Here is a 111969-nt window from a genome sequence, read left to right on the forward strand (position 1 = left end):
GGGCGGCAATTATCTGCTCGCAACCGATTTTTCGCGGCTGCTGCCCGAGGTGGTGCCGAATGGCCGGATATTCATTCTGACCAGTGGCAACACGTTCTCGGCTGCAATCAGCATCGCGTCGCGACTGAAATATTACTCAGGACAGCGTGCCGTGCTGATCGGCGAAGAGATGGGGGACGGAGCCCAGATGTGGGGGGAGGGCGGCACGACGATCTTGCCCTACTCCAAGATCGCTTTCCGATACACCACAGCCTACCACGATTGGGAAAATGGCTGCCGTCTGTCACAGATCGGGACGTGTTTTTTCCTGAACTATTTCTACGGCACAGCGGCGGGCTCCTTGTTGCCTACTGTTCCAGTTACGCAGACCTTCGCCAGCTATGCCGCTGGCGATGATGCTGTGATGTCAGAAGTGCTGAGGTTGGCGAAACAAGACAGATAGAGGGTCAAGACAAACCAGGGCGGGTTAGAAGGCACTTCCGTTGGCTTGGTAGCTGCGTGCACGCAGGATTGTCGTTGCGCCGATGAGGATCGCGATGCTGCCTACGGCGAGCCCGGTGTAGAGGAAGGTGTCGGCGAACCCGAACGCCGCGATCATCGGCTGGCTGACGAAGGGCGAGATGAAGTGACCGGCAAAGATGCTCGCCGTCATGCCGCCGGCAACGCGGCCGCGCATCGCGGGCGCTGCGGCTGCCATTGCAGCCGCGGCAATGTTGGGCATGATCATCCCAAGCCCCAGCCCGACCACGCATGCGGCCGCCAGCACAGTCGCCAGCGTATCGGTCAAACCCAAAAGACCATAGCCGATGGCAGTCAGGCCAAAGGCAAGGCCGAATACGCCGATCACCCCAAGCCTGGCGCGCAAGCTGGCATAAAACAGTGCGACAGCTGCCCCGATCATGTTGCCCAGGCCGATCGCAAGCCCGGCAACGGTTGGCGAGCCCATGCCCATGGCATTGAGATAGAACGGTAGCTGCGTTGGAAGCAGGTAGTAGGCAACACTGTTGAGAATGGCTGCAATGTAGACGGCAATGACAGCAAGCCAGACTGTGTGGCTTGCTGTCTGCGTGGACGCCTCCACAGTGGATGGATTGTTGCGCGCAGGCTCATTGATGAAAGCCAGAACGGCCGGGATCAGCAGCAGTGACAGGCCATAGACGGCAAAGGGCGCGCGCCAGTGCAATTCGGCCAGCATGCCGCCGCCGGTCAGAAAGATCAGCCCGCCAATGCCGACAAAAGCTGACTGGTAACCCATGAAACGGTCGCGTTCCGGCCCGGAGAAATAGTCGCCGACAAGTGCCGTCGCGGTCGTCATGACGCCGGCTACTGCGACGCCGAGCATAGCGCGTCCGACGAGAAGCCCAGTCAGACTGTCGGTAAGCAGGCCCGACATGCCGCTCAGCCCGTAAAGCAGAGCGCCTAAGATCAGCAACGGCTTGCGCCCGAAGCGGTCGGCAAGCCCGCCGGCGAAGGGCGCGCAAATGACGATGAACAATGCGGGCAGCGTCAGCACGAGTCTGGTCAGGATTTCGACATTGTCGCTGCCGGCGAAGTGGCTTTCGATGGCGGGCAGCGACGGCGATATGGTTGCGCCTGACATGATGGTCAGCGTGCTGATGAGCAGCAGCGTTGCATTGCGGCCGGCATGACTGTCGGGAAAGGGATTTGCCCGCACGACCTGAACCTGTTGCGCCATGGTCATGCCGCCACCTCGATAAAGGGCTTGTTGGTGCGGGCCTCACGAAGATTGATCGCCCACCATTGCAGGCGCGCGAGCAGAACCGACATCGCCTTGCGTGCGTCTCGCGGTTCTATCAGCGCGCCGGTGGCGTCGAATTGTCTCGAGGCGAAGGCAAAGCTGACCGTGTCTCGGATCGCCACGACATGAAGCTCGGCGAAGACCAGGCGCAACTGTTCGATGGCCCGCAGCCCACCCGAGATTCCGCCATACGACACGAAGGCCAGCGGCTTGGCTTGCCACTCCACGCTGTGGGCGTCGATCAGTGCCTTGAGGTCGGCGGTGTAGCCATGATTGTATTCGGGCGTCACCACGATGAACGCGTCGGCCGCGCCCAAGCGGCGCGCGACATCGGCACGATTATTGGCAAGCTCGCGCGGGTCGATCAGATCGATGTCGAACTGCTGGTGGCCGCGAATCTCGGTTGCGGCCCAATTGACGACGGTGTCGCAGAAGCGGCCTTCGCGGGCGCTGCCATAGATCAAGGCGAGCTTGATTTTCTGAGGCATTTTCGGGGTGGCTCCGTTTCATTTCTTGCAGGAGCCTCGTCTGTAAAACCTCAACTAATATTGAGGTCAAGCGCTAATTTGAAACTTTGAAAGGGCGTCTGGCATTTTGGCTCGGCAGTCGTGCTTCGCTTGTGCCACAACGGGATCGGATCGCTGGACCTCGCCGCAAAGGCCGCTTTGCGTTACGCGAACGCACAAGCCCCAGTCGTTTAGAGCGCATCGTGCCGCTCGCAAGTCGTCGAGATTAGCGCCATGACAGATCTCGCCGCTCCGCCATCGCCAACAGGCGCCACGCCGCACGTCTCGCGAGGCGAGGAGCGTCTCGGCGTATTCCTGGTGTTCATGTCGGCACTGATGTGGAGCCTGGGCGGGTCCATTGCTCGCTTCATCGAGGAACCCGACAGCTGGACGGTGGTGTTCTGGCGCTCGGTCTGGGCCGCGGCCTTCCTGCTGGCCTTCATGGTCTGGCGCGACGGCCTGCGGGGAACGCTGAAACTTTTCCGCGACATGGGCCTGCCGGGCCTGTTGGTGGGGATATGCTTCGCCACCGCCTCGACCTCGTTTGTCGTAGCCCTTTCCTACACCACCGTTGCCAACATCCTGTTGATGCAGGCAGGCGTGCCGCTGCTGGCGGCCTTGTTTGCCTGGGTTCTGTTTCGAGAGCGCGTGGCCGTCGCCACGTGGGTGGCGATTTTGGCGGTCATCTCAGGCGTCGCCATCATGGTCTCCGAATCGTTCAGCGGCCAGGTCTCGCCGGTCGGCGACAGTCTCGCCTTGCTGATCGCCGTGGTGTTTTCCATCGCTACAGTTATCACCCGTCGCTTCGCCCATGTGCGCATGACACCCGCGACCTGCCTCGGAACTTTGATCGCCGCCACCTTTGCCGCAACGCAGGCCTCGATGCTGGCCGTGTCGCCGCGCGACATGGGGTACCTGATTGCATTTGGCGTGATCAATCTCGGCCTTGGCCTTGCATGCTTCGCCACTGGTGCGCGGCTCATTCCGGCCGCCGTTGCCGCCCTGATCGGTACCTTCGAGCCGCTGCTCGGCCCGATTTGGGTCTGGCTTATCCACGGCGAGGTACCGTCGGTTCGCACCATCACCGGCGGCGCGGTCATTTTCACGGCTTTGCTGGTGCATCTGACATTGGAATTCAGACGCCAGGCGAGGCCCCAGAGGCCGGGTGTGACAGGCATGCCTGTCCCTGATTGATCAATGTATTGTTTACCATTGACAATCCTGCTGTCCGGCGGGCAGGCTGCGACTTGAGGGTAACAACAACAACAACACAGGCGTATCTTGCCAGGTTCCACTGCCGGGGCTTCGGTGTCCGTAGCTGTAAATCGCCAGAACGTTTGCGCCGCGCTGCAAGCCGGCGGGAGCGCGCTACCTTCGTCACTCGATTTTGCACAGGGATCAGGATGCTGCCGGGATGGGCGCGTCCACAAAGGAGAATGTCATGAACCGTAGAGCGCTTTGGCTGACCGCCGCGTCAGCCCTTGTTGCCATTATCGCGACCTCGGCAAACGCCCAGGAACGGGTCGTCAACGTCTACAACTGGTCGGACTATATCGACTCCTCGATCATCGAAGACTTCACCAAGGAAACCGGCATCAAGGTCGTCTACGACGTCTATGATTCCAACGAGATTCTTGAAACCAAGCTGCTTGCCGGCGGCAGCGGCTACGATGTGGTGGTGCCGACTGCCAGTCCCTTCTTGGCGCGCCAGATCCAGGCGGGCGTCTACCAGAAGCTCGACAAGTCCAAGCTGCCCAACCTTGCCAACATGTGGGACGTGGTCACCGAGCGCACCGCCGCCTACGATCCGGGCAACGAATACTCGGTCAACTACATGTGGGGCACGGTCGGCATCGGCTACAACCAAAAGAAGATCAAGGAAGCCCTCGGCATCGACAAGATCGACAGCTGGGATGTCGTCTTCAAGCCTGAACAGCTCGCCAAGCTGGCCGATTGCGGCGTCTATGTCTTGGATTCGCCAACCGACATCATCCCCACGACGCTGATGTATCTCGGTCTCAAGCCGCAATCGACAGCGCTCGACGACCTGTCAAAGGCGGAGGAAGCGCTGCTCAAGGTGCGGCCGTCGATCCGCAAGTTCCACTCGTCGGAATACATCAACGCGCTCGCCAATGGCGATATCTGTCTCGCCGTTGGCTGGTCGGGTGACGTCTTCCAGGCGCGCGACCGTGCGGCTGAAGCGGATCAGGGCGTCGTCGTCGATTACGTCATTCCCAAGGAAGGCGCGGAGATGTGGTTCGACCAGATGGCGATCCCGGCTGACGCCAAGCACGTTGCCGAGGCGCATGAATTCATCAACTACATGATGAAGCCGGAAGTCGCGGCCAAGGCGTCCAACTACATCTTCTACGCCAACGGCAACAAGGCGTCGCAGCAGTTCATCGATAAGGGCATCGTTGGCGATCCGGCGATCTTCCCCGATGAGGCGATGCTGGCGAAGCTCTTCACCGTCGCACCATACGATCCCAAGACCCAGCGCGCGGTGACCCGCAGCTGGACCAAGATCGTCACAGGGCAATAATTGTAGGGACTGTCCCGGCGCCATCGGCGCCGGGATTTTTTACCGGGGCAGGGACGGAGAGGGACATGAAATCGCTCGGCAACATCCGCAGGGAATTTGCGCCCTGGAACCAGCCTGACGCCAAGCCCTACATTCAATTCAAGAACGTCACCAAGCGCTTCGGTGACTTCACCGCCGTCAACAACCTCTCGCTGTCGATCTACGAGCGCGAATTCTTCGCGCTCCTCGGCGCTTCGGGCTGCGGGAAGTCGACGCTGCTGCGCATGCTCGCCGGCTTCGAGGAGCCGACGTCCGGCCAGATCCTGCTCGACGGCCAGGACCTGCGCGGCATCCCGCCCTATCGGCGGCCGGTCAACATGATGTTCCAGTCCTACGCGCTGTTCCCGCACATGACGGTCGAGCAGAATATCGCGTTCGGCCTCAAGCAGGACGGCATGCCCAAGGCCGAGATCGAAACGCGCGTCGCCGACATGCTCAAGCTGGTCAAGCTTGGCCAGTTCGCCAAGCGCAAGCCGCATCAGCTGTCGGGTGGCCAGCGCCAGCGCGTCGCCCTTGCCCGGGCTGTTGCCAAGCGGCCCAAGGTTCTGTTGCTCGACGAGCCGCTCGGTGCGCTCGACAAGAAGCTGCGCGAGGAAACCCAGTTCGAGCTGATGGACCTGCAGCAGACGCTTGGCCTGACCTTCGTCGTCGTCACCCACGACCAGGAAGAGGCCATGACCATGGCCGACCGCATCGCCATCATCGACAAGGGCGAGGTGATGCAGGTGGCGACGCCAGCCGAGGTCTACGAGGCGCCGGGATCTCGCTTCGTCGCCGACTTCGTTGGCAACATCAACATGTTCGAAGGCAAGGTCGCCGACCGCGATGGCATGGGTGCGACCATCGCCAGCGCCAATGGCGTGAGCATCCGCACCGCCAATGCCGGCGATGCCCCGGCGGGCAGCGAAGTTGCTTTCGCCATCCGACCCGAGAAGATCAAGGTTTCGTCGAAGAAGCCGGAAGGCAGCGACAATGTCATGGAAGGCGAAATCTACGACATCGCCTATCTCGGCGACATGACCATCTTCCATGTCCAGCTCGGCAACGGTCAGGTGGTCAAGGCGAGTTCGCTCAACGCGACGCGCGCCACCGAAGACCCGCTCAGCTGGGACGACAAGGCGTGGATCTCCTTCCGCAACGACGCCGGCGTCGTTCTGACGCGATAGGTGGAGAGATGAAACGCCCCCTTTCGGCCGTCACCGATCGCCTCGTCATCATCGTTCCTTATCTCTGGCTGCTGTTTTTCTTCCTCATTCCCTTCTTCATCGTCTTCAAGATATCGCTGTCGACCACCGCGATCGCCATGCCGCCCTACACGCCGGTGCTTAGCCTTTCCGACGGCTTTTCCGGCCTGATGTCGCAGATCGGCGAGTTCAGCTTCGACAACTATCTTTGGCTGACGCAGGACGCGCTCTACTTCAACGCCTATGTCTCAAGCGTCATCATCGCGGGGATCTCGACGTTCCTGGCGCTGCTTGTCGGTTATCCGATCGCCTACGGCATGGCACGTGCGCCGGCGACCATCCGTCCGACGCTGCTGATGCTGGTCATCCTGCCGTTCTGGACCAGCTTCCTGATCCGGGTCTACGCCTGGATCGGTATCCTCAAGCCCGAGGGCCTGCTCAACCAGTTCCTGCTCGCCACCGGCGTCATCGACGAGCCGCTGGTGATCCTCAACACCCATACGGCGATCTTCATCGGTATCGTCTATTCCTATCTGCCATTCATGATCCTGCCGCTCTATTCGGCGCTCGAGAAGATGGATTATTCGCTGATCGAGGCGGCACAGGACCTTGGCTGCCCGCCAATCACCGCCTTCTGGAAGATTACCTTCCCGCTGTCATTGCCCGGCGTCATCGCCGGCTGCCTGCTGGTGTTCATTCCAGCAGTGGGCGAGTTCGTCATTCCCGACCTGCTTGGCGGTTCGCAGACGCTGATGATCGGCAAGACCCTGTGGAACGAGTTCTTCGCCAATCGCGACTGGCCTGTGGCCTCGGCCGTGGCGGTGATCCTGCTTCTGCTTCTCGTCGTGCCGATCATGTTTTTCCAGCAGGCGCAGGCACGCGCCCAGGAACAGGAGCGCTGAGATGAATTCGAGCTGGAGCCGCTTCAACATCTCAGCCATCGTTTTGGGCTTTGCCTTCCTCTATCTGCCCATCGTGCTGCTGGTCGTCTTTTCCTTCAACGAATCCAAGCTTGTCACTGTTTGGGGTGGGTTCTCGACCAAATGGTATGTCTCGCTGTTTCACAATCAGGGCCTGATGGATGCCGCATGGGTGACCATCCGTGTCGGCCTGATCTCGGCGACACTTGCCACCGTGCTCGGCACGCTCGCTGCCTTGGCGTTGACCCGCTACACCCGGTTTAAGGGCAGGGTGCTGTTTTCGGGCATGGTGTTTGCCCCGCTGGTCATGCCGGAAGTCATCACCGGCCTGTCGCTGCTTTTGCTGTTCGTCGCTGTCGGGCTCGATCGCGGTTTCTTCACGCTCACGCTCGCCCACATCACCTTTTCGATGTGCTTTGTCGCGGTCGTGGTGCAGTCGCGGCTGGTCACTTTCGACCGTTCGCTCGAAGAGGCGGCAATGGATCTGGGGGCTCCGCCGGTGAAAACCTTCTTCCAGATCACGCTGCCGGTGATCTTGCCGGCCATCATCTCTGGCTGGATGCTGGCCTTTACCCTGTCCATCGACGATCTGGTGATTTCGAGCTTCACTTCGGGTCCGGGCGCAACAACCCTGCCGATGAAGATCTACAGCCAGGTGCGGCTTGGCGTGACGCCCGAGATCAATGCTGCCTGTACCATCCTGATCGCTATCGTCGCCGTTGGTGTCATTGCCGCCTCGCTGGTCAACAAGCAGCGCGAGGTCCAGCGCCTGCGCGACGAGCAGGCCGCGCAACGGGGGTAAGCCGGCACGCAGCCCAGCCGTCAGCAACGCCGGGCACAAGCGGCCAAAAATGGAAATGCAAGGTCGTGGAAAGCCCAAAAGGTCAGGCTTTCCAAGGATATGCCACTGGATAAGCCAAAGTCGCCATGATAGCGTCGTGGCGATAATCTTGAGGAGTAGGGTACATGACACGTTTTATGGCTACGGCCGCAGTTTTGTCTTTCGTCGCATTGGCCGCAGCGGCCTGTAACACCCCGCAGGAACGTGCCTTGGGCGGCGGTGCCGTTGGCGCAGCCGGTGGCGCACTCGTTGGCCAGGCCATCGGCGGCAACACCGGCGCGACTGTCGCGGGCGCGGTCATCGGCGGTCTCGCCGGCGCCATGATCGGTGCTGGCACGGCTCCGGGCCAATGCCGCTACCAGCAGTTGGATAGCCGCGGCCGTCCGATGTACGACCGCAACGGCAATCCCATGAGCTACGAGGCTCCTTGCCGCTAACACCACCCCGCCAGTTCTGACTAACTGTCCTTTGGGGGACAAAAACGGCGCGCTTCGACCGAAGTGCGCCGTTTTGCATTGATGCCTGTCTGAGTGGGCAGATTGCAGTTCCGACACCAGAAGCTGGGTCGAGGCTCCTTCAAACGTGTGATTCGCGCATACCCCCGACGAGGTGTTAAGCTGCCTTTGTTGTCTGGTGCGTTCACCCAGCGCATTTGCCGGCAACAAAATGCGTGAGTGGGGCCTCTACCCCAGCCCCCAAAGCCCGAGAGGCTCCACTCGCCGTCTCCTTGGCGCCCCATCAGCGATCAACAAACCGTGCGTCGATAGCGCTGCGCTGGGACAGGTGGTAAATTGGGCTGTTGCGGGGCATGGGGCTGGCGCAACTGGTGGGAGGGAGCCCACGGCTTTGCTTGAGCGGCGCTCTCCCACCGCAACTTCACGACATCTCAGCCACCGGTACCGATGCATGATCGTCGGCTAGCCATTGGCCCTGGCGATTCGGCCAACCCTGCTGCGATGCATGTCGCTTGGCCGTCGCCAGCAGCAATCTCTGGAAATCGATTTGCAACACAGTGCGGCACGGAAATCGCCTCGCCGATTGGCGGTGGCTAACTATGTGTCCGATTTTGTTGGAAGAAAAATGGTACGGTTGGGTGGGCTCGAACCACCGACCTCCGGATCCACAATCCGGCGCTCTAACCAACTGAGCTACAACCGCGTACCTGTTGGTGCGGCGTCAATACGGACTCTTCGAACGCATTTCAAGAGCTTTGCGCATAATCCACTGCGGCGATTTGCGCTGCCTGTGGGAAGTCGTTGATTTCAGGCGTTTCGGCACCGCGAAAAAAGAAAAAGGCCGGCGGGAGGAGCCGGCCTTTTCCTGTAATGACCAGCGGGAGGAGGTGCTGGCCGCTTCGCCCGACAGGCAGAGGGAGGAGGAACCGCCCGCCGGGTATCTGCTTCAGGCGCTATCAAGCGGCCTTGAGGTCTTTCAGTGCCTTTTCGAAAGCGGTCTTGACCGGCTTCGAAACGTCTTCGGCGGCCTTCGAGGCAACTGCCTGGAATTCCTTGGCCTGCTCGACGGTCTGCTCGACGCGGCCGCGCAGATAAGAGGTCTGCAACTCGATGACTTCCGACAGCGTCTTGGCGCCGGCCAGAGCTTCGAGATGCGAGAAACCGGCCTCGGCATTGGTGCGGAGCGCGGCAATCGCCTTGAGCGACAGCTCGTTGGTCACGCTGCGGGCGGTCTCGTAGCTTGTCTCGATGGTCTTCTGCGCCTCTTCGGCACCGCTCTTGAGCTTGGTGTAAGCTTCCTTGGACTGCTCGACGCCCTTTTCGGCGAAGACGCGGAACTGGTCGGAGGCCTTGGAAACGTCAAAGCTCGGCATTTCAATGGTATCTGCGAATTCTGCGGTCTTGGTCTTGGACATTGTCTCACCCTGTGGACTGGACGGGGTGTTGTCACCCGTCTCGTTTATTCGCATGCTCCATATAGGGCATTTTATGGTGCATTGCAATATCCATGTTGCAGTGCACCATTTTGATCCGCTGGGGTTAACCACGTGGCGAGAATAATGCCGCTATGGTGCACCTGTTTGCTAGACCTGGGCGATGACGGCTTTTATTAACAAAGCATTAATTACGAGAATGCGTGCCTTGCGGGTTATGTGAATGCCGTCAGCAGCCTATTCCTTTATCGACGTCGCGGTGGTCGATCGTGTCAGGCAGCGTTTCGCTGCGGGCGACGCTATCGTCGTTCTGTCGGTCGATCTTGAGCAGGTGCTCTGGGCCAATGGTCCCGGTGCTGCCGTGCTCGGCTATGACGACATCGATGCGGTGATCGGAGCGCCCGCGCGTCTGGGTATGGCCGCCCGCCGCCAGATCGCCGCCACCTCCGGATTCCCCGAGATCGGCCGCGACCGATCGATCATGGTTCGCGTGGCATCCGGCATGACCAGCAGCGCTGTCGCCTTCGCGGCAAGCTCGGTTCGGCTGCCTGATGGCGCAACTGCGATCATGCTTGCGGTGCCGGCAGCTCAAGCCAGCTCGCGCGGTTCAAGGGACATTGCCGCAAACGCCATCAAGGGTTTCACCGAGCCGGGCCATTTTCTCGCCTTTGTCGATGGCGGCGGCGAGATTGAAGCTGCGACCGACGGCTTTGCCGAACTTGGTATTGCCACTTCCACGCTTGCCGGACTGGTCTCATCAGTGGCTCGCGAGCGTGACCGCATCATCAAGCGGGCGATCCCCGCCACTGGCGGCTACCTGCCGGCCGGGCTGGCGCGGTTGAGCGACGATCCGGCGCGGCACCTGCTTGTCGTCGTCGACGAGCGCCTCGAGTCGATGGACGACGCCGACCAGGAGGCGGACGCGCCTTTGGTGATGGCGCCCACTGCGCCCAGCGAGCGCCCCCGTGACGAAGCGTCGGCATCATCGCCAACAACAGTGCATCCTCAGGGGGATGCCGATCACGATCATTGGTATTTCAGCCCCGAGGAACGCGAAAGCCAGGCGGGTGCCACTGTTCGAGCGATGGCTGCCAAGCAGACTGAAACACCTGTTGTATCAGTGGTGACAGAGGTGCCAGCCGATGAGCCGGCTTCCCTCCCTGAACCAGTTGTAGAGCCGGTTGCGGCCTTGAAGCCTGTCGAGGAGCCTGCCGCAGTAGTAGCGGCCGCCGAGGCTTTGCCGACGCAGCCCCAGCAGGCACAGGCAAAACCGCTAACCGACCGCTCGGCCGCGCCGGTTCGCTTCGTCTGGCGCACCGACGCCGAAAGCCGCTTCAGCGCGATTTCGCCCGAATTCGCCGCAGTCGTGGGCGAACATGCCGCCGATGTCGTCGGACGCCGTTTCCAGGATGTGTCGAATACCTTCGAGCTCGACCCATCAGGCGAAATCGCCGGCCTCCTGCAGCGCCGCGACACCTGGTCCGGCCGCTCGGTGCTGTGGCCGGTCGCTGGCTCCGACAAGCGTATTCCCGTCGATCTTGCCGCCTTGCCGGTCTATGGCCGCGACCGCACGTTCGAAGGGTTTCGCGGCTTCGGCGTAGCGCGCCCCGGAGAAGCTGTCCTCGATCATGAGCGCATCGGCCTGGCGCTGGTGCCCAATGGCAAACATGCCGAAGAGGCCGAGCCACAAGTCGCAGACATTGCCGAGCAGCCTTCCGCTGATGAGCCCGCCGCAGTCGAATCGCCCATCACGCAGGCAAGCCTGCCTGATGTCGTGCAACCCGGGGCCAAGCAGCCGGAACCCGGGCAGCCGGAAGCCGAAAGTCCGCAACAGCCTGTCGAGGAGGTTCCTGTCGGGACCGAGGGGCTGGCAGATCCTTTTGCCGGTGAAGTGCCAGCGCTCGAGGTCGGACCCACGCAGGACCGCCGCTATTCCGACAAGGTGATCCGGCTTGCCGAACATCGGCCGGCAGCGGTGGAAGAGCCTGCCAATGGCAAGGGGCTATCCAGCGTCGAGCGCAGCGCCTTCCGCGAAATCGGCGAGAAGTTGAAGCGAGCAAACGAGATCGTGGCTGCAAGGCAGCAATCGGCGTCCGCAGCGGTCAGCGACGCCCAGGCGGCGGAGACGTCCGACACCGAGAAGAATGGCGAAGCGGCATCGGCCGAGATCGCGGCCTATTCGGAAGCCGCCGCTGCTGAAATCGCCGAGCATGCATCTGTGGCTGCTGAGCCTGAGGCACGTCTGCCGACTTCTGAAACAGCAGAGCCCGCAACGCCTGAGACTGAGTCGGCACCTGTCGAGCAATTGGGGACCGAGAGCGCCGAAATCGTCACACTGTCGTCCGTCCGTCCATCTGATGCCTTCGAACAGGCCGATGTCGAACGCGACGAGCCCGAAAAGCCGCCTCTTCGCACCGAAGACGTCATTCCGTCCTTCGCCGCGGGGCGCGACACCCCTGTCGACGCGCCGATTCTCGAGCAACTGCCGGTGCCGGTACTGATCCATGCCGGCGATGTGCTCCACTACGCTAACGCCGAGTTCCTCGACCTGACGGGATACGCCTCTGTTGACGAGCTGGCGCAGGCCGGTGGCCTCGACGCGCTTTTTGCCGAAAGCTACGGCGACGAACCGGGCTCGGACCATGACCTCAGGTTGAAGACCCGCGACGGCGAGGAGTTTCCGATCGAAGCGGTGCTTCGGTCCGTGCCGTGGCAGGATGGCAAGGCGTTGATGCTGGTCGTGCGCCGCATCAGCGGCGACGACGATATCGAGGATGCTTCCGAGCAGGTGGTCGAACTCGAAGAGCGCCTCGCTGAGATGCGCACCATCATCGACACAGCGACTGACGGCGTCGTCCTTATCGACCGCGATGGCACCATTCGTTCGATCAGCCGGCCTGCGGAAGCTCTATTTGGCTTCGACAGCGACGAGGTTACAGGCAAGCCGTTCTATTCGCTTTTCGCCATCGAGAGCCAGCGCGCCGCGCGCGACTATCTTGTTGGCCTTTCCGACCACGGCGTTGCAAGCGTGCTCAATGATGGCCGCGAGGTGATCGGCCGCGAGTCGCAAGGGCGTTTCATCCCGTTGTTCATGACCATTGGGCGTCTGCCCAACGAGAGCGGCTTTTGCGCCGTGGTTCGCGACATCACCCAGTGGAAGCGCGCTGAGGAAGAACTGACCCAGGCGCGCGCCTTGGCCGAGCGCTCGTCGTCGCAGAAGTCCGATTTCCTCGCCCGTATCAGCCACGAGATCCGCACGCCGCTCAACGCTATCATCGGCTTCTCCGAGCTGATGGTCGATGAGAAGTTCGGCCCCGTCGCCAATGACCGTTACCGCGACTATCTCCGCGACATCAACCGCTCGGGCAATCACGTGCTATCGCTGGTCAATGACCTGCTCGATATCTCGAAGATCGAGGCTGGGCAGCAGGAGATGGACTATGAGGCGGTGTCGCTCAACGACACGCTGGCCGAGACCGTCGCCATGATGCAGCCCCAAGCCAATCGTGAGCGCGTCATCATTCGTTCGAGCTTCGCGTCGCGCCTGCCGGAGATCGTTGCCGACCGGCGCAGCATCCGCCAGATCGCGCTCAATATCCTGTCCAATGCTGTGCGTTACACCCAGGCCGGCGGCCAGGTCATCGTTTCCACCGCCTACGAGACATCCGGCGACATCGTCATGCGGGTACGCGACACCGGCATCGGCATGAGCCAGGCCGAGATCGAACAGGCGCTGAAGCCGTTCAAGCAGATCAATTCGCTGAAGCGCACGCGCGGCGACGGCACTGGCCTCGGCCTGCCGCTGACCAAGGCGATGGTCGAGGCCAATCGCGCCCGCTTTGCCATTGCATCGACGCCGGGCGAGGGCACTCTGGTCGAGGTGACATTCCCCTCGACGCGGGTGCTTGCCGAATAACGCCAGGACGGCAGGGTGCGACATTTTGTGCACATTGGCGTGACCTGCCTCGGCGATTGTTAGAATTTGTTGAACAAGCCATTGAATCCGGTGCGAAACAATCCAGTTTAGAATAATTCTAAACTATTGAAAAGATTGACCTTTAAACTTGACTGGAAGTCTCACAATGACCATAGGGGAGACAGCCTCGAAACCGAGGCTTTGACTTGTTCCTCGAGGGACTTTGACCCCTTTGGCCAGGAGAGAAAAATGAAGATCAACAACGCCCGGTCGGCGATTGCCGGCTACGCTTTTGCGGTTGCGGCGCTCTTCACTACGTCGGCGCTCGCCGATGGTGTCGTCAACATTTACACCTATCGCCAGCCTGACCTGATCAAGCCTGTTCTCGATGCCTTCACGGCCGAAACCGGCATCAAGACCGAAGTGCTGTTCCTCGACAAGGGTCTTGAGGAACGCGTCCTGGCCGAAGGTCAGAACTCGCCCGCCGACGTCATCATGACTGTCGATATCGCTCGTCTCACGTCGGCCAAGGAAAAGGGCGTCACCCAGCCGCTGGTCGATGAAGAGATCAACAAGCTGCTGCCGGCCGAATATCGCGATCCCGAAGGCAACTGGTTCGGTGTGACCAAGCGCGCCCGCGTCATTTATGCCTCGAAGGACCGCGTCAAGGACACGGCCATCACCTATGCTGACCTCGCCGATCCCAAGTGGAAGGGCAAGATCTGCATGCGCTCGGGCCAGCATGACTACAATCTCGCGCTCTTCTCGTCGGCGATCGCCCATTGGGGTCCGGAGAAGACCGAAGAGTGGATGAAGGGCCTCAAGGCCAATCTGGCCAAGAAGCCCGACGGCGGCGATCGTCCGCAGGCTGGCGCCATTGCCGCCGGCGAGTGCGACATTGCCATCGGCAACACCTACTATGTCGGCCTTATGCGCAACAACGAGAAGGACCCCAAGGAAAAGGAATGGGGCAACGCCATCAATGTGCTCTTCCCGACCTGGGAAAACGGCCTGACCCACGTCAATATCTCGGGTGCAGCACTGGCCAAGTACGCGCCGCATCGTGATGATGCCGTCAAGCTGATCCGCTTCCTGGCCAGCCACAAGGCACAGCAGGTCTACGCCGAAAAGAACTACGAATATCCGGTAGAGCCGGGCCTTGAGCCGTCCGAGACGGTCAAGGCCTTCGGTACGCTCAACGCCGACACACTGCCGCTGGTCGACATCGCCAAGGGCCGCAAGGCGGCGTCCGAAATGGTCGATCGCGTCGGTCTCGACGACGGCCCGAACAGCTGATCGGGCGGTCAGATTTCTGAGGAAGAGCCGGGCCGGGCAATCAGCCCGGCTTTTCCGCATTACAAGGAAGTTGCCTTGCCGACGACTGGCGGAGCAAATGGTGGTGTTTCTGGCGTGGCTTTTGCCGCGAACGTCCGAGCCTTGCCCGTCAAACGTCTGCGCCATCCTTTGATCGGCACGCTGGCGCTTGCCGTCGGCATTGTCGTCATCCTGCCGGTGCTGTCGCTCGTCTTCGTTGCGTTTTCGGGCACCGGCGAGGACTGGCCGCATCTGATCGCAAACGTCCTTCCGGGCGCGACGCGTACGACGCTTGCGCTGCTGGCCATGGTGGCCGCACTGACCTCGGTCGCGGGTGTTGCCTGTGCCTGGGCGGTCGTCGCATACGATTTTCCCTTCCGCCGCATCTTGTCATGGGCGCTGGTGCTGCCGCTTGCCGTGCCGCCTTATCTCGCGGCCTACGCCTTCGGCGAATTCTTCCATTACCAAGGGCCGGTGCAGAGCCTGGTCCGTGAAATCTTCGGCTTCCAGACCATCCGCGACTACTGGTTTCCCGACATTCGCTCGACCTGGGGCACAGCCTTTGTGCTCGCTTCGGTGCTCTACCCCTACGTCTATCTCACCACGCGCATCGTCTTCCTCATGCAGGGTCGCAACATCGCCGATGTCGCCCGCACGTTGGGTGCCCGTCCGGCGCGAGTGTTCTGGCGCGTGCTCTTGCCTGTTGCGCGTCCGGCCATCGTTGCCGGCGTTGCTTTGGTATTGATGGAAACGATCAACGATATCGGCGCTGCCGAATATTTCGGCGTCCGCACGCTGACCGTCGCGGTCTACACAACCTGGCTCAACCGTGGCAGCCTGGAAGGCGGAGCGCAGATCGCGCTGCTGATGCTGGTTCTCGTCGTGTTGCTGCTTGTCGCCGAGCAATGGGCGCGAAGGCGCCAGCGCTTTCATGCCGGTCGGGGCACCCATCTCAAGGTTCATCCGCCGAGGGTGGCGCTCAAGGGCTGGACGCGCTTTGCATTGCCGGTTGCCGTACTACTGCCGATCCTCAGCGGCTTCGGCGTGCCGATCGCCATTTTCGGCCAATATGCCTCGCGCCGGCTTGAACAGTTCGCGTCGCCAGATGTGGCGCGCGCATTCCTCAATAGCCTGATGACCGCATCGCTCACCGCCGCCATCACCGTTGCCATCGCGCTGTTTCTGCTGAACGCCCAGCGCCTGTCCAAGACCCGCGCCATGGCCGCTACAGTGCGGCTGGCGTCGGTGGGCTATGCTTTGCCCGGCGGCATTCTAGGCCTCGGTCTGCTCTTTGTGCTCGCGCGCTTCGACAATTCGATCGACGCTTTCGCCCGCGCCTATCTCGGCTTTTCAACCGGGCTTCTGCTCACCGGCTCTGCCGCCGCCGTCATTCTTGCCTGCACCATCCGCTTCGTCGCGCTTGCCGAAGGTGCTGTGCGCTCCGGCATGGAAAAGCTGCCCGGCAGCCTCGACGAGGCGGCGCGCAGCCTGGGCAAGACACCGGCGCAAAGTGCCACAAGCGTGCTGCTGCCGCTGCTCAAGCCGGCCATCCTCACCGCTGCCGTGCTGGTCTTCGTCGATACCGTCAAGGAACTGTCGGCGACGATCCTGCTCAGGCCCTTCGGCTTCAGCACGCTTGCCACCCATGTCTACGAAAACGCCTCGCGCGGCGTACCGGAGGAGGGGGCAGTCGCTGCGATCGTCATCATCATCACGGCGATGGTGCCGGTGGTGCTGCTTTCCGGTGCGCTGGTACGCGACGCCGAGGCCTCGCTCTAAATTCTCGCCACTTCAGCCAAAGAAAAAGGCGCCTGATCGGGCGCCTTAAAGGAGATGCTGTTTCAACGGGGACTTGAGCAAACGGCTATCCTCGAAGGCGAGGAAAGGGATTTCTCCCTCAAGTTAGGCACGAATATCGGCCCCGAACATTAACAGCTCCTTACCTGGATAATGAAAAGTTTACGAAAGTGTACCACTCCTGAAGTCTAGGTAAATTTACACTTCACCTTTCGTTAAGCATACGGGCGCCATGCGCTCATTTTTGCAGTGCTGGAATGTCGCGATAAAGCTCCAGTGCCTCGGGATTGGCGAGCGCTTCCTTGTTCTTGACGGCGCGGTGGTGGACGATGTCGCGGACGGCAAGTTCGGTGATCTTGCCGGATTTAGTGCGCGGGATGTCTGTGACGGAGACGATGCGCGCCGGCACGTGGCGCGGGCTGGCGCCGATCTTGATCTTGGCACGGATGCGCTTCTCTAGCCCCTCGTCGAGAGTGATGTTGGGCGCCAGGCGCACAAACAGCACGACCCGGACGTCGTCGTCCCAGTCCTGGCCGATGCAGATCGCCTCGGCAATCTCGTCCATCTGCTCGACCTGGTTGTAGATCTCGGCGGTACCGATGCGCACTCCGCCTGGATTGAGCGTCGCATCGGACCGGCCATGGATGATCATGCCGCCATGAACAGTCCATTCGGCGAAGTCGCCATGGCACCAGACATTGTCGAAACGCTCGAAATAGGCGGCGTGGTATTTTTTCCCGTCCAAGTCGTTCCAGAAGCCGATCGGCATCGCCGGGAAGGCTTTGGTACAGACGAGTTCGCCTTTCTCCTGGCGCACCGGCTTGCCGTTGTCGTCCCAGACGTCGACGGCGAGGCCGAGGCCAGCACCCTGGATCTCGCCCGACCACACTGGTTCGGTCGGCACGCCGAGCACAAAGCACGAAACGATGTCGGTGCCGCCCGAAATCGAGGCGAGATGGACGTCCTTCTTGATGCCTTCATAGACGAAGGCAAAACCTTCCGGCGACAAGGGCGAGCCGGTCGACGAGATGGTGCGGACCGTGGAAAGATCGTGGCTGTCGATCGGCCTCAAGCCGGCCTTGCGCACGGAATCGATGAATTTCGCCGAGGTGCCGAAATAGGTCATGCCCTCGGCCTGGGCGAAGTCGAACAGCACATTGCCGTCGGGGTGGAAAGGCGAGCCGTCATAGAGCAACAACGTCGCTTCCGAGGCCAGGCCCGACACCAGCCAGTTCCACATCATCCAGCCGCAGGTGGTGAAGTAGAAGAAGCGGTCGCCGGATTTCAGCCCGGCATGCAGGCGTTGTTCCTTGAGATGCTGGATGAGCGTGCCGCCGGCCGAATGCACGATGCATTTGGGGATGCCGGTCGTGCCTGACGAAAACAGGATGTAGAGCGGGTGCGAAAACGGCAGGGGCTCAAACGTCACCGGCTTTGCCACGAACGGCGCCAGCGCATCGTCCAGCGCCTCAGCCTTGGCAATGCCTGACGCCACCTGCGTGGCATCGCCGAGATAGTCGACCACCAGCACCTTGGCGGCACTTGGCAGCCGCTTTGCCACGGCCGCGACCTTCTCGCTGACATCGATGCGTTTTGTGGCATACCAGTAGCCGTCAGGCACGATGAACAGTTTCGGTTCGATCTGGCCAAAGCGGTCGAGCACGCCTTGTTCGCCGAAATCGGGCGAGCACGACGACCACACCGCCCCGATCGAGGCCGCTGCCAGCATGGCTGCGACAGTCTCGGGCATGTTGGGCATCATCGCCGCGATCCGGTCGCCCTGTTTGACGCCGAGCGAAACGAACAGCTGCTGCAGCCGCGACACCAGTGCTGAAAGCTCGTCCCAGCTCAGCCGCCGCTCGACCTTGTCTTCGCCGCGGAAGACGATCGCCTCGCGGCTGCCCGAACCACGCAACAGGTTCTCCGCGAAATTCAGCTTCGCATCGGGGAAGAACGCCGCACCCGGCATCTTGTCGGCATCGACCAGCACGCGGCTGCCCTTTTGCCCGATGACCCCGCAGAAATCCCAGACCAGGTCCCAGAACGCCGCGCGCTCAGCGATCGACCAGGCGTGCAGATCGGCAAAACTGGAGAATTTTCGGCCGGCGCGTTGGCTCGCCTGAGCCATGAACGCCATCAACGGCGCCGCAGCTACCTGCGCGGACGAGGGCGTCCAGAGCGGCGTTTCAACAGTCATCGGCATCTCTCCCAGAACCGTGCATGGTTATGCATGTCGCATTGCAGCAGATCAAGGTAATGTCGAATTAAGCCATTGCGCTGTGCGCAAACGTCATCGCCAGGCCACAAAGACTTGAAATGGCGCGTGTCTCGGTTACACCCAATTCCCATATCCGCGCAGCACGGGCAGCATAAGGGCAACATGCCATCACCACTGTTCAGGCGCAGCATCTGGGCGATCGTCGGCATTGCCGTCTTGATCGCCATCGCTGTTGCGGCATTGCCGTTCATCGCCTCCACCCAGATCGTCAAGGACCGCATCGCTTTCGAGATGAGCGCGTGGAGCGGATTTCGCGTCTCGATCGACGGCGCCCCCGACATCGAAATCTGGCCGGTCTTCCGGGCCACCCTCACCGACGTGACCTTGACGGACTGGGAGGACGCGGGAGGCTCGCCGGTGATAGAGGCCGAGCGTGTCGACATCGAACTGTCCGCGCTCTCAGCCTTGAGCGGCAATGTCGATTTCTCCGATGCGCATTTCATCAGGCCGACGCTTCGCCTCAAGCGCCTGGCAAATGGCGCTCTTGAGATTCCCCAATCGCGCGGCGGGCGTCTCAGTCGGGCGATCGAAAGCGCCCGGGCCACCGTCGCCGCCAACCCGGCCGAACCGGATCTGAGCACCTTGTCATCCGACCAGTTCGGCACGGTTGAGTTTATCGACGGCCGTGTCGTGGCTGTCGCGGCCGAGGGCGAGGCCGACCTTTTGAGCGACCTCACCGGCAAGGCAAGCCTGCCGGCGCTCAACAAGGCTGGAAAGCTGACGGCCAGCGGGGTCTGGCGCGGCGAACAAGTGGCGATCGAGCTGTCCTCGCCGCGCCCGCTGGTGCTGTTCGCCGGCGGCACCGCACCTGTCATTGCTTCGGTGAAATCAGCGCCGGTGGAGGCGTCCTTCGACGGCACGATAAGCATGGCTGCCGACATGCATGTCGAAGGTCAGGCCAAGCTGTCGGCACCTTCGCTCAGGCGGATGCTCGAATGGTCGCAGCCCGGCGTCCTTCCGGGCAGCCCAATCGGCTCGATCTCGCTCGCCTCCAAGGTCACCGGAGATCTGTCGCGCCTCAAGATAGAGAACGCCCAGGTCACGCTCGACGGCAATCCCGGCATGGGCATCCTGGACGTGTCGCTGGCCGGCCCGGTGCCGTCGATTTCGGGCACGCTTGCCTTCGACACGCTCGACCTGATGGCCTTCGCCTCGTCCTTCGCGCCGATGGCGCCGACGAATAATCCAGGCACGTCCCAGATCGACACGAGCTTCGCCGACCGCATCAATCTCGATCTCCGGCTCTCGGCAACCAAGGCGACGGCCGGCTCCATCGCACTCGCCGAGGTCGCGGCAACCGCGCAGGTCAAGGGCGGCCTGGCCGCATTCGACATTTCCGACGCCGAAGCCTTCGGTGGCAATGTCCAGGCCAGCATCCGCTTCGATCGCAAGGCCGGCGGCACGCAGGCCGAGATGCGGCTTCTGGCATCCGACATCGATGGTGGCGCCTTTGGTGCCGCTGCGGGCATGAGCCATATCGTGCCGATCGGCCGTGGCACCGTGTCTGTGATCCTCAATGGACCGGGCCTGAGCTGGAATGCACTGCTTGAGAATGCCAACGGTTCGGTGGCTGCCACTTTCGGCGTCGGCGCCATTGCCGGGATCGACCTTCAGGCGTTCCTGAAACGCACCTCGCAAGGCGGCTTCTTCTCGCTGGATGAAGTCAAGGGTGGCACTGTGCCCGTTGATGGCGTCGAGCTCAAGGCGACGATCGCCAACGGGGTTGCCAAGATCGACAAGGCCGAGGCACGGACTGCCACCAACCGCATCTGGCTGACCGGCATCGTGCCTTATGTCGGGCGCGGGCTGGCCCTGTCGGGGGCCATCGAGGCGAAGGACCCCGCGACCACGGCTACCCCTGAAACGCGGCCGACGGCCTTCTTCGTTGGGGGCTCGTGGAGCGCACCGTTCGTTTCGCCGCTTGTCCCGCCTGTGCTTTCCAAGCCAGTGGGCGACTAACCCTAAAACAGGCTGCCCTGGTTGCCGGGTTCCTTGACCTTGGCGACGGGCTTGGCCAACGGCTTGGGCTTGGCGTCGCCACTGGTGGCGATGGCATTCGCTGTTCCATCGGCAAACTCGATCGACAATGAAGCGCCCGTGGCGATGTCGGCGGCACGCTTGAGCACCGCACCATCGGCATCGCGCACCAGGGCAAAGCCGCGCGCCAGAACCGCCTTGTGCGACAGCGTTGCCATCAGCCGGTCAGCCTGGGAAAGTCCGGTCCTCGCCCGTTCGAGCCTGCGCCCGATCGCAAGCGTTCCGCGCCGTTCCAGTGCGGCGAGCTGTTGGCCATAGACCTCTTGCCGCCGAACCAGCGGCTCCGGCGAAAGCCGACCTTGGGTGCGATCGAAACGGATGCGCTTTTCGCGCACCATGGCCCGTAGCGCTGCGTCGGCGCGCAACATGTCGCGGTCGAGATGTCGCCGCGTCTCACCGATCCGCCGCGCCAAGGTGGCTGGCGACAGGCGCACTGCGGAAAGCCGCGCGCGCTTGCGCTCGGTGGCAACCATCAGCGCCCGGCCAAGCCGGCTTGTCGCTTCGTCGAAGCGCCGGCGCGGCAGCGCCAGAAGCTGGTCGGGCGTCGGCAGGGCGCGGGCGGCTGCCCGCACAGCCTGGCTGCGCCGGTCGATCATGCGTGAGACAGCACCGCGCAGCCGTGCGCCAAGATTGGCAAGTGTCGCCTCAAGCTCGGCTTTGACGGGCACCGCAAGCTCGGCAGCACCGGTGGGCGTCGGCGCGCGCCTGTCGGCGGCAAGATCGATGAGCGTCCAGTCGGTCTCATGGCCAACGGCTGAAATGACCGGGATGTGGGAAGCGGCAACCGCTCGGATCAGCGCCTCGTCGTTGAAGCCCCAGAGGTCTTCGAGGCTGCCGCCACCGCGCGCCACGATCAAAAGGTCGGGCTGCGGGATCGCACCGCCATCGGCGAGCGCGTTGAAGCCGTTGACGGCGGCGGCCACTTCCGCGCCTGAGGTCTCGCCCTGCACGCGTACCGGCCAGACCAGCACATGCAGCGGAAAGCGATCCTTGATGCGATGGATGATGTCGCGGATGACGGCACCGGTCGGCGAGGTCACCACGCCGATCACCAGCGGCATGAACGGCAAGAGCTGCTTGCGGCTGTCGTCGAACAGGCCCTCGGCTGCAAGCTTGCGCTTGCGCTCCTCCAGCAATGCCATCAGCGCGCCGGCGCCCGCAGGCTCCAGACTTTCGATGACGATCTGGTATTTCGATGAACCGGGATAGGTCGTCAGCTTGCCGGTGGCGATCACCTCCATCCCTTCTTCGGGGCGGAATTTCAGCCGGCTCATCGTGCCTTTCCACACCACGGCTTCGATGCGGGCGCGGTCGTCCTTCAGCGAGAAATAGGCATGGCCCGACGAATGCGGCCCACGATAACCTGATATTTCGCCGCGCACCCGCACATTGCCGAAAGCGTCCTCGACGGTACGCTTCAGCGCGCCGGAGATCTCGCTGACGGTGTATTCGGCAGCGTTGGTGCGTGATTCGGTGGCAAGTTCGTTCATGGCGCGATTGAGGGCCGGGTAGCCCCCCTCGTCAAGCTTTGCCGCTCAGTTGTCGCCTACCATCCCGGCATGATGTGGTTCGGCCTGAGCCGGCGCCCACGTGTGGCCGCGAGGGCGGCGAAATCGAACGTGCCGGTTTCTTCGGTCGTCGGCACCGAGATGTTGTCGAGGCTTTCCGAGATGTGGCGGGCAAGCGCATCGACGATGTCAGGCCGGCTGGTATGGCCACGCATGATGCCGATCCGGCAGTCGGGCAGGGGCCTGAACCCGTCAGCTTCGCCAAGCACGCGCATGCCCGGCCGCAATGCGCATTCGGCCAGCACCGAAACGGCGAGCCCTGAAAGAACCGCTGCGGCAATGACCGTCGCCGACCAGCTGGTGAACAGCACGCGGTACTGGCGCCCCGACGCATCGAGCATCTCGGTTGCCGTCCGCCGCCACTGGCAGTTCGGCCTGCCGAAGGCCATGGGCAGGATTTTTTCCTCATGCACCATGTGGCTCGACGACGACACCCAAAGCAGAGGTTCATTGCGCACGATCTCGGCTGGCCTGGTGTCCTCGCATTGCGTCACCAGCGCGATGTCGAGATTGCCGCGGCGGATCTGGTCGGCGAGATTGACCGTGGGTTCGCACAGGACCGAGAGCTCGACGCGCGGGTTGGAGCGCGAAAACCGCGCCATGATCTCGGGCAGGAAGCGGTCGGCATAATCGTCCGGCACGCCGATGCGGATCGTGCCTTCCAGCGCCCGATCGTCGAAAGCGGCCAGCGTTTCGCGGTTGAGGTGCAAAAGCCGCCTGGCATAGGTCAGGAGCCGTTCGCCATCCTCGGTCAGCTTGTTCATGCGCCCTTCCTTCTCGAACAGCGCCTTGCCGATGCGGTCCTCGAGACGGCGCATCTGCATCGACACGGCCGACTGCGTGCGATGCACCTCGTCGGCGGCACGCGTGAAGCTGCCGGTGTCGACGATGGAGATGAAGGTGTGAAGCTGGTCAAGATCGAGCGGAGCGGCCATCGTCGTTTCCATCATGAACATTGATAGTAAAGATTAGAAACATTCGTTGGATTAATCAATACGGCGAGAGCACTCTCTCATCGTCCACATGAAGCATGTGAATCGGACCGGTGCGGCGAAAAAAGGAACGCCAGCCGGAAGGGACCCGTTTGTCCCTAAGGGAGATCGCTATGACCACGCTCGACCATTCCACTGAGACGACGCATTCCGCGGCTCGGCCGGTGAATGCGATGCGTATCGTCAATTACACCGCCGATCTCTTGCGCGCCTGGAAAAACCGACGCGCCTTTTATCGCCTTGGCGAGATGACCGATGCTGAACTGGCTGATGTCGGGCTCACCCGTGGCGATCTGTATGTCGCTGTCGACCTGCCTTTTGCCAGTGACCCAACCGTCAGGTTGCGCTCGATCAGGCAATCGCGCAGCGAAAACGTCGAGGCCATGGCCCGCCGCGTCGCTTGAGTTTCGCAGGCTCCCCACTCCCAGCCGGTCCCCTCCGGCCTTGCCTGCACGTTGCCCGGTCCTCCCAAGGACCGGGCTTTTTCTTTGGGATAGGGCAGTAGGGCAGTAGGGCAGTAGGGCAGTAGGGTTAGACGTCACTGCCCTATTGCCCTACTGCCGTACTCCCTTACCGCTGCCTGTCCATGCCCTTGCTGAACTGATCGAAGATCGATTCGACGCCCTTTTGATAGTCGTCGCGCTGCTGGCGGCCGGACTCGAACATCTTGCCGAACAGGTCGTCATAAGGGTTCTTTGGCGCGGCCTGCTCCTGTGGTTGTGGCTGTGGTGCTGGCGTGGCGGTCTGGCTCCCGGCGCCAAGCATCTGTTCGAAGATCTTGCCCAGCGGGTTGTCGCCATATGGGCTTTGCTGTGGTGCCTGCTGACTTTGGGTGGGCTGCGGCTGCGCTTGTCCGCCGCCGAACATGTCCTTCAGCACCTTGCCGAACGGATTGTCGAACGGGTCGGGCGCTTGCGTCTGCTGCGGTGCTTGCTGAGGGGCCGCTCCGCCGCCCATCATTCCGCCCCCGCCCATTCCACCAGATTGGCGCATCATCTGGTCGATGATGTCGCCGAGCGGATTGTTGCCGCCGCCAAAACCGCTGGCCGCCTGCATCTGCCCTGTCGACTGCTTGAACAGCCCGCCCATGATCATCGAGGCAATCACCGGCAGCATCTGCTTGAGCACGTCCTGGCCTATGCCTGTGGCCTGTGCCGCCTGGCCAGCGACCGCCCGTGACAGATCCTTCGAGCCGAACAGATGGCCCAAAATGCCATTGCCCTCATCGACCCCCTGAGGCGAGAAGGCGCGGGAGGCGTCGTCGAAATATTTGGCGTGCTGGCCGTTCGCCATGGCCTGCAGGAACGAGCCGACGCCGTAAGGATCGGAGGCGTTGCGCTTAAGGCCCTGGCTGAAGGCCGGCATCAGTGCTTCGACAGCCGATTGCGTCTGCTGCTGGCTCAGCCCGAACTGGCGCGACAGCGCTTCCATGCCGTTGCCGTTCTGGGCATTGGCCAGCATCTCGAACAGTGGCAGCATTTTTTCCTCCTCGGGTCATTCACCGAGGAGGGAGCGTAGTGCCTTTTCGCAGGCGGTTGAAGGGGCTTTCGGAGCCCCTAGTATGCGTATTCGAGGAACGCCGGTTCGATCGAACCACCCCAGCGCGTGTTGTAGGCGTTGAGCATTTCTTCGGCACTCGTCGTGCCACGCGCAATCACCTCGTCGAGCGTGTTGAGGAAGCCGGCCTCATCAAAGCCTTCGCGGTTCTTGCGGCCACGGTTGACCAGCCCCTGGCGCGACAAGGCCAGCACTTCTCGGCCGATCTCGCGCAGCGTGGTGTTGCGGAATGGAGCCGAAATGCCTTGCTCGGGCACGGCGTCGCGCATCGCAAGAACTTCCTGGTAGGTCCAGTCCCTGGTGAATGCTTCAACCGCGTCGAGTGCTGCCGGATCGTAGAGCAGGCCGACCCAGAAGGCCGGCAGCGCGCAGATGCGGCGCCATGGGCCGCCATCAGCGCCGCGCATTTCAAGGAAACGCTTGAGCCGCACGTCGGGGAACAGCGTCGACAGGTGGTTGGCCCAGTCGCCCATCGTCGGCATGCCGTCGGTGATCTCGTTGCGCGCCGCACCCGCCATGAACTGGCGGAAGGTCATATGCGTCATGTCGTGATAGCGGTCGTCGCGAATGACGAAATACATCGGCACGTCGAGCGCCCATTCCGCATAGTCGGCAAAACCGAATTCCGGCGAGAAACAGAATTCGAGCAGGCCCGAGCGCTGGTTGTCGGTGTCGCGCCAGATGTCGCCGCGCCAGCTCTGCATGCCGTTGGGGCGGCCGTCGGTGAAGGGCGAGTTGGCGAAGAGTGCAGTCGAAAGCGGCTGCAGCTTGAGCGACACCTGCATCTTGCGGCGCATGTCGGCTTCGCTTTCGAAGTCGAGGTTCACCTGGATGGTGCAGGTGCGGTACATCATGTCGAGGCCCTTGGTGCCGACCTTGGGCATGTAGGCGGTCATGATGTCGTAGCGCGATTTCGGCATGCGCGGCGTCTCGGCCAGCGTCCATTTCGGGCTGCCACCAAGGCCGAGGAAGCGGATGCCGAGCGGTTCGGCGATCTCGCGCACCTGCGCCAGATGCGCGTTGCCCTCGCGGCAGGTCTGGTGGATGGATTCGACAGGCGCGCCGGAAAGCTCGAACTGCCCGCCTGGCTCTAGCGAAATCGCGCCCTGGCCAGTCGGCTCGACAAGGCCGATGATGCGCCCAGCATCGATGATCGGGTCCCAGCCGAGCGTCTGCTGCATGCCTTCGAGCAGCGCGCGGATGCCGCGATCACCGCCATAAGGAACCGGCGCGTTGCCGTCGACATAAAAGGGGAACTTCTCGTGTTCGGTGCCGATCCGCCATTTGTCGCGCGGTTTGTTGCCGGCGGCGAGATAGTCGACGAGTTCGTCCATCCCCTCGATCGGCCGGAAATCAGTGGTGTCGCGCGCCATGTATGCTTCTCCTGAAGGGCGGAAGGACCGCGGGCGCTTGATGTACGATCGAGCGCCTGCCGATCAAGCGAAAAATCCTGAGCCTTCGTCAACAGGAATTGATCGATTCCGCGGCCGATATTGAAATGTTGATGCTTGGAATTGTCCCGTTGCGGACTGCTCATTCCAATTTTTGGTCAATCTCCAGACAGGAATACGCCTTCGCCGGTCGTCCTACCAGTCGCCGATCACGGCTTGGATCACCGCCAGAGCCGCCACCGCTGCCGTATCGGCGCGCAGGATGCGGGGGCCAAGCGGGATCGCAGTGACGAAGGGCAAAGCGCGCAGCATGCGCCGCTCGTCGTCGGAAAACCCGCCCTCTGGTCCGACCAGCAGAGCAAGCTTGCGCTCCTTGATGCCTTGCAGTGCCGCCATCGGATTGTTGGTGGTGGCGTCCTCATCACAAAAGATCAGCCGCCGCTCGTTGTCCCAATTGCTCAGCAGTCGCTCAAGTTTTTCGGCCTCGCGCACCTCTGGGATGGCAAGGATGCCGCACTGCTCGGCCGCCTCGACGGCATTGGACCGCAGCCTCTCGATGCTGGGTTTTGCCAGCTGCGTGTGCTGGGTGATGACAGGCACAAGCGCGCCGGCGCCCATCTCGACGGCCTTTTGCACGAGATAGTCGAGCCGGCCCACCTTCAACGGGGCAAAACAATAGATGAGATCGGGATGATCTGGCTGCGGGCGCTGCTGTTCGAGCACCTCCAGCCGCACCGCCTTTTTGGTCCTGGCAGCGATCTTGGCCGACCATTCGCCGTCGCGGCCATTGAACAGCAAAACCTCGGCACCTTCGCCGAGGCGAAGCACATTGCCGAGATAGTGGCTCTGCTGCGGGCTGGCGTCGAAGCCGGCACCGTGGGCGAGGTCGTCCGGCACGAAAAGCCGTTGCATCTTGTAGTTTGCACGCATCGGCGAGGAATGCGGCAGCCCACGGCGGCGGTCAAGACCCGGCTTTTCTTCCTGGGCACTATCCAATGCAATATGTTCATGGTATGTTCTTGCTGGGGGAGCATCATGACCATCTTGCGCGTCATCATTGCGTGTCTCTTTTTGGCAGGCTGCGGTGCGCAGCTCGCCGCCGCCTACGGCGTTCCCATCGTGCCGGCAGCACAAAAGGAGCAGGTTTCCAAGAACATCTCGGTTGAGCACGATCCGCATACCGGTTCGATCGAAGTCTCCGGGCCGCTGATTTTCCATGACCGGAACCTGCTCGGAAACACCTACTTGATCCGCAGCTGGATCAATCAGGAGCGTCCGTCCATTGACGACAAGTTCCAGATACTCGTCACCGGTCGATACCCAAAGCGGGTCTATCTCAAGCAGGCCTATGCTGATGGCGAAGAGGTAAGCACGACAGCAATCGATCGCGAGCGCGTCAGCTGTGCCGACTTCTGCATCATCAAGGAGGTCGTCGGCATCAACCTCACCGAGGAGGAGATGGCGCGCCGAGCCGAAACCGGCATGTCGTTCAAGGTGATGGGACGCCGTGACATGCTGACGATGACGGTTCCGCCTGGCTATTTCTCAGCGGTTCTCGAAGCGCACCGAAAGGCGCGGGAGACGGGCTGAGCGGGTGATCTACTCTCGCGCAGCACTCGGATGCCATGTTGGCTGATAGCCTTGGCGTAGTACTGCAAGGGTTGTTGCTGGCGTAACTAGGCACATCTCGGTTGCGCCGAACTCGTCGAAGCCAAGGCTTGGTCCATAGCCCGAGAACGACCAGCGCAAGGCGTGGCCGTTTCGGATGGCGTAGTCGGCTTCACCGTCGGAAACCATCGCGCCGTCAGGCAGGAGCGCAAGCCCATGCCGGTCGACTTCGATTGCCTTGCCGCCTGAAGCCAGTCGCTCGACATGCAGCCGTGCATCGATTTCGCCCACTTTGGGATCGTCGGCCGCAAAGGCGTCTGCATAGGCTGCGCTGAAGGCTTTTGCCCGCTCGCGCCGGCAAAAGAAGCATGGCCTGTGGCCGGCGGCGAGTGCTGTTACCTCGTCGAGAAAGAACAGCTCGGTCCAGCCTGTCTTGCCGCCGGGGCGGTTTCGCCCCATCGGCATGCGCTTGGCACCCTTGAATGCCAGTGCGCAGGTGATCCATGCCTTGGTTGCCCACCGCTTTTTCAGAAGCGTCTTCGTCTCAGGGTCGTGGATGATGCCGCGATTGCCGGTGAACATGCCACGCGCCGGATCGGCATGGATCTCGCCGAAAGGGTCGACCCGGTTCTGCAGTGGCATAGCTGTTCCTTCTTGGCTGCGTCGCGCGGCGCATGATAGGGCTCGCCGCAACTTTGTCACGTTGCTGCGGAAGGGCCGAAATGCGCGTTCTGATCGTCCAGAATTTTGCCGATACGGGCCTCGGCCAGGTCGGCTCCGCCCTTGCCGAAGTGGAAGCGGTGGTCGATCAGTGCAACGCCTATCTCGGCGATGCCCTGCCGGCCGATGCCGATGGCCATGATGCGATGATCATGCTCGGCGGCGGCCAGAATGCCCGCGACGATGCGCACTCGCCCTATTTCCCCGCTTTGCTCGAACTTGCCCGCGATTTTGTCGAAAAGGACAAGGCAGTACTCGGCATCTGCCTCGGCGGCCAATTGCTTGCCCGCGCCTTCGGCGGCCACAACCGCATCGGCGGGTCGACCGAATTCGGCTGGCATGGCATTACCTTGACCGACGAAGCGCAGGACGATCTCGTTTTCAGCGATTTGCCCCAACGCTTCCCGATCTTCCAGTGGCACGACGACACCTTCACTCTGCCCGAGGACGCGGTACGGCTTGCCGGAAGTTCGGTGACAGGCAACCAGGCATTTCGTATCGGTCGCGCCGGTTACGGCATTCAGTTCCATTTTGAGGCCGACCGGCCAATGGTGCGCCAATGGAACGAGGCATTCGCCGAGGTCATCGCCCAGCGCAACCCCGATTGGCCCACGCGCCACGACAGCGAGGCAGCACTTCACGGCCCTGAGGCCGATGCTGTCGGCATGGCGCTGGCACGCGCCTGGGTGGCGGCGATCTGACCACAAAACCAGCGGTTCCGTGACATTTTTGGCACGTCGAAAAAAATCCGCTGTGCATAGCCATTTGCCGGCTGGATTGTGCCTGAAAGCCTTTCTAAAGACAGCCCCGCGCCAGTTGGCGATGGTATCGCGAATGAACCGTCTCTGAGTGCAGCGCGACATAAGCCCGATACAGAACGAACTTAGAAGCACGGCCGTGATGCCGCGCGTCGACGGTTTCGCTTAAACTTTTCGTAAACTTATTCGTAACTCTGCTCATGCAGAATGCAGGAAGCTCAACCTGAGATGACTCCCTTGAAAGCAGCGCTCCTGTCCTTCGCCATGTTGTCGGCAATCGTGCTCGGCGGCTTTGGGATCTATGCCGCGGATGCCGCGGCCGACCATCATGTGGTTGACGGCTACGGCGTCACCGCCGCCCGCTAAAACCGGGCACTTCCACCGAGATCAGCCGTTTTTCCGCGCCGTCGATGACGAGCGCGGTCAATGCGCCGGAGTAATAGACGCCGGTGTCGACATTGACGCGGTTGGCCATCACCTCTGGCTCGGCCTGCGGCGTGTGGCCGTGCACCACGACTTTCGGATGCAGCCCCGGATAGTTCAGGAACTCGTTGCGGATCCAGATGAGATCCTGCGGGTCCTGTCGGTCGAGCGCTATGCCCGGCCTGATGCCGGCATGGCAAAAAAAGAAATCACCATAGGACGCCGAACGAGGCAGCGAGCGCAAGAAGCGCTGATGACTGTCTGGGACAGCACGCGCCAGTTCGCTGTGGCTGGTGCGCAGGGCTGCGGAATTACCCGTCCGCAACACCACGCCATACGATCCCGCAGTCTCCACCCCGCCATGTCTTGCAAACAGGCTCTCGGGATCGGGCTCCGCGAGAAAATCCAGAAAAGCAACGTCATGATTGCCTGTTAAGACAACGCTGCGGCTGTCTCGGGCGGTCGCTGCCATCAGATATTCGATCACGCCCCTGGAGTCGGGGCCCCGGTCGACGAGATCGCCGAGATGGATGATGCGCCAGTCCGCAGGATTGTCGCGATCGATTTCCTCAGCGATCCGCGCGTGCATTTCCGTCAGAAGCTCAAGGTGGCCATGCACGTCGCCGATGGCATAGATGCGAATGCCCTCCGGGCCCTTGGCGTCGAGGAAATGCATGCCCGTCATGGCTTGCTGTCCATGCGCTGCCGCAGCCTCAGGCGCGAGATGCGCTGCCAGTCGCCGCTGCGCTCGGCCTCGCTCATGGCGCGTTCGAGATAGGTGATGTGGTCCATCGCCGCCTTGCGCGCGCCATCCGGGTCGCCCGACACCACCGCGCGATGAATGGCCTTGTGCTGCTCGAGCAGCGCTTCGCGGGCGGCGGGCAGGGCAAACACCACCAGCCGGTTCTGGAAGACACCGTCGGACAACAGCCTGTAGCAGGAGCGCAGCGTGTGCAGCAGGATGATGTTGTGGGCGCATTCGCCGACGGCATGATGGAACTCGACGTCGATTTCCGCTTCTTCGGTGAAATCGGCACGCGCATGCGCTGCTTCCATCCGCGCCATGATGCCGTCGAGCAAGGCCAGGTCTTCAGTGGTTGCGCGCCTGGCTGCATATTCGGCCGCCAATCCTTCGATTTCGCGGCGGTATTCGAGATAATCGGCGGCCGCCTTGCGGTGGTTGACGATCAACTCCATCACCGGTTTGGAAAAGACCTGGCCGATGACGTCGGCGACATGGGTGCCGCCGCCATGGCGCGTCACCATCAGCCCGCGCCCTTCAAGCACCTTCAGTGCTTCGCGCAGGATCGGCCGCGACACATCGAACTGCTTGGCCATCTCGCGTTCGCCGGGCAGCCGGTCGCCGGCGCGCAGCACGCCTTCGAGGATCAGGCTCTCGATCTGCTGCACGACCTCGTCGGCCGTCCGCGAATGTTCGATCCTGGAAAAGATGTCGCTCAAATTCGTGTCCGAAGCCTTTGTTGTGATCCTCAGGATAGGAGTCTGCCGAGCAACTGGTCAAATTATTTATCCAATCCGGCTCAATTGAGTCGCATGGCTGGCGTGCGCGCTCATCAGTTGGCGCTAAAGTTGGTGTTTGCCTGTTGCGCTGAATATACCTAGAGCCAAAAAATTCCGGGCACAGATGGAGCCATTGGTGACAGTCGACCCGTCCTCTCTCGAATTCCTCCCCCGCGCTACCGGCAGCGTCATGGGTTTCCCAGCGCATGAGGGTCGTCCCGGCGCCCTGGGCGAGGTGCATTCGCGCCCGCATCCGCTGGTCGAAAACCCGCGCGTCCTGATCCAGCTCTCCTTCATGACTGAGGGTGGCTCCAGCGTCGATCACGCGGTGCTCTCCGAATTGTCGCGCCGGCTCGGCATCGCATCGCCCGACCGACATGCCCGCCACCACGCCATGAAATGGGGGCAGGGCTCCTTGCGCTGGGAGCGGCACACCGAATTCTCGACCTATCTCTGGGAAGGGCCGCTCGCCGATAGTGGTCGCGCGCAGGAGGATTCGCCCTTCGGCAACGGCTTCAGCCCGCCCGGCACCGTCATTTCGGGCATCAGGCTTGAGATCCGCAAGTGGACGCCTGACAATGAAAAGCTGATAGCCGGCTTCGACCCGACCAGCCTGTGTTATTCCCTAGTCGAAAATGGCGCTGCCGGCATTGTCACCGATTTCCGCCAGGACGGTGATGGGCTGACGCGCATCCTGATCCTCGACCGCGGCCTGACGCCTGCCCGAACAGGCGCGTTGTCGCAGCGGCTGATCGATATCGAGACCTACCGCACACTGGCCATGCTCGGTCTGCCGATGGCGCTGTCGCTGTCGAGCCGCGTGCGTCGCATCGAGGACCGGCTTGCCCAGGCGACGCGGGAGATGAAGGCCACCGAAACCCGCGACAGCCAGGCCTTGCTCGCCGATCTCACCGAATTGGCCGCCGAACTCGAAGCGGATGCAGCGTCGAGCCTTTATCGTTTCGGTGCCAGCCGCGCATATGACGGCATCGTTCGCGAGCGCCTTGAGGCGCTCGAAGAAGAGGTTGTGCCCGGCTACGACACCTGGGCCGGCTTCCTCAAGCGCCGCGTCGCACCGGCCATGCGCACCTGCCGTTCGGTCGAGGAACGTCAGGCCAATCTGTCGCGCAAGCTGACCCGCGCCACGACGCTTCTGCGCACCTGGGTCGATGTCGAGGTCGAAAGGCAAAACCGCGACCTGCTCGCCTCGATGAACAACCGCGCCCGCCTGCAACTGCGCCTGCAGCAGACAGTCGAAGGCCTGTCGGTCGCCGCCGTGTCCTACTATGTCGTCGGCCTGATCGGCTACGTCGCCAAGGGCGCATCGACAGTGGATCATTTTTTCGCCCCCGAGATCGTCACCGCCGCCTCGGTGCCGCTGGCGGTTCTGCTTGTCTGGTGGGGCGTGCGCCGGGTTCGCCGCGCCCATGAAGAGCCCAAGACGGCAGCTGGCGAGTAATCGCGAGGCCTGACCTGCCCGAATGGGCAGGCCTTTCCCACCAGCGTCAGATTGACGCTGCGTGAACCTGATTGGATACCCATCCTGCATCCGACATGCGGGCGGTTTACAGGATGCCGGCAGTACTGGTAAAAGCTTTTTACCAGTTGACCGATCGCAGGTGACCTATGTCCGGCCTATTGATGCCCAAGCCAGATGCGGCGACGCTGAGCCGGCGCGACGAAATCGTTGCCGACATGCGCATCATCGTGCCGGGCGAGGGCGTGGTCGATACCGTCAACGAGATGCGCGCTTTCGAAAGCGACGGCCTGACCGCTTACCGCCAATTGCCGATGGTCGTGGTCCTGCCGGAAACGGTGGCGCAGGTGTCGCGTCTGCTCAAATATTGCAACGACCGCAACATCCGCGTCGTGCCGCGCGGTTCGGGCACTTCGCTGTCTGGCGGCGCGCTGCCGCTCGAAGATGCCGTGCTTGTCGTGATGAGCCGCTTCAACCGCATCGTCGAGATCGACTATCCCAACCGCGTGGTCGTGGCCCAGCCAGGCGTCACCAATCTCGGTATCACCCATGCCGTCGAGCAGGACGGGTTCTATTACGCGCCCGACCCGTCTTCGCAGATCGCCTGTTCGATCGGCGGCAATGTCGCGGAAAACTCCGGCGGCGTGCACTGCCTGAAATACGGCCTCACCGCTAACAATGTGCTTGGCATCGAAATGGTGCTGATGAATGGCGAGGTCGTGCGCCTTGGCGGCAAGCATCTTGAAGCCGAGGGCTACGATCTGCTTGGCGTCATGACTGGCTCCGAGGGCCTTTTGGGCGTCGTTACCGAGATCACCGTGCGCATTCTCAAGAAGCCGGAAACGGCGCGAGCGCTGTTGATCGGCTTTCCGACCAGCGAGCAGGGCGGCCAGTGCGTCGCCGACATTATCGGGGCGGGCATCATTCCCGGCGGCATGGAGATGATGGATCGCCCGGCGATCCACGCGGCTGAGGATTTTGTCCATGCCGGCTATCCGCTCGATGTCGAAGCGCTGTTGATCGTCGAGCTCGACGGGCCGGGCGTCGAGGTCGACCATCTGATCGGCCTCGTCGAAGCGATTGCCAACGCCAACGGCGCCACCACTTGTCGGATCTCCCAGTCCGAAGACGAGCGGCTGACCTTCTGGGCCGGGCGCAAGGCGGCATTCCCGGCTGTCGGCCGCATCTCGCCGGACTATTACTGCATGGACGGCACCATCCCGCGCAAGGAACTGCCGCGCGTTCTGGCGGGCATGCGCGAGTTGTCGGAGCAATATGGCCTCGGCGTCGCCAACGTCTTCCATGCCGGCGATGGCAATCTGCATCCGCTGATCCTCTACGATGCGAATGTGCCCGGTGAGCTTGAGAAGGCCGAGGCCTTTGGCGCCGACATCCTGCGCCTGTGCGTCAAGGTCGGCGGCGTCTTGACAGGCGAGCACGGCGTCGGCGTCGAAAAGCGCGACCTGATGCCTGAAATGTTCAACGAGATCGATCTCGACCAGCAGATGCGGGTGAAATGCGCTTTCGATCCCAATCATCTGCTCAACCCGGGCAAGGTTTTCCCGCAGCTTCGCCGCTGCGCCGAGCTTGGCCGCATGCATGTTCACCGTGGCCAGATGGCTTTCCCCGACATTCCGAGGTTTTGAGCGATGCTGCTCAAGCAATCCATCCTTGACGGTATCGCGCGCGGCGACATCACGCTTGCTTTTCGGCGCTGGCAGCGGCCGACGGTCAAGGCAGGTACCGGACTGCGAACGGCCGCTGGGGTCGTCCGCATCGGCAAGGTCGAACCACTTGATGAGGCGGCCATATCCGACGCTGACGCGATCGCCGCCGGTTATGCCGACCGCGCGGCACTCATCTTAGATCTGCGCGTCGATGGTGACCGGACCCTCTACCGGATTGCTTTCGACGGCATCGAGGTGGACCCACGGGTCGATCTGCGCAACAGCGAAGACCTATCGGACGCTGACTGGCACGAGCTTGCGAGGCGCTTCGAGCGCTGGGACAAGACAGCACCCGGCTACTTCGCCTCGATCCTCGGCGCGATTGGCAAGCATGCAGCCACGCCCGCCGCTGTGCTTGCGCAAGGCCTCGGCGTCGAGAAGCTTAAATTCAAGCAGGACGTGCGTAAGCTCAAGGAACTCGGCCTGACCGAAAGCCTCGAAATCGGCTATCGCCTGTCGCCGCGCGGCCAGGCCGCACTCGAAAAGCTGCGGGAGCACCGGCTTTGAGGCGCCCCCAGGACTTGGGTTCCTCGCCCCCGCAACGCGGGGGAGAGGTGGCTCGGGCGAAGCCTGAGACGGAGAGGGGGGCGGACGATGTTCCTAGCCGCCGCTCGCCAAGAAATATCGCCCGGGCTCGCCAACTCCGGCACGGCGACAACATGGCCGAAGCCGCCCTTTGGAATGAACTGAAGGCAAAGAAACTTGGCGGTCACAAATTTGTACGCCAGATGCCGCTCGGTCCATACTTCGCCGACTTTGCCTGCCGGCAGGCAAAGCTGGTCGTCGAACTTGACGGAAGCCAGCACGCAGGCAGCGACTATGACCGCCACCGTGACGAATTCATGCGCGACAAGGGCTATTCGGTCCTCCGGATCTGGAGCTCCGACGCCTTGCGAAATATCGGCGGTGTCTGCGAGACGATTCTAGCCGCGCTGGGTGGGCGGTTGGCTGAAGACATGATCGCGTCGGACATGAAGTTCGTCTTCGCGCCGGTGGCGCAATCAAGAGGCGAACAGCTGTGACGTTCCCCCTCTCCGCCTCGCTGTGCTCGGCACCTCTCCCCCGCTTTGCGGGGGCGAGGAACCCAAGATTTGTGAGCCTATGACCACATTCACACCCACCACATCAGCTGAAGTCCTTTCCGCCGTCCAATGGGCGCTGGCGGAGGAGACGCCGCTCGAAATCCTCGGCCATGGTTCAAAGCGCGGCATAGGCCGTCCGCTACAGACCGAGCATACGCTTGATCTGTCGAACCTTTCGGGCGTCACGCTCTACGAGCCCGAGGAACTGGTGTTGTCGGCTAAAGCCGGCACGCCGCTGGCCGAGATCGAAGCACTGCTTGCCGAAAACGGCCAGCAGCTTGCGTTTGAGCCGATGGACTACGGTCCCTTGCTTGGGGGCGAGCCGGGCCGTGGCACAATAGCCGGCGTGCTGGCCACCAATCTCGCCGGCCCGCGCCGTCTCAAGGCGGGGGCTGCGCGCGACCATATTTTGGGCGTCCATGCCGTTTCCGGTCGCGGCGAGGCCTTCAAGTCGGGCGGCCGCGTCGTCAAGAACGTCACCGGCTACGACCTCTCCAAGGCGATGGCCGGCTCGTGGGGTACGCTCGCAGTCCTCACCGACGTCACCTTCAAGGTGCTGCCGGCGGCTGAAACCGAGACAACGCTTGCGATCCGCGGCCTGCTCGATGACAACGCCGCCGCAGCCATGGCCTTGGCCATGGGCTCCAGCGGCGAGGTCTCGTCGGCAGCGCATTTGCCCGAGCGCATGGCTGCGCGGGTGCTTGACGGGCGCCTCGGAGGCGACCCCGCCACGCTTCTGCGTGTCGAAGGGTTCGGGCCTTCTGTCGCCTATCGCATGGCCCATCTCAGGGATTTGCTCGGCAATGCCGGCCCGATCGAGGAGATCGTGGGCGAGGCGTCGAAGACGCTCTGGCGCGACGTGCGCGATATCAGGCCGTTTGCCGATGGCACCGACAAGCCTGTCTGGCGCGTGTCGATGCCGCCGGCCGATGCCCATCACATGGTGCTGGCCCTGCGCATGCAGGTGGCGGCCGATGCGTTTTACGACTGGCAGGGCGGCCTCGTCTGGCTGCGCATGGAGGGCGAGCCCGAGGCCGACTTGCTGCGCGCGCTGATAAAAAGGTTTGGTGGCGGTCACGCCACGCTGGTACGCGCTGCCCCAGCCTGGCGTGCCGCACTTCCTGTCTTCGAGCCGCAGCCACCGGCGTTGGCGGCGCTGTCGGCACGCCTCAAGGCTGAGTTCGACCCGAAAAACATCCTCAATCCAGGCCGCATGGTGCCGGGCGCCGAATATGCTACCTCTGCTGCAATCACAGAGGGAGCAACTGCATGAGCGACACAACTCCGCCCGTAACCCCGCGCCAGACCGACCGCTGGCTCGAACCCGGCCAGACCAATGTCCAGGTCATCTACATCCTCTATCTCGCTGGCCTGGTCATCGGCGTCAGCGGCATAGTCGGCATCATCCTTGCCTACATGAATCGCGGCAAGGCTGGCGGCTTCGTCGAGACCCACTACACTTGGCTCATCCGCACTTTCTGGATCGGCCTGCTCTATGCGCTGGTCTCTTTTGTCCTGATGTTCCTGTTCGTCGGCTTCCTGCTGATGTTCGCCGTGGCCGTCTGGTTCATCGTTCGTTGCATCCTTGGCCTGCAGGCGCTTGGTCGCGGCGAGCCGATCAAGAACCCAGACAGCTGGCTTATCTGAGAAAGCCCAAAACGCCGTGCAGACCAATTTCACCCCCGCCCAGCTCGCCGATCCGCATGTCGCGGAATCGGAAAAGATCCTGCGCAAATGCGTGCATTGCGGTTTCTGCACGGCCACCTGTCCGACCTATGTGACGCTCGGCAACGAACTAGATTCGCCGCGCGGCCGCATCTATCTGATCAAGGACATGCTCGAAAACGGCCGGCCGGCCGACAAGGAAATCGTCACTCATATTGACCGCTGCCTGTCCTGCCTTGCCTGCATGACGACATGCCCCTCGGGCGTGAACTACATGCACCTTGTCGACCATGCCCGCGCCCATATCGAAGAGACCTATCGCCGCCCGCTGATGAACCGTTTTACGCGCGGCGTGCTGGCTGCGGTGTTGCCATATCCCGCACGGTTTCGCGCGGCATTGAAGCTGGCCAGGCTCGGACGGCCCTTCGCCAAGGCTTTCGATGCCGTGCCGGCGTTGAAGCCGTTTGCGGCGATGCTCAGGCTGGCGCCAGCCTCCGTGCCTGCTGTTTCCGCGATAGCTTCGCCTGGCAGCCATGCCGCCAAGGGCAAGAAACTTGGACGCGTCGCCATCCTCACCGGCTGCGCCCAGCCGGTGCTTGAGCCCGGTATCAACGAGGCGACGGTGTCGCTGCTCACCCGGCTTGGCATCGAGGTCGTGGTGCCGAAGGGCGAGGGCTGCTGCGGCGCGCTTGTCCATCACATGGGCCGCGAGGCGGCAGCGCTTGCTTCGGCACGGCAGAATGTCGACGCCTGGACGCGCGAGCTCGACAATGGCGGCCTGGATGCCATCGTCATCACCGCCTCGGGCTGCGGCACGACGATCAAGGACTATGGCTTCATGCTGAGGCTAGATCAGGCCTATGCCGAAAAGGCAGCGCGGGTATCGGCACTCGCCAAGGACGTTACCGAATATCTTGCCACGCTCGATCTGCCCGAGCCCAAGCGCAAGCCCGGCCTGGCGGTCGCCTATCATTCGGCCTGTTCGATGCAGCACGGCCAGAAAATCGTCCGCCAGCCCAAGGAGCTGCTTGCGCGCGCCGGGTTTATCGTCAAGGAGCCGCGCGAGGGGCACCTGTGCTGCGGTTCGGCTGGCACCTACAACATCATGCAGCCCGAGATTTCCGCAAAATTGCGCGACCGCAAGGTCAAGAACATCGAGGCGACGGGTGCGGCACTTGTCGCTACCGGCAATATCGGCTGCATCACCCAGATCGCCTCGACCGCCAGGCTGCCGGTGGTCCATACGGTCAAGTTGCTCGACTGGGCCTATGGCGGAGACAGGCCGGCTGGCGTTCCGGATATCGGCTGAACAAGCGGCGTAGGACGCTGTTTTATTACCTCTGAGGTCGTTGAAACAGATCGGCACTCTGGCATCTTCCTCGTCACGGGTCGCTGATCGACCGAATGATTTCGAGGAGACTGACTTGAGCGTTACCTACCTTATCGGCTTCACCGTCCGCCCCGCGCAGCGCGGCCGCTTCCTCAAGCTGCTCGACGGCGTGCTCGATGCGATGCGCCATGAAGATATGTTCGTTTCGGCGACCCTGCATGGCGATCCGAGCGACGCCAATCATTTCCTGCTGCATGAAACCTGGGTCGATCACCAGGACGTGCTCGATGTGCAGCTCAAGCGGCCATATCGCGAGGATTGGCATGCTGCCCTCGAAGAGCTGCTGGCCAAGCCGCGTGACATTTCGATGTGGCAGCCGTTGCGCAGCGACCACAACCAGAATTAGTTGCAGGCGTTGCCGCCTTCACGGATTGAACACGGCTTGTGGAACATGCGAATGTTCCACGCGTTGCTGGATTTCGAAACGTGGTAAAAGGCTCAATGTCAAAGATCAGCCGACGCAGTCTCCTGGCATTGGGCGCGACAGGCATCGCCTCTGTTGCCCTTTCCGCCTGCTCCACCACGCGCAGCGAACGGCCGACTTATGCCGGGACGCCTTTTCCGCAGCCGCCCTCGCTCAGCACCGATCCGTCCTTCGGCAACCCGAGCATGATGTATGCGGCCGTGAGCGACAACGGTCATGACATCCCCGCCGTTCCGTACCAGAAGATCGATCCAAGATTTTATCGCCAGGTCGTGCCCAACCCGACGGGCGAGCAGGCGGGCACCGTCGTCATCGATACGTCGGCCCATTTCCTCTATTTCGTGGCCAATTCCGACGAAGCCATCCGCTATGGCGTCGGGCTCGGACGTGCGGGCTTCGAATGGGCCGGTCGCGGCGTGATCGAGTGGAAGCAGGTGTGGCCGCGCTGGTTCCCGCCCAATGAAATGATCGACCGCCAGCCCGAACTGGAGAAGTACCGCGCACGCCAGATTCCTGGCAAAAACGAATGGGAAGGTGGCATGCAGGCGGGCGTCCAGAACCCGCTCGGCGCCCGCGCGCTCTACATTTTCCAGAACGGCAAGGACACGCTCTACCGTCTGCACGGCTCGCCCGAATGGGCGTCGATTGGCAAGTCAGTCTCGTCAGGTTGCGTGCGATTGATCAACCAGGACATCATCGACCTGTATTCGCGCGTCGCCGACGGCACGCCGATCGTTGTCACCAGCGGACTGCCGGCTGGTATTCAGCCGGCAGTGTCGCAAATCTCGGGCGGCGTTGTGAGGCTCTGAAAGCCGAGGTTACTCCGCCGCCAGTGTTTCTTCGGCAGTGCCGAAGGTCGCGCGATAGACCGCGCGCTGGCGGTTGAGTGCCACCATCGTGTTCCGCAGCAGGATCGCCACCGTCACCGGGCCGACGCCGCCCGGCACAGGCGTGATCCACGACGCGACTTCCTTGACGCTTTCGGTGTCGACGTCGCCGACGATACGAGACGAGCCGTCCGGCAGCGTTTCGGCATTGATGCCGATGTCGATGACCGCTGCACCTGGCTTGACCATATCGGCCTTGATCAGGCGCGGCTTGCCCACGGCGACAAACAGCGCGTCGGCGCGGCGTGCATGGGCTGCGAGCGAACGCGTCATGTGATGGCACACCGTCACTGTCGCGCCTTCGCTCATCAAGAGGAAGGCGATCGGCTTGCCGACGATTTCCGAATGTCCAACGACCACGACCTCCAGACCTTTAAGATCGAGCCCGGTGGCTTTCAGCAGTTCGACCGAGGCGGCTGCCGTGCAGGGCGCGAGGTCGAGCTGGTTGTAGACGATATTGCCGATCGAGGCCGGGTGCATGCCCTCGACGTCCTTTAGCGGATGTACCGCCGCCTGGATTGCCTTGATCGGGATATGCGCAGGCACCGGTCGCTGGATGATTATGCCGGTGATGCGCGGATCGGCATTCATGCCGTGGATGGCGGCTTCGAGTTCGCCGGCCGTCAGTTCGGCGGGAAAACGCCGTTCCTCGAAATCGATGCCAGCGAGCTCCGCCTTGGCGCGCTGGTTGCGGACATAGACGTCCACTGCGGCGACATCGCCGACGGTGATCGAAACAAGCTTGGGGCGGAAGCCTTCGTCAGTCGCCTTTTGTGCAGCGGCGCGCACTTCGGCAATGATACGGGCGGCCACGGGGCCGCCTTTGAGATAGCGGTTGTCGTCGAGCGGCGGCATGTGTCTTCCTTCGGCGGTCATCGACTTGGGATAAACCCGGATACTTCGGCACGCCGAGGATGAAAAGGGTCGACGAACTCAAATTTCATCCATGTTAAACAATTTTTCCTGAGAAATCGAGCCGTGGCTTTCAGTTTGCTGAACAGCGAAAAGGGCAGCGCGGTCTTCCGCCACGCTGCCCTTTTGCTTGGGAACCATGTCTTGCGACAGGCTCCGCCCCCGTAACCGGTAATTACCTGACGACCACCTTGGTGCCGACCCCGACCTTTTCGTAGAGTTCCATCACGTCTTCGTTGCGCATGCGGATGCAACCCGACGACACCGCCCCGCCGATCGTCCAGGGCTGGTTGGTGCCGTGGATGCGGTAGAGCGTTGATCCGAGATAAAGCGCGCGCGCGCCGAGCGGGTTGTTGGGTCCACCCGTCATCATCGCCGGCAGCACACGGCCCTTGGCGCGTTCGCGCGCGATCATTTCCGCCGGCGGACGCCAATCCGGCCATTCGCGCTTCGACGTCACCTTGTGCGTTCCCGACCATTCGAAGCCCGGCTTGCCGGTGCCGACGCCGTAGCGGCGCGCCTGGCCATCCGCCTGCACGTGGTAGAGGAAGTTCTCATTGGTATCGATGATGATGGTGCCCGGTTTCTCGCTGCCGTCATAGTCAACCACCTGCGGCAGGTAGATCGGGTTGATCTGCGGCTTGACGTTGCGCTTTTCGGGCGCGCGCAGCGCTGCCGTCTGCACCCGGTCGGGCTGGGTCTGGCGCCGCTGAGCGGCACGCGGAGCTACGGGCCTGACCTGCTGCTGGGCGCGTTGCTGGCGCTGCTGCCTCGGCGCCACTTCGTTCGGGTTGCGCCCGAGTTGCAGCACCCAAGGCGCCGAAAGGTCGGGGCTGACCACCACAGGCGGCCGCTCGGCGTAACGGTCATAAGCCATTGCTGGCGAAGCCAGTTCGGCCAGCATGGCGGCCGATGCCAACAGGATCAGAGGTTTTCTCATGGACGCACTCTCAACTCGATCGTCGCCGCGGGGCAGGGCACCACCCATCCCCCGATTCGAGATCATGTTGTCTGTGCCTACCCACCGAAACGTGAATCGGGTTGCTTAAAATGCGAGATTGCCTGGAAACCTTTTGGTGTGGTTACCGACCGGTTCAGGAGTCTGGTAAAGCACGGGTAAATCGCAGCTTCTCGCTGTTAACGAACGGATTTGTGATGGAAGAGAAAAAGACAGGCCTGATGCTGGGCGCCGACGGCGCAACGCGCTGCTTCTGGCCGGGCGCGCTGCCGGACTACCTGCATTACCACGACAATGAGTGGGGCCGCCCCGTCACGAACGATATCAGGCTGTTTGAAAAGATCTGCCTCGAAGGCTTCCAGTCCGGCCTGTCGTGGCTGACGATTCTGCGCAAGCGCGACAATTTCCGCGAGGCGTTTTCCGGCTTCGACTTCGACAAGGTCGCCGAATATGGCGAGACCGACATCGAGCGCCTGCTCGGCAACCCCGGCATCGTGCGTCATCGCGGCAAGATCGTCTCGACGATCAACAATGCCAGGCACGCCCGTGAATTGGCGGATGAGGCCGGCTCGCTCGCCGCCTGGTTCTGGAAGTTCGAGCCCGGCGCGGATGAGCGGCCTGAGGTTGTCGACTATCCCACGCTGATCGCCAATCCGACGACGCCGGCCTCGACGCGGATTTCCAAGGAACTGAAAAAGCGCGGCTGGAGCTTTGTCGGGCCAACCACAGTCTATGCCTTCATGCAGGCGATGGGACTGGTCAACGACCACATCGAAGGCTGCATGTGCCGGAGCAAGATCGAGGCCGAGCGCAAGGCCTTCAAGCGGCCGGGCTGAATTTGCCCCTCATCCCCTGCCGGACCTTCTCCCCGTAAGGACGGGGAGAAGGAGGTTGACCGCGAACGTTGACGCCTCCCTCTCCCCGTCCTTACGGGGAGAGGGTAAGGGTGAGGGGCAGCGCTGGCTTTGCCTTTTTAGCGCTCATACCGACCTTTGTACCCGCTGCCAGCGATGTTCCAGACAAGCGCCTTGCCGGAAACCGTCAGCACCAGCCCGCCGAAACCGCGGTCGTCGGGAGTATGGGTGCGGGAGGCGGCACGCCGCCCGGCGGGAATGACCTCCACCGAGGAACCCCGCTGCACCCAGCAGCCCTTGCCGTATTGGTCGTTGGCGCCATAGGCGAGCATGAATTCAAAGCTGCCGTCTGGCCGCAAAAGCAATTCCGAGCCGACTTCCATGACGCCATTGAGATAATAATGGCCGGCAAGCTTTGGATTGCCCGGCGTGCAGGCCTGGGCCGCACCGCCGCTTGTGGTGCAGGCAGCAAGCGCAGCCAGGCCAAAAGTCGCGAGTGACACGATCATCCGTGGCATGAGCAATACCTCTTGTTACCGGTCAGGCGCTCATGCCTGAAAACAACAGGCCGGCAGCGATCATGGCCACCGTCGCCAATGCCGGATAGAGCACAAGGACACAGGTCAGCAGCGCTTCGCCGACCGCCGGTGCGGGCTTCGATCGCGCGACTGGTTCCAGCTTTGCTGGCCGCGCCTGGGCGTCGTCGAGTTCTGATGCGGTCCTGGGCATGTCAGTCGTTCCATCTTTCGGATGGAGCGGCTTATCGGTCGCTGCCGTATCGGCACGATGTCGGGCAGAAATCACCTTTGTTTCCACTGGGCCAGTGCCAATAGCGCCCAAACGCTTGCCGCTCCATGCCATTTCGGTTACGACACGCCGCGCCGTGATCGCGGCCAAAACATTAAGAAAATAGCGGAATCTCGACCATGGCCGACAAATCGGAAAAGATGAAAGCGCGGCTGCCGCGCGGCTTCGTCGACCGCAGCGCGGACGACATCCGGGCTGTCGAGAAGATGATGGTCGCGATCCGCGAGGTCTACGAGCTTTACGGCTTCGAGCCGGTCGAGCAGCCGCTGATCGAATACACCGACGCGCTCGGAAAATTCCTGCCCGACCAGGACCGTCCCAATGAGGGTGTCTTTTCCTTCCAGGATGATGACGAGCAGTGGCTGTCGCTGCGCTATGACCTGACCGCGCCGACGGCGCGTTTCGTCGCCGAAAACTACGAGAAGCTGCCCAAGCCCTATCGCAGCTACCGTTCCGGCTGGGTGTTCCGCAACGAAAAGCCTGGTCCCGGTCGCTTCCGCCAGTTCATGCAGTTCGATGCCGACACCATCGGCACACCGGGTGTCGCGGCTGATGCCGAGATGACCATGATGATGGCCGATGTCATGGAAGCGTTGGGCATCAAGCGCGGCGACTACGTCATTCGCGTCAACAACCGAAAGGTGCTCGATGGTGTGCTCGAGGCGATCGGCCTTGGCGGCGACGAGAACGCTAACCGCCGGCTGACCGTGCTCCGCGCCATCGACAAGCTCGACAAGTTCGGCCCTGAAGGCGTCAAGCTTTTGCTTGGCAAGGGGCGCTGGGACGGCGGCGCGGAAGGCGAGGGCGACTTCACCAAGGGTGCGGGCCTGGATGATGCGGCGATCAACACGGTGATCGCCTTCACCGAAGCTGGTGCCGCCGATTCCGACATCACGGCCCAGAACCTCAAGGCCATCGTTTCCGGCAACATTCGTGGCACCGAAGGTGTCGATGAGCTGGCGCAGATCGGCTCGCTGGTTGCAGCGGCAGGCTATGACGATGGCCGCATCAAGATCGACCCCTCGGTCGTGCGTGGCCTCGAATATTACACCGGCCCGGTTTACGAGGCCGAGCTTTTGGCAGAAATCCCCAATGACGACGGCCAGGTCGTGCGCTTCGGCTCGGTTGGCGGCGGCGGTCGCTACGACGGCCTCGTTTCGCGCTTCCGTGGTGAACCTGTGCCGGCCACCGGCTTTTCCATCGGCGTGTCGCGCCTGATGACGGCGCTGAAGAACCTCGGCAAGCTCGACACGTCTGATGTCATCGCGCCCGTCGTCGTGCTTGTCATGGACAAGGACACCGAAAGCCTCGGCCGCTACCAGAAGATGGTCGCCGAGCTGCGGTCGGCAAAAATCCGCGCCGAAATGTATCTCGGTGGTGCCGGAATGAAGGCACAGATCAAATACGCTGACCGCCGTGGCTCGCCCGTCGTCATCATCCAGGGCGGCGATGAACGCGCCCGGGGCGAAATCCAGATCAAGGACTTGATCGAGGGCGCGCGTTTGTCGGCCGAAATCACCGACAATGCCGAATGGCGCGCCGCGCGCCCGGCACAGATCACCGTGCCTGAGGCCGAGCTCGTTGCTGAAGTGAAGAAGATCCTGGCCGCGCAGGCGGAAGAGCGGACGAAGCAGTAGGGCCATGAACGCGCGTTACCCGGCCATCGCGTCCGACATATTAGAACTCTTCGCCGCGCGCGGGGCCGATCCGGTCGATGTGCCGGTGCTGCAGCCGGCTGACCCGTTCCTTGACATGGCCGGCGAGGATTTGCGCCGCCGTATTTTCCTGACCGAAAGCGAGACAGGCGCGTCGCTCTGCCTGCGGCCGGAATTCACCATTCCGGTCTGCCTCGACCACATCCACACGCAGTCCGGCACGCCGCGCCGCTATTCCTATCTCGGTGAGGTATTCCGCCAGCGCCGCGAAGGCGGCAGCGAATTCTTCCAGGCCGGCGTCGAGGATTTGGGCGACACCGACACGGCGGTGGCCGACGCGCGTTCGGTAGCCGATGCGTTTGCGCTTTTGTCGCTGTGCTTGCCCGGCCATGACCTCACCGTCACGCTCGGCGACCAGGCGATCTTCGAGGCGGTGCTGGCGGCTCTCGGCCTGCCGCGCGGCTGGCGCATGCGCCTTGCCCGCGCCTTCGGCTCGGATGAGCTTCTGGCTGCGGCACTTGGCGATCTCGCAGCACCCACGCGCACTTCCGCCTTGACCGAACCAGTTGCTTCGTTGGTCGCCGACGGCGACCGCGACGCCCTGGCAGCGCATATCGCCACCGGCATGGAGCAGGCGGGCCTGTCGCCTTCCGCCGGCCGCACGCCCAACGACATCGCCCGACGTCTGATCGAAAAGGCCGAACTGCGCAGCGTACGTCTGTCCAGCGACGCCTTCGAGGCGCTCGAGCGCTTCCTGGCCATCGATGTTGCGCTCGATGAGGCACCTGCGGCGCTCAAGGAATTCGCTGCCGGCGCAGGGCTCACGCTCGGTGCGGCATTGGACAATTTCGCTGCCCGGGCCAAAGCCGTCGCCGGCCACGGCCTCGGCGCCTACTCCGTTCGCTATGACGCAGCCTTCGGTCGCCCGCTCGACTATTACACCGGCCTTGTCTTCGAGATTTCCGGCTCCGACGCCGAACGCCCGCTCGCCGGTGGCGGTCGCTACGACCGGCTGCTGACGCTGCTCGGTGCGGCAAAACCCATTCCCGGTGTCGGCTTCTCCGTCTGGCTCGACCGTATCGAAGCCCTGAGGGGAGGCAACTGATGGCGATATCGATCGCACTCCCTTCCAAGGGCAGGCTCAAGGAGCAGGCGCTTGAGGTGCTGGCCAAGGCTGGCTTCGCTGTCACCTTGCCCGACGACGACCGCCGTTACCGCGCCTCGATCGAGGGCAGGGCGGATATCGAGATCGCCTTCCTGTCGGCTTCCGAGATTTCTGGTGAGATCGGCCAGGGCAATGTCGACCTCGGCATCACGGGCGAAGACTTGATCCGCGAAAACCTCGCCGATTGGGAGAGCAAGGCCGAGATCATGGCTCGCCTCGGCTTCGGCCATGCCGATGTCGTCGTTGCCGTGCCCGACATCTGGCTCGACGTCGACACCATGGCCGACCTTGACGATGTCGCAGCCGACTTCCGCCAGCGCCACGGCCGGCGCCTGCGCATCGCCACCAAATACTGGCGGCTGACCCAGCAATTCTTCTCCCAGATGCATGGCATCCAGGTCTACCGCATCGTTGAGAGCCTGGGCGCCACCGAAGGTGCACCCGCGGCCGGCTCGGCCGACATCATCGTCGACATCACCTCGACAGGCTCGACGCTGCGCGCCAATCATCTGAAAATCTTGTCGGACGGCGTCATCCTGCGCTCGCAGGCGTGCCTGGTGCAGTCGCGCAAAACCCGCAGCGCCGCCGATGACGCGGTATTGTCCGAGTTCACTTCCGCAATAGCGGCTGCAGTTCGCGGATAATCCGCGCAAGCTCGATGCATTCGTTGTGCCTGGGGCTGTTGCGGCGCCAGGCAAGGCAGATGCGGCGCTCCGGCACAGGTTCGGCGAAGGGTACGATTTTCAAATCGCGCTGATCGTGAGCGGGCCCCGCCGCCATTTCCGGTATCAGCGTCACGCCTAGTCCATGCGCCACCATCTGCAGCAACGTGGTCAGGCTGGTCGCGCCATAGCTGGCCATCGCCACCGGCTTGACGCTGCCGCAGACCGCAAGCGCCTGTTCGCGCAGGCAGTGGCCTTCTTCCAATAGCATCAGCCGTTCCAATGCCTGGCTTTCCGGCGGCACCGGCGGCGAAGCGAAATCCGGGTCGTCGGCAGGAACCGCCAGATAAAACCGATCTGAAAACAGCTCCTGGGCGATCAGGCCGGGAAAATCGAGTGGCAGGGCGGCGACGAAAGCGTCGATACGGCCGTTCAGCGCGTCCTCTGCCAGTGACCCGGTGATCGCTTCGCGCAGTTCCAGCCTGAGATTCGGATATTCGCGCTTCAGCGCCGGCAGGATATGCGGCAAAAGGTAAGGCGCCACCGTCGGGATGATGCCTAAGCGCAGTCTCCCCTCCATCGCCAGCCGGCCGCGCCGGGCGGTCGTTTCGACCTCGCGGATTTCGGCCAGGATGTTTTCGATGCGCGGCTGCAGTTCCAGCGCATCTTCGGTCAGGCGCACCGCCTTGCCACCGCGTTCGAACAGCGTGCACCCCAGACGCTCTTCCATCTCTGCGATCTGCGCTGAAAGCGCTGGCTGGCTGACACCGGCAAACTCGGCGGCGCGGCCAAAATGCAGCGTCTGGGCCAGTGCTGCGAAATATTCCATCTGTCGGATTGTCAGGCGTATCATAATCTTAGGCTATCAAGATCGTCAGAAAAGGCAATTTGGCTTTATCAAAATCTGCTCCTAGACTGGAATGGTTCCAATAAGATGGCGCTCGTTTTCGCAGCCGGGACGAAAGCCACGAGGGAGGCGCGAGCCATGACAAAACCGACGACGACCGCCAGTACGGGTGCGCCAGACAACCAGCGTTTGTTCGCTGCGGGCGGGCGCGGTCCGGTCGGGCTGTAGAGCTGTCGGCTCACCGCGAAGCTGGCCGATCAAGCGCAATCACAAAGACACAAATACGTTCGGAGATGAACATGGACACGAAGACTGACGAAAACAGCGTGGGCAAATGCCCGGTCGCACACACGACTGCCGGCAGGACCAATCGCGACTGGTGGCCGAACCAGCTGGACCTCAAGGTCCTCCACCAGCACTCCAATCTCTCCGACCCGATGGGCGAAGCGTTTGACTACGCGAAGGAATTCGAAAGCCTCGACCTGAACGCCGTGATCCAGGACCTCACCGCCCTGATGACGGACTCGCAGGATTGGTGGCCAGCCGATTTCGGCCATTACGGGCCGCTATTCATCCGCATGGCCTGGCATGCCGCCGGCACCTATCGCATCGGCGACGGCCGCGGCGGTGCTGGCGCCGGACAGCAGCGCTTCGCGCCGCTCAACAGCTGGCCGGATAACGTCAACCTCGACAAGGCGCGCCGGCTGTTGTGGCCGGTCAAGCAGAAGTATGGCCGCAAGATCTCCTGGGCCGACCTGATGATCCTCGCCGGCAATGTCGCCCTGGAATCGATGGGCTTCAAGACCTTTGGCTTCGCCGGCGGACGCGCGGATGTCTGGGAGCCTGAAGAAGACATCTACTGGGGCTCCGAAGGCAAATGGCTGGCCGATGAGCGCTACAGCGGCGACCGGGACCTCGCCAACCCTCTCGCCGCCGTCCAGATGGGGCTGATCTATGTGAACCCGGAAGGGCCAAACGGCACGCCCGATCCGCTCGCCTCGGCACGCGATATCCGCGAGACCTTCGCCCGCATGGCGATGAACGACGAGGAGACAGTTGCCCTCATCGCCGGCGGACACACTTTCGGCAAGACCCATGGCGCCGGAGATGCCTCGCTTGTCGGCCCCGAACCTGAAGCCGCCGACATCGAGCAGCAGGGCCTGGGCTGGAAGAGCAGCTTCGGCACCGGCAAGGGTGGCGACACGATCGGTAGCGGCCTGGAAGTCACCTGGACCACCACGCCGACGAAATGGAGCGGCAACTTCTTCTGGAACCTGCTCGGCTACGAGTGGGAACTGACCAAGAGCCCTGCTGGTGCCCATCAGTGGACACCCAAGCACGGCATGGGCGCTGGCACTGTGCCGGACGCGCATGACCCCGCGAAGCGTCACGCGCCATCCATGCTGACCAGCGACATCGCGCTGAGGGCCGATCCTGCCTACGAAAAAATCTCGCGGCGCTTCTTCGAGAACCCCGATCAGTTCGCCGATGCCTTTGCGCGAGCATGGTACAAGCTCACGCATCGCGACATGGGGCCGATCGCACGCTATCTCGGCCCGCTCGTGCCCAAGGAAGAGCTGCTATGGCAGGACCCGATTCCCGCGGTCGACCATGTTCTGGTCGATGAGCAGGACATCGCCGCGCTAAAAGCCAAGATGCTCGCAGCGGTGCCCTCGGTGTCGCAACTGGTCTCGACGGCCTGGGCTTCGGCTTCGACGTTCCGAGGCTCCGACAAGCGCGGTGGTGCCAATGGCGCGCGCATTCGTCTCAGCCCCCAAAAGGACTGGGAAGTAAACCAGCCCGCCCAGCTGGCGTCGGTTCTCGAGAAACTCGAAGCGATCCAGAAGGAGTTCAACGCTGCGCAGTCCGGCAACAAGAAAGTCTCGCTTGCCGACCTGATCGTTCTCGGCGGCGTCGCTGCGATCGAAAAGGCCGCGAAGGACGCCGGGCAAAACGTGAAGGTGCCTTTTGCGCCTGGGCGCATGGACGCTTCGCAGGAGCAGACCGACGTCGACTCCTTCGCTCCGCTTGAGCCCACGGCTGACGGTTTCCGCAATTATGCCAGGGGCAGGCAGCGCCTGTCGCCGGAGGAAACGTTGGTGGATCGGGCGCAGCTGCTGACGCTGACGGCACCCGAGATGACGGTGCTGGTAGGTGGCCTGCGCGTGCTTGGCGCCAATGCGGACGAATCCGCGCATGGCGTCTTCACGTCGCAGCCCGAAACGCTGACCAATGACTTCTTCGTCAACCTGCTCGACATGGGTACGGAGTGGAAGACGGTCTCGGACGCCAAGGACGTGTTCGAAGGACGCGACCGCAAGACGGGTGAGGTCAAGTGGTACGCCACCCGCGCCGACCTGATCTTCGGTTCGCACTCGCAGCTGCGCGCTCTTGCTGAAGTCTACGGCAGCTCGGATGCCAAGGAAAAGTTCGTCAAGCACTTCGTGGCGGCGTGGACCAAGGTGATGAACGCCGACCGCTTTGATCTTGCGGAGACGTTGCAAGCAGCCGAGTAGCCATCGGCGACAATCAACCAGTCAGGCGCGGAGCGATCCGCGCCTGTTACATTTTGTGCCTAACCCGTTCGGGGGAAGTTTTTGCCCCGGCAGGGCCGGGTTGCGCTTGTGCAATGCGTCGCCGCTGTTTAGCTAGGCCCGATACGGGTCAACCGAAAGCGGAACACCGAACATGCGACTTGGCGGAAGACTGGCTGCGGCCATTGAAGTTCTCGACGATATCGAGAGGCGGCATCGGCCCGCCGCGGACGCGCTCAAGGATTGGGGGCTGTCCCACCGTTTTGCCGGCGCCGGCGACCGCGCCGCGATTGGCAATATTGTTTATGACGCATTGCGCCGTAAGCGCTCCGCCGCCTGGCTGCTGGGCGACGAGACCTCGCGCGCGCTCGGCTTCGGCGCGCTTCTGCTTGAATGGGACCAGTCGGCCGAAGCACTCAATCGGACGCTCGACGGCGACAAGTTCGCGCCTGAACCGCTGAGCGCCGACGAGCTCAAGGCCATCGCCGAGCGCAAGCTCACTGACGCGCCCGACGTAGTGCGTGCTGATTCGCCTGACTGGTGCGCGCCAATGCTTGAGCGCGCTTTCGGCAGCGAGTGGGTGGCTGAAGGTGCCGCCCTTGCCGCGCGTCCGCCGCTCGACATCCGCGCCAACACGCTGAAGGCCGACCGCGCCCGCGTCATTAGCGAACTCGAAGGCACCCAGGCAGCGCCCATGGCGCTTGCCCCGCATGGTGTACGCATCCCGCCCATCGACGGCAGCGGCCGCCATCCCAATGTCCAAGCCGAGCCGGCGTTCCAGAAGGGCTGGTTCGAGATCCAGGACGAGGGCTCGCAGCTTGCCGCCGAGTTGGCTGGTGCCACCCCTGGCATGCAGGTGCTCGACTATTGCGCCGGTGCTGGCGGCAAGACGCTGGCGCTGTCGGCGTCGATGGAAAATCGCGGCCAGATATTCGCCCACGATTCGGAAAAGTCGCGCCTGGCGCCGATGTTCGATCGCCTGCGCCGGTCGGACAATCGCAATGTCCAGGTCGTCACCAAGCCATCCGAGCTTTCCGTTCTCATCGGCCACATGGATCTCGTATTGATTGATGCGCCCTGCACTGGCAGCGGCACGTGGCGCCGCAGGCCCGACGCCAAATGGCGCCTCACCCAGAGGCAGCTCGACGTTCGCAAGGCTGAACAGTCGGCAATCCTCGACGCCGCCAGCACCTTTGTGAAGCCGGGCGGCCTGATGGTCTACATCACCTGTTCGGTCTTCGACGAAGAGAACGCCGACCAGGTCGCGGCGTTCCTGGATCGCGACAAGAGCTTTAAGGCTGTCAATCATCGCGCGCTGTGGCAGGCCCGTTTCCCCGGTCGTGACGATGCGGTGCGCTTTAACGCGCAGGGCCTGTCGCTGACGCCGGCGCGCAGCGGCACCGACGGCTTCTATTTCGCCGCCATGCGCCGAGCTGCTTGATCTGAACATAGGTCATTTCGCTTCGCCCATCGGCGGAGCGAAATGTGCAACCAGATCCCTCCGCAGGCGTTGACCACCTCGCGCTCGCTTTGCTGGAGGTCGGATGAGCAGATACGCTGCTTTACTTGGTTTCATCGTGCTGGTGCTCGGCGGCGGCACGCTGATCGGTTTCTTGACGTTGCCGGGCGAATGGTATGCGGGGCTCGCAAAACCCTTCTTCAATCCGCCAAACTGGATTTTCGGCCCTGTCTGGTCGGTTCTCTATGTTTTGATCGCCATCGCCGGCTGGCGCGTCTGGCTGCGCGCGCCCCGGGATGTCGCCATGCGCGTGTGGGTCGCCCAACTGGTGCTCAATTTCTTGTGGTCGCCGACTTTTTTCGGCTTCCAGCAAACGGGCCTCGCTTTGCTGGTCATCCTCGCCTTGCTCGGTGCCATCCTTGGATTCATGGCGACGGCGCGCAAATTTGACCAGGTCGCTGCCTGGCTTTTTGCGCCTTACGCCGTCTGGGTCGCCTTCGCCACGCTGCTCAATGCATCGATCTGGTGGCTCAACTGATATGATTTTGCGCTGCAGCATTTCCGATTGCCTGCATTTGCCGGCTTTGCGATAAGAATGCCAAGAGGACATCGCAAATGGCAGCCAAGATCGTACCCGCACCCGACTATGACGAGCGAGTCAGGGCTTCCTTCGCGCGCCAGAGCGCGATGCGGACCATCGGCGCCGAGCTCACGCTGGTCACACCTGGCATCATCGAGATCGAGATGCCGTTTTCGGATGAGCTGACCCAGCAGCATGGCTTTCTCCATGCCGGCGTCATTTCGACGGCACTTGATTCCGCCTGCGGTTACGCGGCTTTTTCGCTGATCCCGGAAAGCTCGAGCGTGCTCACCATCGAATTCAAGGTTAATCTCCTTGCCCCTGGCAAGGGAGAGCGCTTCCTGTTTCGCGGCTCGGTCACCAAGCCAGGCCGCACCATTGTCGTTGCCGATGGCCAGGCCTATGCGATTTCGGCAGACGGCGAGGCCAAGCTGATTGCAACCATGACCGGCACGATGATGGCGATCGCCGGTCGCGACGGTATCGAGGGCTGACACATGCCTGATGTGACGCAATTCGCTGGTCGCAACGTGCTGTTCGTCATGGCTGCCGATGCCGAATATGGCCCGCATCTGCAAAAGCTGTTCGTGCCTGTCATGACAGGTGTCGGTCCGGTTGAAGCAGGGGTGAGGGTCGCCGGTGAACTTGCGCTGCTCGCCGCCTCCAACTACTTGCCCGATCTCGTCGTCTGCCTTGGCTCCGCCGGCAGCCGCAGGCTGGAGCAGACTGAGGTCTACCAAGCCGTTTCGGTCAGCTACCGCGACATGGACGCGTCCGCGCTCGGCTTTGAAAAAGGCGCGACACCTTTTCTCGACCTGCCGGTTACAGTCCCGCTGCCACTGAAAATCCCCGGTCTGAAAGAGGCCAGCCTGTCCACGGGCGGCACCATCATCTCAGGTGCTGGCTACGATGCGATTCCAGAAGACATGGTCGACATGGAGACATTCGCAGTGCTGCGCGCCTGCCAGATGTTTTCCGTGCCGCTCATCGCGCTGCGCGGCATCTCCGACGGTGCCACCGACATCGGCCATGTCGATGACTGGACCGAATATCTCCATGTCGTCGACGAGAAGCTGGCAGATGCCGTGCGCCTGCTGGGGGATGCCATAAGCAACGGCGAACTGAAGCTTTAGCCGTCAGCCAGGCTGCGCACTGCGCTCTTTTGTCATGAGTTTTGCCAGGACGCATGATGTATGCGGCGCATAGTCGTGCACGCTCATCGGCGCTGACGCTTTTTCTTGATCCTTATTGTTCGGGCAAGTTGGGGCGGCTGCGTCGAAGCGTGCACGCGCTTTTTCAGGAGTAGCCTACAAAATGATGATCATCCGCATATCCAAGACGGCCGCAGTTGCCGCCACGGCTTTGTTTTCAACCCTCGTCGCCTTCGGCAATATCACCGATTACGGCACCAACTTCGCCTTCGTGCAGCATGTGATGAGCATGGACACGATCTTTCCGGATGCTGCCATCAAGTATCGCGCGATCACCAATCCCGCGCTTCACAACCTGTTCTACTTCCTGATCATCGCCGCTGAATCGCTGACGGCTATCCTGTGCTGGATTGGCGCATATCGCCTCGCCGCAAATCTTCGCAATGATGCGCGCAGCTTCAATGCCGCCAAGACGCTGTCGATTGCCGGCCTGACGCTCGGCTTCCTGGTCTGGCAAGTCGGCTTCATGTCGGTCGGCGGCGAATGGTTCGGCATGTGGATGTCGAAGACGTGGAACGGCGTTCCCGATGCCTTCCGCTTCTTCATCACCATCTTGCTGGTGCTGGTCTTTGTTGCCCAGCGCGACGAAGAACTCGCCTGATGAATTTGGATGGTCGTCCCTTGGGCGACCATCCCCGCCTAGCTGGGCCTAGCGTTCCGCGCGTGGCAGGTCCTTGGCGTTGCCGAACAGGACGCCGAGCAGCTTCACCCTGACATCGCGATCCCTGTTGATGTAGGTCACGGCACCGGCCTCGTGGTCGATCTTCCAGCGTCCGACCGCACCATTGTCCCACTCGACGACATAACCACCGTCAGCGAGTTTCCACAGGCCTTTCCTGGTCTCGCCGTCTTCGAGCAACATGTGCGCCGTCTCGCCTTGCTCGAAATAGACATAGGCCTCCTTGCCGTTGCGATCGAGCACGTGAGTTGTGCCCGGAACGATAAGCTCCAATGCGGATCTGTCGAGAATTGCCACAACCACCTCCATCGGTTACCAAGTTCGTCAAGAACCTTGACGTTAAGCGTGAATGGAAAAATGGTCAAGCAGCTTGACGAAAGCACCGAGGCACCTTTGCCAGACCACGTCGGCTGGCGTCTTTGGCAGGCAAGCCGTGCCTGGCAGGCCGAGTTTTCAGATGCCATGCGTGCCTCCGGCCACGTTTGGTTCAGTGAAAGCCGCGCCGGTCTGCTCGGCCACATCCCCCGCAACGGCATCCGCCAGTCATCATTGATCGAGCGGGCAGGCATCTCCAAGCAGGCGGTACAGCAGCTTCTCGATGGCCTCGAAGCCGAAGGCGTCATCGAGCGCGTGGCCGATCCGCAGGACAAGCGTGGCAAGCTTGTGCATTACACGGCACTTGGATTGGCGGCACTTCGCGACGGCGACCGCGTCAAGCTCGACATCGAAAAAAACTATCGCGAGCGGCTGGGGCAGGGCAGCTTCGACGCGCTGATGCAGGCGTTGCGCAGGCTTGGCGACGGCCCCAGGCGTTGACGAACATGTGGCAGCCTTGCATGAAGATGCGAATTCGCTCTGGCAGCCATGCGCAGCAAACCATTGCGCAGACTCGAATCTTTCTTTAAACGCCCGCCATGAAGAACTCCGAGCACCCTGAAACCGTCCTCATTATCGACTTCGGCAGCCAGGTGACGCAGCTGATCGCGCGTCGCGTCCGCGAGGCCGGGGTCTATTCTGAGATCGTTCCATTCCAGTTGGCCGCCGAGGCCTTCAAGCGGATCAACCCCAAGGCGGTGATCCTCTCCGGCAGCCCGCATTCGACCGTAGACATCGGCAGCCCGCGCGCGCCTGACGCCGTCTTCGAAGCCGGCATTCCGGTCCTCGGCATCTGCTATGGCGAGCAGACCATGTGCGCCCAGCTCGGCGGCAAGGTGGAAGCCGGCCATCACCGCGAATTCGGCCGCGCCTATCTCGAGATCGAAGACGAAAGCGCTTTGTTCGACGGCGTCTGGGCCAAGGGCACCCGCCATCAGGTCTGGATGAGCCACGGCGACCGCGTCACCGCCATTCCCGCCGGCTTCCGCGTCATCGGCACATCCAACGGCGCGCCCTTCGCTGCCATCGCCGACGAAGCCCGCAAATTCTACGCGGTCCAGTTCCACCCCGAAGTGGTGCACACGCCCGACGGCGCCAAGCTCCTGCGCAATTTCGTCCACAAGATCGCCGGCATTGAGAGCGACTGGACCATGCACGCCTATCGCGAGCATGCCGTCGAAGCGATCCGCAAGCAGGTCGGCGACAAGAAGGTCATCTGCGCGCTTTCGGGCGGCGTCGATTCCTCTGTCGCGGCCTTGCTCATCCACGAAGCCGTCGGCGACCAGCTCACCTGCATCCTCGTCGACCACGGCCTGATGCGCCAGAACGAGGCGGCCGATGTCGTCGCCATGTTCCGCGAGCACTACAATTTGCCGCTGATCCTCGTCGATGCAGCCGACCGCTTCATCGATGCGCTCGAAGGCGAGGCCGACCCCGAAACCAAGCGCAAGACCATCGGACGCCTGTTCATCGAAGTGTTCGAGGAAGAGGCCAAGAAACTCGGCGGTGCTGATTTCCTGGCTCAAGGTACGCTCTACCCTGACGTCATCGAAAGCGTCTCCTTCACCGGCGGTCCCTCGGTCACCATCAAGTCGCACCACAATGTCGGCGGCCTGCCTGATCGCATGAACATGAAGCTTGTCGAGCCGCTGCGCGAGCTGTTCAAGGACGAGGTGCGTGTGCTTGGCAAGGAGCTCGGCCTGCCCGACAGCTTCATCGGCCGCCATCCGTTCCCCGGGCCGGGCCTTGCCATCCGCTGCCCGGGCGGCATCACCCGCGAAAAGCTCGAAATCCTTCGTCAGGCCGATGCGATCTATCTCGACGAGATCCGCAAGGCCGGCCTCTACGACGCCATCTGGCAGGCCTTTGCCGTGCTGTTGCCGGTCCAGACCGTGGGCGTCATGGGCGACGGCCGCACCTACGAATTCGTCTGTGCGCTGCGCGCGGTCACCTCCGTCGACGGCATGACCGCCGACTTCTACCACTACGACATGAACTTCCTCGGCCAAGCTGCCACCCGCATCATCAACGAGGTGAAGGGCATCAACCGGGTGGTCTATGACGTGACCTCAAAGCCGCCCGGCACGATCGAGTGGGAATGATTTTGGCCCATCCGAACGCCGCCATATAAGGGTGTAGAGATCAGCCGACGCGACCGGCTTCGGCTATCGCGTCGGCCGTCGATTTCAGGATGATGGAGTCGACGCCCAAAGCGCGGAGCGCTCGCGCGGCCACGCCATGTGACATGCCAGCGACAATTCCGACGACGTGAACACCGAGCAGCGGGCTATGATCCTTCCTGCCTGCCGCCAGTTCCTGCATGATCTCTCGACCGGAGGAAGCGGCCTGATAGATGCCGGGATTTGCCGACATCGGCGTATCGGCCGCAATATCTGCTTTCAGACCGATAGAGCGCAGGGCATCGGCATATTGCCGTTCGATCGCCGCTCTCAGGGCGTCAGGCTCCACCCCCGCCTTCTGGAACGCGAGGCGCGCGGTGCCGTCCGGCAGATCCAGCGCGGCCAGCAGGAAATGTTCGGCCCCGGGTTCGCGCTGCTGGTCCTGCAAGGCGTAGGTTTCCGCCCGCTCGCAGAGAAGCTTGATGGTGCCGATGTTGTTGAGCTTCGATTTGATGCCTTGGAACATCGCAATTCCCCTATGTAGAACTGTTGTCTGCGGCCACGTCCGAAAGTCGCTTGTGGGCGGCCTGTTTGGTGATCCCGAGGGCTTGGGCGATCCTCGACCACGGCCAGCCTTGGCGCAGGGCTGAGCGGACGGCCTCACGCTCGATCCTGTCCGCCAGTCGGCGCAGAGCAACGACAGCGGCGAGTGCTTCGTCAGGGTCGGTCGGAACGGTAATGTTGTGCAGGTCAACCATGCGTCAACCTTAGTTGACGCTGTTTGTGTCGTCAACAAAAGTTGACGGATGGACGGCGCTTTCGTCGGCGCCTACCGTTGGGCGCCTATGTGGAGACGGCAAATGACGTACAGCGGTATCAAGGTTGCAGTCGCGGCGATCCTTGCAGGAGGCATGATTGCGGCGCCTGCGGCCCTGGCGAAGCCGATGGTGCTGACCAATGCGAAGGTTCACACGGTCAATCGGAATTCGCCGACAGCCGAAGCGGTCGCCATCGGCGACGACGGTGTCATCCTGGCGGTGGGCTCCCAAGAAGAGGCCATGGCCGCCGCCGGCAAGGATGCCGAAATCGTGGACCTGGGCGGCATGATGGTGCTGCCCGGGTTCCAGGATGCGCACATGCATCTGATCGAAGCCGGCGTGAATGAAAGCCTTTGCGAGTTCGAGCCGTTCGACAAGCTCGACGGGACGCTTGCAACGGTCGAAGACTGCATGAAATCAAGCAAGACCGAATGGGTGCTGGGGTCGGGCGTGAGCATGACCAACCTGCTCGACCAGAGCGACAACCCGATCGCCCTGTTGGACAAGATTTCGCCCAACAGGCCGGTGCTGATCCTCGACGACATCGGTCACGGTGCCTGGGCCAATTCGGCCGCTATGCATGCCGCCGGCTATGACACGATATCAGCCGACCCGCCCGGCGGCATCATCCTGCGCAACGCTAAGACCGGTAAGCCGAATGGCGTCGTCTTGGAAAATGCCCAGCAAAAGCTGCGCAACCTGGCGTTTCCCGATACGCCGGAAAATGTCGAATTCGCCTATGAAAGCCTGTTGCCGACGCTGGAATTGGTCGCCGAGAACGGCATCACATCGGTCAGCGACGCCGGCGGGTTCTGGCCGCAGGGACATATCAAGGTCTGGCAAAAGGCTTTGGCCAACGACTTGCTGACCGTGCGTGCCTCGAACGCCCTCTACGTCTACTCCGACCTGCCGTTCGCCGAGCAGATGACGGCGCTGAAAAAGCTTTATTCCAACGACCCCAACAGCCTGCTTCGCTTTAATCAGGCGAAAATCTATGTCGATGGCATTCTCGAGCAGCGCACAGGCGCTGTGCTGCAGCCATATCTGAAAGGTGCAGGCATCGACCACGGCTATGACAGCGGGTTCTTGTATTTCGACGTCGATACGCTCGACCGCTATTCGAGCGAGCTGTCGAAGGCGGGTTTCCAGTTGCACTACCATGTGACGGGAGATCGCGGCGCGCGCCTGGCGCTGGACGCTATCGAGCAGTCCGACCCCAAGCCCGGACCGCATCGTCTGACCCATCTCTACCTGCTCGACAAGGCCGACTTTCCACGGTTCAAGCAGCTGGGTGTCGTGGCCGATTTCCAGCTCGCACCGAGTTCGATCGACCCTGAATACAACAAGTTCATCCGCCAGTTCATCGGCGACCGTGCCGACCACATGATGCCGGCAGGCACGCTTGCGGCTATGGGGGCTGACGTGGTGATGAGCAGCGACTTCGACGCGGACGAGTTGTCGCCGCTGGTCAAGATCGAGGCCGCCGTCACCCGCGAGACCGACGGCGCGCCCGATGTCGCAACCGCCATCGAGTGGATGACCATCAATCCGGCGCGGCTGCTGCACCAGGACAAGACCACCGGTTCGATCGAGGTCGGCAAGTTCGCCGATCTCGTGGTGATCGACCGTGACATCACCGAGATTCCGGTCAAGCAGGTCGGCGAGGCGCAGGTCGTGGCGACACTGCTGCAAGGCAAGCCTGTCTACGACCCGGACGGAATGTTCGACGAGTGATTGGTTACGGGGCGGAGAGGCTTGAGCCTCTCCGCCCCATATTCGTCAGCCCGCAGGATCGCCTTCGACAGCCGCCACCGCATTCGCCTCGGACCTTGTTGCTCGCCGCAATACCATCCGTCGGACGACGACGTAGAAGACAGGCGTCAGGATCAACCCGAAGAATGTCACGCCAAGCATGCCGGCGAACACGGCGATGCCCATGGCATTGCGCATCTCGGCACCCGCTCCCGTCGCTATGACCAGTGGCACGACGCCAGCAATGAAGGCGAGCGACGTCATCAGGATGGGCCTCAGGCGCAGGCGTGCGGCTTCGAGCACTGCGGCGACTGGATCGCTGCCCTTCTTTTCCTCTTCATAAGCGAACTCCACGATCAGGATGGCGTTTTTGGCCGCGAGCCCGACAAGGACGACGAACGCGATCTGCGTGAAGATGTTGTTGTCACCGTTTGAGAGCCACACGCCGCCTATGGCGGATAGCAGCGCCAGCGGCGCGATGAGCAGGACTGCAAAAGGCAAGGACCAGCTGTTGTACTGTGCGGCCAGGATGAGGAACGCCAGCAGGACCGCGAGCGGGAACACGATCATTGCTGTGTTGCCTGCCAGTTTTTCCTGGAAGACCAGGTCGGTCCATTCGTAGGCCATGCCGGCCGGCAGCGTCTCTTGCAGGATACGCTCGATTGCAGCTGTCGCCTGCCCGGACGAATAGCCCTGTGCCGGACCTCCCGTGATATCGACCGAGGGATAGCCATTGTAGTGCATCACCCGGTCTGGGCCTGAACTGGTGACGACGGTGGCAAGGGCAGCAAGCGGAACCATCTCGCCTGCTTCATTGCGAACCTTCAGGCGGGCAATGTCGTCCACTTGCGCGCGGAATGGATCGTCAGCCTGGACGATCACGCGATAGGTGCGGCCGAAACGGTTGAAGTCGTTGGCGTAGAGCGAGCCGAGATTGACCTGCAATGTCTCGAAGATCCCCGTCAACGGAACACCTTGTGCCTTGGCCTTGACCCGATCGAGGTCGACCTGAACCTGTGGCGCGTTCATCTGGAAGCTCGCCATCATGCCAGCGAGTTCCGGCGCCTGCGATGCCTTCGCCATGACCTCGCTTTGCGCCTTGGCAAGGGCCTCGAGCCCTGCGCCTGAGCGGTCTTCGATCTGGAGCTTGAAACCACCTATCGTTCCCAGCCCAGGCACCGGTGGCGGCGGGAAAATGCCGACGAAGCCGTCCGGGATCTGGCTGTACTTGCCCATCAGCCGTCCGGCGATCGCATTGGCCGAGAGCGAGGGATCCTTGCGTTGATCGAATGGATCGAGCATGGCGAAGACGACGGCCGAATTTGGCAAGTTGACGAAGCCGTTCACCGAGAGGCCCGGAAAGGCCACGATGCTCTCGACGCCCGGTTCCGCCAACGCGATCCTGGACATCTCCTTGACGACAGCCTCTGTCCGATCGAGCGACGCTCCGGATGGCAGCTGGGCAATGCCGACGAGATAGTACTTGTCCTGCGCCGGCACGAACCCGGTCGGGATGGCCTGGAACCCCATCCAGGTCATTCCAACAAGTCCTGCATAAAGTGCCAGGATCACGCCGCTTATGCGGATGGCGCGACGTGCCGCTCCAACATAGGCGTTCGATGCCCTGTCGAAGAAGCGGTTGAACAGACGGAAGAACCAGCCGAATGCGAAATCGATGCCACGGGTGAGCCAATCGCGTTTTGACCCGGCGTGGTGCGGCTTCAAGAGAACGGCTGCCAGTGCTGGCGAAAGTGTCAGGGAGTTGACCGCCGAAAGAACCGTCGAGATCGCAATCGTGACCGCGAACTGGCGGTAGAACTCGCCCTGAAGGCCCGACAGAAATGCGGACGGAATGAACACGGCGGCAAGCACGGACGTGATCGCGATGATGGGTGCTGTCACCTCGTCCATCGCCTTGCGGGCAGCTTCCTTTGGCGTTTCGCCAAGACCGATGTGCCGTTCGACGTTTTCAACGACAACGATGGCGTCGTCGACCACGATGCCGATCGAAAGAACCAGGCCGAACAGCGACAAGGTGTTGAGCGAGAACCCCATGAGGTACATCACCGCAAGCGTGCCGACGAGCGATATGGGCACGGCAACCAGCGGAATGATGGAAGCTCGCCACGACTGCAGGAACACGACGACAACGATGACGACGAGCACGATCGCTTCGAGCAACGTCACCATGACGGCGGCCAAGGACGCGCGCACGAAGACGGTCGGATCATAGGCGATCCGGTATTCCAGGCCCTCCGGAAAACCCTGCTGCAACTGCTTCATCTCGGCATGCACGGCGTTGGAGACGTCCAGTGCGTTTGCACCGGGGCGTTGAATGATCTGCATCGCCACGGCCGGCTCGCCGTCGAGCAGGCTGCGCAACGCGTAGCCATCGGCACCGAGACCGATCCGCGCGACATCGCGCAGGCGCACGATCTGCCCGTCATCGCCGGTCTTGATGACGATGTCGCCGAATTGTTCCTCGCTGGACAGCCGCCCCAGCGTACTGACCGTGACCTCGTAGCTGGCTGCCTCCGACGGCTGCTGGCCAACCGAGCCGGCTGCGACCTGGACGTTTTGTTCGCGAATGGCGGCGACGACATCCCCTGCCGTCAGGCCACGTGCCGCAACCTTGGCGGGGTCCAGCCAGACGCGCATGGCGTATTCGCCGGCACCCCATACGATGACATCGCCGACCCCTGGCAGGCGGGCGAGCGTGTCGCGAATTTGGAGTGTGGCATAGTTGGAGATGTAGAGCGGGTCATAGCGCTTGTCGGGCGATACAAGGTGCACCACCATCAGGATATCGGGCGACGTCTTTTGGGTGACGACGCCGATGCGCTGAACCTCTTCAGGCAGGCGTGGCAGGGCGCGCGACACGCGGTTCTGCACCTGGATCTGGGCTATGTCCGCATCGGTGCCTTGGGCGAAGGTGACGGTGAGCGTCATCCTGCCATCGGTCGCAGCCTGCGAACTCATATAGAGCATGCCCTCGACGCCGTTGATCGATTGTTCGAGTGGCGAGGCCACGGTCTCGGCGATCACCTCAGGGTTGGCGCCCGGATAACTTGCTGTCACCTGCACGGTCGGCGGGGTGATGGAGGGGTATTCGCTCAACGACAGCCGAAACAGGGCAATCGCGCCCGCGATGAGCATGAGGGCGGAGAGAACGATCGCAAAGATCGGTCGGTTGATGAAAAAGCGTGGCAGGCTCATCGACGTGCTTCCTGCGTATTGCCGCCGGCAACGCCGCTGACCGAACGCTGGTCGGGCGCCATCGCGATCGGGTTCGGGGTCACCTGCATGCCGGGCCGCACGAGCCCCTTAATGATGATCGTGTCACCAGGGTTGAGACCGCTTGCAACGACGCGCAGCCCCTCGGTCATCCCGCCCAGTTCAACCGGCCGGTATTCGACCATGTCACCCGCACCCAGCACCAGCACGTAGCGGCGGCCCTGATCGGTGCCGACGGCTTGGTCATCGATGAGGATGGTTTCTTGGGGCGCACTCGTGGCAAGCTTTGCCCGCGCGAACAGGCCAGGCGTCAGCCGGCCGTCGGGATTGGCCAGCACGGCTCGGGCGCGGATCGTCCCGGTGCTGCGATCGATACGATTTCCCAGGAAGTCCAAGATGCCTGAATGCGGGTAACCGCTCTCGGTGGAGAGCCCGACTTCCACGGGAAATGAGGTGCCTTGGCGTCCAACCGCATCGGGGCGCGTCTGGCTCAGAAAGCTCAGATAGGTCGGTTCATCGATATCGAAATAGACATGGACAGGATCGACCGACACGATCGTGGTGAGCAGTGTCGCCCCGGCTCCGGATGCTCCGGTGACGAGGTTTCCTTCTGTCACAAGTACCCTGTCGACGCGTCCAGCGATGGGGGCGGTCACGCGGGAATATGAAAGGTCGAGCTTGGCTGCGGCACTTGCGGCCTTTGCCTCCAGCACCTGAGCTTGCCGCTCCCGCTTCCCCGACAAGTCGTCATCATAGGTCTTGCTGGCGATGGCGCCGCTGGGGAGTAGCCGCTGCGATCGATTGAGATCGGTCTCGGCCTGGGAGAGCAGGACCTCTGCCCGTTGCAGCTGCGCTTCCGCATTCTGCAGCGCGACCTCAAACGGGCGAGGATCGATCTGGAAGAGCAACTGGCCGCGTTCAACAAGACCGCCTTCCGGCACGCTGACGGATTCAAGCGTGCCGCCGACACGCGGCCGCAGCTCGACCGTTTTGGTGGCCGCCACGACGCCGGTAAACTCCGACGATTGCGCGATCACCCGTGTGACGACCTGAGCGACTGGAACCTGGGGCGGTGGCGGGGACACTGGGGCCGCGCTACTCGTTTCGCTTGAGGCCAGCACCCGGCTGAAAATGGCAGGCACACCATTCAGATAAATAAATGCGCCGCCCCCCACGGCCGCTAATGTGAAGAGAATTATCTTAGACTTCCTAGACATTTAAACTACCTCGTCGTCAGAATGCGCGACGTCTCCGACGACCCCGCTTGATGATCTTCTGCGACGGTAGTGTTTCTAGTGACTGGAAGGTCAACAGACGTTTTGCGGCCGTTGCGAAGCCGCGCTTACGGTACTTTTCTGAGAGAATTCTTTCTTGGGGGAGGACGCCGCCGACGCCGAATCGTAGGCGATAGATGCTGGAGATGGATAAGCTCGCAGGCCATTTGACCCACGTGGGTTCATGCCTACAGCACGACCACGCGCGCGCCGTTTGGGGCTTTTTCGTAGAGATCGATCACGTCCTCGTTGAGCATGCGGATGCAGCCGGAGGACGCCTCGGTGCCGATGGTCCATGGCTCTGAGGTGCCGTGGATGCGGTAGAGCGTGTCGACGCCGCCACTGTAGAGATACAGCGCGCGTGCGCCGAGCGGGTTTTGCGGTCCCGGTTCGATCCTGCGCGGCAATTGCGGGGTCTGGCTGTGCATGTCGTCGGTCGGATACCAGGCCGGCCACTTGGCCTTGCGTCCGATCGTTGCATTGCCCGACCAGGCATGGCCTGTTGCCTCCACAGCGATGCCGTAGCGATAGGCGGTGCCGTCGCTGCGAATGAGATAGAGCAGCTTTTCTCCAGTGTTGACCACAATGGTGCCGGCGCCATAGCCGGCGGGTGCCGTAACGACCGTCGGCTTGAGACGCGGGTCAAACTTGCGCCGGTCGACGATTCGAACCGGATAGGCTTCGTTGGCATAAGCCTGCTTCAGGCTTTCAAGCTCGGTCTTGGACAATGCGGGTTCAAGCGGGCCCTGGCTGGTGCAGGACGCCACCAGAGGCAGCATGGCAACGAGCAGCATCGCGCGCCAGGGCATGCCTGACATCGCCGTCATTGTCCTAGCCGCCGGCTGCCGCAAGCTTCTTCAGCCTGTCGAGGCTCTGGGCCAGGCCTTTCAGCGACACGTCGAGGTTCACCGGCGCGCCGGTGTCCGACGCGGTCATCGCCACGGTCAGCTTCTCGTTGGCTCGAAGCGCTGCCTCGAACTTGGCATCGACAACGACCGGGGCGACGCAGCCCTGCGGCAGGCAGGTCTTGTAGGCCGCCTTGGCATAGACATCGTCCTTGATGCGCAACGACAGCCCCGACGGCAGGTCGATGCCGAAAGGCGCAATGACGGTTCCAGCCAAGGGCTGCTTGTCCTTGGCTGTGCCTTCGAACACGATCATCAGCACGCGCTGGTTGGAATTGCCTTGCGACAGGCTCTGCGACACCTGGCAGATACGTTTCGTGGCGGGTTCTTGTCCCTCCTGCTTGGGAGCCGCCGCATTGGCGCACTGGACGATCCAGTCGCCATAGGTCTCTGACAGGGCTGAAGGCGTGGCATCCTGCGCACTGGCTTGACCCACCGCACCCAGGATCAGGGCACCGCAGGCGGCGGCGAGGAAGCTCGACCTGCGTCGGCGCGATTGCCCGGCTTGGCTGTTCGCTAGGGAGCTCTGGCCAATCAGAAGATGATGGACGGGCATGTCGACGCCTTTCATGACGGCTGGGGCAGACTCGGCTGGTTTAAAAGACAGGTCGTACGGGCGAGAGATTGGACCGCGCGGAAGCGAACGGCAAGCGGTGCTGTGGCGGTGCGCATAGCCAGCGGCCATATCAGCTTGCCTTAAGAAAAAACTTGACGATGATAGTCATGATTATTATCCGATGCCTGTCCGCCGCGATGGCGACAGGAGATTTCAGATGATGACAATCCGACATTCCGCGGCGGCCCTTGGATTTGCAGCGTTGATCGCAACGTCCAATTTCGCCGGGGCCGAGACGGTTTCCATTGCGGATTCCCGCGGCCAGCCAGTCCAGATCGAGAATCCGGTCAAGAAAGTCGCGATCTTTCCGCTGCCCATTCCCGAGGCGATGATTGCCATCGATGGCGGAACCGAGCGCCTGATGGCGATCAATCCGCGCGCACAGAGCGCTCTGATGAAGGGCGTCATCGGCCAGCTCTTTCCTGAGATCGCCAACATCCGCACAGATCTGGTGGCGCCCAATTTCATTCCCAATGTCGAGGAAATCCTCAAGGCCGGACCCGATGTCGTTCTGCAGTGGCAGGCCAAGGGCGACGAGCGCGTCGCGCCGATGGAAAACGCCGGCATCAAGGTGGCGACCGTCAGCACGGAATCGCGCGAAACCCGGCGCGGCTACATCGCCATGCTCGGCCAGATCCTCGGCAAGCAGGAGCGCGCCCAGGCATTCCTCGACTGGGAGGACAAGACCGTCAAGGATATCTCGTCGGTTCTCGCGGCAGCCGACCGGAAACGTCCGCGCATCGTCTTCATCGACAGCATGAACGACAACGAGTTCGTCGTCTTCGGCCGCGAGGAAGCTTATTTCACGGCATCAGGCCTGGTGAATGCCGCGACCGAAGCCGGCTTCACCGAAGGTTCGGTCAAGGTGGGCGCTGAATCCCTGCTGCAGTGGAACCCCGACATCATCCTGGTCAACTATTACAACGACACGATCAAGCCGGCTGACATCCTCGCCCATCCGGTCCTCGCCAGCCTCGATGCAGTCAAGAACGCGCGTGTCTACAAGACGCCGGCCATCGATCCGGCGACCGCTGCCGGTGGCGAGCTTGCCTATCAGTGGTTTGCCGAAATCGGCTACCCCGAACTCTTCGACACCGACATGCGCAAGGCAGTCTCCGACGGCTTCAAGTTCCTTTATGGCAAGGAACTGACCGCAGAACAGATCGACCAGCTGATGCAGATGAGCTGGAACGGCGACAGCGCGGGCTACGCCAAAAGCTTTGGCGTAGCCAAGTAGCGGCTGGGGAGCAACTGACGTGAAGGATATCGGTTTCGTCACATCGGGCGATGGCGCACATCTGCAATGCTTCCAGGACTACAAGGCCTGGCTCGATGAAGAGATTTATCTGCGCTTCCTCGACCGGGTCGACCTGAGCGCATTCAAGGCGATCGTGGTTCCCGACTTCTCCAATCAGGACCTGCTGCGCAAGCATGCCCGCCAGCTCAATGATTATCTGGCGCAGGGCGGGTTCCTGATCGTCTTCGAACCGAACCGCATGGACGAATGGCTCGATGTCGTGTCGGTGCAGTGGTTCAGCCGCGAGACCGAGGACTGGAAGTGGTGGATGCGCCCGGGCGGGCGCATGGAGGCCTATCAGCCCAAGCCGCTGCATCCGATGGCGGAGGCGATCCCGCTGGCCGACATGTGCTGGCACTTCTTCGGCGCCTTCCGCTTTCCCGAGGCCGCGACGCCGATCCTCAATCTCGACAATGACGAGGGCTGCCTGATGTTCGACCTGCCGGTCGACGGCGGCGGCCGGCTGATCGCCTCAACCATTGATCCGCATACCCATCACGGCCGGCGTTTCATGCCGGCAACCACGCGCTTTCTCAACGGCTTCTACCCCTGGCTCAAGGCGGAGGTGCAGACCCGTGACTGAGATCGGCTTTCGCGGCGGCAGCAAGCCGCATCTGCTCTATGTCCGTTCGACAAGAAGCTACAACATCGATCGCATCGGCGGCCTGGTGCCGCAGGATTGGCGCTACAGCCCCATTGACATCTACGAGCTCGAGGACAGGGATCTCGGCGATGTCGACGTGCTCATGTTGTCGGGCATGCACGACCAGATATTCCTCAAGTCGATTGAAGCAAAGCTTGTCGACTATCTCGCCTCGGGCGGCCATTTCCTGATCAATGGCCACATCATCATTCCGTGGCTGCCTTGCCTGTCGCCGTTCAAGGCGGTCAGCCCCAAGCCTTTCACCAACTGGATGATCCGGCCGGCCGAGCCGGGTGGCTATTTCGGCCGCATGGACTTCGAGAACTACCATCGCCACGAAGGTATCTTGGGGCAATATGCGCGCGGCTATGCCGATGCGCCCGATGGCGCGCAGTGGCTGTGTCTGATCGGCGGCCCGACTGCAGATGGCACCATCCACGAAGGCCCGGTGGATTGGGTCTGGCGCATGCCCAATGGCGGCAAGGTGTTCATGCACAATGGCGACCATATCGAGCAGTTCTGCTCGGATCCGCGCCATGAGCCCAACCTTTTCCAGGATATTCTGAAGGCCCTGGTCTTCACCGACGAACCCGCAGCGTTTCACCAGCCGTATCGATCAACGACTGCCGGGTCGCTCTGATGTCTTCGGCGGTCGACAACGACAGCACAGCCACGGCGGCCGAAATGCGGGAGAGCGGCAACGGCTTGGCCATGCCCGCTCTGGTCGTCCTGCTTTTGGCGGCATTGGTCGCGTCGTTGTCGATCGGCCGCTACGGCGTTGGCCTTGGTGATCTCTCGACCCTTGTCTTGGGTTGGCTTGGCATTGGCCCGGGCCGGGCGGGCGTTGCCGAGCCGGTGTGGCGGGTGGTGGAACTTGTGCGCGTTCCGCGCATGCTGATCGGCGGGTTCGTAGGTGCCGGTCTCGCACTTTCCGGCGCGGTGCTACAGGGCGTCTTTCGAAATCCGCTCGTCGATCCGCATGTCATCGGCGTTTCTTCAGGGGCGGCGTTCGGCGGCGTTTTTGCGATCCTGCTTGGCCTCGGTGCCGTTGCCCTGTGGTCGATGGCCTTTTCCTTCGGGCTCGCCGCTCTGTTTCTGGTCGTTTTGATGAGCCGCAAGGCTGGCCGATCGTCCATCCTGATGCTGGTGCTGTCGGGCGTGGTCATTTCGGCGCTGTTTTCCGCGCTCGTCTCGCTCGCCACCTATCTCGCCGATCCCAATGACACGCTTCCGGCCATCGTCTTCTGGCTGATGGGATCGTTTGCCAGCGCAACGCCGGAGCGCGCGCTCTATATGGTGCCGATCGTGGCTGTCTTTGCCCTGCCGCTGATGTTGATGCGCTTTCGCATCAACATCCTGTCGCTTGGCGACGAGGAGGCGCGTGGTCTCGGGCTCAAGGTCGAGCCGACACGATGGCTGGTGCTGTGCTGCGTGACGGGGATCACGGCGGCAAGCGTCGCCAATTCCGGCATCATCGGCTGGGTCGGCCTGGTGGTGCCGCATTTCGCCCGCTCGCTCGTCGGGCCCGATCATCGCCGGCTGCTGCCGGCATCTGCGTTGCTGGGCGCGAGCTTCATGCTGCTCGTCGATGTCATGGCGCGCTCGCTCATTCCGGCCGAAATACCGCTTGGCGTGCTTACCGCGATCGTTGGCGCGCCGGTGTTCCTGGTGCTGCTGCATCGTACCCACAATGAGGGCTGGTAGCGATGATCAACGCGCAATCGCTGGGCTTTCGCTATGCCGCCGATACACCATGGCTGTTTCGCGACCTGTCTTTTTCGCTTGAGGAGGGGCAGACGCTGGTTCTGCTGGGACGCAACGGGCGCGGCAAGACAACGCTGCTGAAATGCATTGCCGGGCTGATGGCACCGACCGCTGGCGCGATCCGCAGCAGCGGCACTGTCGGCTATGTCCCCCAGCATTTCGCCTCGCCCTTTGCCTATTCGGTATCCGATGTCGTGTTGATGGGGCGGGCGCGGCATGTCGGGCTGTTTTCGAATGCGACGGCCCACGACAGGCAACATGCGGCCGAAGCTCTGGAACTGGTTGGCTTGGAGGCTTTTGCCAAGCGCGCGATCGGCACCTTGTCGGGCGGCGAGCGCCAGCTCGTCCTGATCGCCCGCGCGCTGGCCTCGGAAGCCGACATCCTGCTTCTCGACGAGCCGGCCTCGGCACTTGATTTCCATAACCAGGCGGTCGTGCTGTCGATGCTGCGCCGGCTTTCGCTGGAGCGTCGCCTCACCATCATCATGACGACGCACGAGCCGACCCATGCGCTGGAAATCGCCGACAGGGCGGTGCTTCTCCACGGTTCAGCACGTAGCGAGGAGGGGCCCGTCGCCACCATGTGCACGGAAAGCAGGCTGTCTGAGCTTTATGGCCTGTCCATGCGGCGACTGGACTACCGCAGCGGCGAAAGCCAGACCTCCAGCATTGTCGCCAACTATGCCTCGATAGATCGCAGCAGCACGCTCACGCCTGATCGATAAGCACCTGTTCCAGCCCGGATTCTGGGGCCGAGCAGACGCACAGGATCGTCGCCTCACCAGTGCCGACCGAGACATAGCCATGGCCCATGGTCGAATCGATGTAGACCCCGTCACCCGTGGCGAGACGCGTCGGTGCATAGTGGTCGGTGTGGATCTCGATTTCGCCGTCGAGCACATAGGCGAATTCCTCGCCAACGTGGCGGACAAGCGGGCCGAATTCCTCGAGCGTGCGGGCATGGATCTTGGCGATGATCGGCACCATGCGCTTGTTGATCAGGTCGGTGCACAGATAGCTGTAGGCGTAATTCCGTGTCGCCAGCTGCAGCGTATTCGCTCCAGACACCACCGAGCGCCTCGTGCGCGCTACCCCCTTGGCCGGTTCGAAATTCAGCAGTTCCGTAACGGGGATATCGAGGCCCGTGCAGATCTGCAGGATCTTGTCATAGGTCAGCGACATCAGGTCGTTTTCGACCTTGGACAGCGTCGACAGGGCAAGGCCGGTGCGTTCGCTGACGTCCTGCAACTTCAGCCCATGGCGCTGGCGCATGGCGCGCAAGCATTCACTCAGTCGCGGTTGTTGGGTCACATTCTCTCCGGCTCTGCCGAGCCTGTTTCGTTTTCTAAAAGTGGCAGGGATTTAGCGTTTACGCAAACGACTTGACGCATGCAAAAAGAAATCTTACCGATTGCATCATAAAATTGCGGGAGCAGCAAATTATTGATTGGCAGGGGACGCTTCCCTGCACCCGATGACGCTCAGCGCGTCGTGTCAGGTAATGCGGGAGGGCAGGACCATGCGTAGCGACAGACACAATGATGGCACTGCATCGCGGTTGAGCCAGGTGCGTTGCGCCAACCGTTTTCCATGCACATCCGGCGCAGCGCTCGGCGCCGCCGGCAATACGATTACATCAGGAAGGGAGTGACCGGCATGACCAAGGCACCGGCCGATTTTGCTGCGCGCATCGATGCGCTGTTTCAGGATTTCACCAGCCCCGACGGCCCGGGCGCGGTCGTGGCGGTCACCGAGAACGGACGTGAGATCTTCGCCAACACCTATGGTTTTGCCAACATCAACAATTCCGTGCCGATGGACCGCAAGACGATCATCCGCATCGGCTCGCAGACCAAGCAGTTCACCGTGCTGCTGATCCTGATGCTGGAGGCCGAAGGTAAGCTGAGTCTTACTGATGAGGTGCAGAAACATCTGCCATATGTACCGAAGCTGGAACAGCCGGTGACGCTGGCCCATCTCGCCTCCAACACCTCGGGCTTCCGCGACCATCTCGAAGCCATGATCTTTGCCGGCCTGTCGATCTTTGCCCCGTCAGACCGCCAGGCTGGCCGCGATGTCATCGCCCAGCAGGACGCCCTGAACTTCGCGCCTTCCAGCGCCATGACCTACTGCAACGCCGGTTTCTTCATGCTGTCCGAGATCATCGAGCAGATCGAGGGCGCGACCTTCAACGAGGTGCTGCGCAAGCGCATCACCGGCCCACTCGGCATGGACGATACCTCGCTTCTGATCCGCGACGGAACGGCGATGAAGCGGCTCGCCGCGCACTACACCAGGCGCACCGCTGGCTGGGCCAACCTCAACTGGGGCCTCGATCTCGGTGGCGAGGGCGGCATGATCTCGACCCTCGACGACATGATCATCTGGCAGCAGAACCTGTTTGATCCCAAGGTCGGCACGCCGGAAATGTACGAGCGCATGGCCACGCCTTGCGTCTTCGACAACGGCGCCACCGGCTTTTATGGCCTTGGCCTGGTCACCGATGTCTATCGTGGCCGGCGCGCTGTCGGCCATGGCGGCACCGTCGCTGGCGGCAAGTCGGAATCGACCCGCTTTGTCGATGACGGTTTTGGTGTCGTCATCATCGCCAACAACGACCAGGTCGCCTCCTTCGCCGTCGCCCGCCGCATTGCCGATATCTATTTCGGCGACGAAACCCCAGCACCGATCGCACTCGCACCCGGTCGTTACAGGCAGGAAGGCGGCCCCGATGTCTTCGAGATCGTCGCCAAGGATGGCGTGCCGACCTTCCTCAATGCGGGCGGTGTCGGCGGCTTCGACTTCGGCCACGAAGGCGGCGCCAAGCCTGAACGCGCCATCACCGATCTGGTGCTGAGCCCGCGTGCCGACGGCAAGGTCGATGGTGTTTTCTGCGGCACCCCGCGCGTCTACGCACCGCTGCAAGCTGACGCCGCCGCAGCGCGTCCGCTGGCTGGGCGCTACGTCAACACGGCCCAGGGCTTCGAGGTCGAGATCACAGGCGACGCGCAAAAGGGCGAATTCCGCCTGCGCTCGGGGCTGGGCGCCATGACCGCGCCCATCGTCGCTGCCGATGCCGACCTGTGGTTCCTGCTGCAGCCCGGCACCGACATGCGTCCCGGCCTGCCGTGGAATGCGACGCTGGCGGTGACTGCCGACGGCTTCGAGATGAACTCCGACCGCATCAAGAAACTGAGCTTCAAGCGAGCCTGATCAACCCACTACGGCGAGGTGTAACATGTCCCTTCGGAACCTATCTCCCCAGGAGTTCGACGCGCTGGCGCGCGACTGTCTCAAGCAGGCAACGCTTTCGCGTCGCGGTTTTCTAGGCGGCGCGGCTGCCCTTGCCGCTGCGGCCAGCCTCGGCCTTCCAGGCAAGGCGTTTGCCCTGCAGACCGGTGGCACGCTGCGTGTCGGCCGTTCGGAAGAGCCCGATACGCTCGATCCGCACAAGACCACCTTGTCGGTGTCCTCGACCACGATGGACATGATCTACGAGCCGCTGGCGCGCGCCGGCTACGACGGCGAGATCCTGCCGGGCCTCGCCGAAAGCTGGGCCTTCAGCAACGAAAACAAGACCTTGACCTTCAAGCTGAAGCCGGGCGTCAAGTTCCACGACGGCACGCCTTGCGATGCCGAGGCGGTGGCTTGGACCGTTGCGCGCCATCTGGCGCCCGAAGCCGCGTCGCCCAGCGCCTTCTTCCTTGGCCCGTTGGAACGCGCCGAAGCCATCGACCCGCTGACAGTCGCCTACCACTTCAAGGAACCTTTCGTTGCCGTCTGGGTCGGCCTGACGCTTGGTTATTCCGCGCCGATCTCGCGTGCCGCCGTCGAAGCATCAGGCGACCAGTTCGGCCGCAAGCCGGTCGGCGCTGGTCCGTTTAAGTTCGTGTCGTGGTCGACCGACCGTGGCATGCGGCTCGAGCGCAATGACGACTATGCGCCCGTTGCCGCACCTGCGCGCATCGATGCGGTGGAATTGCTCCACTACCCCGAGGATTCGACCCGCATCGCCGCCTTCGAAACCGGCGAGATCAACGCGATGTATGGTGGCGCCTCGGTGCCGCTCGACAGCGTTCGCCGCCTGCGTGGCAACCCCGACGCGGTTCTGTCGGAGCGCCCGGCCCAGATGATGCGCGCGCTCGTGTTCAACCAGAAACACAAGCCCTTCGACAATCCAAAGGTGCGCCAGGCTTTTGCGCATGCCATCGACCAGAAGCGGCTGATCGCCTTTGCACTGGATGGTTTTGCCGTGGCTGCGACTTCGCCGGTGGCGAGCTCGATATCAGGCTACTCGCCCAAGACGGCCGAGCTCGCATACGGCTACGATCCGGAAAAGGCCAAGGCGCTGCTGGCCGAGGCCGGCCTTGCCCAGGGCCTCAAGGTCAAGCTGGTCGCCAACGACACTCCGGTCATCCGCCGCACCGCCGAGGTGATCCAGGCGCAGCTGCGCGAAATCGGCGTCGAAATAGCAATCGAAACCCTGCCGATCGCCCAATGGGCGGCCATCACCGCGCAGGGCGGGCAGGACATGGTCATCTCGACTTATTCCTACACCGACGCCGACATCGTCTATCCGGTGCTTCACACCAAGGGCGCGCTGAACCGCGCCTTCCACGAGAATGCCGAACTCGACGGGATGATCGCCGAGCAACGCGTGACCTCCGATCCGGCGGCAAGGCAGGCCATCCTCGACAAGATCCAGGCCAAGGTCGTCACCGAAGCCTATTGGAAGCCGTTGTTCGAGCCGCTCAACTTCGCTGTCGTTTCCAAGGACGTCGTCGACGCCCGCATGAATCCCGCCGGCGAGCTTCGCATCGACCAGCTCGGCATGACCTCGTGACCCGCGCCGATTGATGCTCAGGCTGGTCGTATCGAGGCTGCTCTATGCGGCCGTCATCCTGCTCGGGGTCATCCTTGTGGTGGCCTCGCTGGTCAAGCTCGTGCCGGGCGATCCGGTCGACGTGATTGCCGCCGGCAATCCCGGCATGAGCGTTGCCGACATGGACATGCTGCGCGAAAAGATGGGGCTGACGCGATCCGTGCCCGAGCAGTTCGTCGCCTATCTCGGCCATGCCGTGCAGGGTGATCTCGGCACCTCGATCCGCCAGGGCGTTCCGGTCACCAGCCTGATCGCCGACCGCTTGCCGGCGACCGGCGAACTCGCCTTCTGGACGCTGCTTTTGGCCTTCGTCATCGCGATCCCGCTCGGCATCGCAACTGCGCTCAAACGCGACAGCTGGCTCGATTATGCCGGCACCTTCGTCGCCGTCCTGGGCGTGTCGATGCCGGGCTTTTTGCTCGCCGTGCTGATGATCCTGTGGTTTTCCATCGAGCTGCGCTGGCTGCCGGCGTCGGGCTATCGCGGATCGGCACTGGCAAGCATCGGGCGTGCAGTGGCCGAGCGGGACTTTTCCATCTTCTGGAATGCCTTCCGCTATTTCATCATGCCGTCGATCTCGCTCGCCTTCGTGCTGGTAGCTGTCAATGCGCGGCTGATCCGCTCGGCCATGCTGGAGGTCCTGCAACAGGACTACATCACCTTCGCCACCGCCAAGGGCGTGCCGCGCCTCACCATCATCTTGCGTCACGCGCTGCGCAATGCTCTGTTGCCGATCGTCACGCTCGCTGGCCTGCAGATGGGCGCGTTGTTGTCAGGCACTGTCGTCATCGAGACGGTGTTCGCCTGGCCCGGCATCGGCCGGCTTGCCGTCGATTCGATCCATGTCCGCGACTATCCGATCATCCAGGCGGTGGTGCTGATTTCGGCGGCACTTTTCATCTCGCTGAACCTGATCGTCGACATCCTTTACCGCTTCATCGATCCGAGGGTGCGTGATGACTGAAGCCGTTATCGTACCCGCTACCAAGACCGAGCGGCGCTTCTTGGGTGCCCTGAGCCGCAGTGCCAAGGGCATGACAGGCCTGTTCCTGATCGCCATCGTGGTGTTGTGCGCCATATTCGCAAAAGGCATCGCCCCGCACGACCATGCCCAGCAGGTCATCGAGTGGCGTTACGCCCCCACCGTCTGGCAGGATGGCGGCAGCACCACAAACCTGCTTGGCGGCGACAATATGGGCCGCGACATCCTCAGCCGCACCATCATGGGCGCGCAGGTCTCGATCCAGGTGGCGCTGATCGTGGTGTCGATAGCACTCGTCGTCGGCTCGACGCTCGGCGCCTTGGCCGGCTATTTCGGCGGCATCGTCGACACCATCATCATGCGGATCGTCGACTTCCAGCTCGCCTTTCCATTCCTGCTTCTGGCGCTGATCTTCATGGCGGTGCTGGGGGCCGGCTTCGCCACGCTGGTCATGGCGCTGGCCTTTGCTTTGTGGATCAATTTCGCCCGCATCGTGCGCAGCGAAACCATGCGTATCCGCACCCTCGACTATGTCGATGCCGCCATCACCATGGGCGTGTCGCAGATGCGCATCATCTTCACCCACGTCCTACCCAACGTGCTGCCCGCCGTGCTGGTCGTCGCCACCCTCGACATCGCTTTGGTCATCATCTCCGAAGCCGCTTTGTCCTTCCTCGGCCTCGGCGTGCAGCCGCCGACGGCCTCATGGGGTGTCATGATCTCGGAAGGGCGCGACTTCCTCTACGAGCAGCCATGGATCGTGATCGCGCCCGGCATCGCCGTTCTGATCTCCTCGGTCGGCATCAACCTGTTTGGCGATTTCCTGCGCGACTATTTCGATCCCCGGTTGGAGCGGATGTGACCATGACGGCCTCTCCCTTGTTGTCGGTTCGAGACCTGACTGTCGATTATCCCAGCCGGCACGGCGCCGTCCGCGCCGTCAACGGCGTCAGCTTCTCCGTCGCGCCGGGTTCGGTGCTCGGCGTCGTCGGCGAAAGCGGCTCGGGAAAATCCTCGATCGGCTACGCGCTGATGGGGCTGACGGACGCCTCGCACGCCATTTTGGGCGGCGCGGTCACCTTCGAAGGCCGTGACCTGCTGGCCCTGTCGGGCCGCGACTGGCGAAAGCTGCGTGGCAACCGCATCGCCATGGTGTTTCAGGATGCGATGGCGACGTTGAACCCGGTCATGCGGGTCGGCGACCAGATCGGCGAAGTCTTCCGCTTTCATCGCCCCGGCATGTCGCGCAAGGCGATCCGCGCGGCGAGCCTCGACCTGCTCGAGCGCGTCGGCATCCAGGATGCCGCTCGCCGCATCGACGCCTACCCGCATCAATTGTCGGGCGGCATGCGCCAGCGTGTCGTCATCGCCGCCGCAATCGCGCTCAAGCCGGCCCTTCTCATCGCCGACGAACCGACCACCGCACTCGACGTCACTGTGCAGGCACAGATCCTGCGCCTGATGCAGGAGCTGAGCCGTGAGCAGGGCACCGCGATGATCCTGATCAGCCACGATCTCGATGTCGTTGGCGATGTCTGCGAGGATGTCGTGGTGATGAAGGACGGCGTCATTGTCGAGGCCGGCCATGTCGACGACGTGCTAAGCCGTCCCAAACATGCCTACACGCTTCAATTGCTCAATGCGCGGCCGAGCTTCGGTGCCGGCCACATGGCGGAGGTGAGCCATGGCTGACGACGCTTTGCTCGAAGTCCGCGGGCTGGTCCGCCATTTCACGCTGTCGGGCCGGCTGTTCGAAAAGCCGCGCCAGCTGACGGCCGTCAACGATGTCAGCTTCTCCATCAAGCGCGGCGAGGCCTTCGGCCTTGTCGGCGAAAGCGGTTCGGGCAAGTCGACCATCGGCCGCATCATCGCGAGACTGACCGAGCCGAGTGCTGGCTCGGTGAGCTTTGACGGCGGCGATTGGCTTGCTCTGCGCGGCAAGGCTTTGCGCGACAGGCGTCGCGATATCCAGATGGTGTTCCAGAGCCCCTATGCGTCGCTCGATCCGCGCTGGCGGGTGCGTGACCTTTTGGCCGAGCCGCTCAAATCCTACACCGATCTCAGGGGTACAGCCCTGACGGCGCGTGCGGCTGAACTGATGGAGCAGGTCGGCCTCAATCCCGATTGGCTCGACCGTTTCCCGCACCAGTTCTCCGGCGGCCAGCGCCAGCGCATCGCGATTGCCCGTGCACTGGCCTCCAGCCCGAAGCTGCTGATCGCCGACGAGCCGGTGTCGGCGCTCGACGTTTCCAGCCAGGCGCAGGTGTTGCAGCTGTTGCGCAAGATCTGCAGCGAACAGGGTCTGGCGATGCTGTTCATCTCGCATGATCTGTCGGTGGTAGATCACCTTTGCCAGCGCGTCGGTGTGTTGAACCGGGGCGTGTTGGAAGAGGTCGGCCCGACATCAGTGATTTTCCGCACGCCAAAGTCCGACTACACCCGCCGGCTGATCGATGCCGTTCCGGGCAAGAAGCGCCGTGCCGCCGAAAGGGTCGTTTATGCATGACATCGTGATCAGGGGCGGGCGTGTCATCGACCCCGAGACCGGCCGCGACGAGATTACCGACGTCGCCATATCAGGCGATAGTATCGCTGCCATCGGCGCCAATCTTGGCCCGGCGCGACAGGTGATCGACGCCAAGGGGTTGATCGTTGCGCCCGGCTTCATCGACCTGCATGCGCACGGCCAGTCCGTGCCCGCCGACCGCATGCAGGCCTTCGATGGCGTTACCACCGCGCTCGAACTGTAAGTCGGCGCCTTGCCGGTTGGCGCCTGGTACGACGCGCAGGCCAACACAGCGCGCGTACTCAACTATGGCACCGCCTCCGCTTGGGTCTTCGCCCGCAAGGCGGTGATGATCGGTCTGGAGCTCAAGCCCGGCGAAGCGCCGATCACCGTCATGGGACGCGGCTTCGACGACCCGCGCTGGTCAACCGATGCCGCCACCGAAGCGCAGGCGGCCGAGATCGTAGCGCTCACCCGAGAGGGCATCGAAGAGGGCGCGCTTGGCATCGGCATTCCCGCCGGCTACGCGCCGGGTGCGGGCGCCAAGGAGATGAGCCTGATCTGCGATCTGGCCGCCGAAACAGACACGCCGACCTATACCCACATCGCGCAGATGTCGAACATCGACCCCAAGAGCTCGATCGAGGCCTATGTCACGTTGATCGGGCTGGCAGGTGCCACAGGCGCGCACATGCATATCTGCCACCTCAACTCGACAAGCCTGCAGGATGTCGAACGCGCCGCGGCCATCATCGCCAAGGCGCAGGCGCAAGGGCTGAAGATCACCACCGAGGCCTATCCCTACGGCACCGGCTCGACGGTCGTCAGCGCCGGCTTCTTCGTCGATCCGGCATTCTCGGCCCGCACCGGCACCGGCTACGACGCGATCGAACTCGTCACCACGCACCGTCGTCTCGACGGCATCGACGATCTCAAGAAGGTCCGGCAGGCCGATCCTTCGGCGCTGGTGCTCTGGCACTTCCTCGACACCGAGGACAATCCACGCCACCGCGCGCTGCTCGACGTCTCCGTGATGTATCCAGGCGGCGCCATCGCGTCCGACGCCATGCCGTGGAGCCAGCCGGACGGATCGCCTTACGAAGGCAGCGAATGGCCGCTCGGCGCAGACAAGACCGCACATCCCCGTTCTTCGGGCACCTTTACCCGCTTCCTGCGCCAGTGGGTGCGCGAGCGTGATGCCATTCCGCTGGTCGGGGCCATTGCCAAGTGCACGCTGATACCGGCCCGGATCGTCGAGAGCTGCGCGCCGCTGTTCAAGCGCAAGGGCCGGCTGCAGCCGGGCTGCGATGCCGACATCGTCGTCTTCGACCTCGCTACCATCGCTGACCGCGCCACCTTCGCCGAGATGAACCTGCCGGCTGAAGGCGTGCGACACATGCTGGTCAACGGTCAGCAGGTGATCTGCGACGGGGTGCTGGACGAGGCTTCGGCACCAGGCCGTCCTATCAGGCGAGGTGATGCGTGAGCGTTCCGGTCCTCGTTGTCACCGGCTTTCTCGGCGCCGGCAAGACGACATTCATCAACCAGCTTTTACTGCGCGCCGAAGGCCGCCGCATCAGCGCCATCGTCAATGACTTCGGCGCCATCAACATCGATGCCGAATTGATCGCAGATGCCGCCGACACGGTTGTTGGGCTCAAGAACGGCTGCATCTGCTGTTCGCTGCAGGGCGACCTTTTGCGCACCCTGAAGCTTGTGCTGTCCCAACCCGTCAAGCCCGACCACATCGTCATCGAAGCCAGCGGGGTCGCCGACCCCAGGGGCATCACCGAAACACTGATGGACCCGATCCTGTGGAACGACATCCGGCTTGATGCGGTGGTCGCCGTCGTCGATGCCGACGAGGTCGCATCCAATCCCGGGCGCATGCGCGACGAACTGTGGCGCGCCCAGGTGGAAGCTGCGGATTTCATCGCCCTGTCCAAGACAGGGTTGAGCGAAACCTCCGGCGAAGCCCTGCGGGCGGAGCTTGTGTGGCTCAACAAGACGCTGGTCTTCGAGACCGACGACGACGCCATGCCGATCGAAGCACTGCTCGTCGCTGAGCGGCCTCAGGCCCAGCCTGGCCAGGCAAAGGTCGGGGCATCGCGCTTCACCTCGATCGAATGGCAGTCGGCAGGACCTGTCGCGCTCGATCGTTTTCAGGCCGGCATGGACCAGCTTGCGCCACGGCTCATCCGTGCCAAGGGCATCGTCAATTTCATCGAGCGGCCGGGACAAAGTTTGCTGCTGCAGATGGTCGGGCGGCGCGCCACATTGCGCCCGTTTCCGAAATTCGAGCCCGATTGCCGCCTTGTCCTGATCGGCGAGGCCAGCGTCATCGACACTGAGACGGCGCATGCCCGCCTCGCTGAAATCTTCACCTCATAACCCGCAAGCGGAGTTGTCTATTCATGCGCGTGTTCAGTGCCGTCCTTGCGACTGAGACCAACACATTCTCGCCCATCCCCACTGGCTTGACCGCCTTCGTTGAAGGTGGCGACTACTATCCTGCCGGCCAGCATCCCGATCACATGACGCTTTACGGCGGCCAGCTGTGGGCAGCGCGCGAGCGTGGCCGCCGCGAGGGCTGGACCCTGTTCGAAGGCCTGAGCGCCTCGGCGGAACCGGGCGGAACGACCACTCGCCATGCCTACGAGACGCTGCGCGACCAGTTGCTCGACGATCTCCGCGCAGTCCTGCCGGTCGACATGGTGCTGATGTCGCTGCACGGCGCCATGGTTGCCGAAGGCTACGACGATTGCGAAGGCGACATCCTCGCCCGCATCCGCGAGATCGTCGGCCAGGATACGGTCGTTGGCTGCGAACTCGACCCGCATTGCCACATGACCTCTGAGATGATCGACAATGTCGACATCCTGCTGGCCTACAAGGAATACCCCCACACCGACGTCTACGAATGTGGCGTCCAGCTTGTCGACCTCTGCCACCGCATCGCCACTGGCCAGATCAAGCCGAAGGCAGCCCTTGTCGACACCGGCATGGTCACATTCATCCGCACCACCACGGAACCCGGCCTGTCGATCATCGGCCGCATCCGCGCCATGGAGCAGAAAGACAAGGTACTGTCCGTTTCGATCGCCCAAGGCTTCCCCTGGGCCGACGTGCCTGAAATGGGCACGCGCGTGGTGGTCTACACCGATGACAACGAGGACCTTGCACAATCGCTGGCACAGCGGCTGGCCGACGACCTCTACGCCATGCGCGCCGAGATCGTGCCGCCGATGCCTTCCATCGACGAGGCACTGGACCAGGCGCTCGCCGCACCCGCAGGGACCGTTGTCATCGCCGATACCGCCGACAATGCCGGCGGTGGTGCCGCAAGCGACTCGACCTTCTTCCTCGCCCGCATGATCGAGCGCGGCATCCGCGACGCCGTCATCGGTCCGCTGTGGGACCCGATCGCGGTTCGGCTGCTCTTCGAGGCCGGTGAGGGCGCCGTGCTGCCGCTGCGCGTCGGCGGCAAGATTGGGCCAAGCTCGGGCAATCCGGTCGATGTCACCTGTCGGGTGCTTGCGCTGAAGCGCGAACTGGTGATGACGGGCTTGGGCGGCGTGCCGGCGCCGATGGGCGATTGCGCCTTGATCGACTGCGGCGGTGTCGAAATCCTGCTCGCTTCCGAACGCTCCCAGGCGATCGACACCGACCTGTTCACCGGCATCGGCTGCGATCTCACCAAGAAGCGGATCGTGGTGGTGAAATCCACCCAGCACTTCCGCGCATCCTACGAAAAGGTCGCAAGTGCCGTGATCTACGCCGCCTCGAAAGGTACCGTCACCTCGCATTTGTCCAGCCTGCCTTACACCAGGATCAGGCTTCCCAAATGGCCGATTTCCGCCAGCGCCTAGCAGGGGTGCGCAGAGGCCAATTCACCCTCTGGACATATATGTACATTGCCATTAGTTTCCTCCCGGTTCGGGAGGATTCCTATGCCTGTGCGGGCGTAAGCCTCGCATCATCCCGATCAGGCATAAGACGGATATTTTCCAGGAAATGGCATTATGACCCGCCGCTACTCCGCGCTGTCGCTGATCAAGGAAGGTTTCGCCGGCCAGAAGGGCTGGAAACCCGCCTGGCGCACGCCCGAGCCGAAGAAGACCTATGACGCGGTCATCATCGGCGGTGGCGGGCATGGGCTGGCAACCGCCTATTATCTGGCCAAGACCCACGGCATCACCAACATCGCGGTGCTGGAAAAGGGCTGGATCGGCGGCGGCAATACTGGCCGCAACACGACGGTCGTGCGCTCCAACTATTATTATCCCGAAAGCGTTGCGCTCTACGGACTGGCCCACAAGCTCTACGAGGGCCTGTCGAAGGAGCTGAACTACAACGTCATGCTCTCCCAGCGCGGCATGGTCACGCTCTGCCACAGCATCGGCGAAATGGAGATCGCCGCGCGCACCGTCAACGCCATGCAGATCAACGGCACCGACGCCGAGCTGTTTTCGCCCGAAGATGTCAAACGTGTCGCCCCGATCTTCAACTTTGCTCCCGACGCACGCTTTCCGGTATTCGGCGGGGTGTGGCAGGGCAGGGCGGGCACCGCCCGCCACGACGCGGTCGCCTGGGGCTATGCGCGCGGCGCAAGCGCCCTCGGCGTCGACATCATCCAGAATTGCGAGGTCACCGACTTCATCGTCGAGGGCGGGCGTTGCCGTGGCGTGCACACCTCGCGCGGCACCATTCGCGCCGACCGCATCGGCATGGCGGTCGCAGGACATTCGTCCGTACTTTCGGCCAAGGCCGGTTTTCGCCTGCCGATCAATTCTTACGCGCTTCAGGCCTGTGTTTCCGAGCCGGTCAAGCCGATCCTCGACACGGTGGTGTTGTCGCCAGGCACTGGCGTCTATGTCAGCCAGTCCGACAAGGGCGAGATCGTCATCGGCGGTGCGCTCGACCGCGTGCCATCCTATGGCCAGCGCGGCAATCTGCCGACACTTGAGGGCGTCATTTCAGGGCTTCTCGAAATGTTCCCGGCTTTCGGCCAGCTCAAGCTGATGCGGCAATGGGCCGGTATCGTCGATGTCGTGCCGGACTCTTCGCCTGTCATTGGCGAGTCGCCTCTTCCCGGCCTGTTCCTCAATTGCGGTTGGGGCACCGGTGGCTTCAAGGCGATCCCGGCCGGTGGCACCTTGCTTGCCCATTTGCTGGCGACCGGCAAGCACAACGACATCAGCCGCCCCTTCGATCTCGACCGCTTCGTCACCGGCCGCCTGCTGGACGAAGCCGCCGGTTCCGGCATCGCGCATTAGGCTGGAGTAAATCATGCAGCTGTTTTCCTGCCCCTTCTGCGGCGAGCGCGACGAGACCGAATTTCACTTTGGCGGCGAGGCCGGCAACCTTAGGCCTGATGGCACTGACGTCACCGCCGATCGCTGGGCCAGCTATCTCTACATGCGAGACAACCCCAAGGGCGCGGTCCGCGAGGTCTGGGTGCACATGAACTGCGGCGAATTCTTTGTCATGGAGCGCGACAGCGTCAGCCACAAGGTCGAATCGTCAACATCCCTCGACGGCGCGGAGCACGCCCAATGACCGCCACGCGTCTGTCTTCAGGCGGCAGCGCCATCGACCGCTCCCGTCCGATCTCGTTTAGCTTCGACGGCCGCAAGGTGCAGGGATTTGAGGGCGATACCATCGCCTCTGCGCTGCTTGCGAGCGACGTGGCCGTCGTTGGCCGCAGCTTCAAATACCATCGCCCGCGCGGCGTCTGGGGCGCCGGCGTCGAGGAGCCGAACGCCCTTGTCGATGTCAATGGCAGCGTCGCGACAACCCCGAACACGCGCGCGACGACTGAGCTTGCTCTCGAAGGCATGATCGCCAAGAGCGTCAACGCATCGCCCAACGCTGCCGCCGACCGCAACGCCTTCATCGACCGCTTTTCTCGCTTCATCCCTGCCGCCTTCTACTACAAGACCTTCATGTGGCCGGACTGGCACCTGTTTGAGCCGCGCATCCGTGCGGTCGCAGGGCTTGGAGCGGTCGACCCCAACTGGCAATCGTCCGGACCGTCCGACCAGATCAATCGCCACTGCGACGTGCTGGTGGTCGGCGCCGGGCCCGCTGGCCTGGCAGCGGCCAAGCTTGCGGCCGCCGCAGGGCAGTCCGTCATCCTGGTTGACGACCAGCACAAGCCAGGCGGTTCGCTCAACCACCGCACAAGCGAGATCGATGGCAAGCCAGCGTCAGTCTGGATCGCCGAGACGATCGCTGAGCTTTCCAGTGCAGGGCATCTGGTTTTTTCGGCTACCACAGCTTTCGGCATCTACGACCACAATCTGGTCGGCCTGAACCAGCGCCATGGCGATGGCAGGCCCGATACTCTGTGGCGGATAAGGCCGCGCCGGATCGTGCTGGCGACCGGCGCCATCGAGCGGCCGCTGCCTTTCGCCAACAATGATTTGCCGGGCATCATGTCGGCCGATGCGGCCCTGATCTATCTCAGGCGCTACGCGGTGCTGGTGGGACGGCGTATCGTGGTCGCCACCAACAATGACAGCGCCTACGAGGTTGCTGGTGCCTTGGCTCAAGCCGGTGCCGACGTCACGATGGTCGATCTGCGCAAGGATGGGGCACCCCCAATACCCAAGGGCGTCAGGCAGATAGCCGGTCGCCTTGTTGCTTCGGCGCGCGGAAAAATGCGCGTCGAAGGCGTTGTGCTCGACGACGGGACCACGCTCGACGCGGATTGCGTTGTGGTCTCAGGCGGCTGGACCCCGACAATCCACCTGTTCTGCCAGGCCAGGGGCAAGCTCGCCTGGAGCGACGAACGCGCCGCCTTCCTGCCGGGCGATCCGGTCGAGGGCATCACAATTGCTGGGGCTGCCGCAGGCGCGGTCTCGCTGTCTGATGTCTTCGAAAGTGCCGCCAAGGCGATGCCGGGCGAAACCACCGCGCCCCGCAGTAGCGGCGTGGAAGCAACCGCCGGCATCCTCGCCGCCTGGCCTATCCCCGGCGCCAAGGGCCGCGTCTGGATTGACTACCAGAACGATGTCACCGCCAAGGACGTCGAGCTCGCCGCGCGCGAAAACTTCATCTCGGTCGAGCACCTCAAGCGCTACACCACCCTTGGCATGGCAACCGACCAGGGCAAGACCTCGAACCTTGCCGGACTGGCGCTGATGGGGGCTGTCACCGGTCGCACAGTGCCCGAGGTCGGCACCACCACCTATCGCCCCCCCTTCACGCCGGTGCCGCTGGCGAGCTTTGCAGGCCCGCGTGGCGGCGAGCTGATGTCGCCGGTGCGCCGCCTGCCGCTCGAAAACGTCCATCGCGCCCAAGGTGCGATGTTCCAGGAATATGGCGGCTGGCTGCGTCCTGCCCACTATGGTGGGGCGGACGCCGACCGGGCGATCCAGGACGAGGCGCGGCGTGCCCGGCAGTCGGTCGCGCTGTTCGACGGGTCGACGCTCGGCAAGATCGAGGTGATGGGCCCGAAGGCGGCCGAATTCGTCGATTTCATCTACTACAACACCATGTCGACGCTGAAGCCCGGCCGCTGCCGCTACGGTTTCATGCTCTCGGAAAATGGCGTGGTTTTCGACGACGGCATTCTGGTGCGGCTGGACGAGCACCGTTTCGTCGTCTCCTGCTCGAGCTCGCATGTGGCCTCCGTGCACGCCCGGCTGGAAGAATGGCGGCAGGACCGCTTCGGCCGTGACGCTGTCTATATCCACAATGCCACCTCCGAGATGGCGACGCTGACCGTGTCGGGGCCCAACGCCAGGAAACTGCTCGCCGCATTGAACCTCGGCCTTTCGCTCGACGATACCGACCTGCCGCACATGGCGATGGGCGAGGGCATGTTCGAAACCGATCCGGTTCGTGTCGCCCGCGTGTCCTTCACCGGTGACCGCAGCTACGAGGTCTCGATCCGCGCCGACAGGGCGGAGCGCCTGTGGGCGCGCATGCACGAGGCCGGAAAGGCACTCGATGCGGTGACCATCGGGCTCGAGGCCTTGATGATCCTGCGCGCCGAAAAGGGCTATATCGTCATCGGCAAGGACACCGACGGCACCACCTTGCCGCACGATCTCGGTGTCGATGGTCCCCGCGCCAAGCGCAAGAGCGAATTTGTCGGCCGCCGCTCATTGTTCACCGACGTCGCCACGCAAGACAACCGGCAGCAGTTGGTCGGGCTTGTTGTTCCCCAGGGCGAAGATCCACTGGCGACCGGCTCGCATGGCATCTTGCGCGAGGGCGGCAAGATCAGGAGCCAGGGTTTCGTCACGTCGAGCTACCACAGCCCGACCTTGGCGCGGCCGGTAGCGCTCGCCGTGATCGAGCGCGGAGCCTCTCGCCATGGCGAGACCATCGATATCCAGCATCTCGGCCTGGTACGGCGCGCGACGATCACCGCATCTTGCGCCTTTGATCCTTCAGGAGAGCGGCTCAATGCGTAATCTTGCCGAAAAATGGGCAGCCATACCGGATTGGCAGACGGCCGTTGTCGGCACGCCAGGCTTTTCGATCCGTGCGGTGCCGGGCTTGAACCAGTATCTTGTCAGCGGCGATCTCGCTGCCTGGAACAAGGCATCGGGCACAAAGCTTGAACCGGTAGGCGCATTCGGCCGGGCAAAGGGCGACGCCTACACGGTTCAGGTCGCGCGCGACCGGTTGCTGGTCGTGTTCGCCCGCCCATCTGCTGTCGCTCAAGGCTGGCACCAGGCAGGGTTCGCCGTGACCACGGTCAGCGCGGGACTGCAGATATTCGAGGTTGAAGGCGCGATTGACGAACTCATCGCGCGCGCAACGACGCTTGATCCTGGCAAGGCAAGCGCGTCGGCATCCATCTCGTTTGCCGGCATCAATGCTGTCGTCTATCGCCACGGCGAAAGGCTTCGCATCCATGTCGATCGCGGCCTTGCGACCTATTTTTGGACCTGGGCGGCAACCGTCAGCGGCAACATCGCAAGCGCCGAAGCCTCAACCTCTTCGACAGAACTCTAGATCGCCCGTTGCAACTTTTCATAGCGCTTGACCAGGCGGTCGCGCTTCAGTTTCGACAGCCTCTGGATCCAGAAGATCCCGTCGAGCTGGTCGATCTCATGCTGGTGGCAAACGGCAAGAAGCCCCTCGGCCTCTTCAGTTTGCTCGACGCCGTCGAGATCCCGATAGCTGACGCGGACCCGCGCATGGCGTCGGATCTCGTCGGTCACGCCCGGCATCGACACGCTGCCTTCGGTATGCGTCAGCATGTCGTCCGAAGCCCAGATGATCTCAGGATTGACGTAGCTCCGCGCGCTATCGGCACCTTCCAGCTGGAGCACCACGAGCCGCTTGGCGATACCGACATGGGGCGCGGTGATGCCGATGCCTGGTGCCGCGCGCATCGTGTCGAGCAGATCGGCCGCGAGCTCGCGAAGATTTTGGTCGAAGACGGTGACAGGTTCGGCAACGAGGCGCAGCCGAGGTTCGGGATATCTCACGATTTGTCGGATCGTCACGTCGCTCCTCCGGCTCTGGCAGTCGTCCGCTCGTCGCTTATAGCGAAACTCATCTGCCTTCCAGCGCGGAGGGGCTGCCACTGCCGTGTAGAGCTCCTGCTTCGGCCTCGTCCGGCGGCGAACTTTGCATTTGGGGGGCCAACGTGTCGCATGTTGCGAGTGCTTGACCTCAACTTGGGTTGAGGTTTTATGAGGTGTGTCGGCTAGCGGCATTTGTTCGCATTTTGGAAGGTCCGACATGAATCATCAAAGTGAGCCGGCAGCAATTGCCGGCGGCGCAGAGATTGCTGCGATCGGCGACGGCCCGGCTGGTTGGGACGAATTGTTAACCGGAAAGAATGGCATTTATGCGCTTGCCCTTTCAGGTGGCGTCACCCTCCACGCCGTGAATATCTATGTTGCAACGACGGCCATGCCGTCGGTCATCGCCGACATTGGCGGGCTCGACTTCTACGCCTGGGCAACGACTTTGTTCGTCGTGGCGTCTATTCTCGGCTCGGCCCTGACGGCCAAGTTGCTCAACAGCAGCGGGCCTCGCGGCGCCTATCTCATAGCGACGCTGATCTTTGCCTTTGGGACGCTGATCTGTGCGCTCGCGGTCAACATGCCTGTCATGCTGGTCGGGCGAAGTGTGCAGGGGTTGGGCGGTGGCTTCCTGTTTGCGCTGGCTTATGCGCTGACGCGGGTGGTGCTTCCCGAACGGCTGTGGGGACGTGCGATCGGGCTGGTCTCCGCCATGTTCGGCATAGCGACGCTTGTCGGTCCGGCTGTGGGCGGGGTGTTTGCCGAATATGGCGCTTGGCGCGCGGCGTTCTTCTCGCTGCTTCCCTTTTCCGCGGCGTTTGCGATCCTCGCCTATGTGACACTGCCCAAGAGCAGCTGGGACAACAATGAACGCTCGGCGGTTCCGCTGCTGCAGCTCGCTCTGCTGACCGGCGCTGTCCTTGCCGTTTCGGCCGGCAGCCTGTCTTCTGAGTTGACGTGGAACATGGCCGGGCTCGGCGCTGGCCTTTTGATGATCGTACTCATCGCAGTTGTAGAATCGCGGGCGGAAGCGCGGTTGCTTCCCCGCAAATCGTTCAACATCGCAACACCGCTCGGCGCTTTGTATTTCACCATCGCGTTGCTGATGATGGCCATACAGCCCGAAATCTTCGTGCCCTATCTGCTACAGCAACTGCATGGCCAATGGCCGCTTTGGGCAGGCTATCTCGCTGCCTTGATGTCTATCGGCTGGAGCGTGGCGTCGTTCACGAGCTCGCGCTGGCAGGAACGCGCCGGTGACCGCCTCATCGTCTGCGGCCCGGTTCTGGTCCTGATCGGCCTGATCCTGTTTACACTGTTCATGCCGGTCCATGGTGCAGGCGACTGGACCTTGCTTTTGCCGATCTCTCTTGGACTGCTTCTGATCGGCTTTGGCATCGGAATGACCTGGCCCAGCCTTGTCACTCGTATCTTCCAGAACGCGCCCGCCGCCGAGCAGGATCTGGCGGCCGGCGGCCTGACGACGGTTCAGCTCTTCTTCATGGCGTTCGGTACCGCCTGCGCCGGCATGGTCGCCAATTTCGCCGGCATCGCAAACCCGGGAGGTGTTCCTGGCGCCACCAATGCCGCAATCTGGCTGGGCATGATTTTCGCGGTCGCACCAGCACTGTGCATCGCCGTGGCGGTCAAGGTCGTGCGCCTTACTGGCCAGAAACGATGATCAAACAGCAGTGGCGCCGCGAGCCGGCGCCATTCATTCTCGCCGCTCGATATCACGGCGCAGCACGATCAGCGTCGTCAGGTCCCGCACGCTTGGATGGGTGGCTATGATGTCGCGCAGCGTGTTCAGACGGTCGATCGACGGCACCTCGACCTCGACCATCAGGTCGAGCTGGCCGGTGACAGACGACACCCGCCGCACCTCCGAGTAGCGCGCCAGCTGGTCGAGCACCCCCATCGATGGCGTGCTGACCAACGTCACCATCAGGAATGCCGATACCAGGCTGCTATCCATCTGGCCGATATCGGCGCGGTAGCCGCGGATGACGCCGCTCTTTTCCAGTGCCGCCACGCGTTCGCTGGTGGCGCTTCGGGAGAGCCCGATGCGGCCGGCAAGGGTCTTCAGCGGAATGCGCGCTTCCTTCGACAGGATGCCCAAAATGTCCCTGTCCTTGGCGTCGAGTTCCTTCATCGCCTGGTTCCGATCCGTGCCGTTAAAGTGCCGGTCCATGCAGTCATAGTGCCGGTGCAACCGACGCTTTGCCGGATGCCCGATTTTTCGGCCCGTGCCAAGCTTCAATCACAGCAAATCCGGATAGAACATGACCGACGTGACCCACCCCGCGCCCGCATTCTCCTTTGGCGAGGCTGCCGATTTGGCTACGAGCCAGTTCGGCGTCAGCGGTCGCGTCACAGCCCTCGACAGCGAGCGCGACCAGAATTTCAAGCTTTCGGCCGACGATGGCGCCCTGTGGATCCTCAAGATCGTCAATGCCAGCGAGCCCGCCAGCGAGAGCGAATTCCAGGCGGCCTTGCTCGATCATCTGGCGCGCACCAACCCGCATGTCGCAGCACCGCGTCTCAAGATCTCGCAAAACGGCACGCCGCTTGCTGAGGCCACAGGTGTTGGTGGCGAGCGCCACGCGCTGCGGCTGGTGTCCTGGCTGCCCGGCCTGCCGTTGGCCGAGGTCGAGCGTACTCCCCAACTCCTCGCAAACCTGGGTGCTTCGCTTGGCCGGCTCGACCGCGCGCTGCAGGGCTTCATCCATCCAGGCGCGTTGCGCTCGTTTGACTGGGACATTCGCCAGGCCGGTGCCGCGCGCCAGCGCCTGCCACATATCCCTGACGCCGAAGACCGCGCACTTCTGCGGCGCCTGCTCGATCATTTCGATGCGGAGGTTGCTCCCCGTCTCGCCGGCTTGCGCGCGCAGGTCATCCACAACGACGCCAATGACTGGAACGTGCTGGTCGACGAGGAAGGCCGCGACCGCATCGCCGGCATCATCGATTTCGGCGACGCGCTCTATTCGCCTTTGATCGCCGAGGTTGCGGTTGCTTGCGCCTATTCGATCCTCGACGTCGAAGACCCGATCGGTGCCGCAGCCACGCTCGCCGCCGGCTTCCACGCTGAGTATCCGCTGCGTGAAGACGAGCTCGACCTGCTCTTCGACCTCATTGCCATGCGGTTGGTCATATCAGTCACCTTGTCGGCCGCCCGCAAGGAAAAGACCGGCGACAATCCCTACCTCGCCATCTCGGAAGCGCCGGCCTGGCGGTTGCTGCGCCGTCTCGGTGCGATGAATCGCAGGTTCGCCACCGCCATCCTGCGCCACGCCTGCGGTTTCGACGCAGCGCCTGGTGCTGGGGCCATCGCCGGTTGGATCAGTGCCAACCGCAAGAGCCTGGCACCGATCCTCGAGCGCCATCCGGCGACGCTGGTCAAAGCACTGGTGCCCTATGGCGATCCGGCCCATCCGATGACCGTCACCTCGGCTGGACAGCAGCCCGAGAAAGCCACCGCCTGGTGGGATGCCTTTTGCGCCGAAAATGGCGTGGCGCTCGGCATTGGCCCGTGGGGCGAGGCGCGCACGGTCTACACTTCAGACATCTTCTGGTCGCGTTTCGTCGAAGGCGCGCGCCGGGTCCATCACCTCGGCCTCGACCTGTTCATGCCCGCCGGCACCAAGGTTTTCAACCCGCTCAGCGCCACCGTGAAAAGCGTTGAGATCGAAGAAGACCCGCTCGGCTATGGCTGCCTTGTCGCCCTGCGCCACGAGCCCGAGGGTTGCCCGCCCTTCGTTACCCTGTGGGGTCATCTCGGCCATGAAGCTGCCAAGCGGCTGACGCCTGGCCAGCACCTCCAAGCAGGCGAACTCGTCGGCGAAATGGGTGTGCCGGCAGAAAACGGCGGCTGGGCGCCACATCTGCATTTCCAGATCTCGGCTGATCCCGATCTCGCTGCCCGCGACATCCTCGGCGTCGGCGAAGCGCGTTACCTTGATGTCTGGCGCGAACTTTTTCCCGATGCCGCCGAGCTTGCCGGCATCCCGCCGGAAACCTTCGTTCAGACCGGCCGGACGCGTCCGGAAATCGTCGCCGCGCGCAAGGCTTCGCTTTTGCCCAACCTGTCGATCTCCTATTCCGAGCCGATCAAGTTCGTGCGCGGCGAGGGCGCCTGGCTGATCGACGACCGCGGTCGCGCCTATCTCGACTGCTTCAACAATGTCTGCCATCTCGGCCATGCCCATCCGGACGTCGTCGAGGCCATCGCCCGCCAGGCAGCCAAGCTCAACACCAACACGCGCTACCTGCACGACGCCATCGTCACCTATGCCGAGCGGCTGACCGCGACATTGCCCGAGGGGCTGTCGGTGGCATCCTTCGCTTGCTCGGGCAGCGAAGCCAATTCGCTGATGCTGCGCATGGCACGCACACATACCGGCCGCAGCGAAGCCATCGTGCTCGACTGGGGTTATCACGGCACCACTCAGGAACTGATCGACCTCAGCCCCTACAAATACAAGCGCAAGGGCGGCAAGGGCCGGCCCGCCCATGTCTTCGAGGCGACGATCCCCGACAGCTATCGCGCACCCGAGGACTGGCCGGTCGAGGAACACGCCAAACGCTTCGCCCAAAGCGTCGCCGAGCAGATCGCCGAGATGGCCAGGCAGGGCCGCGCCCCCGGCCTGTTCCTTGCCGAATCCATCCCCAGCGTCGCCGGCCAGGTCTTCCTGCCCGAGGGCTACCTGAAAGAAGTCTACGCCATGGTTCGCGCCGCCGGCGGCATCTGCGTCGCCGACGAGGTCCAGGTCGGCTTTGGCCGCGTCGGTTCGCATTGGTGGGCGTTCGAGACCCAAGGCGTCACCCCCGACATCGTCACCATGGGCAAGCCGATCGGCAACGGCCACCCGATGGCAGCCCTTGTGACCACCAAGGAAGTTGCCGCCTCCTTCAACAACGGCATGGAGTATTTCAACACCTTCGGCGGCAATCCGGTGTCCTGCGCTGCTGGCCTTGCCGTGCTCGACGTCATCGAGCGCGATGGCCTGCTTGCCAATGCCGCCGAGATCGGCGCCTACCTCGTTTCGCGCTTCAGGGAGATGCAGGCGCGCTACGAGGTGATCGGCGATGTCAGGGGCCAGGGCCTGTTCCTTGGCATCGAGCTTGTCACCGATCGCAAGACCAAACAGCCCGCCACCGAATTCGCCCGCAAGGTCAATGACGGGGCCAGGGCGCGCGGTGTGTTGATCGGCACCGAGGGGCCGCATGACAACGTGCTCAAGATGCGCCCGCCGATGATCTTCAGCCGGGCCAATGCCGATCATCTTGTCGGCGTGTTGGAAGAAACCTTCGCAGCAGTGCTGGCCGAAGGGGCATAGCAGACCCGCGCGGGCTCGCGCGGAGGGAATTCACGACAGAGGATTTCACCAACTTCCGGCGCTTGCGCGCCGGCGGCAAGCCCAGGCTTTGCCTCGAAACACCAAGGGAGGAAGACATGAAACATACGTGCATCTCAGCACTTCTGCTCGGCTCGGCCGTAATGGCCGCACCGGCATCGGCCGACACACTCGACATCGTCAAGGAGCGCGGCAAGGTCACTTGCGGCGTCAGCCAGGGCGTCACCGGTTTTTCGGCCCCCGACGACACTGGCAAATGGAGCGGCTTCGATATCGATTTCTGCCGCGCGGTGGCGGCAGCCGTGCTCGGCGATCCGGAAAAGGTGAGCTACATCCCGCTCTCCACCAAGGAGCGTTTCACAGCACTTCAGTCGGGCAGCGTCGACCTGTTGTCGCGCCAGACCACCTGGACGCTGTCGCGCGACGCCAGCCTCGGCATCCATTTCGTCGGCACCGCCTATTATGACGGCCAGGGCTTCATGATCCGCAAGGACCTCGGCGTCGACAGCGCGCTCAAGCTTTCCGGCGCCACCGTCTGTGCCGAGCAGGGCACCACCACCGAGCAGAACGTCGCCGACTATTTCAGCGCCAACAAGCTGAAATACGAGCCCGTCGTGATCGATTCCGCCGACGGCATCATCAAGGCTTTCGACGGCGGCCGCTGCGACGTCTACACCACCGACGCGTCGGCCCTCTATGCCCAGCGCCTGAAGCTCACTGATCCTGCCGCCTACACCGTGCTGCCCGAGATCATTTCCAAGGAGCCGCTGGGACCTGCCGTGCGCCAGGGCGACGACAAGTGGTTCAACATTGTGCGCTGGACGCTGTTCGCGCTCGTCGAGGCCGAAGAACTCGGCATCAAGAAGGACAACGCCGAAGCCGGCCTGACCTCGGCCAATCCGGCGATCAAGCGCTTCCTGGGTGCTGAAGGCGACAGCGGCCAGCAGCTCGGGCTCGATCCGCGCTGGGCCTACAATGTCGTTTCGACAGTCGGCAATTACGGCGAAATCTTTGAACGCAACCTTGGCCAGTCGAGCGAGCTCAAGATCGACCGTGGCATCAACGCCTTGTGGAACGCCGGCGGCCTGATGTACGCCCCGCCGGTGCGCTGAGACCTCAAACGCTACGGGGTCGCGCGCCTGCGCGACCCCGCCTCTGCTGCCCAGCTTGATCGCGGCGGAGGCACAGGTGAAGCCTTTCGAGCGACCGCGCCGAGAACCCGCTAGTCAAGTACAGCCACGGCCTCCACTTCGAACAGCATGCCGTCGACCGCCAATCTGGGCACCGGGATCAGCGTCTGTGCCGGCAGCGCTTCGCCGAACATTTCCTTGACGTTCTGGGTCAGCACCCCAAGCTTGGACATGTCGTGATCGACCACGAACACCGTGAGCTTGGCGACCTGATCCGGCCTTGTCCCGAGCGCATCAAGCGCGGTGCGCAAGTTTGCGTAGGCCTGCTTAACCTGGACAGCGAAGTCGGGCGACAAGCCTCCCGTGCTGTCTTGGCCGCCCTGTCCGGAGATGTAGGCCATCTGGCCTTGGCGGGGCACGATCACCGCCGTGCTGTAGCCGTTTGGCGACGGGTCGTAGAGATTTCGTGGATTGACGATGGTCAGCTTGCGATCGTTCTCGTTCGCTGTCGCCGCAGTGGGAACTGCCATGGTCATGATGATGAGTCCTCCGATAAGCAGATGCTTGATTGCGTGTGACATGATTTCTCTCGGGCTTTGCGGGCTGTGAGCAACGTAGCCTCGAAGCCGGCATGATCGAACTTCGCCCCATTGCCCATGCGATGACTCGTACAATGTGCGATACATTGTATGGTACAGTGTACGAGTCAACCATTCGACATCGACATTCCTGACGTTGCCTGCCAAAAACGTGGTTCCGACCAGCGAGGAAGACGAATGGCAGCCAAACCGAGCGGCGCCCGAAGCAAACGGTCTCAACGGGCAAGTGAAGGGCGCCAACCCGAGCAGGAGCGGGGCAGTGAACCACCTCTCTCCCGGGAACGCATCGTCGCCACAGCGGTAGAGCTGCTGGACGCTCAAGGTCTCGACGGATTGACGATGCGTCGGCTGGCCGATCGCCTCGGCTCGGGCGTGATGAGCCTATATTGGCACGTCGACAACAAAGAGGATGTCTTTGATCTGGCGCTCGACCGGGTGCTCGAATACCGCGCATCGCCGCAAATGGCTCAGTCTCAAGATTGGCGCGGAGAAGTCGTTCATATGCTCGAAGACTGGCGCGCCGCCATGCTGCGCCATCCCTGGTCGGCATCGCTGTTGCCGCGCCGGGCGCTTGGTCCAAACATCCTCGATCGCCTGGAACTGCTGAGCAAGATCTTGTCCAGGGCCGGTGTGGCGGACGCGGATATGAACGCCGCGATATGGTCGCTGTGGAACTTTGTGATGGGCGCCACCATCACCCGGGCGAGCTTCGGCCTCTCGGACGACGACAAGGCCGCCGCACAGCAGCGCCTTGCACGTCTCAGCCACCCGACAATCGAACGCTCCCGGCTGCTGTTGGATGACGATTGGGATGGCGCCTTCCGAAAAGGCCTGGGCTTCCTGCTCGATGGCCTGTTTCCAAGATGAGGCTGAACTGTAGCTTTGGCTCTCGGTCCGCTTGCGTGCGTTTCACCTGGTTGGCGCGATTTTAGCGCGCCGCCGCTTCGGCCGTTGGCTGTGAACGCGTGTCGAGGCTGACCACCACCGACATGCCCGGCGACAGCTTTTCGGCTAGCGCCTGACCGGGGTCGATGCTGATGCGCACCGGCAGGCGCTGCGCCACCTTGGTGAAATTCCCTGTGGCGTTGTCCGGCCGCAGCACGCTGAATTCAGAGCCGGTTGCCGGGGCAAATCGCTCGACATGGCCAGTCAGCGTGGCATGGCCGAGCGCGTCGACGGTGAAGGTCACCGGTTGGCCGACCTCCATGTTGGCAAGCTGGGTTTCCTTGAAATTGGCCATTACCCAGGTGCGCTTGGGCACCAGCGCCATCAGCTGCGTTCCCGGCGCCACATATTGGCCAAGCCGTGCGCCAACCTCGCCGAGCCGCCCGTCTTCAGGTGCCACAATGCGTGTGTTCTTGAGGTCGATCTCGGCCAGATGCACGGAAGCCTCGGCGCCCGCGACGGCAGCCTCGAGCGACTGGCGCCCGACGATCGTCGACTGCAGGTCCTGGCGCGACACCTCGGCTGCGGCTTCGGCCTGACTGTTGGCGGCACGCGCTTGTTCGAGTGCCGTGCGCACCTTGTCGGCTTCGCTCAGCGTCGACACGCCGCGCTCAAGCAGCGGCTCGATCCGGCCCCAGCTGGACTGGGCATTGTCATAGGCAACCTTGGCCGACCCCACCTGCGCCTCGGCTGACTTGACGCGAGCCTCGGCCGATTGTCGCTGCTGTTTCGAATTGGCCAATGCCGCCTGCTGGGCTGCCAGCGTCGCGCGTGCCTGTTCGAGCTTTTGCACGAAGATGCGGTCGTCGATCTGGACCAGCAGTTGGCCTGCCTTGACGTCCTGGAAATCCTGCACCGCAACTTCAGCGATGTAGCCAGAAAGCTGGGGTGCGAGGATGGTCGCCTGGCCGCGTACATAAGCGTTTTCGGTGACCACGACAGAACTCTTGAACGGCGGCAATTCCCAGACCCAGAGGATCAGCGTCAGCCCGGCGAGGCCAAGCACGATGGCCAGCAGCGTGCTGGCGGAGCGGAGCAGGTGGAGACTTTTCGTCAGCATGGGGTTCACGTGGTGGCTTGGGGTGTGGGAGCGGCCATCCGGTTGCGGACGGCGACGATGGCGATGTGGGCAAGGAGCAAGAACAGCAGTGCGAGAGCGATCGCCGTGATCAGCATGAAGGCGTCGTTGTAGGCGAGGACATAGGCTTCGCGCGTCGCTTGCTGCGACAGCAGGACCAGTCCTTCTGCGTTCACCAGGATCTTGTCGGTGATGACCCGGGAGTAGGTCCCGCCGAGCTGGGCGACACGTTGCGCCACAATGGGGTCGGTCAGCGCGATGTGCTCGATCAGCACATTGTGGTGGAACTGCTCGCGGATCGTAACGAAGGTGGTGAAAACAGCCGAACCGAGCAGGCCGCCCAGGCTCTGCGTCGCCAAAAAGACGATGATGAAGCTCAATATGTAATTCGGGCCCTTCTTCAGCGCCGACATCAGCCCGCTCTTCATGGCTGGCGGCAGGATCAGTGCGCCGGCAAAGGCGATCAGGAATTGGCTGTAGTAGACCTGTTCCGGCCGTGTCAGGTTGGTCGCGCGGCTGTCCAGATAGGCGCCGACGGCAATCATGATCAGCGCCGCGATATGGATGCGCTCTTCCTTGCCGTGCTTCATCAGCATCGCACAGGTCACGCCACCGGCGATGGATGCGACGAGGATGATGCCGTAGACCAAGCGCGTCTGGTCGTTGGTCATGCCCAGGGCCTGAAACAGGCTGGAGGCCCCGAGCGCCTGTTCAGACAGCACCAGCCGGAACATCAGCAAGACGCCGGTGAAATGCAGGATCGGCGGGCTTGCCAGCCAGCGAATGTCGAGCAGCGGGTTCTTGCGGTTGAGTTCGATGACGGCGGCAATGGTGATGCACACCACCGCCAGTGCCAGAAGCATGCCGATCCATGGCGCTTCCAGCCACCAGTAAAGCCGCCCGAGCACGAGAACGATCGCCGTCGCGCCGAAGCCGACCGCGATCAGCAAATAGCTGACCACGTCCAGTTTCTCGATGACCTTGGCGCGCGGTTGCGGCGCCAGAGGCAAGGCATAGACCAGGGCAAACGCAACCATCGCCATGCCGAGCTCGAACATGGTGACGGCATGAAAGCCGCCAAGGTCGAACAGGGAAGGGGAGATCAGCCGCGCCAGCGGTGCGCTCAGCGTGATCGCAGTCAGCGCCATCGGCAGCCCGATGTTGAGCTTCTTTTCCGGCGGGTACGATTCCAGCATGTAGAGGAAGGCGAGCGACGACATCGGGGCCGCGACAATGCCGCTCATGAAGCGCACGATCAGCGCCGACTGAAGATCGCTGATGAACAGGTTGAGCACGCAGGCAACGACGAAGCCCAGAATGCTGAGCTCGGCGAAATTGCGCAGTCCGTATTGCGTCCTGATCTTGATCAGGGCGAGCGACAGCGACACGTTCGGCGCCATGTAGGCCGCGACCAGCCAGGTCGTCTCGTTGACGGTGGCGCCGATCGAGCCCTGGATCTGCGGGATGTTGGCGGAAACGAGGTTCAGGCCAAGCCCCTGCGCCAGGCTCAGCATGACCGAGGCGCAGATATAGGCAGCTGCCATCAGCGGCGGCTTGGGCACGAAGGGCGGCGGCGCGGGTGCTGCAGCCGCTGCGGGCACCGGTGTAGCGGTGTCGGCCGGCTGCGGTGCCGCGGTCTCTTGGCGGTCCTCGTCTGGGTCTGGCGGCTGCTGCATCTTGGCCACTCAGTTCTCGGCGGCCTCGCCGATGTTGCGGCTCAAAATGCTTAGCACGCGCGTTGCGCTCTCGATATCGGCATCGTCGACGCCCGCCAGCACCTGGCTGCGCAGTTCTTCGACATAGGCGATCATGCCGTCGGTTTCGCGCCGGGCGGCGGGCGTGAGGAAGATTCGCTTGGCGCGGCGGTCGTCGTCGGTGGTGCAGCGCACCACCAGCCCCTTCTTTTCCAGCCCGTCGAGAAGCCCGACAAGCGATGGCTGCTCGATATGCATCAGCTCGGCGAGCTCCGCCTGGGTGTCGCCTTCGCGCTCGGCGATCTGCATCAACAGGCGCGCGCGCGCCAAAGTCAGCCCGCGCTTCTTCACGCGGGCGTCGAACATCGTCCGCAGCTTGCGGTTGACCTTCAGAAGTTCATCGAAGAATGCGCTCTTCAGGATGTCGGCGCTCATCGCATTTCCTATCACTTAGGATGAATATAATTAGTCTCCTATGTAATTTGATTGGACGCATGTTGCAAGAGCCGCTCCGTCGCTTCGGAAGAGGCCAGCATGTGAATAGCAGACGCGGCCAGCCGCGTTTTCAGCTGCACCACATAGGGATGGGACTGACCTAGGCCGCCGTCTCGACGTGCAGTCCGGCAGCCTTCCAGTCCGGGAATCCGTTCTTCAGGCGGCTTGCTTGCCAACCCTTCGCGCGCAAGGCCGCAACGGCGTCAACGGAGAGGATGCAATAGGGGCCTCGGCAATAGGCCACGATCTCCTGATCCGCCGGAAGTTCGGCGAACCGGCGTTCGAGTTCCTTGGCAGGGATGTTGATCGCGCCCGGCAGATGCCCCAGCGCGAACTCCTCATGCGAGCGAACATCGAGCAATGTGATGCTGCCTTCCTGCATCCGCGCCAGCAGCTCCGTTGACGAGATCGCTTCCAGCCTTTCGCGGCTGCCAACTCTGTCGGCGACGAGTTGATGGATTTCCGAGCGGTTGTGTTCCGTGTGGTGCCTGAGCGCTGCGAGCAAGGGCAGGATCGGTCCATTTCCCAGCCGATACAGCACATGCTTGCCGTCGCGCCTCGGCTGCACGAAACCGGCGCGCCTGAGCTGTTGCAGATGCTGTGAAGCATTGGCCATGGACAGGCCGCAGAGCTCGGCCAGCCGCTCCACCGAACGTTCGCCCTGGGCGATGTGCTCGAGCAGCAAAAGCCGGTGGCCGTTGCCAAGCGTTCGGGCGAGTTCGGCAATGTCGGCGAATATCTGGGTTTCAGCTGAGGTCATTGACACGAAGCTAGCATTCCTCCATCAATCAATCAATTAAGTTATTGAATGATGCGTCGCGCGGAGATGCGAAGCCGCCAGGGGCGGCAGGCGATCCTCGACACGTCGCCCATGAAAGCGGGTAGTGAAGTGCTGGAAATCCTTGGAAGCGCGGTCTTGATCGGCGTTGGCGCAACAATCGTGATCGACCTCTGGGGCGTGTTCCTGAAGCGCTGCTTCGGCATCCCTTCGCTCGATTTCGCGATGGTCGGGCGCTGGATCGGCCATTTTCCGCGCGGCCGCTTCAAGCATGACGCCATCGCTCAGGCGTCGCCCGTTCGCGGCGAGGGTGTCATCGGCTGGAGCGCCCACTATGCCATCGGCATCGTCTTCGCGGGCTTTCTGCTCTCAATCTGGGGCCTCGACTGGGCCCGTCAACCGACACTGCTACCGGCACTGATCGTTGGCGTGGCAACCGTCGCAGCCCCGTTCTTCATCATGCAGCCTGGCATGGGTGCGGGCTTCGCCGCGTCGAAAACACCCCGGCCAAACGTCGCGCGGCTGCGCAGCTTGGCAGCGCATACGGTCTTTGGCTTCGGCCTTTACGTCTCGGCCCTGCTGCTTGCCAAAACAGGCATCATATAGGAAGCAAACGCATCTGAATTGGCCGAGTCGGAGCTCACCGCAGGCCTGTTGCGCGGAGGCGAACTTGCCCATCACCCCGAACCTTCCGACCATGTATGGGATCAAGAACTGCGACACGATCAAGAAGGCGCGCGCCTGGCTCGAAGGCCATGGCGTGCCTTACGATTTCCACGACTACAAGGCTTCAGGCATCGACCGCGAGCGGCTTGAAAAATGGGTCGGGGAATTCGGCTGGGAGACCGTGCTCAACCGCGCCGGCACCACCTTCAAGAAGCTGCCCGATGCCGACAAGGCCGGCCTCGACGCAAACAAGGCCATTGCCCTGATGCTCGCCCAGCCCTCGATGATCAAGCGCCCGGTGCTCGACCTCGGCGAGCGCCGCATCGTCGGCTTCAAGCCCGAGATCTACGACGCCGCCTTCCCGGGCTGAGCGGACCCAAACCGCGCCATCGTCGCTGCGATCTCTTCGCTCAGCCAATCTGAGAAATCCCTGACCTTGCGTGGCGGCCGCTCGGCAGCCGACGTCACCAGATAATAGCCGAGCCCGCTCGCCACCGTGATGCCGAAGGGCGCCACCAGCCGCCCGTCGGCCAGCGCGTCGGCCGAAAGCAGCTGCCAGGCCAGCGCCACGCCCTGGCCGGCGATCGCCGCGTCGATGCCGAGGATCGGGTCGGTGAAGGATGGTCCCGCCGGCAGCACCGGCGAGGGCGCCAGCCCCGCCGCCTCGAACCAGCGTTCCCAGCTGATCATCGTGCTCTCGTCGGCGATGACGGGCAGCTGGGCGATGTCGGCCGGCTGCTTCAGCTTCACCGCAAGTGCCGGCGCGCAGACCGGAAACACCTCCTGCGCCAGCAACAACTGGGCCCGCACGCTGGGCCATTTGCCATCGCCCATGCGGATCGCCAGGTCGACGTCGGAATGGTCGAGATCGACAAGCCCGGTCGAGGCGTCGATCCTGAGTTTCAAATCGGGAAAGCGCTGGTTGAAGCGGGCAAGCCTCGGCACAAGGAAGCGCGAGGCGAATGCGGGCGCCACCGACACCACCAGCATCTTCGAGCTCGCTTCATCGGCAAGGGCGACCGCGCGCGCAAGCTCCTGGAATCCCGACGTTAGCCTGCGCGTGAATTCCGTCCCGAAGCTGGTCAGCACCAGCCCCGAGCCGCTGCGCCGAAAAACCGCGCGACCAAGCTGGCGTTCGGTGCGGGTGATCTGCTGGCTCACTGCGCTCACCGAAACGCCCAGCTCCTCGGCGGCCTTGACCAGCGAGCCGCCGCGCGCCACGCTCTCCACCGCGCGGAGCCCGTTGAGGTGAACGCGATTGAGGTTGGAATTCAAGATTTTCTAAACTCCAGCCGCCAAGTTCTTGATTGAAAAGACTGTGGGATTGTAGCGATTTTTGAATGAGAGGATCAACGCCTTAGGAGAAGGCAAATGAAGATTTTCTCAAGTTTGCATGCTCTGCTGTTTGCCCCGTCGTCCAGCCTCGAGTCCGAGCGCGAGCGCTGCCTTGGCTGGATGCGCGATCCGCTGTCTCATCCCGACATCGAGCGCATGGATGCCCGCGAGCTCGGCGACCTGCCGTTCAGCTCAGGTTTTCGCCGCTCGCTGCCTGGTCTCGGCGACGGAGCTTGTCGCACCTAAAGCAGCATGATGGCGTGTCCGAGCACGCCGAGTGCCGCTGCCGCAAGCGTCAACATGCTGAGGCCAAAGCCCGTCGCCCGTTGCCATTGCTGCCCCCGCGCGTGGGTGAAATGCCAGGCATGGACCGCGCGGCCGAAAGTGAACACAGCGCCCAGCACATGGATCGCCACCGCAGGCGCCCCCAGTGCCGCGGCAAGCCCAAGCAGGATCAGCATCACAGGCACGTTTTCGATGGCGTTGGCGTGGCCGCGCATTGTCCGGCTGAGATGCTCGATCCCGCCGTCACCGATCAGCACCATGTGCTTTCGCCTGACCAGTGCTGTCGCCATCGTCAGCCACAACAAAATGAAGGTGTTCAGCGCGGCGTAAAGCCCGGCTGCGGCATAGGCTGACTGGTTCATCTCGTCCCCGGATTTTGTAAATGACCAAACTGTAATATTACGGTGCGGAAAATCGCCACGATCCGGCACGCATTGCAACAACCGGCCGCCGCCGGGGATTCCCTTGTGTCGCGAAGTGTGACTTCATGCGGCCAATTGGCAATGCCGCCGTCTCCGAAAGGAACCCGGAACCGTGTTCGTATCCTTCTTCCCGCAGCCGAAGCTGTTTTTCTCCTCGGCCGCCCTCTGGAGCCTTGCGCTTGTTCTCTTCTGGTTCTTCGGTGGGGCGCAGCTCGGCGCTACCTTCGGCCTGCCGCCAGCAGCTGCAGGCGTCCCACCGATTATCGGCATCTCGGTCTTCTGGTCGGCGCCCTTCTTGTGGTTTTACCTCTATTTCCTGGCCGGCGTTCTGCTGTTTTACGCTTTCTGGAACTGGTATTCGCCCCATCCCTGGCAGTCCTGGTCGATCCTCGTCACCTCCGTCATCCTTTTCCTCATCTACTTTAACGTCCAGGTTAGTGTGGCGGTGAACAACTGGTACGGACCCTTCTTCGACTACGTTCAGGGCTTGATGGCCGGGACGACCAACTCGACCAATGCCGAGTTTTATCAGGGGGCTGCCAGCTTCGCCTGGCTGGCGCTGATCGGTATGAATGTTTCAGTCGTCAACGCATATATCGTCCAGCATTGGATATTCCGCTGGCGAACGGCGATGAACATGTACTTCATGGAAAACTGGAGCAAGCTTCGCCACATCGAAGGTGCCTCGCAGCGTATCCAGGAGGACACGATGCGTTTCGCTCAGATCATGGAGGATCTGGGGGCGAGTTTTGTCGCGTCGATCATGACGCTGATCGCCTTCCTGCCGGTCTTGATCGAGTTGGAGAAGCACATCACCGAGTTACCGATCATCGGCGCGGTTCCGCACCCGCTTCTCGTCGCGGCAATCGGTTGGTGCGCGCTTGGAACGATGTCGGTCATGCTCGCCGGCATCAAGCTGCCCGGTCTGCAGTTCCGCAATCAGCGCGTCGAGGCAGCCTACCGCAAGGAATTGGTTTATGGCGAGGACCATGCTGACCGCGCCCAGCCCGCGACCACAAGCGAGCTTTTTGACAATGTGCGCCGCAACTACTTCCGGCTCTATGCCCACTACATCTACTTCAACGTCGTCCGCTACACCTACCTGCAAGCCGACAACATATTCTCCTTCATCATCCTCGGGCCGTCGATCGTCGCACACAAGATCACGCTTGGCCCGATGAACCAGATTTCGAATGCCTTCGGACGTGTTACGGGATCGCTGCAGTTTCTGCTCAATTCCTGGTCGACCATCGTCGAATTGCAGTCGGTGCATAAGCGCCTGCGCGCCTTTGAGGCGACACTTTCGGGCGAGCCGCTGCCCGATATCGACAAGCGTTATCTCGAACGTGAAAAGGCTGGCCTGCAGCCGGAAGATCAGCCCGTGGCGTGATTCTTGTCAGATGAGCCCACGCAGTGGAGAGGGGACTGGCGGCCGGTCACGGGAACTTCCGCCCCTCTCCCATAGCCGTCGAGATAGCCGACCTTCACTGTTTCTGGCTTCCTCAACGTTGCGGCATGGATTCCCGACACTCTCCGCTCCCTGCGGTCGCTCACGAGGTCGGGAATGACGAGCTTTGTTGACCGTTTCCGCCAATCGCCAACGCCGGAGACTGGCGGAAGCGTTCCCCTCAATCCGTCATTCCCGACCTCGTGAGCGAGTGAAACGAGCGGAGAGTGTCGGGAATCCATGCCGCGACGCAAAGGACATCAGAGGCGGTGCAGGGTCCGTACAGTGCCTAGCAGGCAGGATTTGTGCATCAACTGCAAACCCGCGCCAGCAAAAGCGCCTTCACCCGCCGGCCTGCACCGGCGCAGCCTCGTTCTGCCGCGCCACATAGTCGGCATAGCTGATGCATTCGACATCGGCCTTGATGCAGACCGCGCCGGCGAAACGCTCCAGCGCCCGCCAATAGGCGCCGTCATTCATCAGCGTGAAGTGAAAGCCGATCTGCAGCGGAATTCGCCCGCCCGCATATTGCTTTTCGAAAGCCGCGTCGAACGCGTCATAGGCGCGGGTCTCGTATTTGGCAGCCTCTTCTGGCTTGTCTTTGCCGCCCGAATGGCGAACGAACAGATTGTAGTCCATCGCAATGATCTGCCGTTCCGACGGTCCCTCGGGAATCAGCGGCAGGGCGAACTGCATCATGTTGCCGTCGAGCTTCGGTTCTTCCGGCCCGCGCGACACCCCACTCGCATTATAGGCAAAGCCCTTGTCGCGCAGCGCTGCCGTCAACCCCTTGCTGTCGGAGAGATAGGGCGCGCGAAATCCCTTCACCGAGGCCGCAATCTGGGCCCATTCGGCTGGCTCGGGCGAAATGCCGTTGATCTTGTAGGCGTCGCGCATGACCGTCGAAAACGCGTCGAACTCCTTGGTCCACTCCGCCTTGCTCCATTTGCCGCCGTCGAAATGGCCGCAGGCGTGGCTGGCGATGTCGTGGCCCTCGGCCGCGGCGAGATTGATCTGGCCAAGCCGGTCGACCACCTCCTGCTTGTCCATGGCAAAGCCGACATTCGATTTGCCAGCCGATTTTCCGGGCGCGAGATATTCGCCGCGCGTTTCGCGCGACAGCAGGAAGACGCAAGACAGGAAATAGGTGAAGCGAGCCCCGGTGCGCGCTGCAAGCTCGCGGCTGCGCTGCCATTGCGCAAGGTCGTGCGCGCCGTCGAAGGAGATCAGCACCACCTGCGGCTTCTTGACGTCCTCGACCTTGGGGGCAGGTCCTGCCATGGCCGGAAAAGCTGCCAGCGACGCGGACAAAAGGGCACTCAGGGACGCTTTGGACATTTTCAGGGACTGCTGCGCAATTTCAGGGGATTTGATGACGTCGGGCGTTAGCCGCCAAATGTGGCACGTCTGCGTTCGCCATGGAATGCGACATGCGGCAGCCGGCGTTTGGGGCGGGCAGATTCGGCGTGGAATGGTTCTCCACGGTTTGGGATCTTTTTAGTGCCTTGGCTCATTTCATTTCAACGTCGTGATCCTTCGCACCCCCCTCTGGCCTGCCGGGCATCTCCCCCACAAGGAGGGAGATCACGCCTTCATCGGCGCCCCAGCCAACCACCAGCGTTGCAACGCATATTCCTTGCGAACATGCAGGATGGGCGCCGTCGGCGACGAGACTAATCTCCCTCCTTGTGGGGGAGATGCCCGGCAGGGCAGAGGGGGGTGCGAAGGATCTCAACCTGCGTGGTTTGCCTCGCAAAGCGCATCCGGCTGTCACCATCTGTCAGCAACCACCGTGGATAGCCGGGCCTGTTTTTCCACGCCCTGAAAACCTCCCGTATCATCATCCTCGCGATCTTCCACGGGACCCCGGTGCGCACCGGGTATCGGGGGGAAGCGCCGGTGCCGGGCTGGCAGGAGGTCGGTTCTCCTGCTGGGTGATGAGCCCCCAAGCCCGGGCCTTGCGGCGGCTGGCGGTGAAAGCCGAGGCGACTGAGCCCCTCACCCGGCCCTCCGGGCCACTCTCTCCCCGTAAACGGGGTGAGGGGAACCCACCCACCGAATTTCCACCCCGCCCCCTTCCATGCCGGCAAAATTCCGTTAAAACGCAGGCTCAGAACGGGCCCCGAGGGGCGAAGGTGGTTGGATAGTATGTCGGACGACAGTTTCTTTCGTGAGGTGAACGAGGAAATTCGCCATGAACGGGCGAAGGCCCTGTGGGATCGTTATGGCCCCGCAGCAATCGTCGTCGCCGTGCTGGTCGTCATCGGCACAGGCATGTTCGTCGCCTGGGAATATTGGCACGAAAAAAGCGCCAACCAGTCCGGCGATCAGTTCTCGCAGGCGCTCACGCTCGCCAATTCCGGCAAGGCCGACGAGGCGCTCGCCGCTTTCGACGCACTGGAAAAGGACGGCTACGGCGCCTATCCGCTGTTGGCTCGCATGCGTGCGGCAACCGTCCAGGCTGACAAGGGCGACTTCAAGGCCGCGATTGCCGGCTTCGATGAAGTGGCCGCCGACACCTCGATCCCGAGCGTCCTCCGCGACATCGCGCGTTTGCGCGCAGCTCTGCTTCTGGTCGACCACGGTTCTTATGCCGATGTGTCGGGCCGCGTCGAGTCGTTGACCAACGACACCAACCCGCTGCGCCATTCGGCTCGCGAAGCACTTGGCCTTGCCGCCTGGAAGGACGGCAAGCTCACGGATGCGCAGAAGCTCTTCGAGCAGATTTCCTCCGACGACGGCGCTCCGCGCAACGTGCGTCAGCGCTCCAACCTCCTGGCCGAACTGATCCGCGGTTCAGGCAACGCGTCGTGATGCGGGTCTGATGGCCTTCAAGATCGCCATAATCGGCCGACCGAACGTTGGCAAATCCACGCTTTTCAACCGCCTGGTTGGAAAGAAGATCGCCCTTGTCGACGACACGCCGGGCGTGACGCGCGACCGGCGCGTCCATCCGGCCAAGCTCTACGATCTCGTCTTCGACGTCATCGATACTGCCGGTTTCGAGGATGCCGCTGCAGCGACCCTCCAGGGCCGCATGCGCGCGCAGACCGAGATCGCCATCCAGGAAGCCGATCTCATCTTCTTCATGGTCGACGCCAAGGCCGGCTTGACCCCTGACGACCGCACCTTTGTCGAGATCGTTCGCCGCTCCGGCAAGCCGGTGGTGCTCGTCGCCAACAAGGCCGAGGCGCGCGGTGCCGAAGGCGGTGCGCTTGAGGCATGGGAACTCGGTATCGGCGAGCCGGTGCAGATCTCGGCCGAACACGGCCAAGGCATGCCAGACCTGCGCGACGCCGTTGTCGAGGCGCTCGGCAGGGAACGTGTCTTTGCCGATGACGAGGACGACGCTGACGACATCGCCGAAAGCGACGTGCTGATTGGCGAGGATATTGTCGATCCCGACGCGGAGGATGTCCTAGCCTATGACGAGACCAAGCCGCTCAGGATCGCGGTTGTTGGTCGACCGAATGCCGGCAAGTCGACGCTGATCAATACGCTGCTCGGCGAAGAGCGCCTTTTGACCGGGCCCGAAGCCGGCATCACCCGCGATTCGATTTCGGTCGACTGGGAGTGGCGCGGCCGCAACATCAAGATGTTCGACACCGCTGGCATGCGCCGCAAGGCCAGGGTCCAGGAAAAGCTCGAGAAGCTGTCGGTGCAGGACGGCCTGCGCGCCATCCGTTTTGCCGAGATCGTCATCATCGTGCTCGACGCGACGATCCCGTTTGAAAAGCAGGATTTGCAGATCGCCGACCTGATCATCCGCGAGGGCAGGGCGCCGGTCATCGCCTTCAACAAGTGGGACCTGATCGACAACCCGCAGGAAGCGCTCGCCGAACTGCGCGAGAAGACCGAGCGGCTACTGCCGCAGGCGCGTGGTCTGCAGGCCGTGCCGATGTCGGCGGAGACCGGTCGCGGGCTGGACAAGCTGATGGACGCGGTGATGAAGACCCACCGGGTCTGGAACAGCCGCGTGTCGACCGGCAAGCTCAACCGCTGGCTCGAAGGCATCCTCGCCCATCATCCGCCGCCCGCCGTCGCTGGCCGCCGCCTCAAGATCAAATACATCACCCAGGCAAAGACGCGGCCCCCGGGCTTCGTTTTGTCCTGCTCGCGCCCCGATGCGATGCCGCAGTCTTACGTGCGCTATCTCGTCAACAATCTGCGCGAGGCCTTCGACATGCCCGGCGTGCCGATCCGCATGGCGCTGCGCACCTCCGACAATCCTTTTGCCGGACGCGCCAAGAAAAAACGCTGAGACGAAGGAAAGGGCCTGTTTGACGCAGGCCCTTGCCACATTGCCGCAACATTGCGCCCGTTAACGCTCCATCAAGGTTAATGCATCATTTTTCTCTCCAGTAGGGTGTGTTGCGTCCTGGAGAGTTCCCGTGCATCGACGAGTTGTGAAACGGCGGTTTGCTGCTGCCCGCGAGGGTAGACGTTCGTTCCTGGCGCCCGCCGTCGTCGGGCTCGGAATCTGGCTCGGATTTCCCACCGTCGCTGCCTATCAGGACATGACCAGCCTCGTCTCAGGCCTCGAGGGACAGAGCACGCGCTGGAGTTCTTATGTCGAAAAGTCGGCAGCAGGCTCGGTCCATGCCGCTGAAATGCCTTTCGTCGACGGTATCATCACCGGCCCGATCTCCGGCTCGGGGGTCAAGATCGCCGGCGTCGGCACCGTCTCGTTCCGCGGCAAAAAGTTCGGCGCCTCGGATGTGCCTGACGAAGAGCGTGTCGTGCGCGTCGACAAGAAGGGCCGCATCATCCACGTCTCGCGGGTCAATCCGCCGAAGAATTTTACCGCCGGTTCAGTGTTCGAGCGTACCAGCTCGCTTCTGAGCCCGGGTCTCGACAGCGGCCTCAAGCTGACTTTTGCCAAGCCCGACATCAAGGGCAAGGAAGTCCAGATCGCCGCCGCTTTCCATGTCAAGGAAACGAAGGCGCGCGTTTCGCCTGGCGTGCCGGCGATGCTGGCGTCCCTGGTCACCAACGACAACGCCGACGTGCTCGCCACCGCCTATGCGCCGGCGGAGCCCGACTACGCCAAGGCCTCGCCGTTCGAGGCCCTGTTGGGGGCCGAGGATCAAGCCAATGGCCGCTTCATCCCGCCCATGGGCAAGGGCGATCACTGGTGGCTGGAAAACCCGTTGCCGGCCAGCGTGTTTTCGAAGGCCGAGCAGACATGCCTCGCCACTGGCATCTATTTCGAAGCGCGTGGCGAATCGCTGCGTGGTCAGGCGGCTGTTGCCCAGGTCATCTTGAACCGCGTGCGCAACCCGGCCTATCCCGACAGCATCTGCGGCGTCGTCTACCAGAACGACGGCTGGTTCAACCGCTGCCAGTTCTCATTCGCTTGCGACGGCATCAAGGACCGCGTCACCAGCCCCTCGCACTACAAGACCGCTCAGGATGTCGCCATGGCGGTGACCGCCGGCAAGATCTTCATCCCGGAAGTGGGCTCGTCGACCCATTATTACGCCAACTACGTCAACCCGGGCTGGGCGCGCGGCATGAAGAAGATGACCAAGATCGGCCTCCACATCTTCTATCGCACCTATGGTGGCGGCTGGAGCTGATCGCGCCCGAGACCCGGCTCCCTGGGGCAAGCGAGTCCCCGATTGCGCGCGGATTCGGCAGGTGATCGCCGGCCGGAGGCGTGGGCAGGATGTCGCACTTCACCAACTCACTGAATTTACTAGCTAAAATACTTAGTTAGAAGGGTGTCCGCGTGGCTTGACGGGCACCCACCCTCTAACTATGTTGCCGGCGACTTTGAAGCGGACGAACGGATACGCTCGGACCGGGCGGGAGTTTGCAATGGCCAAGCCATCAAGGCCGGGCGATACTGGAAACGACCGGCCTGAAAATCGAGACGAAAACGACCGCCGCGACGATGAACTCGAGCGCCGCCGGCTCAAGCTTGAAGCAACACTTGCGACAAGACGCCCGGCAAGCCCCGAGGGGAAGAACGGTACAGGGTCGAATGGTGTGACCGGCTACGGCCAGGCACTCAAGCTGTCCAGCGAGTTCATCGCCGGGATCGCGGTGGGTGTCGGTCTGGGTTGGATCATCGATCGGCTGGCGGGCACGTCGCCTTGGGGCTTGATCGTGTTTCTGCTGCTTGGTTTCGGTGCCGGTGTTCTCAATGTCCTGCGTTCAGCGGGAATGGTTACGGAAGCCGGCATCAGGTCGGCCGATAAGCGGCCGGACGAGCCGGAAAAGAAATAGTAGTGCCGCAAGGCACAATTTAGGCGAAGGGGGGCCAGCGTGGCCAACGATCCTATTCATCAGTTTCAGATCTCGAAATTGATTCCGATCGAGATCGGCGGCCTCGATTTCTCCTTCACCAATTCGGCTGCCTTCATGGTCGCTACGGTGGTCTGCGCCGGCGCCTTTCTGTTCCTGACGACGTCGAGCCGCGGCCTGGTGCCGAGCCGCATGCAGTCGGTTTCGGAAATGTCCTACGAATTTGTTGCCTCGATGCTGCGCGATGCCGCCGGCTCGCAAGGCATGCGGTTCTTTCCGTTCGTGTTTTCGCTGTTCATGTTCGTGCTCGTCGCCAACCTGCTCGGCCTGTTCCCTTACTTCTTCACCGTCACCAGCCATCTCATCGTCACCTTCGCGCTGGCTCTGCTGGTCGTCGGCACGGTCGTTGTCTACGGCCTCATGAAGCACGGCTTCGGCTTCTTCAAACTGTTCGTGCCGCAAGGCGTGCCTGGGATCCTGGTGCCGCTGGTGGTGCTGATCGAGGTGATCTCGTTCCTGTCGCGCCCGGTTAGCTTGTCGGTTCGTCTTTTCGCCAACATGCTGGCTGGCCACATCACACTTAAGGTTTTCGCCGGTTTTGTGACCTCCCTTAGCGCGCTTGGCGCGGTCGGCGTTGCCGGCTCGCTGCTGCCGCTGCTGATGACGGTCGCCATCACCGGTCTGGAAGTCCTGGTCGCGTTCCTGCAAGCCTATGTGTTTGCGGTGCTGACCTGCATGTACCTCAACGACGCCCTGCATCCGGGCCATTGAGCAAGAATTCGTCGGCGGCTTGCCGCCGGTGGGGAAATCGCAACTAAGTTTCGATCCACAAGGAGTTGGACAATGGAAGTAGACGCAGCAAAGGCAATCGGCGCAGGCATCGCCTGCCTCGGCATGGGTGGCGCAGCCATCGGCCTCGGTAGCATTTTCGGTAACTACCTGTCGGGCGCACTGCGCAACCCGTCGGCAGCTGATGGCCAGTTCGGCCGCCTGATTTTCGGCTTCGCCGTGACCGAAGCTCTCGGCATTTTCTCGCTCCTCATCGCCCTGCTGCTCCTCTTCACCTGAGAACCGGCTAAGCGATTGAACCGGCCGCGCGTTGCGGCCGGTAGGATGGACAGGGGAAAGAGATGTTTGTCACACCGGGTTATGCCGAGGAAGTCGCTCCTGCGGCTGGAGCAACTCAGACCGATGCCGGTACCGGGGCTCACACGAGCACGGGCGCTGAGCACGGCGCAAAAGGCGTTTTCCCGCCCTTTGATTCGTCGTCCTATCCTTCGCAGCTCTTGTGGCTCGCGATCACTTTCGGCCTGTTTTATCTCTTCTTGAAAAACGCCGTGCTGCCGCGTGTCGGCGGTATCCTTGAGGTGCGTCGCGATCGCATCGCAGGGGATCTCGACCAGGCCGCCCGGATGAAGTCCGAGGCGGATGCGGCGGTTGCCGCATACGAGCAGGAGCTTGCCGCGGCGAAAGCCAGGGCAAACGCCATCGGCCAGGAAGCACGCGACGCGGCCAAGGCGGAAGCCGAAGCCAAGCGCAAGGAAGTTGAAGCCGGGCTTGACCAGAAGCTCACCACGGCTGAGGCTCGCATTGCTACCATCAAGGCTAACGCCATGAAGGAAGTGGGCTCCATCGCTGAAGACACCGCTGCGGCGATCGTCCAGGCTCTGGGTGCCGGCAAGGTCGACAAGGCCGACATCGCAGCTGCCGTCAAGGCAGCGGGCAAGTAGGAGCAAGGCCATGGACGCAACATTCTGGGCCACAGTCGCTCTCGTCATTTTCATCGCACTTGTCCTGTACCTGAAGGTGCCGGGCATGCTGTCGAAATCGCTCGATGAGCGTGCCGACCGCATCCGCGCCGAGCTCGAAGACGCACGCAAGCTGCGTGAAGAAGCCCAGCAGCTGCTCGCCGAGTATCAGCGCAAGCGCAAGGAAGCCGAGAAGGAAGCCGCCGACATCGTCGAGTCGGCCAAGCGCGAAGCCAGCCTTCTCGCTGAAGAAGCACACAAGAAGACCGAAGAGTACGTTGCTCGCCGGACTGCGCTTGCCGAGCAGAAGATCGGCCAGGCGGAGCGCGAGGCGGTCAACGAAGTCCGCGCCAGCGCAGTCGACCTCGCGGTCGAAGCGGCCCGCCAGATCCTCGGCGGCAAAGTGGACGCCAAGACCAGCACCGAGCTGTTCAAGGGTTCGGTTCAGGAATTGAAGGCCAAGCTCAACTAAGTCGAGCAGGCCAAACGAATATGAAAAAAGCCGCTGGAATGTCCGGCGGCTTTTTTGTTGCCTGACGGTGAAT

At 62.6% G+C, this 111969-nt stretch carries 105 protein-coding genes, 1 tRNA gene and 1 pseudogene (1 of these 107 running past the window's edge); 71 read left to right on the forward strand and 36 right to left on the reverse strand.

Going from position 1 to position 111969, the window contains the following annotated elements:
- Positions 1 to 442, forward strand: the final stretch of a protein-coding gene (locus tag AC1DLV_RS13855) for a hypothetical protein (protein WP_476802055.1). It extends 1031 nt beyond the left edge of the window; the window shows 442 of its 1473 coding nt (coding positions 1032-1473); its start codon lies beyond the left edge, outside the window; the stop codon is at positions 440 to 442.
- A 24-nt stretch (positions 443 to 466) separates the two neighbouring features.
- Here the strand turns inward: AC1DLV_RS13855 and AC1DLV_RS13860 are convergent, their stop codons facing one another.
- On the reverse strand, positions 467 to 1702 hold the full coding sequence (locus AC1DLV_RS13860; protein WP_476802056.1) for an MFS transporter: 1236 nt from the start codon (positions 1700 to 1702) through the stop codon (positions 467 to 469).
- Positions 1699 to 2247, reverse strand: coding sequence for an NADPH-dependent FMN reductase (locus tag AC1DLV_RS13865; RefSeq protein ID WP_476802057.1), 549 nt, complete (start codon positions 2245 to 2247; stop codon positions 1699 to 1701). Before AC1DLV_RS13865 ends, AC1DLV_RS13860 begins: the two co-directional genes overlap by 4 nt.
- Positions 2248 to 2499: 252 nt before the next feature.
- Here AC1DLV_RS13865 and AC1DLV_RS13870 point away from each other — a divergent pair, with 252 nt between their 5' ends.
- The 6 genes from AC1DLV_RS13870 (at position 2500) to AC1DLV_RS13895 (ending at position 8228) form a co-directional block, all read left to right on the forward strand.
- Positions 2500 to 3459, forward strand: a complete 960-nt coding sequence (locus AC1DLV_RS13870) for a DMT family transporter (RefSeq protein WP_476802058.1) — start codon at positions 2500 to 2502, stop codon at positions 3457 to 3459.
- Positions 3460 to 3706: 247 nt separating this feature from the next.
- On the forward strand, positions 3707 to 4807 hold the full coding sequence (locus AC1DLV_RS13875; protein WP_476802059.1) for a polyamine ABC transporter substrate-binding protein: 1101 nt from the start codon (positions 3707 to 3709) through the stop codon (positions 4805 to 4807).
- Positions 4808 to 4872: 65 nt separating this feature from the next.
- Positions 4873 to 6012 carry an ABC transporter ATP-binding protein gene (locus tag AC1DLV_RS13880; RefSeq protein WP_476802060.1) on the forward strand — a complete coding sequence of 380 codons (1140 nt, stop codon included), beginning with the start codon at positions 4873 to 4875 and terminating at the stop codon, positions 6010 to 6012.
- A gap of 8 nt (positions 6013 to 6020) precedes the next feature.
- A complete protein-coding gene (locus AC1DLV_RS13885) occupies positions 6021 to 6932 on the forward strand; it encodes an ABC transporter permease subunit (RefSeq protein ID WP_476802061.1) in 912 nt (303 codons plus the stop codon).
- 1 nt (position 6933) lies between these two features.
- Complete coding sequence (locus AC1DLV_RS13890) at positions 6934 to 7752, forward strand: ABC transporter permease (protein ID WP_476802062.1); 819 nt, start codon at positions 6934 to 6936, stop codon at positions 7750 to 7752.
- A 164-nt stretch (positions 7753 to 7916) separates the two neighbouring features.
- The gene (locus tag AC1DLV_RS13895) at positions 7917 to 8228 is read left to right on the forward strand and encodes a hypothetical protein (protein ID WP_476781378.1); all 312 of its coding nucleotides are present in this window, start codon (positions 7917 to 7919) and stop codon (positions 8226 to 8228) included.
- Positions 8229 to 8872: 644 nt separating this feature from the next.
- Here AC1DLV_RS13895 and AC1DLV_RS13900 read toward each other — a convergent pair.
- Together AC1DLV_RS13900 and AC1DLV_RS13905 are read right to left on the reverse strand one after the other, a co-directional pair.
- Positions 8873 to 8949: transfer RNA gene (locus AC1DLV_RS13900), tRNA-His, on the reverse strand.
- Positions 8950 to 9202: 253 nt separating this feature from the next.
- On the reverse strand, positions 9203 to 9661 hold the full coding sequence (locus AC1DLV_RS13905; RefSeq protein ID WP_476802063.1) for a phasin: 459 nt from the start codon (positions 9659 to 9661) through the stop codon (positions 9203 to 9205).
- A gap of 241 nt (positions 9662 to 9902) precedes the next feature.
- Between AC1DLV_RS13905 and AC1DLV_RS13910 the strand changes: the two genes are divergently transcribed.
- From AC1DLV_RS13910 to AC1DLV_RS13920, 3 genes are all read left to right on the forward strand, one after another.
- Positions 9903 to 13595 carry a PAS domain S-box protein gene (locus tag AC1DLV_RS13910; protein ID WP_476802064.1) on the forward strand — a complete coding sequence of 1231 codons (3693 nt, stop codon included), beginning with the start codon at positions 9903 to 9905 and terminating at the stop codon, positions 13593 to 13595.
- A 249-nt stretch (positions 13596 to 13844) separates the two neighbouring features.
- Positions 13845 to 14891 (forward strand): Fe(3+) ABC transporter substrate-binding protein, encoded by a 1047-nt coding sequence (locus tag AC1DLV_RS13915; protein WP_476802065.1) that lies wholly within the window; start codon positions 13845 to 13847, stop codon positions 14889 to 14891.
- A 75-nt stretch (positions 14892 to 14966) separates the two neighbouring features.
- Positions 14967 to 16688: an ABC transporter permease gene (locus AC1DLV_RS13920; RefSeq protein WP_476802066.1), complete on the forward strand. Its 1722-nt coding sequence runs from the start codon at positions 14967 to 14969 to the stop codon at positions 16686 to 16688.
- A gap of 256 nt (positions 16689 to 16944) precedes the next feature.
- On the opposite strand, the gene AC1DLV_RS13925 is transcribed toward AC1DLV_RS13920, so the two are convergent.
- Positions 16945 to 18903 carry an acetoacetate--CoA ligase gene (locus AC1DLV_RS13925; RefSeq protein WP_476802067.1) on the reverse strand — a complete coding sequence of 653 codons (1959 nt, stop codon included), beginning with the start codon at positions 18901 to 18903 and terminating at the stop codon, positions 16945 to 16947.
- A 183-nt stretch (positions 18904 to 19086) separates the two neighbouring features.
- On the opposite strand from AC1DLV_RS13925, the gene AC1DLV_RS13930 reads away from it, so the two are divergent.
- The gene (locus AC1DLV_RS13930; protein WP_476802068.1) at positions 19087 to 20943 is read left to right on the forward strand and encodes an AsmA family protein; all 1857 of its coding nucleotides are present in this window, start codon (positions 19087 to 19089) and stop codon (positions 20941 to 20943) included.
- 2 nt (positions 20944 to 20945) lie between these two features.
- Here the strand turns inward: AC1DLV_RS13930 and xseA are convergent, their stop codons facing one another.
- Both xseA and AC1DLV_RS13940 read right to left on the reverse strand, forming a co-directional pair.
- Positions 20946 to 22511 (reverse strand): exodeoxyribonuclease VII large subunit, encoded by a 1566-nt coding sequence (gene xseA, locus AC1DLV_RS13935; RefSeq protein WP_476802069.1) that lies wholly within the window; start codon positions 22509 to 22511, stop codon positions 20946 to 20948.
- A gap of 56 nt (positions 22512 to 22567) precedes the next feature.
- Positions 22568 to 23524 carry a LysR substrate-binding domain-containing protein gene (locus AC1DLV_RS13940; RefSeq protein ID WP_476802070.1) on the reverse strand — a complete coding sequence of 319 codons (957 nt, stop codon included), beginning with the start codon at positions 23522 to 23524 and terminating at the stop codon, positions 22568 to 22570.
- Positions 23525 to 23694: 170 nt separating this feature from the next.
- Here AC1DLV_RS13940 and AC1DLV_RS13945 point away from each other — a divergent pair, with 170 nt between their 5' ends.
- Positions 23695 to 23985: a DUF1127 domain-containing protein gene (locus AC1DLV_RS13945; RefSeq protein ID WP_476802071.1), complete on the forward strand. Its 291-nt coding sequence runs from the start codon at positions 23695 to 23697 to the stop codon at positions 23983 to 23985.
- Between the two features lie 166 nt (positions 23986 to 24151).
- Here the strand turns inward: AC1DLV_RS13945 and AC1DLV_RS13950 are convergent, their stop codons facing one another.
- The 3 genes from AC1DLV_RS13950 to AC1DLV_RS13960 all read right to left on the reverse strand — a co-directional run bounded on the left by AC1DLV_RS13950 (position 24152) and on the right by AC1DLV_RS13960 (position 27459).
- Entirely contained in the window at positions 24152 to 25060 is a 909-nt protein-coding gene (locus AC1DLV_RS13950; protein ID WP_476802072.1) for a DUF937 domain-containing protein, read from the reverse strand.
- Between the two features lie 77 nt (positions 25061 to 25137).
- Positions 25138 to 26511 carry a glutamate--cysteine ligase gene (locus AC1DLV_RS13955; protein ID WP_476802073.1) on the reverse strand — a complete coding sequence of 458 codons (1374 nt, stop codon included), beginning with the start codon at positions 26509 to 26511 and terminating at the stop codon, positions 25138 to 25140.
- 213 nt (positions 26512 to 26724) lie between these two features.
- Positions 26725 to 27459 carry a 16S rRNA (uracil(1498)-N(3))-methyltransferase gene (locus AC1DLV_RS13960; protein ID WP_476802144.1) on the reverse strand — a complete coding sequence of 245 codons (735 nt, stop codon included), beginning with the start codon at positions 27457 to 27459 and terminating at the stop codon, positions 26725 to 26727.
- Between the two features lie 105 nt (positions 27460 to 27564).
- Between AC1DLV_RS13960 and AC1DLV_RS13965 the strand changes: the two genes are divergently transcribed.
- Complete coding sequence (locus tag AC1DLV_RS13965; protein WP_476802074.1) at positions 27565 to 28119, forward strand: hypothetical protein; 555 nt, start codon at positions 27565 to 27567, stop codon at positions 28117 to 28119.
- 9 nt (positions 28120 to 28128) lie between these two features.
- Here AC1DLV_RS13965 and AC1DLV_RS13970 read toward each other — a convergent pair whose 3' ends face one another.
- A complete protein-coding gene (locus tag AC1DLV_RS13970; protein WP_476802075.1) occupies positions 28129 to 28779 on the reverse strand; it encodes a hypothetical protein in 651 nt (216 codons plus the stop codon).
- An 80-nt stretch (positions 28780 to 28859) separates the two neighbouring features.
- Here AC1DLV_RS13970 and AC1DLV_RS13975 point away from each other — a divergent pair, with 80 nt between their 5' ends.
- Both AC1DLV_RS13975 and AC1DLV_RS13980 read left to right on the forward strand, forming a co-directional pair.
- A complete protein-coding gene (locus AC1DLV_RS13975; protein WP_476802076.1) occupies positions 28860 to 29558 on the forward strand; it encodes a type 1 glutamine amidotransferase in 699 nt (232 codons plus the stop codon).
- Positions 29559 to 29852: 294 nt separating this feature from the next.
- Positions 29853 to 29981, forward strand: coding sequence for a hypothetical protein (locus tag AC1DLV_RS13980; protein WP_476836183.1), 129 nt, complete (start codon positions 29853 to 29855; stop codon positions 29979 to 29981).
- Here the strand turns inward: AC1DLV_RS13980 and AC1DLV_RS13985 are convergent.
- Positions 29965 to 30723, reverse strand: coding sequence for a metallophosphoesterase family protein (locus tag AC1DLV_RS13985; RefSeq protein WP_476802077.1), 759 nt, complete (start codon positions 30721 to 30723; stop codon positions 29965 to 29967). The two genes, AC1DLV_RS13980 and AC1DLV_RS13985, sit on opposite strands and share 17 nt — an antisense overlap.
- Positions 30720 to 31499, reverse strand: a complete 780-nt coding sequence (locus AC1DLV_RS13990; protein ID WP_476802078.1) for an FCD domain-containing protein — start codon at positions 31497 to 31499, stop codon at positions 30720 to 30722. Before AC1DLV_RS13990 ends, AC1DLV_RS13985 begins: the two co-directional genes overlap by 4 nt.
- 196 nt (positions 31500 to 31695) lie before the next feature.
- On the opposite strand from AC1DLV_RS13990, the gene AC1DLV_RS13995 reads away from it, so the two are divergent.
- The 9 genes from AC1DLV_RS13995 (at position 31696) to AC1DLV_RS14035 (ending at position 40133) form a co-directional block, all read left to right on the forward strand.
- Positions 31696 to 33018, forward strand: a complete 1323-nt coding sequence (locus tag AC1DLV_RS13995; protein WP_476802079.1) for a DUF3422 family protein — start codon at positions 31696 to 31698, stop codon at positions 33016 to 33018.
- Between the two features lie 167 nt (positions 33019 to 33185).
- A complete protein-coding gene (locus AC1DLV_RS14000; RefSeq protein WP_476802080.1) occupies positions 33186 to 34682 on the forward strand; it encodes an FAD-linked oxidase C-terminal domain-containing protein in 1497 nt (498 codons plus the stop codon).
- Positions 34683 to 34685: 3 nt separating this feature from the next.
- Complete coding sequence (locus AC1DLV_RS14005) at positions 34686 to 35270, forward strand: ASCH domain-containing protein (protein WP_476802081.1); 585 nt, start codon at positions 34686 to 34688, stop codon at positions 35268 to 35270.
- A 47-nt stretch (positions 35271 to 35317) separates the two neighbouring features.
- Positions 35318 to 35785 carry an endonuclease domain-containing protein gene (locus AC1DLV_RS14010; protein ID WP_476802082.1) on the forward strand — a complete coding sequence of 156 codons (468 nt, stop codon included), beginning with the start codon at positions 35318 to 35320 and terminating at the stop codon, positions 35783 to 35785.
- 79 nt (positions 35786 to 35864) lie between these two features.
- Positions 35865 to 37118: a glycolate oxidase subunit GlcE gene (gene glcE / locus AC1DLV_RS14015; RefSeq protein WP_476802083.1), complete on the forward strand. Its 1254-nt coding sequence runs from the start codon at positions 35865 to 35867 to the stop codon at positions 37116 to 37118.
- Complete coding sequence (locus tag AC1DLV_RS14020; protein ID WP_476802084.1) at positions 37115 to 37492, forward strand: DUF4870 family protein; 378 nt, start codon at positions 37115 to 37117, stop codon at positions 37490 to 37492. Before glcE ends, AC1DLV_RS14020 begins: the two co-directional genes overlap by 4 nt.
- A gap of 16 nt (positions 37493 to 37508) precedes the next feature.
- Complete coding sequence (glcF, locus tag AC1DLV_RS14025) at positions 37509 to 38819, forward strand: glycolate oxidase subunit GlcF (protein WP_476802085.1); 1311 nt, start codon at positions 37509 to 37511, stop codon at positions 38817 to 38819.
- 115 nt (positions 38820 to 38934) lie between these two features.
- Positions 38935 to 39246, forward strand: a complete 312-nt coding sequence (locus tag AC1DLV_RS14030) for a putative quinol monooxygenase (protein ID WP_476802086.1) — start codon at positions 38935 to 38937, stop codon at positions 39244 to 39246.
- A 95-nt stretch (positions 39247 to 39341) separates the two neighbouring features.
- Positions 39342 to 40133: a L,D-transpeptidase gene (locus tag AC1DLV_RS14035; RefSeq protein WP_476802087.1), complete on the forward strand. Its 792-nt coding sequence runs from the start codon at positions 39342 to 39344 to the stop codon at positions 40131 to 40133.
- A 9-nt stretch (positions 40134 to 40142) separates the two neighbouring features.
- Here the strand turns inward: AC1DLV_RS14035 and AC1DLV_RS14040 are convergent, their stop codons facing one another.
- Entirely contained in the window at positions 40143 to 41066 is a 924-nt protein-coding gene (locus AC1DLV_RS14040; protein ID WP_476786929.1) for a bifunctional 5,10-methylenetetrahydrofolate dehydrogenase/5,10-methenyltetrahydrofolate cyclohydrolase, read from the reverse strand.
- Between the two features lie 232 nt (positions 41067 to 41298).
- Positions 41299 to 42063, reverse strand: coding sequence for a L,D-transpeptidase (locus AC1DLV_RS14045; protein ID WP_476802088.1), 765 nt, complete (start codon positions 42061 to 42063; stop codon positions 41299 to 41301).
- 215 nt (positions 42064 to 42278) lie between these two features.
- On the opposite strand from AC1DLV_RS14045, the gene AC1DLV_RS14050 reads away from it, so the two are divergent.
- Positions 42279 to 42917 (forward strand): DNA-3-methyladenine glycosylase I, encoded by a 639-nt coding sequence (locus AC1DLV_RS14050; RefSeq protein ID WP_476802089.1) that lies wholly within the window; start codon positions 42279 to 42281, stop codon positions 42915 to 42917.
- A 137-nt stretch (positions 42918 to 43054) separates the two neighbouring features.
- Here AC1DLV_RS14050 and AC1DLV_RS14055 read toward each other — a convergent pair whose 3' ends face one another.
- Positions 43055 to 43453, reverse strand: a complete 399-nt coding sequence (locus tag AC1DLV_RS14055; protein WP_476802090.1) for a hypothetical protein — start codon at positions 43451 to 43453, stop codon at positions 43055 to 43057.
- A gap of 22 nt (positions 43454 to 43475) precedes the next feature.
- Entirely contained in the window at positions 43476 to 43664 is a 189-nt protein-coding gene (locus AC1DLV_RS14060) for a hypothetical protein (RefSeq protein WP_476802091.1), read from the reverse strand.
- 197 nt (positions 43665 to 43861) lie between these two features.
- Here AC1DLV_RS14060 and hisS point away from each other — a divergent pair, with 197 nt between their 5' ends.
- The 3 genes from hisS to hisG are packed head-to-tail and all read left to right on the forward strand — an operon-like array spanning position 43862 to position 47206.
- Positions 43862 to 45379: a histidine--tRNA ligase gene (gene hisS, locus AC1DLV_RS14065; RefSeq protein ID WP_476802092.1), complete on the forward strand. Its 1518-nt coding sequence runs from the start codon at positions 43862 to 43864 to the stop codon at positions 45377 to 45379.
- Positions 45380 to 45383: 4 nt separating this feature from the next.
- Positions 45384 to 46502 (forward strand): ATP phosphoribosyltransferase regulatory subunit, encoded by a 1119-nt coding sequence (locus AC1DLV_RS14070; RefSeq protein WP_476802093.1) that lies wholly within the window; start codon positions 45384 to 45386, stop codon positions 46500 to 46502.
- On the forward strand, positions 46502 to 47206 hold the full coding sequence (gene hisG / locus AC1DLV_RS14075) for an ATP phosphoribosyltransferase (RefSeq protein ID WP_476802094.1): 705 nt from the start codon (positions 46502 to 46504) through the stop codon (positions 47204 to 47206). The genes AC1DLV_RS14070 and hisG overlap by 1 nt, the downstream gene beginning before the upstream one ends.
- Here hisG and AC1DLV_RS14080 read toward each other — a convergent pair.
- Positions 47172 to 48077, reverse strand: a complete 906-nt coding sequence (locus AC1DLV_RS14080) for a hydrogen peroxide-inducible genes activator (protein WP_476802095.1) — start codon at positions 48075 to 48077, stop codon at positions 47172 to 47174. The two genes, hisG and AC1DLV_RS14080, sit on opposite strands and share 35 nt — an antisense overlap.
- 293 nt (positions 48078 to 48370) lie before the next feature.
- On the opposite strand from AC1DLV_RS14080, the gene katG reads away from it, so the two are divergent.
- From katG to AC1DLV_RS14110, 6 genes are all read left to right on the forward strand, one after another.
- On the forward strand, positions 48371 to 50587 hold the full coding sequence (katG, locus tag AC1DLV_RS14085) for a catalase/peroxidase HPI (RefSeq protein WP_476802096.1): 2217 nt from the start codon (positions 48371 to 48373) through the stop codon (positions 50585 to 50587).
- A gap of 172 nt (positions 50588 to 50759) precedes the next feature.
- Entirely contained in the window at positions 50760 to 52046 is a 1287-nt protein-coding gene (locus tag AC1DLV_RS14090; RefSeq protein ID WP_476802097.1) for an RsmB/NOP family class I SAM-dependent RNA methyltransferase, read from the forward strand.
- 103 nt (positions 52047 to 52149) lie between these two features.
- The gene (locus tag AC1DLV_RS14095; protein ID WP_476802098.1) at positions 52150 to 52602 is read left to right on the forward strand and encodes a TspO/MBR family protein; all 453 of its coding nucleotides are present in this window, start codon (positions 52150 to 52152) and stop codon (positions 52600 to 52602) included.
- A 77-nt stretch (positions 52603 to 52679) separates the two neighbouring features.
- The gene (locus tag AC1DLV_RS14100) at positions 52680 to 53138 is read left to right on the forward strand and encodes a PaaI family thioesterase (protein ID WP_476785004.1); all 459 of its coding nucleotides are present in this window, start codon (positions 52680 to 52682) and stop codon (positions 53136 to 53138) included.
- A gap of 3 nt (positions 53139 to 53141) precedes the next feature.
- On the forward strand, positions 53142 to 53777 hold the full coding sequence (locus tag AC1DLV_RS14105) for a 5'-methylthioadenosine/S-adenosylhomocysteine nucleosidase (protein ID WP_476802099.1): 636 nt from the start codon (positions 53142 to 53144) through the stop codon (positions 53775 to 53777).
- A 181-nt stretch (positions 53778 to 53958) separates the two neighbouring features.
- Positions 53959 to 54456 carry a DUF2165 family protein gene (locus AC1DLV_RS14110; protein ID WP_476802100.1) on the forward strand — a complete coding sequence of 166 codons (498 nt, stop codon included), beginning with the start codon at positions 53959 to 53961 and terminating at the stop codon, positions 54454 to 54456.
- Positions 54457 to 54504: 48 nt separating this feature from the next.
- Here AC1DLV_RS14110 and AC1DLV_RS14115 read toward each other — a convergent pair whose 3' ends face one another.
- On the reverse strand, positions 54505 to 54831 hold the full coding sequence (locus AC1DLV_RS14115; RefSeq protein ID WP_476802101.1) for a hypothetical protein: 327 nt from the start codon (positions 54829 to 54831) through the stop codon (positions 54505 to 54507).
- 60 nt (positions 54832 to 54891) lie between these two features.
- Between AC1DLV_RS14115 and AC1DLV_RS14120 the strand changes: the two genes are divergently transcribed.
- Positions 54892 to 55350, forward strand: coding sequence for a MarR family winged helix-turn-helix transcriptional regulator (locus tag AC1DLV_RS14120; RefSeq protein ID WP_476802102.1), 459 nt, complete (start codon positions 54892 to 54894; stop codon positions 55348 to 55350).
- 98 nt (positions 55351 to 55448) lie between these two features.
- On the forward strand, positions 55449 to 57011 hold the full coding sequence (guaA, locus tag AC1DLV_RS14125; RefSeq protein ID WP_476787746.1) for a glutamine-hydrolyzing GMP synthase: 1563 nt from the start codon (positions 55449 to 55451) through the stop codon (positions 57009 to 57011).
- A 40-nt stretch (positions 57012 to 57051) separates the two neighbouring features.
- On the opposite strand, the gene AC1DLV_RS14130 is transcribed toward guaA, so the two are convergent.
- Positions 57052 to 57555 (reverse strand): Clp protease N-terminal domain-containing protein, encoded by a 504-nt coding sequence (locus AC1DLV_RS14130; RefSeq protein ID WP_476802103.1) that lies wholly within the window; start codon positions 57553 to 57555, stop codon positions 57052 to 57054.
- A 10-nt stretch (positions 57556 to 57565) separates the two neighbouring features.
- Positions 57566 to 57787, reverse strand: coding sequence for a hypothetical protein (locus tag AC1DLV_RS14135; RefSeq protein ID WP_476802104.1), 222 nt, complete (start codon positions 57785 to 57787; stop codon positions 57566 to 57568).
- A 102-nt stretch (positions 57788 to 57889) separates the two neighbouring features.
- Here AC1DLV_RS14135 and AC1DLV_RS14140 point away from each other — a divergent pair, with 102 nt between their 5' ends.
- Complete coding sequence (locus AC1DLV_RS14140; protein ID WP_476802105.1) at positions 57890 to 59581, forward strand: amidohydrolase; 1692 nt, start codon at positions 57890 to 57892, stop codon at positions 59579 to 59581.
- A 45-nt stretch (positions 59582 to 59626) separates the two neighbouring features.
- Here AC1DLV_RS14140 and AC1DLV_RS14145 read toward each other — a convergent pair whose 3' ends face one another.
- The 4 genes from AC1DLV_RS14145 to AC1DLV_RS14160 form a co-directional block, all read right to left on the reverse strand.
- Complete coding sequence (locus AC1DLV_RS14145) at positions 59627 to 62815, reverse strand: efflux RND transporter permease subunit (protein WP_476802106.1); 3189 nt, start codon at positions 62813 to 62815, stop codon at positions 59627 to 59629.
- Complete coding sequence (locus AC1DLV_RS14150; protein WP_476802107.1) at positions 62812 to 64050, reverse strand: efflux RND transporter periplasmic adaptor subunit; 1239 nt, start codon at positions 64048 to 64050, stop codon at positions 62812 to 62814. Before AC1DLV_RS14150 ends, AC1DLV_RS14145 begins: the two co-directional genes overlap by 4 nt.
- Before the next feature lie 245 nt (positions 64051 to 64295).
- Positions 64296 to 64934, reverse strand: a complete 639-nt coding sequence (locus AC1DLV_RS14155; protein ID WP_476802108.1) for a L,D-transpeptidase — start codon at positions 64932 to 64934, stop codon at positions 64296 to 64298.
- 4 nt (positions 64935 to 64938) lie between these two features.
- Positions 64939 to 65568, reverse strand: a complete 630-nt coding sequence (locus AC1DLV_RS14160) for an invasion associated locus B family protein (protein WP_476802109.1) — start codon at positions 65566 to 65568, stop codon at positions 64939 to 64941.
- A 217-nt stretch (positions 65569 to 65785) separates the two neighbouring features.
- On the opposite strand from AC1DLV_RS14160, the gene AC1DLV_RS14165 reads away from it, so the two are divergent.
- The 5 genes from AC1DLV_RS14165 to AC1DLV_RS14185 are packed head-to-tail and all read left to right on the forward strand — an operon-like array spanning position 65786 to position 70057.
- Positions 65786 to 66865: an ABC transporter substrate-binding protein gene (locus tag AC1DLV_RS14165; protein ID WP_476802110.1), complete on the forward strand. Its 1080-nt coding sequence runs from the start codon at positions 65786 to 65788 to the stop codon at positions 66863 to 66865.
- Positions 66866 to 66884: 19 nt separating this feature from the next.
- Positions 66885 to 67508: a hypothetical protein gene (locus AC1DLV_RS14170; RefSeq protein WP_476836174.1), complete on the forward strand. Its 624-nt coding sequence runs from the start codon at positions 66885 to 66887 to the stop codon at positions 67506 to 67508.
- Positions 67501 to 68208: a hypothetical protein gene (locus tag AC1DLV_RS14175; protein WP_476802112.1), complete on the forward strand. Its 708-nt coding sequence runs from the start codon at positions 67501 to 67503 to the stop codon at positions 68206 to 68208. The genes AC1DLV_RS14170 and AC1DLV_RS14175 overlap by 8 nt, the downstream gene beginning before the upstream one ends.
- Positions 68208 to 69272, forward strand: a complete 1065-nt coding sequence (locus tag AC1DLV_RS14180; protein ID WP_476802113.1) for a FecCD family ABC transporter permease — start codon at positions 68208 to 68210, stop codon at positions 69270 to 69272. The genes AC1DLV_RS14175 and AC1DLV_RS14180 overlap by 1 nt, the downstream gene beginning before the upstream one ends.
- Positions 69273 to 69274: 2 nt before the next feature.
- Positions 69275 to 70057, forward strand: a complete 783-nt coding sequence (locus AC1DLV_RS14185; protein ID WP_476802114.1) for an ABC transporter ATP-binding protein — start codon at positions 69275 to 69277, stop codon at positions 70055 to 70057.
- Here AC1DLV_RS14185 and AC1DLV_RS14190 read toward each other — a convergent pair.
- The gene (locus AC1DLV_RS14190; protein ID WP_476802115.1) at positions 70041 to 70643 is read right to left on the reverse strand and encodes a helix-turn-helix domain-containing protein; all 603 of its coding nucleotides are present in this window, start codon (positions 70641 to 70643) and stop codon (positions 70041 to 70043) included. The two genes, AC1DLV_RS14185 and AC1DLV_RS14190, sit on opposite strands and share 17 nt — an antisense overlap.
- Before the next feature lie 345 nt (positions 70644 to 70988).
- Here AC1DLV_RS14190 and AC1DLV_RS14195 point away from each other — a divergent pair, with 345 nt between their 5' ends.
- The 13 genes and pseudogenes from AC1DLV_RS14195 to AC1DLV_RS14255 all read left to right on the forward strand — a co-directional run bounded on the left by AC1DLV_RS14195 (position 70989) and on the right by AC1DLV_RS14255 (position 86675).
- Positions 70989 to 72545: a serine hydrolase domain-containing protein gene (locus tag AC1DLV_RS14195; protein WP_476802116.1), complete on the forward strand. Its 1557-nt coding sequence runs from the start codon at positions 70989 to 70991 to the stop codon at positions 72543 to 72545.
- Positions 72546 to 72570: 25 nt separating this feature from the next.
- Positions 72571 to 74175, forward strand: coding sequence for an ABC transporter substrate-binding protein (locus AC1DLV_RS14200; protein WP_476802117.1), 1605 nt, complete (start codon positions 72571 to 72573; stop codon positions 74173 to 74175).
- 13 nt (positions 74176 to 74188) lie between these two features.
- Positions 74189 to 75178 carry an ABC transporter permease gene (locus tag AC1DLV_RS14205; RefSeq protein ID WP_476802118.1) on the forward strand — a complete coding sequence of 330 codons (990 nt, stop codon included), beginning with the start codon at positions 74189 to 74191 and terminating at the stop codon, positions 75176 to 75178.
- Positions 75171 to 76058, forward strand: coding sequence for an ABC transporter permease (locus AC1DLV_RS14210; RefSeq protein ID WP_476802119.1), 888 nt, complete (start codon positions 75171 to 75173; stop codon positions 76056 to 76058). The genes AC1DLV_RS14205 and AC1DLV_RS14210 overlap by 8 nt, the downstream gene beginning before the upstream one ends.
- A gap of 2 nt (positions 76059 to 76060) precedes the next feature.
- The gene (locus AC1DLV_RS14215; RefSeq protein WP_476802120.1) at positions 76061 to 76888 is read left to right on the forward strand and encodes an ABC transporter ATP-binding protein; all 828 of its coding nucleotides are present in this window, start codon (positions 76061 to 76063) and stop codon (positions 76886 to 76888) included.
- Complete coding sequence (locus AC1DLV_RS14220) at positions 76881 to 77702, forward strand: ATP-binding cassette domain-containing protein (RefSeq protein ID WP_476802121.1); 822 nt, start codon at positions 76881 to 76883, stop codon at positions 77700 to 77702. Before AC1DLV_RS14215 ends, AC1DLV_RS14220 begins: the two co-directional genes overlap by 8 nt.
- Positions 77695 to 79188, forward strand: a pseudogene (locus AC1DLV_RS14225) (amidohydrolase family protein). Before AC1DLV_RS14220 ends, AC1DLV_RS14225 begins: the two are co-directional and overlap by 8 nt.
- Positions 79185 to 80093, forward strand: a complete 909-nt coding sequence (locus tag AC1DLV_RS14230) for a CobW family GTP-binding protein (RefSeq protein WP_476802122.1) — start codon at positions 79185 to 79187, stop codon at positions 80091 to 80093. Before AC1DLV_RS14225 ends, AC1DLV_RS14230 begins: the two are co-directional and overlap by 4 nt.
- Positions 80094 to 80116: 23 nt before the next feature.
- The gene (locus AC1DLV_RS14235; RefSeq protein ID WP_476802123.1) at positions 80117 to 81571 is read left to right on the forward strand and encodes a M81 family metallopeptidase; all 1455 of its coding nucleotides are present in this window, start codon (positions 80117 to 80119) and stop codon (positions 81569 to 81571) included.
- Positions 81572 to 81724: 153 nt separating this feature from the next.
- Positions 81725 to 82978: a sarcosine oxidase subunit beta family protein gene (locus AC1DLV_RS14240; protein ID WP_476802124.1), complete on the forward strand. Its 1254-nt coding sequence runs from the start codon at positions 81725 to 81727 to the stop codon at positions 82976 to 82978.
- Between the two features lie 13 nt (positions 82979 to 82991).
- On the forward strand, positions 82992 to 83261 hold the full coding sequence (locus AC1DLV_RS14245) for a sarcosine oxidase subunit delta (RefSeq protein WP_476802125.1): 270 nt from the start codon (positions 82992 to 82994) through the stop codon (positions 83259 to 83261).
- Positions 83258 to 86128, forward strand: coding sequence for a sarcosine oxidase subunit alpha family protein (locus tag AC1DLV_RS14250; RefSeq protein WP_476802126.1), 2871 nt, complete (start codon positions 83258 to 83260; stop codon positions 86126 to 86128). The genes AC1DLV_RS14245 and AC1DLV_RS14250 overlap by 4 nt, the downstream gene beginning before the upstream one ends.
- Positions 86121 to 86675: a hypothetical protein gene (locus AC1DLV_RS14255; RefSeq protein ID WP_476802127.1), complete on the forward strand. Its 555-nt coding sequence runs from the start codon at positions 86121 to 86123 to the stop codon at positions 86673 to 86675. Before AC1DLV_RS14250 ends, AC1DLV_RS14255 begins: the two co-directional genes overlap by 8 nt.
- On the opposite strand, the gene AC1DLV_RS14260 is transcribed toward AC1DLV_RS14255, so the two are convergent.
- Positions 86672 to 87172, reverse strand: a complete 501-nt coding sequence (locus tag AC1DLV_RS14260) for a peptide deformylase (protein WP_476802128.1) — start codon at positions 87170 to 87172, stop codon at positions 86672 to 86674. The genes AC1DLV_RS14255 and AC1DLV_RS14260 overlap by 4 nt on opposite strands.
- A 238-nt stretch (positions 87173 to 87410) precedes the next feature.
- Here AC1DLV_RS14260 and AC1DLV_RS14265 point away from each other — a divergent pair, with 238 nt between their 5' ends.
- Positions 87411 to 88877: an MFS transporter gene (locus tag AC1DLV_RS14265; protein ID WP_476802129.1), complete on the forward strand. Its 1467-nt coding sequence runs from the start codon at positions 87411 to 87413 to the stop codon at positions 88875 to 88877.
- A 33-nt stretch (positions 88878 to 88910) separates the two neighbouring features.
- On the opposite strand, the gene AC1DLV_RS14270 is transcribed toward AC1DLV_RS14265, so the two are convergent.
- A complete protein-coding gene (locus AC1DLV_RS14270; RefSeq protein ID WP_476802130.1) occupies positions 88911 to 89348 on the reverse strand; it encodes an Lrp/AsnC family transcriptional regulator in 438 nt (145 codons plus the stop codon).
- Between the two features lie 130 nt (positions 89349 to 89478).
- On the opposite strand from AC1DLV_RS14270, the gene AC1DLV_RS14275 reads away from it, so the two are divergent.
- Together AC1DLV_RS14275 and AC1DLV_RS14280 are read left to right on the forward strand one after the other, a co-directional pair.
- The gene (locus AC1DLV_RS14275; RefSeq protein WP_476836175.1) at positions 89479 to 92535 is read left to right on the forward strand and encodes an aminotransferase class III-fold pyridoxal phosphate-dependent enzyme; all 3057 of its coding nucleotides are present in this window, start codon (positions 89479 to 89481) and stop codon (positions 92533 to 92535) included.
- Between the two features lie 116 nt (positions 92536 to 92651).
- Positions 92652 to 93665, forward strand: a complete 1014-nt coding sequence (locus AC1DLV_RS14280; RefSeq protein ID WP_476802132.1) for an amino acid ABC transporter substrate-binding protein — start codon at positions 92652 to 92654, stop codon at positions 93663 to 93665.
- 110 nt (positions 93666 to 93775) lie between these two features.
- Here AC1DLV_RS14280 and AC1DLV_RS14285 read toward each other — a convergent pair whose 3' ends face one another.
- Positions 93776 to 94264 (reverse strand): RidA family protein, encoded by a 489-nt coding sequence (locus AC1DLV_RS14285; RefSeq protein WP_476802133.1) that lies wholly within the window; start codon positions 94262 to 94264, stop codon positions 93776 to 93778.
- A 195-nt stretch (positions 94265 to 94459) separates the two neighbouring features.
- On the opposite strand from AC1DLV_RS14285, the gene AC1DLV_RS14290 reads away from it, so the two are divergent.
- Positions 94460 to 95149, forward strand: a complete 690-nt coding sequence (locus AC1DLV_RS14290; protein ID WP_476802134.1) for a TetR/AcrR family transcriptional regulator — start codon at positions 94460 to 94462, stop codon at positions 95147 to 95149.
- A gap of 61 nt (positions 95150 to 95210) precedes the next feature.
- On the opposite strand, the gene AC1DLV_RS14295 is transcribed toward AC1DLV_RS14290, so the two are convergent.
- From AC1DLV_RS14295 to AC1DLV_RS14310, 4 genes are all read right to left on the reverse strand, one after another.
- Positions 95211 to 96287 carry an HlyD family secretion protein gene (locus tag AC1DLV_RS14295; protein ID WP_476802135.1) on the reverse strand — a complete coding sequence of 359 codons (1077 nt, stop codon included), beginning with the start codon at positions 96285 to 96287 and terminating at the stop codon, positions 95211 to 95213.
- 5 nt (positions 96288 to 96292) lie between these two features.
- A complete protein-coding gene (locus tag AC1DLV_RS14300) occupies positions 96293 to 97849 on the reverse strand; it encodes an MFS transporter (protein WP_476802145.1) in 1557 nt (518 codons plus the stop codon).
- A 141-nt stretch (positions 97850 to 97990) separates the two neighbouring features.
- Positions 97991 to 98434, reverse strand: a complete 444-nt coding sequence (locus AC1DLV_RS14305; RefSeq protein ID WP_476802136.1) for a MarR family winged helix-turn-helix transcriptional regulator — start codon at positions 98432 to 98434, stop codon at positions 97991 to 97993.
- A gap of 160 nt (positions 98435 to 98594) precedes the next feature.
- Positions 98595 to 99254, reverse strand: a complete 660-nt coding sequence (locus tag AC1DLV_RS14310) for an ArsR/SmtB family transcription factor (RefSeq protein WP_476802146.1) — start codon at positions 99252 to 99254, stop codon at positions 98595 to 98597.
- A 48-nt stretch (positions 99255 to 99302) separates the two neighbouring features.
- Here AC1DLV_RS14310 and AC1DLV_RS14315 point away from each other — a divergent pair, with 48 nt between their 5' ends.
- Both AC1DLV_RS14315 and AC1DLV_RS14320 read left to right on the forward strand, forming a co-directional pair.
- Positions 99303 to 99878, forward strand: coding sequence for a DUF2938 domain-containing protein (locus tag AC1DLV_RS14315; RefSeq protein ID WP_476802137.1), 576 nt, complete (start codon positions 99303 to 99305; stop codon positions 99876 to 99878).
- Positions 99879 to 99969: 91 nt separating this feature from the next.
- Complete coding sequence (locus AC1DLV_RS14320) at positions 99970 to 100308, forward strand: ArsC family reductase (RefSeq protein WP_476802147.1); 339 nt, start codon at positions 99970 to 99972, stop codon at positions 100306 to 100308.
- Here AC1DLV_RS14320 and AC1DLV_RS14325 read toward each other — a convergent pair.
- Entirely contained in the window at positions 100284 to 101213 is a 930-nt protein-coding gene (locus AC1DLV_RS14325) for a LysR substrate-binding domain-containing protein (protein ID WP_476802138.1), read from the reverse strand. The two genes, AC1DLV_RS14320 and AC1DLV_RS14325, sit on opposite strands and share 25 nt — an antisense overlap.
- Positions 101214 to 101309: 96 nt before the next feature.
- On the opposite strand from AC1DLV_RS14325, the gene AC1DLV_RS14330 reads away from it, so the two are divergent.
- Positions 101310 to 101519, forward strand: coding sequence for a hypothetical protein (locus tag AC1DLV_RS14330; RefSeq protein ID WP_476802139.1), 210 nt, complete (start codon positions 101310 to 101312; stop codon positions 101517 to 101519).
- Here the strand turns inward: AC1DLV_RS14330 and AC1DLV_RS14335 are convergent.
- Positions 101516 to 101920, reverse strand: a complete 405-nt coding sequence (locus AC1DLV_RS14335) for an MAPEG family protein (protein WP_476802140.1) — start codon at positions 101918 to 101920, stop codon at positions 101516 to 101518. The two genes, AC1DLV_RS14330 and AC1DLV_RS14335, sit on opposite strands and share 4 nt — an antisense overlap.
- Positions 101921 to 102092: 172 nt before the next feature.
- Between AC1DLV_RS14335 and sbmA the strand changes: the two genes are divergently transcribed.
- Positions 102093 to 103370, forward strand: coding sequence for a peptide antibiotic transporter SbmA (gene sbmA / locus AC1DLV_RS14340; RefSeq protein ID WP_476802141.1), 1278 nt, complete (start codon positions 102093 to 102095; stop codon positions 103368 to 103370).
- A gap of 399 nt (positions 103371 to 103769) precedes the next feature.
- On the opposite strand, the gene AC1DLV_RS14345 is transcribed toward sbmA, so the two are convergent.
- Positions 103770 to 104708, reverse strand: a complete 939-nt coding sequence (locus tag AC1DLV_RS14345) for a polysaccharide deacetylase family protein (RefSeq protein WP_476836176.1) — start codon at positions 104706 to 104708, stop codon at positions 103770 to 103772.
- An 867-nt stretch (positions 104709 to 105575) separates the two neighbouring features.
- On the opposite strand from AC1DLV_RS14345, the gene AC1DLV_RS14350 reads away from it, so the two are divergent.
- The 8 genes from AC1DLV_RS14350 to AC1DLV_RS14385 all read left to right on the forward strand — a co-directional run bounded on the left by AC1DLV_RS14350 (position 105576) and on the right by AC1DLV_RS14385 (position 111896).
- The gene (locus AC1DLV_RS14350; RefSeq protein WP_476800598.1) at positions 105576 to 106241 is read left to right on the forward strand and encodes a tetratricopeptide repeat protein; all 666 of its coding nucleotides are present in this window, start codon (positions 105576 to 105578) and stop codon (positions 106239 to 106241) included.
- A gap of 10 nt (positions 106242 to 106251) precedes the next feature.
- Positions 106252 to 107688 (forward strand): ribosome biogenesis GTPase Der, encoded by a 1437-nt coding sequence (der, locus tag AC1DLV_RS14355; RefSeq protein WP_476800599.1) that lies wholly within the window; start codon positions 106252 to 106254, stop codon positions 107686 to 107688.
- Between the two features lie 130 nt (positions 107689 to 107818).
- On the forward strand, positions 107819 to 109006 hold the full coding sequence (locus AC1DLV_RS14360; protein ID WP_476800600.1) for a cell wall hydrolase: 1188 nt from the start codon (positions 107819 to 107821) through the stop codon (positions 109004 to 109006).
- Between the two features lie 241 nt (positions 109007 to 109247).
- Entirely contained in the window at positions 109248 to 109658 is a 411-nt protein-coding gene (locus tag AC1DLV_RS14365; protein ID WP_476800601.1) for an AtpZ/AtpI family protein, read from the forward strand.
- Positions 109659 to 109697: 39 nt separating this feature from the next.
- Positions 109698 to 110447 (forward strand): F0F1 ATP synthase subunit A, encoded by a 750-nt coding sequence (locus AC1DLV_RS14370; RefSeq protein WP_476781896.1) that lies wholly within the window; start codon positions 109698 to 109700, stop codon positions 110445 to 110447.
- A gap of 72 nt (positions 110448 to 110519) precedes the next feature.
- Positions 110520 to 110744 (forward strand): F0F1 ATP synthase subunit C, encoded by a 225-nt coding sequence (locus tag AC1DLV_RS14375; RefSeq protein ID WP_476781895.1) that lies wholly within the window; start codon positions 110520 to 110522, stop codon positions 110742 to 110744.
- A 62-nt stretch (positions 110745 to 110806) separates the two neighbouring features.
- Positions 110807 to 111406 carry a F0F1 ATP synthase subunit B gene (locus tag AC1DLV_RS14380; RefSeq protein ID WP_476800602.1) on the forward strand — a complete coding sequence of 200 codons (600 nt, stop codon included), beginning with the start codon at positions 110807 to 110809 and terminating at the stop codon, positions 111404 to 111406.
- 10 nt (positions 111407 to 111416) lie between these two features.
- Positions 111417 to 111896, forward strand: a complete 480-nt coding sequence (locus AC1DLV_RS14385) for a F0F1 ATP synthase subunit B (protein ID WP_476800603.1) — start codon at positions 111417 to 111419, stop codon at positions 111894 to 111896.
- Positions 111897 to 111969: the final 73 nt, after the last annotated feature.

This window comes from Aminobacter sp. 01T433, from assembly GCF_056398585.1.

What these genes read in the sequence shown, in the direction of transcription:
- AC1DLV_RS14300 (WP_476802145.1), bottom strand. Translation starts at nt 97,849, where the DNA reads ATGGCAGCTGCCTATATCTGCGCCTCGGTCATGCTGAGCCTGGCGCAG.
- AC1DLV_RS13860 (WP_476802056.1), bottom strand. Translation starts at nt 1,702, where the DNA reads ATGACCATGGCGCAACAGGTTCAGGTCGTGCGGGCAAATCCCTTTCCC.
- AC1DLV_RS14155 (WP_476802108.1), bottom strand. Translation starts at nt 64,934, where the DNA reads ATGACGGCGATGTCAGGCATGCCCTGGCGCGCGATGCTGCTCGTTGCC.
- der (WP_476800599.1), top strand. Translation starts at nt 106,252, where the DNA reads ATGGCCTTCAAGATCGCCATAATCGGCCGACCGAACGTTGGCAAATCC.
- AC1DLV_RS13970 (WP_476802075.1), bottom strand. Translation starts at nt 28,779, where the DNA reads ATGCCACTGCAGAACCGGGTCGACCCTTTCGGCGAGATCCATGCCGAT.
- AC1DLV_RS14265 (WP_476802129.1), top strand. Translation starts at nt 87,411, where the DNA reads ATGAATCATCAAAGTGAGCCGGCAGCAATTGCCGGCGGCGCAGAGATT.
- AC1DLV_RS14290 (WP_476802134.1), top strand. Translation starts at nt 94,460, where the DNA reads ATGGCAGCCAAACCGAGCGGCGCCCGAAGCAAACGGTCTCAACGGGCA.
- AC1DLV_RS14280 (WP_476802132.1), top strand. Translation starts at nt 92,652, where the DNA reads ATGAAACATACGTGCATCTCAGCACTTCTGCTCGGCTCGGCCGTAATG.
- AC1DLV_RS13930 (WP_476802068.1), top strand. Translation starts at nt 19,087, where the DNA reads ATGCCATCACCACTGTTCAGGCGCAGCATCTGGGCGATCGTCGGCATT.
- AC1DLV_RS14345 (WP_476836176.1), bottom strand. Translation starts at nt 104,708, where the DNA reads ATGGCAGGACCTGCCCCCAAGGTCGAGGACGTCAAGAAGCCGCAGGTG.
- AC1DLV_RS14095 (WP_476802098.1), top strand. Translation starts at nt 52,150, where the DNA reads ATGAGCAGATACGCTGCTTTACTTGGTTTCATCGTGCTGGTGCTCGGC.
- AC1DLV_RS14090 (WP_476802097.1), top strand. Translation starts at nt 50,760, where the DNA reads ATGCGACTTGGCGGAAGACTGGCTGCGGCCATTGAAGTTCTCGACGAT.
- AC1DLV_RS13875 (WP_476802059.1), top strand. Translation starts at nt 3,707, where the DNA reads ATGAACCGTAGAGCGCTTTGGCTGACCGCCGCGTCAGCCCTTGTTGCC.
- katG (WP_476802096.1), top strand. Translation starts at nt 48,371, where the DNA reads ATGGACACGAAGACTGACGAAAACAGCGTGGGCAAATGCCCGGTCGCA.
- AC1DLV_RS14235 (WP_476802123.1), top strand. Translation starts at nt 80,117, where the DNA reads ATGCGCGTGTTCAGTGCCGTCCTTGCGACTGAGACCAACACATTCTCG.
- AC1DLV_RS14220 (WP_476802121.1), top strand. Translation starts at nt 76,881, where the DNA reads ATGGCTGACGACGCTTTGCTCGAAGTCCGCGGGCTGGTCCGCCATTTC.
- AC1DLV_RS14285 (WP_476802133.1), bottom strand. Translation starts at nt 94,264, where the DNA reads ATGTCACACGCAATCAAGCATCTGCTTATCGGAGGACTCATCATCATG.
- AC1DLV_RS13905 (WP_476802063.1), bottom strand. Translation starts at nt 9,661, where the DNA reads ATGTCCAAGACCAAGACCGCAGAATTCGCAGATACCATTGAAATGCCG.
- AC1DLV_RS14275 (WP_476836175.1), top strand. Translation starts at nt 89,479, where the DNA reads ATGACCGACGTGACCCACCCCGCGCCCGCATTCTCCTTTGGCGAGGCT.
- AC1DLV_RS14245 (WP_476802125.1), top strand. Translation starts at nt 82,992, where the DNA reads ATGCAGCTGTTTTCCTGCCCCTTCTGCGGCGAGCGCGACGAGACCGAA.
- AC1DLV_RS14100 (WP_476785004.1), top strand. Translation starts at nt 52,680, where the DNA reads ATGGCAGCCAAGATCGTACCCGCACCCGACTATGACGAGCGAGTCAGG.
- AC1DLV_RS14255 (WP_476802127.1), top strand. Translation starts at nt 86,121, where the DNA reads ATGCGTAATCTTGCCGAAAAATGGGCAGCCATACCGGATTGGCAGACG.
- AC1DLV_RS14055 (WP_476802090.1), bottom strand. Translation starts at nt 43,453, where the DNA reads ATGCCACGGATGATCGTGTCACTCGCGACTTTTGGCCTGGCTGCGCTT.
- guaA (WP_476787746.1), top strand. Translation starts at nt 55,449, where the DNA reads ATGAAGAACTCCGAGCACCCTGAAACCGTCCTCATTATCGACTTCGGC.
- AC1DLV_RS14080 (WP_476802095.1), bottom strand. Translation starts at nt 48,077, where the DNA reads ATGATACGCCTGACAATCCGACAGATGGAATATTTCGCAGCACTGGCC.
- AC1DLV_RS14215 (WP_476802120.1), top strand. Translation starts at nt 76,061, where the DNA reads ATGACGGCCTCTCCCTTGTTGTCGGTTCGAGACCTGACTGTCGATTAT.
- AC1DLV_RS14315 (WP_476802137.1), top strand. Translation starts at nt 99,303, where the DNA reads ATGATGCGTCGCGCGGAGATGCGAAGCCGCCAGGGGCGGCAGGCGATC.
- hisG (WP_476802094.1), top strand. Translation starts at nt 46,502, where the DNA reads ATGGCGATATCGATCGCACTCCCTTCCAAGGGCAGGCTCAAGGAGCAG.
- AC1DLV_RS14305 (WP_476802136.1), bottom strand. Translation starts at nt 98,434, where the DNA reads ATGAGCGCCGACATCCTGAAGAGCGCATTCTTCGATGAACTTCTGAAG.
- hisS (WP_476802092.1), top strand. Translation starts at nt 43,862, where the DNA reads ATGGCCGACAAATCGGAAAAGATGAAAGCGCGGCTGCCGCGCGGCTTC.
- AC1DLV_RS14375 (WP_476781895.1), top strand. Translation starts at nt 110,520, where the DNA reads ATGGAAGTAGACGCAGCAAAGGCAATCGGCGCAGGCATCGCCTGCCTC.
- AC1DLV_RS14205 (WP_476802118.1), top strand. Translation starts at nt 74,189, where the DNA reads ATGCTCAGGCTGGTCGTATCGAGGCTGCTCTATGCGGCCGTCATCCTG.
- AC1DLV_RS14310 (WP_476802146.1), bottom strand. Translation starts at nt 99,254, where the DNA reads ATGACCTCAGCTGAAACCCAGATATTCGCCGACATTGCCGAACTCGCC.
- AC1DLV_RS13865 (WP_476802057.1), bottom strand. Translation starts at nt 2,247, where the DNA reads ATGCCTCAGAAAATCAAGCTCGCCTTGATCTATGGCAGCGCCCGCGAA.
- AC1DLV_RS14195 (WP_476802116.1), top strand. Translation starts at nt 70,989, where the DNA reads ATGACCAAGGCACCGGCCGATTTTGCTGCGCGCATCGATGCGCTGTTT.
- AC1DLV_RS14380 (WP_476800602.1), top strand. Translation starts at nt 110,807, where the DNA reads ATGTTTGTCACACCGGGTTATGCCGAGGAAGTCGCTCCTGCGGCTGGA.
- AC1DLV_RS14135 (WP_476802104.1), bottom strand. Translation starts at nt 57,787, where the DNA reads ATGGTTGACCTGCACAACATTACCGTTCCGACCGACCCTGACGAAGCA.
- glcE (WP_476802083.1), top strand. Translation starts at nt 35,865, where the DNA reads ATGACCACATTCACACCCACCACATCAGCTGAAGTCCTTTCCGCCGTC.
- AC1DLV_RS14165 (WP_476802110.1), top strand. Translation starts at nt 65,786, where the DNA reads ATGATGACAATCCGACATTCCGCGGCGGCCCTTGGATTTGCAGCGTTG.
- AC1DLV_RS14200 (WP_476802117.1), top strand. Translation starts at nt 72,571, where the DNA reads ATGTCCCTTCGGAACCTATCTCCCCAGGAGTTCGACGCGCTGGCGCGC.
- AC1DLV_RS14320 (WP_476802147.1), top strand. Translation starts at nt 99,970, where the DNA reads ATGTATGGGATCAAGAACTGCGACACGATCAAGAAGGCGCGCGCCTGG.
- AC1DLV_RS14270 (WP_476802130.1), bottom strand. Translation starts at nt 89,348, where the DNA reads ATGAAGGAACTCGACGCCAAGGACAGGGACATTTTGGGCATCCTGTCG.
- AC1DLV_RS14070 (WP_476802093.1), top strand. Translation starts at nt 45,384, where the DNA reads ATGAACGCGCGTTACCCGGCCATCGCGTCCGACATATTAGAACTCTTC.
- xseA (WP_476802069.1), bottom strand. Translation starts at nt 22,511, where the DNA reads ATGAACGAACTTGCCACCGAATCACGCACCAACGCTGCCGAATACACC.
- AC1DLV_RS14330 (WP_476802139.1), top strand. Translation starts at nt 101,310, where the DNA reads ATGAAGATTTTCTCAAGTTTGCATGCTCTGCTGTTTGCCCCGTCGTCC.
- AC1DLV_RS13960 (WP_476802144.1), bottom strand. Translation starts at nt 27,459, where the DNA reads ATGCGTGCAAACTACAAGATGCAACGGCTTTTCGTGCCGGACGACCTC.
- AC1DLV_RS14005 (WP_476802081.1), top strand. Translation starts at nt 34,686, where the DNA reads ATGCTGCTCAAGCAATCCATCCTTGACGGTATCGCGCGCGGCGACATC.
- AC1DLV_RS13895 (WP_476781378.1), top strand. Translation starts at nt 7,917, where the DNA reads ATGACACGTTTTATGGCTACGGCCGCAGTTTTGTCTTTCGTCGCATTG.
- AC1DLV_RS14020 (WP_476802084.1), top strand. Translation starts at nt 37,115, where the DNA reads ATGAGCGACACAACTCCGCCCGTAACCCCGCGCCAGACCGACCGCTGG.
- AC1DLV_RS14035 (WP_476802087.1), top strand. Translation starts at nt 39,342, where the DNA reads ATGTCAAAGATCAGCCGACGCAGTCTCCTGGCATTGGGCGCGACAGGC.
- AC1DLV_RS13940 (WP_476802070.1), bottom strand. Translation starts at nt 23,524, where the DNA reads ATGGCCGCTCCGCTCGATCTTGACCAGCTTCACACCTTCATCTCCATC.
- AC1DLV_RS14105 (WP_476802099.1), top strand. Translation starts at nt 53,142, where the DNA reads ATGCCTGATGTGACGCAATTCGCTGGTCGCAACGTGCTGTTCGTCATG.
- AC1DLV_RS14000 (WP_476802080.1), top strand. Translation starts at nt 33,186, where the DNA reads ATGTCCGGCCTATTGATGCCCAAGCCAGATGCGGCGACGCTGAGCCGG.
- AC1DLV_RS13890 (WP_476802062.1), top strand. Translation starts at nt 6,934, where the DNA reads ATGAATTCGAGCTGGAGCCGCTTCAACATCTCAGCCATCGTTTTGGGC.
- AC1DLV_RS14120 (WP_476802102.1), top strand. Translation starts at nt 54,892, where the DNA reads ATGGTCAAGCAGCTTGACGAAAGCACCGAGGCACCTTTGCCAGACCAC.
- AC1DLV_RS13955 (WP_476802073.1), bottom strand. Translation starts at nt 26,511, where the DNA reads ATGGCGCGCGACACCACTGATTTCCGGCCGATCGAGGGGATGGACGAA.
- AC1DLV_RS13885 (WP_476802061.1), top strand. Translation starts at nt 6,021, where the DNA reads ATGAAACGCCCCCTTTCGGCCGTCACCGATCGCCTCGTCATCATCGTT.
- AC1DLV_RS14385 (WP_476800603.1), top strand. Translation starts at nt 111,417, where the DNA reads ATGGACGCAACATTCTGGGCCACAGTCGCTCTCGTCATTTTCATCGCA.
- AC1DLV_RS13870 (WP_476802058.1), top strand. Translation starts at nt 2,500, where the DNA reads ATGACAGATCTCGCCGCTCCGCCATCGCCAACAGGCGCCACGCCGCAC.
- AC1DLV_RS14365 (WP_476800601.1), top strand. Translation starts at nt 109,248, where the DNA reads ATGGCCAAGCCATCAAGGCCGGGCGATACTGGAAACGACCGGCCTGAA.
- AC1DLV_RS14295 (WP_476802135.1), bottom strand. Translation starts at nt 96,287, where the DNA reads ATGCTGACGAAAAGTCTCCACCTGCTCCGCTCCGCCAGCACGCTGCTG.
- AC1DLV_RS13965 (WP_476802074.1), top strand. Translation starts at nt 27,565, where the DNA reads ATGACCATCTTGCGCGTCATCATTGCGTGTCTCTTTTTGGCAGGCTGC.
- AC1DLV_RS14240 (WP_476802124.1), top strand. Translation starts at nt 81,725, where the DNA reads ATGACCCGCCGCTACTCCGCGCTGTCGCTGATCAAGGAAGGTTTCGCC.
- AC1DLV_RS14150 (WP_476802107.1), bottom strand. Translation starts at nt 64,050, where the DNA reads ATGTCTAGGAAGTCTAAGATAATTCTCTTCACATTAGCGGCCGTGGGG.
- AC1DLV_RS14045 (WP_476802088.1), bottom strand. Translation starts at nt 42,063, where the DNA reads ATGAGAAAACCTCTGATCCTGTTGGCATCGGCCGCCATGCTGGCCGAA.
- AC1DLV_RS14145 (WP_476802106.1), bottom strand. Translation starts at nt 62,815, where the DNA reads ATGAGCCTGCCACGCTTTTTCATCAACCGACCGATCTTTGCGATCGTT.
- AC1DLV_RS13950 (WP_476802072.1), bottom strand. Translation starts at nt 25,060, where the DNA reads ATGCTGCCACTGTTCGAGATGCTGGCCAATGCCCAGAACGGCAACGGC.
- AC1DLV_RS13910 (WP_476802064.1), top strand. Translation starts at nt 9,903, where the DNA reads ATGCCGTCAGCAGCCTATTCCTTTATCGACGTCGCGGTGGTCGATCGT.
- AC1DLV_RS14160 (WP_476802109.1), bottom strand. Translation starts at nt 65,568, where the DNA reads ATGCCCGTCCATCATCTTCTGATTGGCCAGAGCTCCCTAGCGAACAGC.
- AC1DLV_RS14210 (WP_476802119.1), top strand. Translation starts at nt 75,171, where the DNA reads ATGACTGAAGCCGTTATCGTACCCGCTACCAAGACCGAGCGGCGCTTC.
- AC1DLV_RS14335 (WP_476802140.1), bottom strand. Translation starts at nt 101,920, where the DNA reads ATGAACCAGTCAGCCTATGCCGCAGCCGGGCTTTACGCCGCGCTGAAC.
- AC1DLV_RS14040 (WP_476786929.1), bottom strand. Translation starts at nt 41,066, where the DNA reads ATGCCGCCGCTCGACGACAACCGCTATCTCAAAGGCGGCCCCGTGGCC.
- AC1DLV_RS14050 (WP_476802089.1), top strand. Translation starts at nt 42,279, where the DNA reads ATGGAAGAGAAAAAGACAGGCCTGATGCTGGGCGCCGACGGCGCAACG.
- AC1DLV_RS13975 (WP_476802076.1), top strand. Translation starts at nt 28,860, where the DNA reads ATGCGCGTTCTGATCGTCCAGAATTTTGCCGATACGGGCCTCGGCCAG.
- AC1DLV_RS13925 (WP_476802067.1), bottom strand. Translation starts at nt 18,903, where the DNA reads ATGACTGTTGAAACGCCGCTCTGGACGCCCTCGTCCGCGCAGGTAGCT.
- AC1DLV_RS14130 (WP_476802103.1), bottom strand. Translation starts at nt 57,555, where the DNA reads ATGTTCCAAGGCATCAAATCGAAGCTCAACAACATCGGCACCATCAAG.
- AC1DLV_RS14060 (WP_476802091.1), bottom strand. Translation starts at nt 43,664, where the DNA reads ATGCCCAGGACCGCATCAGAACTCGACGACGCCCAGGCGCGGCCAGCA.
- AC1DLV_RS13945 (WP_476802071.1), top strand. Translation starts at nt 23,695, where the DNA reads ATGACCACGCTCGACCATTCCACTGAGACGACGCATTCCGCGGCTCGG.
- AC1DLV_RS14140 (WP_476802105.1), top strand. Translation starts at nt 57,890, where the DNA reads ATGACGTACAGCGGTATCAAGGTTGCAGTCGCGGCGATCCTTGCAGGA.
- AC1DLV_RS13985 (WP_476802077.1), bottom strand. Translation starts at nt 30,723, where the DNA reads ATGACGGGCATGCATTTCCTCGACGCCAAGGGCCCGGAGGGCATTCGC.
- AC1DLV_RS14110 (WP_476802100.1), top strand. Translation starts at nt 53,959, where the DNA reads ATGATGATCATCCGCATATCCAAGACGGCCGCAGTTGCCGCCACGGCT.
- AC1DLV_RS14250 (WP_476802126.1), top strand. Translation starts at nt 83,258, where the DNA reads ATGACCGCCACGCGTCTGTCTTCAGGCGGCAGCGCCATCGACCGCTCC.
- AC1DLV_RS13915 (WP_476802065.1), top strand. Translation starts at nt 13,845, where the DNA reads ATGAAGATCAACAACGCCCGGTCGGCGATTGCCGGCTACGCTTTTGCG.
- AC1DLV_RS14185 (WP_476802114.1), top strand. Translation starts at nt 69,275, where the DNA reads ATGATCAACGCGCAATCGCTGGGCTTTCGCTATGCCGCCGATACACCA.
- AC1DLV_RS14350 (WP_476800598.1), top strand. Translation starts at nt 105,576, where the DNA reads ATGTCGGACGACAGTTTCTTTCGTGAGGTGAACGAGGAAATTCGCCAT.
- AC1DLV_RS14180 (WP_476802113.1), top strand. Translation starts at nt 68,208, where the DNA reads ATGTCTTCGGCGGTCGACAACGACAGCACAGCCACGGCGGCCGAAATG.
- AC1DLV_RS13880 (WP_476802060.1), top strand. Translation starts at nt 4,873, where the DNA reads ATGAAATCGCTCGGCAACATCCGCAGGGAATTTGCGCCCTGGAACCAG.